88 protein-coding genes, 1 tRNA gene and 1 CRISPR repeat array (1 of these 90 running past the window's edge) are annotated in these 115,343 nt (G+C 42.7%); of the genes, 23 read left to right on the top strand and 66 right to left on the bottom strand.

Features of this window, described 5'->3' with window-relative positions; genetic code table 11:
• The 3 genes from N473_RS21375 to N473_RS21365 form a co-directional block, all read left to right on the top strand.
• Positions 1 to 458, top strand: partial view of a hypothetical protein gene (locus N473_RS21375; protein WP_063369690.1) — the 3' portion only. The gene continues 409 nt to the left of window position 1, outside the view; the window shows 458 of its 867 coding nt (coding positions 410-867); the start codon falls outside the window, past its left edge; it ends in the stop codon at positions 456 to 458.
• A gap of 173 nt (positions 459 to 631) precedes the next feature.
• The gene (locus N473_RS21370) at positions 632 to 1,138 is read left to right on the top strand and encodes a hypothetical protein (protein ID WP_039610639.1); all 507 of its coding nucleotides are present in this window, start codon (positions 632 to 634) and stop codon (positions 1,136 to 1,138) included.
• A gap of 558 nt (positions 1,139 to 1,696) precedes the next feature.
• Entirely contained in the window at positions 1,697 to 1,951 is a 255-nt protein-coding gene (locus N473_RS21365; protein ID WP_155735689.1) for a hypothetical protein, read from the top strand.
• A gap of 236 nt (positions 1,952 to 2,187) precedes the next feature.
• Here the strand turns inward: N473_RS21365 and N473_RS21360 are convergent, their stop codons facing one another.
• The 24 genes from N473_RS21360 to tssJ all read right to left on the bottom strand — a co-directional run bounded on the left by N473_RS21360 (position 2,188) and on the right by tssJ (position 35,922).
• Positions 2,188 to 3,384, bottom strand: a complete 1,197-nt coding sequence (locus N473_RS21360) for an MFS transporter (protein WP_063369688.1) — start codon at positions 3,382 to 3,384, stop codon at positions 2,188 to 2,190.
• Between the two features lie 1,747 nt (positions 3,385 to 5,131).
• The gene (locus N473_RS21355) at positions 5,132 to 6,067 is read right to left on the bottom strand and encodes a hypothetical protein (protein ID WP_063369687.1); all 936 of its coding nucleotides are present in this window, start codon (positions 6,065 to 6,067) and stop codon (positions 5,132 to 5,134) included.
• 22 nt (positions 6,068 to 6,089) lie between these two features.
• Positions 6,090 to 6,467: a hypothetical protein gene (locus tag N473_RS21350; RefSeq protein ID WP_063369686.1), complete on the bottom strand. Its 378-nt coding sequence runs from the start codon at positions 6,465 to 6,467 to the stop codon at positions 6,090 to 6,092.
• Positions 6,468 to 6,734: 267 nt separating this feature from the next.
• Entirely contained in the window at positions 6,735 to 7,685 is a 951-nt protein-coding gene (locus tag N473_RS21345) for a hypothetical protein (protein WP_063369685.1), read from the bottom strand.
• 93 nt (positions 7,686 to 7,778) lie between these two features.
• Positions 7,779 to 11,606 (bottom strand): toxin VasX, encoded by a 3,828-nt coding sequence (locus N473_RS21340; RefSeq protein ID WP_063369684.1) that lies wholly within the window; start codon positions 11,604 to 11,606, stop codon positions 7,779 to 7,781.
• Positions 11,603 to 12,625, bottom strand: coding sequence for a DUF4150 domain-containing protein (locus N473_RS21335; protein ID WP_063369683.1), 1,023 nt, complete (start codon positions 12,623 to 12,625; stop codon positions 11,603 to 11,605). The genes N473_RS21340 and N473_RS21335 overlap by 4 nt, the downstream gene beginning before the upstream one ends.
• Positions 12,612 to 13,556 carry a hypothetical protein gene (locus N473_RS21330; protein ID WP_063369682.1) on the bottom strand — a complete coding sequence of 315 codons (945 nt, stop codon included), beginning with the start codon at positions 13,554 to 13,556 and terminating at the stop codon, positions 12,612 to 12,614. The genes N473_RS21335 and N473_RS21330 overlap by 14 nt, the downstream gene beginning before the upstream one ends.
• Positions 13,553 to 14,599, bottom strand: a complete 1,047-nt coding sequence (locus N473_RS21325) for a DUF2169 domain-containing protein (protein ID WP_063369681.1) — start codon at positions 14,597 to 14,599, stop codon at positions 13,553 to 13,555. The genes N473_RS21330 and N473_RS21325 overlap by 4 nt, the downstream gene beginning before the upstream one ends.
• Positions 14,586 to 15,737: a hypothetical protein gene (locus tag N473_RS21320; protein ID WP_063369680.1), complete on the bottom strand. Its 1,152-nt coding sequence runs from the start codon at positions 15,735 to 15,737 to the stop codon at positions 14,586 to 14,588. Before N473_RS21320 ends, N473_RS21325 begins: the two co-directional genes overlap by 14 nt.
• Positions 15,738 to 15,747: 10 nt before the next feature.
• On the bottom strand, positions 15,748 to 16,170 hold the full coding sequence (locus N473_RS21315) for a hypothetical protein (RefSeq protein WP_063364373.1): 423 nt from the start codon (positions 16,168 to 16,170) through the stop codon (positions 15,748 to 15,750).
• 13 nt (positions 16,171 to 16,183) lie between these two features.
• Positions 16,184 to 18,214, bottom strand: a complete 2,031-nt coding sequence (locus N473_RS21310; protein ID WP_063369679.1) for a type VI secretion system Vgr family protein — start codon at positions 18,212 to 18,214, stop codon at positions 16,184 to 16,186.
• Positions 18,215 to 18,230: 16 nt separating this feature from the next.
• Positions 18,231 to 20,948 (bottom strand): type VI secretion system ATPase TssH, encoded by a 2,718-nt coding sequence (gene tssH / locus N473_RS21305; protein ID WP_063369678.1) that lies wholly within the window; start codon positions 20,946 to 20,948, stop codon positions 18,231 to 18,233.
• A gap of 69 nt (positions 20,949 to 21,017) precedes the next feature.
• On the bottom strand, positions 21,018 to 21,986 hold the full coding sequence (gene tssG, locus N473_RS21300; RefSeq protein WP_063369677.1) for a type VI secretion system baseplate subunit TssG: 969 nt from the start codon (positions 21,984 to 21,986) through the stop codon (positions 21,018 to 21,020).
• A gap of 2 nt (positions 21,987 to 21,988) precedes the next feature.
• Positions 21,989 to 23,713, bottom strand: coding sequence for a type VI secretion system baseplate subunit TssF (gene tssF, locus N473_RS21295; RefSeq protein ID WP_081221335.1), 1,725 nt, complete (start codon positions 23,711 to 23,713; stop codon positions 21,989 to 21,991).
• A gap of 2 nt (positions 23,714 to 23,715) precedes the next feature.
• Complete coding sequence (tssE, locus tag N473_RS21290) at positions 23,716 to 24,120, bottom strand: type VI secretion system baseplate subunit TssE (protein WP_039610626.1); 405 nt, start codon at positions 24,118 to 24,120, stop codon at positions 23,716 to 23,718.
• A gap of 63 nt (positions 24,121 to 24,183) precedes the next feature.
• Positions 24,184 to 24,669: an Hcp family type VI secretion system effector gene (locus N473_RS21285; RefSeq protein ID WP_039610625.1), complete on the bottom strand. Its 486-nt coding sequence runs from the start codon at positions 24,667 to 24,669 to the stop codon at positions 24,184 to 24,186.
• Positions 24,670 to 24,974: 305 nt separating this feature from the next.
• On the bottom strand, positions 24,975 to 26,501 hold the full coding sequence (gene tssC / locus N473_RS21280; protein ID WP_063369676.1) for a type VI secretion system contractile sheath large subunit: 1,527 nt from the start codon (positions 26,499 to 26,501) through the stop codon (positions 24,975 to 24,977).
• 9 nt (positions 26,502 to 26,510) lie between these two features.
• Positions 26,511 to 27,038 carry a type VI secretion system contractile sheath small subunit gene (gene tssB, locus N473_RS21275; RefSeq protein ID WP_039610623.1) on the bottom strand — a complete coding sequence of 176 codons (528 nt, stop codon included), beginning with the start codon at positions 27,036 to 27,038 and terminating at the stop codon, positions 26,511 to 26,513.
• 58 nt (positions 27,039 to 27,096) lie between these two features.
• On the bottom strand, positions 27,097 to 28,659 hold the full coding sequence (locus tag N473_RS21270; protein ID WP_063369675.1) for a TssA family type VI secretion system protein: 1,563 nt from the start codon (positions 28,657 to 28,659) through the stop codon (positions 27,097 to 27,099).
• Positions 28,659 to 29,651: a type VI secretion system-associated protein TagF gene (tagF, locus tag N473_RS21265; protein ID WP_063369674.1), complete on the bottom strand. Its 993-nt coding sequence runs from the start codon at positions 29,649 to 29,651 to the stop codon at positions 28,659 to 28,661. The genes N473_RS21270 and tagF overlap by 1 nt, the downstream gene beginning before the upstream one ends.
• Positions 29,652 to 29,660: 9 nt before the next feature.
• Positions 29,661 to 33,386: a type VI secretion system membrane subunit TssM gene (gene tssM, locus N473_RS21260; RefSeq protein ID WP_063369673.1), complete on the bottom strand. Its 3,726-nt coding sequence runs from the start codon at positions 33,384 to 33,386 to the stop codon at positions 29,661 to 29,663.
• Between the two features lie 4 nt (positions 33,387 to 33,390).
• Positions 33,391 to 34,113 (bottom strand): type IVB secretion system protein IcmH/DotU, encoded by a 723-nt coding sequence (icmH, locus tag N473_RS21255; RefSeq protein WP_063369797.1) that lies wholly within the window; start codon positions 34,111 to 34,113, stop codon positions 33,391 to 33,393.
• Positions 34,114 to 34,128: 15 nt separating this feature from the next.
• The gene (gene tssK / locus N473_RS21250; RefSeq protein WP_231099618.1) at positions 34,129 to 35,466 is read right to left on the bottom strand and encodes a type VI secretion system baseplate subunit TssK; all 1,338 of its coding nucleotides are present in this window, start codon (positions 35,464 to 35,466) and stop codon (positions 34,129 to 34,131) included.
• Positions 35,467 to 35,469: 3 nt separating this feature from the next.
• The gene (gene tssJ / locus N473_RS21245) at positions 35,470 to 35,922 is read right to left on the bottom strand and encodes a type VI secretion system lipoprotein TssJ (RefSeq protein WP_155735688.1); all 453 of its coding nucleotides are present in this window, start codon (positions 35,920 to 35,922) and stop codon (positions 35,470 to 35,472) included.
• Positions 35,923 to 36,414: 492 nt separating this feature from the next.
• Here tssJ and N473_RS21240 point away from each other — a divergent pair, with 492 nt between their 5' ends.
• Positions 36,415 to 38,490 carry a contractile injection system protein, VgrG/Pvc8 family gene (locus tag N473_RS21240; protein WP_063369671.1) on the top strand — a complete coding sequence of 692 codons (2,076 nt, stop codon included), beginning with the start codon at positions 36,415 to 36,417 and terminating at the stop codon, positions 38,488 to 38,490.
• A gap of 24 nt (positions 38,491 to 38,514) precedes the next feature.
• Here N473_RS21240 and N473_RS21235 read toward each other — a convergent pair whose 3' ends face one another.
• Positions 38,515 to 38,931 carry a BLUF domain-containing protein gene (locus N473_RS21235; RefSeq protein ID WP_063369795.1) on the bottom strand — a complete coding sequence of 139 codons (417 nt, stop codon included), beginning with the start codon at positions 38,929 to 38,931 and terminating at the stop codon, positions 38,515 to 38,517.
• Positions 38,932 to 39,026: 95 nt separating this feature from the next.
• Here N473_RS21235 and N473_RS21230 point away from each other — a divergent pair, with 95 nt between their 5' ends.
• On the top strand, positions 39,027 to 40,826 hold the full coding sequence (locus tag N473_RS21230; protein ID WP_063369670.1) for a sensor histidine kinase: 1,800 nt from the start codon (positions 39,027 to 39,029) through the stop codon (positions 40,824 to 40,826).
• A 72-nt stretch (positions 40,827 to 40,898) separates the two neighbouring features.
• On the opposite strand, the gene N473_RS21225 is transcribed toward N473_RS21230, so the two are convergent.
• The 8 genes from N473_RS21225 to N473_RS21190 all read right to left on the bottom strand — a co-directional run bounded on the left by N473_RS21225 (position 40,899) and on the right by N473_RS21190 (position 49,965).
• Positions 40,899 to 42,203, bottom strand: coding sequence for a sensor histidine kinase (locus N473_RS21225; RefSeq protein WP_063369669.1), 1,305 nt, complete (start codon positions 42,201 to 42,203; stop codon positions 40,899 to 40,901).
• Positions 42,196 to 43,461, bottom strand: coding sequence for a sigma-54-dependent transcriptional regulator (locus N473_RS21220; protein ID WP_063369794.1), 1,266 nt, complete (start codon positions 43,459 to 43,461; stop codon positions 42,196 to 42,198). Before N473_RS21220 ends, N473_RS21225 begins: the two co-directional genes overlap by 8 nt.
• A gap of 60 nt (positions 43,462 to 43,521) precedes the next feature.
• Positions 43,522 to 44,745, bottom strand: a complete 1,224-nt coding sequence (locus tag N473_RS21215; protein WP_063369668.1) for an FtsX-like permease family protein — start codon at positions 44,743 to 44,745, stop codon at positions 43,522 to 43,524.
• A gap of 11 nt (positions 44,746 to 44,756) precedes the next feature.
• The gene (locus tag N473_RS21210; RefSeq protein ID WP_196766449.1) at positions 44,757 to 46,046 is read right to left on the bottom strand and encodes an ABC transporter permease; all 1,290 of its coding nucleotides are present in this window, start codon (positions 46,044 to 46,046) and stop codon (positions 44,757 to 44,759) included.
• Positions 46,047 to 46,055: 9 nt separating this feature from the next.
• Positions 46,056 to 46,778 (bottom strand): ABC transporter ATP-binding protein, encoded by a 723-nt coding sequence (locus N473_RS21205; RefSeq protein WP_063369666.1) that lies wholly within the window; start codon positions 46,776 to 46,778, stop codon positions 46,056 to 46,058.
• Positions 46,779 to 46,802: 24 nt separating this feature from the next.
• Complete coding sequence (locus N473_RS21200) at positions 46,803 to 48,071, bottom strand: efflux RND transporter periplasmic adaptor subunit (RefSeq protein ID WP_063369665.1); 1,269 nt, start codon at positions 48,069 to 48,071, stop codon at positions 46,803 to 46,805.
• Positions 48,072 to 49,083: 1,012 nt separating this feature from the next.
• A complete protein-coding gene (locus N473_RS26800) occupies positions 49,084 to 49,305 on the bottom strand; it encodes a hypothetical protein (RefSeq protein WP_231099617.1) in 222 nt (73 codons plus the stop codon).
• A gap of 21 nt (positions 49,306 to 49,326) precedes the next feature.
• The gene (locus N473_RS21190; RefSeq protein WP_063369664.1) at positions 49,327 to 49,965 is read right to left on the bottom strand and encodes an NAD(P)H-dependent oxidoreductase; all 639 of its coding nucleotides are present in this window, start codon (positions 49,963 to 49,965) and stop codon (positions 49,327 to 49,329) included.
• 477 nt (positions 49,966 to 50,442) lie between these two features.
• Between N473_RS21190 and N473_RS21185 the strand changes: the two genes are divergently transcribed.
• Positions 50,443 to 52,620, top strand: a complete 2,178-nt coding sequence (locus N473_RS21185; protein WP_063369793.1) for a fasciclin domain-containing protein — start codon at positions 50,443 to 50,445, stop codon at positions 52,618 to 52,620.
• Positions 52,621 to 52,686: 66 nt separating this feature from the next.
• On the opposite strand, the gene N473_RS21180 is transcribed toward N473_RS21185, so the two are convergent.
• The 4 genes from N473_RS21180 to N473_RS21165 all read right to left on the bottom strand — a co-directional run bounded on the left by N473_RS21180 (position 52,687) and on the right by N473_RS21165 (position 59,138).
• Positions 52,687 to 53,562, bottom strand: coding sequence for an ROK family protein (locus tag N473_RS21180; RefSeq protein WP_081221332.1), 876 nt, complete (start codon positions 53,560 to 53,562; stop codon positions 52,687 to 52,689).
• 2 nt (positions 53,563 to 53,564) lie between these two features.
• Complete coding sequence (locus tag N473_RS21175) at positions 53,565 to 54,818, bottom strand: MFS transporter (RefSeq protein WP_063369663.1); 1,254 nt, start codon at positions 54,816 to 54,818, stop codon at positions 53,565 to 53,567.
• A 526-nt stretch (positions 54,819 to 55,344) separates the two neighbouring features.
• Positions 55,345 to 55,818 carry a YbaK/EbsC family protein gene (locus N473_RS21170; RefSeq protein ID WP_063369662.1) on the bottom strand — a complete coding sequence of 158 codons (474 nt, stop codon included), beginning with the start codon at positions 55,816 to 55,818 and terminating at the stop codon, positions 55,345 to 55,347.
• A 344-nt stretch (positions 55,819 to 56,162) separates the two neighbouring features.
• A complete protein-coding gene (locus tag N473_RS21165) occupies positions 56,163 to 59,138 on the bottom strand; it encodes a TonB-dependent receptor (protein ID WP_231099615.1) in 2,976 nt (991 codons plus the stop codon).
• Between the two features lie 502 nt (positions 59,139 to 59,640).
• Between N473_RS21165 and N473_RS21160 the strand changes: the two genes are divergently transcribed.
• Together N473_RS21160 and N473_RS21155 are read left to right on the top strand one after the other, a co-directional pair.
• On the top strand, positions 59,641 to 60,507 hold the full coding sequence (locus N473_RS21160) for an AraC family transcriptional regulator (RefSeq protein ID WP_039610608.1): 867 nt from the start codon (positions 59,641 to 59,643) through the stop codon (positions 60,505 to 60,507).
• A gap of 120 nt (positions 60,508 to 60,627) precedes the next feature.
• Positions 60,628 to 61,416, top strand: coding sequence for a penicillin-binding transpeptidase domain-containing protein (locus N473_RS21155; RefSeq protein ID WP_063369661.1), 789 nt, complete (start codon positions 60,628 to 60,630; stop codon positions 61,414 to 61,416).
• 51 nt (positions 61,417 to 61,467) lie between these two features.
• On the opposite strand, the gene N473_RS21150 is transcribed toward N473_RS21155, so the two are convergent.
• Both N473_RS21150 and N473_RS21145 read right to left on the bottom strand, forming a co-directional pair.
• Positions 61,468 to 63,972, bottom strand: coding sequence for an ABC transporter permease (locus tag N473_RS21150; protein ID WP_063369660.1), 2,505 nt, complete (start codon positions 63,970 to 63,972; stop codon positions 61,468 to 61,470).
• On the bottom strand, positions 63,962 to 64,681 hold the full coding sequence (locus N473_RS21145; protein WP_039610605.1) for an ABC transporter ATP-binding protein: 720 nt from the start codon (positions 64,679 to 64,681) through the stop codon (positions 63,962 to 63,964). Before N473_RS21145 ends, N473_RS21150 begins: the two co-directional genes overlap by 11 nt.
• Between N473_RS21145 and N473_RS21140 the strand changes: the two genes are divergently transcribed.
• Together N473_RS21140 and N473_RS21135 are read left to right on the top strand one after the other, a co-directional pair.
• Entirely contained in the window at positions 64,680 to 65,306 is a 627-nt protein-coding gene (locus N473_RS21140) for an arylesterase (RefSeq protein WP_063369659.1), read from the top strand. The two genes, N473_RS21145 and N473_RS21140, sit on opposite strands and share 2 nt — an antisense overlap.
• Positions 65,307 to 65,453: 147 nt before the next feature.
• A complete protein-coding gene (locus N473_RS21135) occupies positions 65,454 to 66,065 on the top strand; it encodes a hypothetical protein (RefSeq protein ID WP_063369658.1) in 612 nt (203 codons plus the stop codon).
• A 65-nt stretch (positions 66,066 to 66,130) separates the two neighbouring features.
• Here N473_RS21135 and N473_RS21130 read toward each other — a convergent pair whose 3' ends face one another.
• The 4 genes from N473_RS21130 to N473_RS21115 all read right to left on the bottom strand — a co-directional run bounded on the left by N473_RS21130 (position 66,131) and on the right by N473_RS21115 (position 70,253).
• The gene (locus N473_RS21130; protein ID WP_063369657.1) at positions 66,131 to 67,384 is read right to left on the bottom strand and encodes a sensor histidine kinase; all 1,254 of its coding nucleotides are present in this window, start codon (positions 67,382 to 67,384) and stop codon (positions 66,131 to 66,133) included.
• Between the two features lie 3 nt (positions 67,385 to 67,387).
• Positions 67,388 to 68,098, bottom strand: coding sequence for a response regulator transcription factor (locus N473_RS21125; RefSeq protein WP_063369656.1), 711 nt, complete (start codon positions 68,096 to 68,098; stop codon positions 67,388 to 67,390).
• Between the two features lie 266 nt (positions 68,099 to 68,364).
• A complete protein-coding gene (locus tag N473_RS21120; protein ID WP_039610601.1) occupies positions 68,365 to 68,781 on the bottom strand; it encodes a winged helix-turn-helix domain-containing protein in 417 nt (138 codons plus the stop codon).
• Between the two features lie 365 nt (positions 68,782 to 69,146).
• Positions 69,147 to 70,253, bottom strand: a complete 1,107-nt coding sequence (locus N473_RS21115; protein WP_063369655.1) for a type 1 glutamine amidotransferase domain-containing protein — start codon at positions 70,251 to 70,253, stop codon at positions 69,147 to 69,149.
• A 236-nt stretch (positions 70,254 to 70,489) separates the two neighbouring features.
• On the opposite strand from N473_RS21115, the gene N473_RS21110 reads away from it, so the two are divergent.
• Together N473_RS21110 and N473_RS21105 are read left to right on the top strand one after the other, a co-directional pair.
• The gene (locus N473_RS21110; protein ID WP_063369654.1) at positions 70,490 to 70,957 is read left to right on the top strand and encodes a DUF3293 domain-containing protein; all 468 of its coding nucleotides are present in this window, start codon (positions 70,490 to 70,492) and stop codon (positions 70,955 to 70,957) included.
• 279 nt (positions 70,958 to 71,236) lie between these two features.
• Positions 71,237 to 73,624, top strand: a complete 2,388-nt coding sequence (locus N473_RS21105; RefSeq protein ID WP_063369653.1) for a hybrid sensor histidine kinase/response regulator — start codon at positions 71,237 to 71,239, stop codon at positions 73,622 to 73,624.
• Here N473_RS21105 and N473_RS21100 read toward each other — a convergent pair.
• The 3 genes from N473_RS21100 to N473_RS21090 all read right to left on the bottom strand — a co-directional run bounded on the left by N473_RS21100 (position 73,604) and on the right by N473_RS21090 (position 74,747).
• Positions 73,604 to 73,930 carry a cupin domain-containing protein gene (locus N473_RS21100; RefSeq protein WP_063369652.1) on the bottom strand — a complete coding sequence of 109 codons (327 nt, stop codon included), beginning with the start codon at positions 73,928 to 73,930 and terminating at the stop codon, positions 73,604 to 73,606. The genes N473_RS21105 and N473_RS21100 overlap by 21 nt on opposite strands.
• 64 nt (positions 73,931 to 73,994) lie before the next feature.
• A tRNA-Ala gene (locus tag N473_RS21095) sits at positions 73,995 to 74,070 on the bottom strand.
• Between the two features lie 149 nt (positions 74,071 to 74,219).
• Positions 74,220 to 74,747, bottom strand: a complete 528-nt coding sequence (locus N473_RS21090) for an NADPH-dependent FMN reductase (protein WP_063369651.1) — start codon at positions 74,745 to 74,747, stop codon at positions 74,220 to 74,222.
• Positions 74,748 to 74,867: 120 nt separating this feature from the next.
• Between N473_RS21090 and N473_RS21085 the strand changes: the two genes are divergently transcribed.
• Positions 74,868 to 75,764, top strand: coding sequence for a LysR family transcriptional regulator (locus tag N473_RS21085; RefSeq protein ID WP_063369650.1), 897 nt, complete (start codon positions 74,868 to 74,870; stop codon positions 75,762 to 75,764).
• A 9-nt stretch (positions 75,765 to 75,773) separates the two neighbouring features.
• On the opposite strand, the gene N473_RS21080 is transcribed toward N473_RS21085, so the two are convergent.
• Positions 75,774 to 76,508 (bottom strand): substrate-binding periplasmic protein, encoded by a 735-nt coding sequence (locus N473_RS21080; RefSeq protein ID WP_063369649.1) that lies wholly within the window; start codon positions 76,506 to 76,508, stop codon positions 75,774 to 75,776.
• Positions 76,509 to 76,902: 394 nt separating this feature from the next.
• Here N473_RS21080 and N473_RS21070 point away from each other — a divergent pair, with 394 nt between their 5' ends.
• The 6 genes from N473_RS21070 to N473_RS21045 all read left to right on the top strand — a co-directional run bounded on the left by N473_RS21070 (position 76,903) and on the right by N473_RS21045 (position 85,251).
• Positions 76,903 to 77,286, top strand: coding sequence for a hypothetical protein (locus tag N473_RS21070; protein WP_063369647.1), 384 nt, complete (start codon positions 76,903 to 76,905; stop codon positions 77,284 to 77,286).
• 355 nt (positions 77,287 to 77,641) lie between these two features.
• A complete protein-coding gene (locus N473_RS21065) occupies positions 77,642 to 78,283 on the top strand; it encodes a response regulator (protein ID WP_063369646.1) in 642 nt (213 codons plus the stop codon).
• A 542-nt stretch (positions 78,284 to 78,825) separates the two neighbouring features.
• Positions 78,826 to 80,907, top strand: a complete 2,082-nt coding sequence (locus N473_RS21060; RefSeq protein WP_063369645.1) for a dockerin type I domain-containing protein — start codon at positions 78,826 to 78,828, stop codon at positions 80,905 to 80,907.
• 63 nt (positions 80,908 to 80,970) lie between these two features.
• The gene (locus tag N473_RS21055) at positions 80,971 to 81,600 is read left to right on the top strand and encodes a cohesin domain-containing protein (protein ID WP_063369644.1); all 630 of its coding nucleotides are present in this window, start codon (positions 80,971 to 80,973) and stop codon (positions 81,598 to 81,600) included.
• Positions 81,601 to 82,468: 868 nt separating this feature from the next.
• On the top strand, positions 82,469 to 84,541 hold the full coding sequence (locus tag N473_RS21050) for a hypothetical protein (RefSeq protein ID WP_063369643.1): 2,073 nt from the start codon (positions 82,469 to 82,471) through the stop codon (positions 84,539 to 84,541).
• 65 nt (positions 84,542 to 84,606) lie between these two features.
• Positions 84,607 to 85,251, top strand: a complete 645-nt coding sequence (locus tag N473_RS21045) for a cohesin domain-containing protein (protein WP_063369642.1) — start codon at positions 84,607 to 84,609, stop codon at positions 85,249 to 85,251.
• A gap of 47 nt (positions 85,252 to 85,298) precedes the next feature.
• Here the strand turns inward: N473_RS21045 and N473_RS21040 are convergent, their stop codons facing one another.
• From N473_RS21040 to N473_RS21030, 3 genes are all read right to left on the bottom strand, one after another.
• Positions 85,299 to 86,453: a PQQ-binding-like beta-propeller repeat protein gene (locus N473_RS21040; protein WP_081221329.1), complete on the bottom strand. Its 1,155-nt coding sequence runs from the start codon at positions 86,451 to 86,453 to the stop codon at positions 85,299 to 85,301.
• 88 nt (positions 86,454 to 86,541) lie between these two features.
• On the bottom strand, positions 86,542 to 87,924 hold the full coding sequence (locus N473_RS21035) for a winged helix-turn-helix domain-containing protein (protein ID WP_063369641.1): 1,383 nt from the start codon (positions 87,922 to 87,924) through the stop codon (positions 86,542 to 86,544).
• 180 nt (positions 87,925 to 88,104) lie between these two features.
• Positions 88,105 to 88,851 carry a hypothetical protein gene (locus N473_RS21030; protein WP_063369640.1) on the bottom strand — a complete coding sequence of 249 codons (747 nt, stop codon included), beginning with the start codon at positions 88,849 to 88,851 and terminating at the stop codon, positions 88,105 to 88,107.
• Positions 88,852 to 89,680: 829 nt separating this feature from the next.
• Here N473_RS21030 and N473_RS21025 point away from each other — a divergent pair.
• Both N473_RS21025 and N473_RS21020 read left to right on the top strand, forming a co-directional pair.
• Positions 89,681 to 91,126 (top strand): tyrosinase family protein, encoded by a 1,446-nt coding sequence (locus N473_RS21025; protein ID WP_063369639.1) that lies wholly within the window; start codon positions 89,681 to 89,683, stop codon positions 91,124 to 91,126.
• 9 nt (positions 91,127 to 91,135) lie between these two features.
• Complete coding sequence (locus N473_RS21020; protein ID WP_063369638.1) at positions 91,136 to 91,894, top strand: DUF2182 domain-containing protein; 759 nt, start codon at positions 91,136 to 91,138, stop codon at positions 91,892 to 91,894.
• A 71-nt stretch (positions 91,895 to 91,965) separates the two neighbouring features.
• On the opposite strand, the gene N473_RS21015 is transcribed toward N473_RS21020, so the two are convergent.
• The 3 genes from N473_RS21015 to N473_RS21005 all read right to left on the bottom strand — a co-directional run bounded on the left by N473_RS21015 (position 91,966) and on the right by N473_RS21005 (position 94,184).
• Positions 91,966 to 92,571: a glutathione S-transferase family protein gene (locus tag N473_RS21015; RefSeq protein ID WP_155735687.1), complete on the bottom strand. Its 606-nt coding sequence runs from the start codon at positions 92,569 to 92,571 to the stop codon at positions 91,966 to 91,968.
• Between the two features lie 124 nt (positions 92,572 to 92,695).
• The gene (locus N473_RS21010; protein WP_063369637.1) at positions 92,696 to 93,109 is read right to left on the bottom strand and encodes a VOC family protein; all 414 of its coding nucleotides are present in this window, start codon (positions 93,107 to 93,109) and stop codon (positions 92,696 to 92,698) included.
• A gap of 169 nt (positions 93,110 to 93,278) precedes the next feature.
• Positions 93,279 to 94,184 carry a LysR family transcriptional regulator gene (locus tag N473_RS21005; protein WP_063369636.1) on the bottom strand — a complete coding sequence of 302 codons (906 nt, stop codon included), beginning with the start codon at positions 94,182 to 94,184 and terminating at the stop codon, positions 93,279 to 93,281.
• A 124-nt stretch (positions 94,185 to 94,308) separates the two neighbouring features.
• Between N473_RS21005 and N473_RS21000 the strand changes: the two genes are divergently transcribed.
• Together N473_RS21000 and N473_RS20995 are read left to right on the top strand one after the other, a co-directional pair.
• Positions 94,309 to 94,995: a pirin family protein gene (locus N473_RS21000; protein WP_063369635.1), complete on the top strand. Its 687-nt coding sequence runs from the start codon at positions 94,309 to 94,311 to the stop codon at positions 94,993 to 94,995.
• Positions 94,996 to 95,024: 29 nt separating this feature from the next.
• Positions 95,025 to 95,237 (top strand): hypothetical protein, encoded by a 213-nt coding sequence (locus N473_RS20995; RefSeq protein WP_063369634.1) that lies wholly within the window; start codon positions 95,025 to 95,027, stop codon positions 95,235 to 95,237.
• Positions 95,238 to 95,280: 43 nt separating this feature from the next.
• Here N473_RS20995 and N473_RS20990 read toward each other — a convergent pair whose 3' ends face one another.
• The 13 genes from N473_RS20990 to N473_RS20930 form a co-directional block, all read right to left on the bottom strand.
• Positions 95,281 to 95,481: a hypothetical protein gene (locus tag N473_RS20990; protein ID WP_063369633.1), complete on the bottom strand. Its 201-nt coding sequence runs from the start codon at positions 95,479 to 95,481 to the stop codon at positions 95,281 to 95,283.
• Positions 95,482 to 96,020: 539 nt separating this feature from the next.
• On the bottom strand, positions 96,021 to 97,427 hold the full coding sequence (locus N473_RS20985) for a hypothetical protein (protein WP_063369632.1): 1,407 nt from the start codon (positions 97,425 to 97,427) through the stop codon (positions 96,021 to 96,023).
• Between the two features lie 881 nt (positions 97,428 to 98,308).
• The gene (locus N473_RS20980; RefSeq protein ID WP_063369631.1) at positions 98,309 to 99,118 is read right to left on the bottom strand and encodes a hypothetical protein; all 810 of its coding nucleotides are present in this window, start codon (positions 99,116 to 99,118) and stop codon (positions 98,309 to 98,311) included.
• A gap of 234 nt (positions 99,119 to 99,352) precedes the next feature.
• The gene (locus N473_RS20975; protein WP_063369630.1) at positions 99,353 to 100,357 is read right to left on the bottom strand and encodes a serine hydrolase domain-containing protein; all 1,005 of its coding nucleotides are present in this window, start codon (positions 100,355 to 100,357) and stop codon (positions 99,353 to 99,355) included.
• Positions 100,358 to 100,477: 120 nt separating this feature from the next.
• Positions 100,478 to 101,476: an AraC family transcriptional regulator gene (locus tag N473_RS20970; RefSeq protein ID WP_063369629.1), complete on the bottom strand. Its 999-nt coding sequence runs from the start codon at positions 101,474 to 101,476 to the stop codon at positions 100,478 to 100,480.
• 6 nt (positions 101,477 to 101,482) lie between these two features.
• Positions 101,483 to 102,256: an SDR family NAD(P)-dependent oxidoreductase gene (locus N473_RS20965; protein ID WP_063369628.1), complete on the bottom strand. Its 774-nt coding sequence runs from the start codon at positions 102,254 to 102,256 to the stop codon at positions 101,483 to 101,485.
• Positions 102,257 to 103,145: 889 nt separating this feature from the next.
• A CRISPR array of direct repeats spans positions 103,146 to 105,214; the repeat unit is 28 nt; unit sequence TTTCTAAGCTGCCTGCGTGGCAGTGAAG.
• 149 nt (positions 105,215 to 105,363) lie between these two features.
• Positions 105,364 to 106,002: a type I-F CRISPR-associated endoribonuclease Cas6/Csy4 gene (cas6f, locus tag N473_RS20960; RefSeq protein ID WP_063369627.1), complete on the bottom strand. Its 639-nt coding sequence runs from the start codon at positions 106,000 to 106,002 to the stop codon at positions 105,364 to 105,366.
• Positions 106,003 to 106,010: 8 nt separating this feature from the next.
• On the bottom strand, positions 106,011 to 107,042 hold the full coding sequence (csy3, locus tag N473_RS20955; RefSeq protein WP_063369626.1) for a type I-F CRISPR-associated protein Csy3: 1,032 nt from the start codon (positions 107,040 to 107,042) through the stop codon (positions 106,011 to 106,013).
• An 18-nt stretch (positions 107,043 to 107,060) separates the two neighbouring features.
• Positions 107,061 to 107,942, bottom strand: coding sequence for a type I-F CRISPR-associated protein Csy2 (gene csy2, locus N473_RS20950; protein WP_063369625.1), 882 nt, complete (start codon positions 107,940 to 107,942; stop codon positions 107,061 to 107,063).
• Positions 107,939 to 109,216, bottom strand: coding sequence for a type I-F CRISPR-associated protein Csy1 (csy1, locus tag N473_RS20945; RefSeq protein WP_063369624.1), 1,278 nt, complete (start codon positions 109,214 to 109,216; stop codon positions 107,939 to 107,941). Before csy1 ends, csy2 begins: the two co-directional genes overlap by 4 nt.
• The gene (gene cas3f, locus N473_RS20940) at positions 109,216 to 112,587 is read right to left on the bottom strand and encodes a type I-F CRISPR-associated helicase Cas3f (RefSeq protein WP_063369623.1); all 3,372 of its coding nucleotides are present in this window, start codon (positions 112,585 to 112,587) and stop codon (positions 109,216 to 109,218) included. Before cas3f ends, csy1 begins: the two co-directional genes overlap by 1 nt.
• The gene (gene cas1f, locus N473_RS20935) at positions 112,584 to 113,597 is read right to left on the bottom strand and encodes a type I-F CRISPR-associated endonuclease Cas1f (protein WP_063369622.1); all 1,014 of its coding nucleotides are present in this window, start codon (positions 113,595 to 113,597) and stop codon (positions 112,584 to 112,586) included. Before cas1f ends, cas3f begins: the two co-directional genes overlap by 4 nt.
• Positions 113,598 to 113,693: 96 nt before the next feature.
• On the bottom strand, positions 113,694 to 114,524 hold the full coding sequence (locus N473_RS20930; RefSeq protein WP_063369621.1) for a helix-turn-helix transcriptional regulator: 831 nt from the start codon (positions 114,522 to 114,524) through the stop codon (positions 113,694 to 113,696).
• Between the last annotated feature and the right edge of the window lie 819 nt (positions 114,525 to 115,343).

The raw sequence follows: 115,343 nt of genomic DNA, 5'->3' as shown, positions 1-115,343 counted from the left end.
TTAGAGTGTCCATTGTAAAAAACAATCAAATTGTTGAAGAACAATATTTTGACATGACCTATTACTCTGAGCCACAGGTTGCAATCACCTTAGACAATAACAGTAAAGGTAAAGTGGCCGGTAGCCATGGCCACTATCAAGTAAACTTAGGCGAGCTACAAAGTAATATGCGCTTTTACTGGGGCGTAAAAATACTCAGTAATAGCTCGTACGATATTGTATTAGACTCCGAGTTCAATGGCTTGCGTCATGAAACCAACACTGGTGCGCTTATCAACTACTCTGTGAGCTTTGATAACGTCAAAATGTCGTCATCTGAGCAGATTTATCGTAGCTACAACTTTTATCCCGGCGTCAAAAATAAGTGGTATGGCTTTGAATTCATTTTAGGCAATGTGGAGCTCATGCCTGCTGGCTACTATCGAGATAATTTATCACTGACCGTATACCCAAGATAAACGTATGATATAAAAAGATTAAATTATTTTTTATCTCAAGCAACTCAAAAAAATTGGAATAATATTTAATTCTTGGCACACCCTTTGCTTTTAATTTATCAACTAGGTGGGAACACCTAAAAAATTAAAATTGGAAATAAAAACTACTTCGTGTTTTATTAAAGGGGAAAGCCATGAACGCATTACTAAAAACATTATTCGTTGCAACTGCATTTACATCAATCTCAGCATCAGCTGTCGTTACAGACATCACAGGAACTGAAGCAAAATTCTCTTTTGAAGGCACTATTGAGCCAATGTGTAAAACCAGCAGCGGCAACAGCAACAGCGTAACTGGTCTTAAACTTGATTCTTCACAACAAACTCAAGATATCGGTACTCTAGATGTTTGGTGTAACACTGGCGAGAACGCGACGACTGAATACACATCAGCTAATGGTGGTTTCTTAGTTGCTAACAATGCTAAAGGCAGCAAAATTGCGTATACACTTAACATTGGTGACACAACTGGGATCGACTTACAAACAGGTACTTACAAGCATTCAAAAGCAACTGCTGCTGGTACTGGTGTTTCTGGTGAGACACAAGCAACTGCGCTAAAAATTACACCACAGTCAAATGGTCTAAATGACGCAGGTACTTACTCAGATACAATTACAGTCACTGTAAGCCCTAACTAATAACATATTGGGCGGCAAAGTTTTTATGGCTTATTCTTTACCGCCTGATCTAATATGATGAGTTAATTGTTTGGCAATTAGCTCATCAACTTGTAAAAATACCAACTTACTTATAATATATTTTTCTATATTTCTTAAATGGATTTGACTTCAACATAGTCCCAAAACTTCCCTGATAGCCATAAGTATAACTCACGTAAATTTTAAAATATTGACAAAAAATTAAGCCTGAAAGTTAATTGAGTTAAATTTATTTTTATAAATATCAAAGTGAGAACTTTAAGCCTATAAGGATATATAAGCTATACTCTCATTTAAAAAAATAATAACAATATGTTTATTATTCACTACTTCATATGCAAAGACGCATCGTAATGACCTTTTAAAGCAGCAACTCTCTTTATTAGACACTACTTTATCTGAATTTGATCACACACCTAACCGTGGCTGGCGAGCCTTGTCACAGCAAAAATGTTTTTCTGAATCAGCCCAACTAATATGGAACATAACAATCAAAAAGCTAGTGGACTAATGTGGCACTTGTTGCAAATGAGATCAATGGCTGGGCAACATCAGCAAGCTATAAAAATAGGCAAAAGCATTGCGGCTGCTGCTGCCAATAGTAAGCCTTCATTTTTATGGAAAGAGTATGTGCTGGCAAGTGTCGCTTTTTTAGAAGGTGGCAATAAAATATTATTAAAAAATAGAAAATTAATAGCACACCATCAAGGTAACAAACCTAACACTATGAATTCAGCTATTATAGATAAACCAATTAACAACATTAATAAGAGTTATATTTATGCGAATTAAAAGTGAGAAAGAGGTGGACTAAAAATGCACTTTACCATTTTAATTTAAAAAATTTTGACATTTATTAAATAAAAGACACTCTTAAATAATTTTACATGAGACATTAAAAAGTTAAAAACTTCTTAAAATATAATTTCACAGCAGTTTTTAAAATATAAAATAAAGACATGCCACTTTGCATCTAGTGCGCTTATATCAAACTTGGAGCGCAGTTTGGTTAATCAAACACTGACAAACTATTTAGGTGAGCGCCAAATAGCTGCAATTATTAACATCGCTGCGATCAACGCAAAAGGTAATCCATAATCTAATCCATAAATGGCAGTGCCAACAATGGGGCCCGTAACAATGCCTAGACCCTGTGCGGCGGATACAGTGCCAGCAGCAGCTCCTTGCTCATGGGCTTCAACCGAATTAGCAGCCAGTGCAGAGAGCGATGGATATATCCAGCCCATACCAAAACCAGCTAAGCCATAGCCTACCCACAATATGAGGGATGATAGCGAAAAATACGCCACAATGAAGCCCAGTGCAGCAATTAATCCGCCAAACAAAATTAACCTCTGCGGTTGCCACGCAAGCTTTTGCACTGCCACCTGTGCGGCAATCAAAGCTACTCCCACAACGGCCAGCGCAATACCCGCAGAACGCGCAGCTGCCGATGTATCAAGTTGCAGACGATCGAGAATAAAAAAACCCACTGTAATTTGCGCTATGGCAACGCTAAACGCAGCAACAAAAGCCACAGCAACAGGCCTGCGCAAACGCACATCACTTAGCCTTACTGAATGCACATCAGGCTTTGAATGCTGCTCTACTTTAGGCAACACCCGCCAAAGTAACAACAATGCAATGGCAGGTAAAATAGCCGTAATATATAAAGGAATACTCAAGCTGTAAGTTCCAATCAGTCCTACAAAGCCAGGACCAATCACCATACCAGCTGCACTAGCTGCTCCTATCCCTGCCATAGCTGCGGTGCGCTGTTTAGGCGGCACATGATCTGCCACCAGCGCAGCACTGGTTGCAGGCACTGCCGCATAAAAGATCCCTGCAACGCCCCGCCCTACAACAAGGCCAATAAATGCTAAAGTCGGAACCATAGCTGTTTTCATTGAAAAATCAATAAATAGTGCAAGGCTTGTATAGCTGATCACAAACCCACATAGACCAAATAGTATAATTGGACGACGCCCTCGTTTGTCGCTCAAGCGCCCCCAAAAGCGCGCCATCAAAACCCATGCTAGACCCGCAACTGTCATTGCAGCACCTATTTGCCATGCTTCTAACCCAATCACTCGAGCAATCGGCCCCGCTAAAGCTGCAAATGCCATTACCGCCATAGTGCAAGCAAAGGTTTCAAACATCAGCGCTTTTGTACTAAATGGTCGCACTTCATCAGATGAAATTTCATTCTTAGTTATATTTGTCACTTATACTCCTTGTTTCAGTAGCTGCTATCCTTTTCAACCGCTCTTTAACTTTAAAACCAATATTTTAAGTCAATTATCTTCAAATTATTTAGCTAAAGCTCGAAACTAAAAACAACGGACCGCCACTGAAAAGCTATGATCCATGATAGATAAGTCGATAGACCCTATGACTTGAAATGAAAAAGTAAATATTAATGCAAAACTGGCATGACAATATCATTAATGATAATAATTCTCAATAAATAAGCTTTGATGCTCTGATTAGAGTTATACAAAAGCCACGAACATAACCACACAACGCAGCCCTAACCCCGTCATTGTGGGCTTGCCCCGCAATCTAGTTTCCCCAAAAAGATGCCTTAGTGATAAAAAGGCGATTTATTTCAGATATATAATAGGCTCTGAAGCAAGTTCAGAGTGACGAAGGTGGAGTTTTATCGAAGTGTCGCAGCCGCAGTAAAGAGTCCAAAACTAGGGGCACTGAAAACCTATAACTGAAAACCTATAACTTAAATCACTACTCAACCCTCAAACCCCGTCATTGCGGGCTTGCCCCGCAATCTATGTTTTGCCAAAGGAAGCTATGTAATTAAAATGGATAAATATTTCAGATACGTTATGGGAGCTAAAATGTGGCAAAGGGAAAATACTAGTTCAGTTTAAAAGATAAAAAACTCACACTCAGCCTAATCCCGTCATTGCGGGCTTGCCCCGCAATCCATGTTTTGCCAAAGGACGCTATATTACTAAAACGGGTTAAAAAGTCTCACCTAGTTATGGGCTCTGAAGCAAGTTCAGAGTGACGAAGGTGGAGTTTTGGTGAAGTGTCGCAGCCGCAGTAATGGGTGAAAAACTAGTGATACTTCAAACTTATAAACTTAATCACAGCACAACCCTAAAACCCCGTCATTGCGGGCTTGTCCCGCAATCCATGTTTTGCCAAAGGACGCTATATTACTAAAACGGGTTAAAAAGTCTCACCTAATTATGGGCTCTGAAGCAAGTTCAGAGTGACGAAGGTGGAGTTTTGGTGAAGTGTCGCAGCCGCAGTGAAGAGTCCAAAACTAGGGGCACTGAAAACCTATAACTTAAATCACTACTCAACCCTAAAACCCCGTCATTGCGGGCTTGCCCCGCAATCCATGTTTTGCCAAAAGAAGTAATGTTACTAAAACGGGTTTTATGGGCTCTGAAGCAAGTTCAGAGTGACGAAGGTGGAGTTTTGGTGAAGTGTCGCAGCCGCAGTGAAGAGTCCAAAACTAGGGGCACTAAAAACCTATAACTTAAATCACTACTCAACCCTAAAACCCCGTCATTGTGGGCTGGCCCCGCAATCTATGTTTTTTTACCAAAGGACGCTATATTACTAAAACGGGTTAAAAAGTCTCACCTAGTTATGGGCTCTGAAGCAAGTTCAGAGTGACGAAGGTGGAGTTCTGATGAAATGTCGCAACCGCAGTAATGGGTGAAAAACTAGTGATACTTCAAACTTATAAACTTAATCACAGCACAACCCTAAAACCCCGTCATTGCGGGCTTGTCCCGCAATCCATGTTTTGCCAAAGGACGCTATATTACTAAAACGGGTTAAAAAGTCTCACCTAGTTATGGGCTCTGAAGCAAGTTCAGAGTGATGAAGGTGGAGTTTTGGTAAAAAGTCCAAAACTAGGAGCACTGAAAACCTATAACTTAAATCACTACTCAACCCTAAAACCCCGTCATTGCGGGCTTGCCCCGCAATCTATACCTACCAAACCTCAAATCGGTTTATCTGCTTATCCTCTGCATCCAAGTACTTTTTCATTGATTCAGGAAACGGGCCTGTGCCCATGGCATTTTTATCTTTCTTGAAGTGATCTTCTATGGTTGTGTGAACATCCATATGTATTGGTTGACTAATATCCATAAACTTTATAATGGCTGTCCAGTGATCTTTTTCCATGCCACCTAAAATAACAAGAGAAGGGCGCCACCAAAACTTCGCAGGGTATTTTGTAAGTACGAGACTGCCTGTGGGTATCTCACCACTACCACGGGCATTTTTTACAACCGGGCCTTGGCACAGCTCAATATCCTCTATGGGGATATAAAAAGGGCGCCTTAATAAAGTATGGGATGTGCGAACCAGTCCTGTATGGCGGTTAAACTCTATTTTGTCTAACCAATCTAGGTTTTTCCATAATACTTGATCCGCAAACCAAGGCCCTGCAATGGCTAAGGGCGTAAAAATAATCAACCAAATAGGGCCTGATGTAACACCAAAGAGCAATGCGGCGCCACCGCATATGAACAAGATACACCCAATTAATAAACATACTAACCAAATACCAGGGGCTCTTCTTATACCAACTACTTGCCCATCGCACCAGCCAATATGATGATCTATATCTGTGTGCTCTCGAGAAACAAATGCTTCATTTTTCAAGTTTGACTTTTTAAAATCACAACCGTTAAGTTCGGCAGCTTTAGCTAAACGTTCCTCGTAACTTTGATGATGTAAATACTGCTTTGATAATTCTTCGTAATACACACCTGTGGTTTGATATTTTGTTATGTTATCACCCCAGATCTCTAAACTATCATTATACTTGTCACTATCATCCGTCACTGTTTGTTTATGCTTCTCAGACTCACCTACACAACTTTTTTCTACCGGTTCACCATCATCAAGATTAGGTACCATAACTTTCCTTAATTTTATTTGCTTAATACCTGACTGGCGGACGTAAAAATACCTCTTGTAGATAAAGGCCGCCTTGGGTCTGCTCATACTTGCCCTCGCCAAAAAAATACTCCCAAAATGATTCAGCTTGGCGTTTTACATACGACGGTAGCATAAACTCTGTTTCAGTCCCCTCAACCAATTTGGCGCCTTCCCCTTGCGGATATACTTTGTACTCCCCCTTGAGCTCAATACTACTGTTATAAGGCAGTCCTAAAACCTGCCTTAAATGGTAATAACTCACATCAAAATGCCAACCTTTCCGAGCAGGAAATAGTGTAATTTTTGACATTAACTTACTCAATTGATGATAAGTGAGTACTTTAAACTCCTTATCAGGCCCAGTCGTTCGTCGCCACATCAGTTTTACCCTTGCACCGTTAATTGGGTGCACCATTGGCGCGTAAAAGGCTTTTAGAAGCAGCGCAAAAGTCTAAATATTGTGATTGCAAGGTACGTTGATTAGCACGAGATATTCTTGCCGACTTATCTGTAACCACTTGAGTGCATACAGTACTACGAACCATTTTTATAAATTTACCGTACTAGGAAGTTAAACCGTTTTTGTGGGACCATGGCTTTCCTTTCGCTATTAAAATTCAACCCTTTTGGCTTGACAGCAAAACCACTACCAAACATCCTCTCTGTTTACCTGCCTGTCTTCTGCATCCAAGTATTTTTTCATCGATTCAGGAAACGGACCTGTACCCATGGCGTTTTTATCTTTCTCAAAGTGCTCTTCGATAGTCTTATAAATATCCTCGTGAATAGGCTGAGAAATATCCATAAACCTTACAATACTGGCCCAATGCTCTTGCTCCATCCCACCAAATACCGTAATGGTTGGTCTAAACCAGTAGCGCTTTGGGTATTTGGTTAACACTAGGCTGCCCGTGGCCATTTCTCCGCCGCCTCTTGCTGCTTGTACCACAGGACCTTCACATAATTCTATGTCTTCAATTGGCACATAAAAACGTCGTCTCAGAAATGAAAAAGGCATACGCACCAATCCGGTGTGGCGATTAAATTCTATTTTGTCTATCCATGCCCCCCACTCCCAGATTTTGTGAACGGCCACGGGACCTAATATACTAACAGGGATTAAATATGCGTACGAAAAGTTCCAAAAAAAGACAACATTAACAACACTAAAAAAAAGCATATAGACACATAAGATAAACCATAAAAAACAAAACCCGCCCCAAAATGGCGCCCTACGGATCCCAACAACTTGTCCATCGCACCAACCAATGTGATTATCCGTACCATGGTGCTCCCGAGATGAGAACGGCTTTTTAAATGGCTTAGCTTCTTTAAATTCACAGCCATTTAGTTGTGCAGCTTTTGCAAGGCGTTGCTCATATGTCTGATGATGGAGATGGTCTTTTGACAACTCTTCGTAAAAAACATTAGATCGTCTGTATTTCAGACGATTTTCTGCCCACAGCTCTATTTCCTCAAATCTCTCTTTTTCATCGCCGACAGCATTTTTACGCCTTTCTTCATAATCTTTCCGTATTTCTTCGGCTGTTTTAGTACGTTTTGTATTTTCGTTTGGCGACACTTCTTGGGAGCTCATTATATTCCTTTTTAATTAAAGTGATGATTAGTCAATTAAACGTTAATTTTCTCAAACAAAAGGCCTTAAATAAGGAACGTCAATTCTAATACTTTAGTTTATATAATTTAACGCTTCTGGAAACTTGGTAAATAACACTACTTTTTTCAGATACATACCACCTTGCATCTCAACAAATGGCAATGAATCCCCTTTTATTTGCTGCCATAAACTTTCATATGGCTTTCTAATACGAATTGGCAACGCATATTCTTGTTCTGTATGCTCTAGTATCTTAGCGCCTTTACCATAAGGAAAAGTCACAAACTCTGCTTTAAACTCAATTTCTTGATTGTGTGCCAGACCGAGTACCTGTTCTAACTTGGTGTATGTGGTGCTAAATTGCCACCCTGTTCTACCTGGAAAAATTTCTATCTCCGAGGTTAATAAGCTAATTTGATAATCAGTTATGCGTTTAAATGTTTGCTCCCCTTTACTGATATTTCTCCAATACATTCGAATATCAGCACCATCTTTTTTGTTTACCATGGGCGCAAAAAGCTGGTATTTGACTGTCCCGACGCTTGACGTGACTTTAAACTGCGGAGCATACAGGGCATTGTACAAATCATGGATAGCCAACTCGGGGTTATCCTTCCATAGTGATGCACGCATTGTAGACTGATTACCATCGTCATCTTTAAATCGGGTTTTATAGGTCCCCCAATGGCAAGCTTCTAACCAGCCTTCAATTGGTGCTTCTGAAAACGCCCACACCACACCAGCGCCAATTAGCAATAATAATAAACCTACAATTGCCAGCGCAGGTGCTAACACAGCTACGGCAGCCCCTTGCAAACTGGTGGTGAAGACAGCCCCAATAGCAATAGCCGATGACAAAGTCATGCCCGCAAACCCTGTCATCATTAACCCATGGCCTATGGCCTGAGCGGTATCTCCTCTTCCAAGCGTCCCCCGCATGTTGTAAAACGATACATAGGCGCTCACAGCACTGGCTAAAAATGTTGCGGCATTGCCAAGCAAACCAAAGTACACTCCAAATTTTAGCTTTGAGACCAACCAAACACGCTTCTTGAAAGCGCTCGCTGGCACAGGTTTATTCCTAAGTACCGCATAACTTTGTTTCACTGATGGTAGCCCCATACGCCTTTCAACCATATTCAGGCCAATATTCCCTCCAATATCTATCGCATCTAGCCATGCAGATAAACGATCTAGAGGAGTTGATGAATCATCACTGAGTACATCGAATAAGTTCGCAGCCTCTAAGATACCTACAGCAGGGAGTATTCCCTTTAATAAGCCATCAAACTTTTCAGGATGAATATTCATTGAGGCCATCTTGTTTAATGCACTATTGTCACTCCTCAGACCTTTGAGCTCCCAATCTTTTTCCAATTCACTAATTTTCTTATCTTTTATATCAAGTTCAATATTTTTCTTAGCCTCTTCAAGCCCCTCAATGGCACTCACATCCAAAACTAATAACTTCTTTTTCAGGCTTGCTTGACCACTTTTAATTTCAGCTTGCTGCCTCTCTATCGCATCAAGTATCTCATCTAATGCCCCATCCAGCGCTATCATTTGGTCAATTCTAGATTGCACGCTGTGCAACTTATTCATTTTTAAAGTAACCGTTGGCTTTCGAGTTTTTTGTTCCTTATATGCATCATCAAATCGTTCAGCCAAACGTCCAAGTTTTTCAATGCGCTCTTCTGCACGCTTTGCTCGATCTGTAAAGTTTAAAGGAAGCTTTCCATCTGGCAGTTTATTTGAGTAATAATCACCTACATCAATCTCAATTTCTTGAAGCAAGTCTCCAGTAGCGACTTTAGCTAAATGTCTGAATCGCACATATGGGCGCAAATGTACTTTGACATTCCTAAAATCAACTTTTTCATGCGGCATGCTGGCAATACGCATATTTTTTACACTTTGCTGCGCACGAATAATTTGAGCCTGTGCTTTCGTATGACCATCGTGTAGCGCATCAAGTTCTTGTATCCTGTCTTGTAAATAAAGCTCTAACTCCTGAGGGAATGCTTTGCGGCCTTTAATTCCCATAGCCTCTTCCAATGCCTCACGAACTTCATTGTGGGCACGTTTTATCTCTTTAATTTCGTCATTCTTAGATTTAATGTCTTTTTCGAGTCCTTTTATTTCATTATCCAAATCTCTGATTTGGTCTTTTAATTTAGCCTCCTGTTCATTTCGATCTGCTGTACGAGATTTTAAATTCGTTCCAGCACCACCTACGGCAAAAAAACTTGCTGGCGCAGCGAAACTAATCGCCAGCACCCCCCAAATCATTTGCGAAGCACGGCGCCAAAATTCGCGCTGCTCGCCAGACAGTAAGCCTTCGTCTATGTCTTGCTGAATTTGTTGCTGTAATTCAACTGAAAAAACCGTATCGAATGGGTCACTGCTTTCTCTGCGCGCGCACTCATAATCGCTCAATGCGGTGCCGGTCTTTTTCGGGTACATCAGTGCCGTCAGTTTTAAGCTGTTGGCTGCGTTTTCAGTATCTAGGGGATGCGTGCCCAGTACTTTTAACATCAACTCTTGGCCCATGTCCTCTTCGTCGATTTGCTTGGCAGCCCTAAAATCTGAGTCATGTATTAAAAAGCTTTCAATTAAGGTTTTGGTGAGATCGGTGTAAGGCGCGGTGACATCGCTTATCAGCTCATACACAAAGTTACGTCTTACATCTTCGTAATAGCCGTAGTCCTTCACCGCTTGGTAAAAACTCATTGGCGCGTCTTCGCGGGTGATATGGTCAAAGCCAAATGACTTTTGCACATTGATGGCGCGGGCAGAGGTCAGTGCCTGTTCGGTTTTTAAGTAGCGTCTAAACTCATACTTTGAAAAACCAGCGCGCACCCAGCTTTTGTAGTTTTGTGCCATGTCTTGCTCATGCTCAGAGACCGACATGCCAAGGTCTACTTTTTGCTGGGTGGTATTGGGAAACGCAAAAAACTGCGACTGAATGGTGGTCGCCAGCACATGTTTAGAAATGTTTTTTTGCTCTGGTGCAAAGTCTTCAAAATCATCGGGGGTGAGGGGCGCGCCTTTGATAGACTCCATCGATAATTGCTGGATGTTTTTACGCTCTGAGACGATTTCAGCGGCAAGGTAACGGGCCACGCCGATTGGGTCTTTTAATACCGGGCGGTGCAGGCCATTTTTTGGCATACGCGGCAGCGGGATGTGCTGTGGCGCCTCATCATTGCTGTAACCTTGTGCATAGTTACCCAATTTATCAAGCACTTGCATACGTTGGCTGCGGCGCTCGCTGGCGGCGCCATCATTGGTGCCCGGCTGAACTCTTGGGCCATAGTTTAAGCGCGGATCGTTTTCACTCATGCCGCCAAAAGCTTCAATTTGTCGCCAGCACCACTGGGTTTCACTGAATGCAATTTCTACTCGGCATGGCTGACCATACAATTTGTTGGGCACCAAAACTTGCTTAAGCTGCTCACCCGTTGCCACGCGCTCACCAACTTGGCCGTGCTCATCAATGCGCCACGCTTGCGGGCCTTTTTGGTACGCGAGGTTCACATCTTTAAAATAAGAAATGTCTTCTTCTTCGTGCTCTGTGACTTCAAGCTCGCGCCATAAGTGGCCATCTACATAAATGTATAAATATCCGGGTCTTAAGTTCGTTAGTTTGCGCTCAGCGGCGCCATCAGGGGTGCACTCACACAAGGGGTAAATGTACACCAACTCAACATCGGCGTTATTATTGTTTTGTGTGGTGTTGGCAAAGCCCAGCGGAATTTTGTAAAAACCGGTTTTAGCCTGATCTTCGCTGTAATCTTTGATCATCAATGAGACTTGCTCTGAGTCACTGGCATAGCCTTCAAACACCAATTCGCGATAAGCGCCTTGCTCATTGACGCTAGTGGGAGCTGTACTTGTCATCCGATCCTGATCCTTTCCTGTGCATTACTGATCCCCGATACCACCAAGGTGATGTTTTTATCACCCTCTTGCGGTGCTGGGGTAGGGCGGTTTTCAACGCTGAGCCGCTGCACTGGCATACTGCCTGACTGCATTAATGGCGAAGGCGGGGTATTTTTGTTATTCGATATCATGATGTCCCCTTGGCGTACCGCTGGCTGGTTTTCAATAAACACATTGAATGAGCCCAACATAAACTCCGCTTTGCCTTCGGTCACGCCGCTCATAATGCCTTTTTTGTCACCGGGTTGATCGCCTGTGCTCTCGGTAAATTCGCTATCTCGAGTCCCTGCTGGATTGCCGTTAATTTTCACTGAACTGGCGGTGTTGGTGATGTCATCGGTTTTTGCCACATTGCAATAGGGAATGGGCACCACAGGAATGCCTATGGTGGTTAAGCAAATATCCAAACTCATCAGTTTGCCTTTGCTTTCAACATGGACTGCGGAGCGGCCATTGATCAGTACATTTTTCCCACTGGCCATGCGCACTTGTTGCTCGTTTGCCTCTGTGTCTTTAGTTATCTCACTTTGCTCACCGGCCTCCCAGCCAAGTTCTTCGCTGGCAAGGCGTAATAAGGCATCGGCATCGTTCACTGGCTTGTTAACGTCCATGCCCGTTACAGGCTCGATGTGTGGCAAGATGGGCTGATTGGCTTCTTCATCCCATTCTGGGGGCGGAATAATGTAATCAGGAATAAACTCTGTGATCAGGTCCCCCAAAGTATGGTCACTATATTTGGGCCTATCTATTTCGTCACGAAATGCGCTTTCGCCACTGCTTTTATCAGCAAATATCGCCACGCCACTGGCTTGGCCTAGTGCGCTATTGCGCTTTGCCGCTGCGGTTAAGCCCAGTAAAACAGGGTTATTATGACGCCAAGTTTGGCTGCCGCCACTGCGCAGCTCTGCACTGGTGGCATCAATGTCATATTGTACCGTTCCGGCTTGCTTTCCTTGGCCGGCATTAATGTAACTCATCATCACTCCTTGTCAGTTGCCAAAGTTGTGGCTGAGTGTGCTCAACTATCAACCACACTTTGGGGGACGTGTACTGAATGGGTAAATCTAAATAGGCAAAACCAAGTACCAAAGCCATTAAGGTTTGCGCGACCCCAGCATGGCCACATAACCTGCCCGGCTCTTTTAATTTAATCAAAGAGGCGGATCCGTTGCTGTACGACTGCGTTGCCACTTGATACAGATGACAGCTGGCATCAAACCACATGTTGTGCCACGCCTTGGTGCTCGCCATATTGGAAATATAAATGTCTTTTAAGTCTGCTTTTACTTGTTTTAACTGGCTTTTTAACGAATTATTGCTGCTTTTTAAGCGCATGGCTTGCTTGTTTTTACCGAGCAGTAACGCACAGGCACCTTCGCTCATGATCATGCCTTCAGTACCATCTTGGCGCTGTAGCTTGTCTTGCCAATCACTGTCATACAAAATTTCATGCCCTGTACAGGCATCTGCCGCCACCACCACAGTGCCATCGGGTAGGGTTAAATCAATATCGTCACTTTGACTTATCAACACATCTTGTAACTCGCATTGCTGGCAAAGTGCGCTGAGGGCTTCATCATTTATTAACGGATCTGTGCCTTGCTGAGGAAGCACAAAATGAATGCGGTTAGACCATGCGATGGCACCCGTTTTTTCTCCTCGCAGCAACGCGGGAATGGCCAACCTTGTCATCAAGTCGCCCAGCATCAATTCAATACGGGCAGCGCGCGGTAAATTGGCCAAAGGCCCAAGCTTGGCGACAATGGCTTTCGCCATGCCTTCTTCTTCCTCTAGATTACTGGTGGCGGTAAAAGTCATGCCATTTTCAATGGCACTATAAAATGCGCTCAAGGTGGTGCCCGACGTATTAATATGGCCTAAATAGCTGATGTAGCGTTCGCTGCTCATACGCTTGACTCTGTATCCGGTAGTGGTGTTTGCTCTGGCATGACTATCAAGGTATCCATTGGATGGATCCCGTCTTGTTTCACCGTGGTGCGCCATAGCAAAGAAAACTGCTGAGTACAGGTGTCGAGAATTAAGCTATCACACACCATATTTAACGGCGTTTGCATTGCGCCACGCATCATCACCAACTCAGGTTTGATATAAGGCAGTTCAAAAGTAACTTTTTGTCCATAAGGCAGACCCTTAGTGAGGCCGCTCAATGCGATTGTGGTATGTGGCTTTAAGGTGCAAGGCAAACACTGATCCGCTGGCGCATAGTTATGATAATTGGCGCATAGCGCTTCAACATATGGGTAATCACCAGCAATCACGGCCTGAACATCTAACTCAGGTTGCAGTTCCAAACGCGGTGACCAAAAATGTGGAATGGGTGCAAAACTGGCAACCGGTGTGGTATCTCGCGGCTTTCTTAACACCTGATCAGCATACTCCACTTGCGGTAATAGCTGCCCGATACCATCTCGGTTTCTGAGCTTAAAGCCACGACCTAAGGGGTTTGCTCTATCCATGATTTGTGGCTTATTGGGAGCTTGCCCACCAAACGCCACAGCATAATTAAGCTGAATAGGTGTGAGCGGCTGCAAATCTTTTGCTATAGCGCCGAATAAAGACCAACGCCAGCGACGCTCTCCAGTCACTCGCAAAGTTTTATTCATTAATACGCCATATTCATTAATTAGCTCAACACTCACTTCCATCACATGCGCTGCGCGATCTGTTGGCGGAAAGCAAGTTAAATGACCGTACCATTCAAACCCTTGCTTAAATGGCACCATATCATTGGCGGCAATCAACTCACAGAGGGCTCCCTCCCCTTGGTAACCATCACCCATTGTGATGTCAGGACCCGAAAGCTCAACACTCACCTCGCCTTGATTGCTGTATTCAAAGTTTTGTTTTACCACCACCACATAACATGGCTGAGAATCTTTGTCCCAGCTCGGAGCGATTTCAGCAAACCATGCTGAGTCATTCACTAACATCCGTTGTTCTCCTATCAATAAACTGCCAGTGCCTTGGTGTACATGGTAAGAAGTACAACATGGCGGCGATTTTTTGTTCGTACTTAGCAGCCACCAGCTTTTGTACTAATGCTCCATTAAATTGCTGCGTCAATTGACGCTCATAAGTCACAAAGCTTTTTCCTTGCAACAGAAACTCGCCTTGCCCCTGTAATAACGCTTGTCGATGAGTCTCAGCCTGTTTTACACACGGGATCTGTAAGCTTGTCTCAAGTTGTCCCTCCCCTTTTGCCAAACTGATGGCCGCCACCAACTTAAGCTCTTTTTCTGTGAGTATTTGCCATGCTTGATAAGCTGGCTGACTCATAGGCTGCTTGTCGAGCCAATTGACTAACAGTTTGAGCGTTTTTTTATGAGTAAAGTGGCTAAGTACATGGGCACTGTGCAAGGGGTAATGCTCACAAAATGCCACACAGGCATCTTGCCAATCTGGCAGCTGTGCAATACCTGCAAGGCAAAGTAGTTGCGCCTTATGCTCCGCCTCATCGGTAGCACTGAAGGTTTTTAATAACTGCGCCGAAAATTCGTCATGTGCAAACAGCCACATGTTGACTAACGCCGCATGAACAAACTCAAAATGCGTGCTTTGCAGGGCTTGCTGAAGCTGTAAAGCATTTAACGGCTGACCTGCAAACGCCAATCTCACTAACCAAGGCTCTGGCATTTCAATACTGGTCAGCATGGTCTGGCGCTCAGCGTCACTAAAATCGCTCAGCCACGCTTGTGCACTCATTGCAAACAGCGCACTTGCGCCGCTTTGACGCCAAATGGGCAGATCTGTACTGGGCACCTTGGCCTCTGCCAGCCACATTGCTAAAAAAGTATCTAGCCAAGGGGCTTGTTGCGCGTTTTGTTCATGCCAAGGCAATAGCGCCTGCCAATCGGCTTTAATCATGACATTGAGTGCTTGCTCATCTAACCATTCAAACTCGCTGGGCTGTGCTTGTGCCAACGTGTAAACATGGTTAACCAGAAAGTAGTGCAAATCATCAAACCTGTGTTGACGTACAATCCCTGACTTTTCAAGCTCGCAAAGCTGTCGCCACAACTTTTTTATCTGTTGCTTGTGAAGTGGTACCTTGGTGACTGCTGAAAACATACCTATCCTGCTAGTTCAATCTAATTGGCCAGCCCTGCAGGCTCAGATCTTTTTTGGTTTCAGCGGATAAGCTATCGCCTTCCAGTAAAATCGAACCATCGCCATAAATCTCAATCGAGCCTTTAGGCGTTTTAATGCAAATGCTTTGGTCGGCTTTAATGCTCACTTTGCCTCGATTATCATCAAACTTGGCACATGGAAAACTGCCGCTGGTTGCCAGTTTGCCAATCACCACTGGCTCTTTAATGCTAAGTAGCACCACTTGATCGCCTTTTTGAGCACGCGACACACTTTCCAGCTGACCGACCACATCGACCTCTCGGCCACTGTTGGCCAGCATCACACTGACTATTTTGCCCACCTCATCCACCAGTAATACGCTGGCCACCAACTGACTGGCCGCAGGTAAATACGCCAAATTATGACTGTGCACTTCCCATCTCCTCTTAATTGTTCGCTAATGCATTGCCAGAAATAGAAATGTTGCGCGCGCTTAAGGTCAGGTTGGTGCCATTAATGGTAATGTTGCCAGCCCCATCAATTTCGATGCTGCCACGCCCTTGTACCAATTGAATAGACCCCTGACCTTGCGTTGATAACGTCAGGTTATTACCACTACTTAAGGTAATTTCACCGGCGTTTGCGCTCATTTCGATGTTGCCTTCCAGGCTGTGAACATTGATCTCTTGGGCTGCTTCCATACTCAATGCTTGTGTTGCTTCGAGGTCAATATCGCCATCCGTTGCTTGAATTTTAAAGTTTAAGTCCGCGGTTAAGCGGATCCCCCGCGCACCGTGCAGTTCAAGTTCTGCATCTGTACTTTGAATCGCAATGCGATCTGCGGCTTTGACTGTTAGCTCGTCAGAGGCGGTGACATTGAGGTTGCCACCCGCTTGCATGGTCAGATCTTCTTGCGCCTGCAAGCGCATTTCTCCCCGACTAGATTGCAACATCACCTTTTCTTGTCCATCGGTTGCATCTAACAGCAAGCTATTGTCATCACTGGCCGTGGCCACTTTAATTTTGCGCTCTCCCTCTTTGTCACTCATCACCAGCATATTGCCAGCACGGGTAACAATTTTGTTTTCATAGGGATTATTGCTGCTCACAGGGCTTGGGGCTTGGGCGTTATAAAGCGCGCCTAAGATCACCGGACGATCCAAGTCGCCATTTTCTCCACACACTAAGACCTCTGTGCCTTGGGTGAGCGGAAAGTGCATCCCATGGCCTTGACCACCATAGGTTTGTGTTAATCGGGTTGGTCTGCTTTGCTGGCCTTCGCCATCTTGGTTAAAAGGCAGTTTGACTTGATATTGACCTGTCTCATCAACCTCTTGCTCAATGGTGGCGTTAAAGGTAGCAAAAACCCGCCTTTTTGGTCTGGGCTGGGCACAATAATCTTGCGCAATTGGCAGTAACACGGCCTGATTTTTATAAGTCAGCCCAGTAACTTTGCTGCCATATGCCACGCTGCCAGCCTGACACCCTTGATGGGACACATGAGTCACTAAGTATTCACCGGAATAACTGGGATGATCTGTGACTGTTAAGCACACGCCCGGGCGTAATGCACGGCAGTCCGTATCTGCGATCAGGGTTTCTCGCTGGCAATCTAGGCTGCGTTGATGCACTTCAGCTAAGTCATTGCCATCGCCATCACTGGCCAAGTTGTCACCAAAATGCGCGCTTTCGCCAAAACCGCTGATGTCTGTGTTATTGCGGCTACTGCCCTGTATCTGGGCGCCACGCTCGTAATGGCTGTCGTAATAGCGCACTTGCTCGCTGAGCATGGTGGCTTTTTTAGAAAACGCGAACACGCTTTCGCATGTGCGCACCTGCCCGCTTGGTGAAACAAAAGGCAAGGTGATCTCTTTAAGCGGTCTGGCAAATTTATCGCTCGACTCACAAATAGCCAGCTTGGCAATGCCATAGTCCGTTTCTCGCCAGCCATATACATAGCCGTATCGGCGCATCAAACGTGTGATAAAGTCGTAATCACTTTCATCATATTGCACCACCATATCAAGCGTTGGGCCGCTGACTTGTAAGTCGAGCTGAGCCGATGGGAAATCACACTTTTGCAGCACGCTTTGGATGATCTGTCCGGGGTTCATATCGGTAAATATCCGGTTTGAACGGTGCTGCTTAAGCTTTGCCAGGCCTGATTGCAAAGTTAAGGTATACACATACCCCTGATGAGACTGACCATGGCAAATATAGTTGGTTAAAAATCCGGTCACGGTGAGATCTTCAGTGCTCCACGCAATGATCAAGCTGATGTCTTTGCCGATCAATACATCCGGCTCCACCAGCTCTTCGCTCAGTACCTGTATGTCAAATATGCAATCATCACACAAGGCATCAAGATCCGCTTGAAAGGATTGCACCTGAAACAGCGCATCACTCAGTCCCGCAATTGTCACCCCAAAGTGGCTTTCATCGGCGCCGGTCAGTTTTCCCGCATCTAGTCCAAACATGGTGCTGCTCCTTCAGTTAGGCCAGATCGGCAAATACAGCTTCAATTTGCCCGTCATCATTTAAGGTTAAAGTCAGCAGATCTGGCATATCTTCTTCACTCAAAAAGCCTAAAATTGAGCGGGCAACCCCCGGCAATATTTGCTGTTCTATGGTGGCATTAACCAAGCGAGCGCCGCTGTCAGACAGCGCACATTGCTTTGATAAATGGCTCAATACACTCTGATCAACCCGCAGTGTAATTTGATGATTCTCACTTAAGCGCGCAGCCACTTTCTCCAGCTTTAAGGCGACAATATTCTCTAGTGCATCGCTGTCTAGCGGCTTAAATGGGATAACCTGCATACGCGCCAATAATGCAGGCGCAAAATGATTCAGTAGCTCAGGCTTAATCAAGTTATTTAGTTCAGATAGGCTTGGCATGGTCCAAGGCATTTGCAACTCTTCGTCGCAGCCTTCGTCAGCGGTTGGCGTCTCATCTGCTTGCTGGTTTAACAAACCTTGCGCTTCATTGATGGCTTTGGCTAACACGTCTTCGTCGTCTTTATTTGGCGCACGGCACGCCTTGGCGATTTGCTCAGCGGCGATATTAGAGGTCATGATGATCACGGTATTTTTAAAATCGATTTCGCGGCCTTCGCCGTCGCGCATCATGCCCAGTTCAAACACCTGATAAAACATGTTTAATACATCTGGGTGGGCTTTTTCAACTTCATCAAGCAGCACCACAGAATAAGGACGCTGGCGCACCGCTTCGGTCAACACACCGCCCTCACCATAGCCCACATAACCCGGTGGTGAGCCCTTAAGCTGCGACACCGTATGTGACTCTTGGTATTCACTCATATTGATGGTGGTTAAAAACTTATCACCGCCAAATAGCACATTGGCTAAATGTCGAGCGGTTTCTGTTTTTCCAACCCCAGATGGGCCACTGAATAAAAATACCCCAAGCGGGCCTGAGGATGCCGACACCCCAGCTTTGGCCACACGCAGTGACTGCGCCAGCGCACTGAGCCCTTGCTCTTGACCAACTACCTGCGCACCTAAGCTTTGCTCAAGCGCAAGGAGATTTTGCAGCTCATCTTTGACCATATTGCCCACTGGGATCCCCGTCCAGTTAGCAATAACTTGTGCCACGGTATCTTGATCAACTTCGCAAAAGACCGCATTGCCCTCTTCGTTTAACGATTTCAATTGGCGGCGATATTCTGGTAATTGGCTTTGCTGTGCACTGGCAATCGAGGCATGGGTTTCTAATTGCTCAGCGCGGCGCGCTTGCATTGCAGCGAGCTCTGATTGCGCTTGGTCAAGTTCAGCGGCTAACTCTGTACTGACCACATCGCTCTCAATGCCCAGCTCTGCCTCTTGCTCTAATCGCGTCAAACGCTCGGTTAAATAGGTGACACGCTCTTGGGCGTTGTCGATGATCACAGGAGAGGTCGCGGCGCCCATTCTCACTGCTGCCGCCGCAGTGTCGAGTACATCAATGGCCTTGTCTGGCAACTGTCTGCCTGTGATATATCGCGCCGATAAACTCACTGCCGCTTCAATGGCGCTGTCGGTAATATGAATTTGATGGTGTTGCTCGTACTTTTCTTTAATGCCACTCAACATCAGTTTGGCGTTGTGCTCGCTGGGCTCGTCTACTTTAATCAACTGAAAGCGTCTTTCAAGGGCGGCATCGCGCTCAAAATACTGTTTGTACTCGCTCCAAGTGGTGGCCGCCAGTGTACGCAGCTCGCCTCGTGCCAGTGCGGGTTTCAGTAAGTTCGCCGCATCGCCCATGCCGGCGTCGCCACCAGCGCCGATCAAGGTATGCGCTTCATCAATAAAGAGAATAATGGGCGTGCTGGATGACTTCACATCGTCAATCACTTGCTTTAAACGGCGTTCAAACTCGCCTTTTACCCCAGCACCCGCTTGCAGCAACCCCATATCTAACACCATGATCCGGACACCCACCAATTCATCTGGCACCGTTTTGGCAACGATGCGCTGTGCAAGGCCTTCCACCACCGCCGTTTTGCCGACCCCTGGGTCGCCGACAAAAATCGGGTTATTCTTGCGCCTTCTACACAACACATCGATTGCCAAACGGATCTCTTCGCTGCGCCCTAGTACCGGATCAATGCCGCCACTGGCCGCTTTTGCAGTTAGGTCTTCACAAAATGAGTCCAATGCCGTTCGCTCTGCATCTTGACCATTTTGCTGCAAAGTGGTCGCTCTGCCCGTATCCACAGGTTGAAACGCCATGCGCTCAGTCGAGCCTTTGCAAATTTTATCGAGATTGTCTTTTAAAAAGTGAATATCAAGCTTATCAAGCTCTCGTGCTAATCCAAATGCAGGGCTAAACGGGACGAGATCTTTAAACGCATCAAGCAAGGCAGCCCCAGTGATCCACTCACTGCGATGCTTCACATTGGCTGTGAGCCAAGCACGCTCTAATAATTCATATAAACGGCGGGAAAATACAGGTTTGCCCTGATTAGCTGCGTCTTGTTGATTAATAAAGCCGAGCGCTTCGTGCCACAGAGTATCTTGGTCAATTTCAAAAAAAGGCAGAATTTTAGCCACATCACCTTCGTGGTGATCTTCCATCAGCTTAAGCAGTAAATGTTCAGGCAAGACTTCATAGTGCTGGCGGCTAGCGGCAAAGCCTGCCGCTGCTTCAAGCGCGCTTGCGGTATGTGCGTTTAATTTATCAATAAGTTGCTTAATGCCTGTCGCGTCCATTTTATTTCCTTGCGATTTAAAATTATTCTGACTCTTTCCTACTTCAGAGCGCGCTCTGAAGACGCCTATTTATGACTGATAATCACTGTCTAAAAAGTTTCTTTGCGCAATGTGCGCTTCTACAATGCCCATACAACTGCTGATGCCAAGCTCACATTCCCCCAAGGGCACTGGATGTTGCTCTTTCACCTCAATTAAAATTTTGACCTGCCATGCCATTTTGCTGCCGGTATGCCACGCCAGTAACTTATGCATTTTTTTCCCTTCCTTGCCATTTGGAAACAACGCGCGAGCCTGTGCTTCACTCAACGGGCCAATGTCAATTTGCACACGATTACCTGTGATCAATACCTGCCCGCCCAGCAAGCTGTCTTGGCCTAATGTGACGCTATTCTCAGCGCTGATTGGTGGTTTTTCTGTGACTTCTTGCCACTCCACCATGTTGTCAGCAATTTGCAAATTCGGTTGTTTTAGCCCTTGGCGCAGCACTTGTTGCAAGCCAGCAGCACTGGTTTGGTTGGCGCTGGCTAGGTTGAGCTTGCTGCTTTCACCTTGGCTATTTTCATAAATCGCCGCCACCATTTGGTCAAACTGACGCGCGCCGACGCCCGCTAAATTGATCTGTGATTTTTTCCATGATTGGTACAGTTGGCAGTACAAAATATGATTAAAAATATCTAAAAATGCCCGCGTACGTGCGCCCATTTCTTCATCGTTAGCGGCCTGCTCAAGCAAATAATGGGGCATGGGCGCATCCACGCCATACAAGCCTAAAAATGCGGTTTCAAGCTTCAGCCTACCGCGCTGGCTGAGCAGCAATTCGCAAGCGCGAATATCCGATGCTGGAAAGCCTAATTCTTTGTAGGTGCTCACCAGTACACGTTGGCTTGCGCCTTGCTCTAACTCCCCCTCCATCGCCCAATGCTTTTCGATTAACGACATGGCCTTAAACAAACTAAATTGCCATGGCGCGTCCAGCAATGCGGCTATCGGGGCGGGCAGTTTGGCCCAAATTGGGTGTTTTTTTTGCTCTGTCATGGCTATATCTGATAACTCTCGCCGGAACTTATCTGCCAACACCAAGTGTGGTAGCTAGGTACGCATGTCACCTTGGTTTGCAAACACTCGTTAATGGGTGCATAAAGCTTAAAAAACTGATGCAATACATCACAAAAATGATAAGCATCTGACAAGCATACAAACTGCTTCTCATTGATGGTCAAATGAATTTCCAGCCCTTTCACAAACACCCCTTTTTGCAGCATTGAAATTGGCTTTGAGTGAGCATCAACAATACTGGCAATCCGACTTTGGTTTTCTGAGCGCCCTGACCAATCAAACAGCGCTAAGAGTTTTTTTAATTGGATCGGATCGGCAAGTTGAGAAAAGCGCATATTCAATAAGCCAATCAACAGCCAGTGTTTTTGCTGATTAGGGCAGTGCAGCATCTTGCTTGGACGGATCACATTTTTCATCGTCAGCGCAAAAGGGGCATTGGCTTTGGGAACATGAATGTCGCCCTCTTTTAACAGTTGCCTTGGCCACACGGCATTGTGTGCAAGGGTGCTCGCTGACAGCGTTTGCACAGCATCAATATCATCCATGGAGATCTGCACATACACCTTGGGAGCAGCGCCGCCTGTGTCTTTGGATACCAAGCTGTAAAGGTGCTTTTCATCTTCAAATACACTGGTATAACGAGACTGAAAATCAACGCTCTCTCCTGAGCTTCGGTTTTTCCCCTTGAGCTCAGTGACCTCAAAGCAAAATGCCTCTGCGGACTTTTCTTGTATTGGCGTAATAGGGTATTCGGTTTGATTGTCTAAACAGCGCATTGGCTCTGCGTCACACGCAAACAAATTGACCGCGGGCACACAGTTGAGCATGATATTCTCATGGCTGACTTTATGACCAGGTGGCAGCTTCACTTGGCTGGTTATCTCTATATCGAGGGTATTGAGGTTGGCGTCAAACTTCAAAAGGTGAAAGTTGTTTAGCTCTACAAAATAAAAGCGCTCACGGCTATTAAAGTAATCAAGCAGTAGCGCGTAGCCCGGATGGCACTGATCGCTGTTGGGTAAGATGCCAAATTCGCCATGACCAAAGGCACTGCTCACCGATGACTTAGGAAGCAACTGGGTGAGTTTGTCAAAGTGACTGCCATAACTGACTTCAATATGTTCACTGGCGTTGGTCATTAAATGATATAAGCTGGCACACAGTGGCGTGTCCCCACACAAGTAAAAACGCAAGGATTTTAACTCATAGTCACTGACCACACCTTGGCCCAAGCGCTTGAGCTTTAAACTTAACTTGGCGCCACTGTGAAACTCCTGATAATCCACCGCATACACTTCAAACGGGGCAATTGGTGTATCGGTCGATGTGGTAAAATGGCATACCACTGGGGTAGTTTTATCCCCATGGGAGCTAATTTGCGTACCCGATTCGACGGTTGTGGCCCCTTGCATCGTCATCTTAGGGGTAAATTGCATAATGGTCGTGGACGGATAATTACTCAGCATCAGCGGACACACTTGTCGCAATACTTGCTCAGAGACTTCTGGCAATGACTCATCAAGGCGCTTTTGCGTATATGCCGTCATATAGGCAACACCTTCTAATAAACGCTCAACATGCGGATCGCGGTCTTTGAGCGCATCAATATTAAGCTGCCCCGCATGCTCTGGATATTGCTGAGCAAACTCCTTACCAGCTTGTGTTAAGAGACGCATTTGCGCATCAAAATACTGTTGCATATCCATGTTTATTCGTCCTTGATCTGAGTATCTACATCGGCTTTGCCGCCTGAGGCAAAGCGGGTATTCAGTCGAATGATCTCACCGCTTTTTAGCTCTGCGCGAATATCAAAACGGATCACGCAGTTATGTTCTTTAATCTCCACAGGGCGTACAACAATATTGGCAATACGTGGCTCGTATTTTTCTATGGTTTTTTTTACTTCGTTTGCCAACGTATGTTGTGAATAAGGCAGTCCTTCGTAAATATCTTCTACATCGGGTAAACCATAATCTTCCAAATGCCCCAGCACACCGCGCCGAGCATTGAGCAACTGCGTTAGATGCTCACACACACTCAATGAGCGCGTCGCTGTTTTATTGGGGTTATATGCTTGTTGTTGAGACTGCGCCAACAGATCAAATAAAGCCATATTGCGTCACCATGGAGTTGCTTAAAAAGAGGCAAAGCACTGCTTTGCCTCTGATGAGCGGTCTTAACGACCCTCAGTCCAAGAATCAGAAAACTCAATGTTTCCGTCTAGGTAAGTCCAGGTGATACGCTTATAACGCATGTTCACTTTCTCAAGATGCGGATAACGCTCTTTGTCCAGATCTTTTACGTTGTGCATGGTTGGCGTAATAGATGTGATCTTTACATCTTCAAGCGTGTGGCGGAAATACTCGCGCTCAGTACCCGTGTCATCAATACGGTACCACTTAAGCTCTAATTGCTTTAGTGTTTGACCATTTGAACACGCTTTGTACAAATACGGTGTAGATGCATCCACAGCTTTTGTGATGATGAAAGGTTCGTGCTTACGAGTCCCTGTTAGCTCTCCTGTGTCATTGTCCGTTGGGATACGGAGCTCATGGTCAAAGTGTAAAATTTCAATTGACCCTTCACGCTCAGCCACAGTGACTGAACCTTTTACTTCATTCCCTTGGTCATCCTTTAACCACAAATACGCTGGAATTGCCATTTCTATATTCTCCTTTTAATATAAGTTGTTTCCTGATAATCAATGGCATCGCTCTAACACCGCATTGGCTGTGTTAGATCCCAAAAAAAGCGCCACGCTTCATGCCAATTTGGGAACATGTCCTGGGTTGGTTGCCGCCAACCCAGGGCAATTTCTACAACTAGAGATACCTACTTCCCTGCAAATACGTATGTCTAGATGCACACTTTTCGAACAAACCAAATAACAACGATACAACCTGCAAAGCTTGATAGAAAGCGGCTATGCCGCTTTCAAATACGCTTCACTGAACTCATGTCTGGTTTTCATTTCTCACCAGGCATTTGCCCCACCAGAGCGAGGCGTACATCAATGCCTTCAACTTGGAAGTGAGGCACCACATAGGTGCTGACTCGGTAATAACCCGGATTGCCGGGGATCTCTGCAACATTGACCTCAGCATCTTTCAATGGATGTGTCGCTATCAACGACTCATCAGGGTTGTTCATCTTAGTGACTAAAGCGCCCAACCAATCATTGAGCTGCTGCTCAAGCTCATGTCTTGGCTTGCTCGAACCGATGTTTTCGCGCTGCAATACTTTCATGTAATGGGCAATGCGCGATACCAAATAGATGTATGGCAAACGTGAGTTAATGCGGGCGTTTGAAGAGGCCTCTGGCGTTTCATAAATTTGTGGTTTTTGCGCACTGTTCGCCGAAAAGAAACACGCAAAGTCAGAGTTTTTATAGTAACTCAGTGGGATGAAGCCCTGATTCGCAAATTCCAGCTCCTTGGTTTCGGAAATCAGGACTTCTGTTGGGATCTTAGTTTCTTGACCACGGCCCGCTTCAAATGAATGCAGCGGTAAATTCTCTACGCGTCCACCTGATTGCGGCCCGCGAATGTTCACTGACCAGCCATTTTCGTGGAAGCTGCGGATCACATTGGCTGCAAAGGCAAAGGTGGCATTCCCCCACAAATAACGCTCATGATCTTCACTGGTCACTTCTTCTTGGTAATTAAAGTTACGAATTGGGTTTAAATCCCCATACGGTAAGCGCAGTAAAAATCTCGGGAACGCAAGACCGATGTAACGTGAGTCTTCAGACTCTCTAAAGTTTTTCCAGCGCTGGAACTCAGCACGCTCCATGTAAGAGCGTAAATCTTGGATCTTAGACACTTCTTCCAATGAATCCTTCAAGAAAAACTTCGAGCCAACACTGGCTAAAAATGGGCAATGTGCGGCCGCAGACACGCGCGAGATCTCTTGTAAAAGCGAGACATCCGGTGCTGAGCAATCAAATTCAAAATTAGACACCATGGTTGAAATTGGCTCGCCCCCCGGCGTGTCATATTCAGCCGTGTAGACCTGTTTGTATAACACAGACTGTGTGGTGTCTGGCGACTCTTCAAAGTCATCACGCAAGGTTTCTTTGTCTACATCTAACAGTTCAACTTTAACGTTGGCATTGTTAGGACAGCGATTAATTAAATAGCGTAAAGAGCGCCACGCCGATTCCACTTTTTGAAAGTTCTCATGGTGTAAAATCTCATCTAATTGCTCTGAGATAATACGGTCAACTTTGGCAATGTAATCATCCAGTAGCAGCTTATCGATGCGGGATACTTGCTGACCATCTGAGCTTGCCATGTCTAAAAAGACGTTGATGGCCGCAGTTAAACGCTCATTGGTATTGGTTTCAGCCAAGTTATTCGCATCTCTGAATGTATCTATGCTGATCTCACTGCCGACCGGATCAATATCCACCAAGTCACAAATTGCTTCGTATGTTGAAACCGCTTCGATTTCTTCTGCGCGTGCAGCCACATTTAGGTTTTCTTGCATATTCATAGGGTGTCCTTACTCCTGCGGTTGCTTAGGCTGCTTGTCTTGTTCAGAGGCAAGCGGTGCCAGCTCATCCAATTTCGCCTTGAGTTCATCGAGCTCAGGTTTGCTCTGTAAGATGCGCTCTAACTCTTTTCTCAGTGATGAGTTATCCAATAGGTTTGATTTCAAATCCCGTAACAAGTTACGCATCGACATCATTTTGTTGAGCTCAGGTACCTGTGCGGCAACCTGCTCTGGGTCAAAAGATTTAAACTCGTCAAACTTTAAGTTCACGCTGATATCGCCATCGCCTGCAATACGGTTGCGCACCTGAAATTGCGCCTTAGGCGAGATATCTTTGAGTACTTGTTCGAGGTTATTTTTGTCGATCGAAATACGTTCACGTTCAGCTAAGTCAGCGTCGTTTTGACCATTTGAATAGTCACCAACGACCAGCACTTTCATTGGCAGCTCACTTTTTTGTGTGGCGCCATCCGTGTCCAGCTCTAGCGCGATATTGATCCGCGCTCTGGGTATTTCTTTTTGAAATGTATCTGTCATGCTCTTCCCTATTGTTACTCTTTACGCTTTCCATAAAGAAAGGTCATCGTGTATCGATTTACACCCAGTCGATCGCTGAGCTCACTTTGGTTACCAATAGCTGCGATTCAATGGCAGCCACCTGTAAATCAAATTCATCTCCTTGCGTTTGAGACATCTCCTCAAAGCATTGCTTGGCGTAGCGCCAAACGTCCATTGCAAAATCCTCTTGCCACAAATCAAGGCGATAGGTTTGAATATCTGATAACAATTGCTGAAAAATCGGCACTGCCAAGCTGGCTCGTTCGGCTCTCAGTAGCAGTCGCCCTTGATGAAGGCGTGCACAAGCTTTATCAAAGGCCGTGTTCATCGGCTGTGCATCTATCAGCTGCAATGCTTTTTTTAGTTCGTTATTATCTACCAGCTTTTGTGCTTCACTCATCGCCGCCTGCCACTGCTGCTGGCCAGCGTCTTGGCTTTGTCCGCCTTGAAACAGCGCGTGCTCTTGAATGCGCTCACGATTTGCCGCGTTGCAAAAGTCACTGCCATCTTCATATTTCAGCTGCAACAATTTAGGAAATTGCTGCGCAATTGCCGCTAATTGCAGCTCCAACCAGCCTTTTAAAGTGGACTTTGATAGCCCTGCCAACGCATCCAAGGTGAACTTTTGTAAGTCCAAATTAAAATGCATGGCCCCTTCCATAAACAGCGCCTCTGCTTTTGCCAGCGCTTCGGTATATTCTTCGTTTGCCAGCGCGTTTTTTATTGGTGCAAATGCGGTTTCTCGAGGTGCGGGTAAGCGTGTTTTTAAATTATCGTCATGAGGCGGTAAGGCCAATGCGCCCCAGCGCACTGCACGTGCTAAGTGCATGGCTCTTGGCCAGTTTTGCTGAGCTCTGTCATGCTTTAACAAGGTGCGAACCTGCGCCATATAATCGCTGTCTGAGTCTATTGCTTGCGTTGTCACCTTAGGCGGTACCACAATAGGCTCTGCGGCCTTGGCAGCTACCGCCGCTGGCTCGGGGTCAGCGACAGGCGCTGGCTGCTCTTGCGTAACTGGTTTTGGTTCCGGTTTAGGTTCTGGCTTTGGCATCGGCTGACTGATCCTGCCTTTTTCACACCACGCCCCTAAATCTGCCAAAGGACCAGCTTGGTCATCTAAAAATGGCACAACCTCTTTGGCATAAGTTTGCAATATTTCATCGAGTGTTTGCCAATGCTCAGGGGTCGTGCCGCCAATATTATCCGCCACACTGAGCAAACGCTGCTGTTGCTGTAAGAACCACGTATGTACTGATGCCCGCGCTCGCGGCTTTTCAGGGTACAGGGCATTATCAAACTGCTTTACCAAGTCATTGAACAGCCTTAAGCTGGGCAATAAACCATTGATCCCGAACTCTTGTGTGGCTGCTAAACACAAATAAGATGCCACCCGTAAATCTTTGGTTTTTTCAGCCAGTAACTTACTAGAGATGATAAATATCTCTTTAAAATCAACTTCTGATGCGCCTGATGACGAGGCTTTCACACATTTAAAGTCATCGTCATAGCGCACATCTTCACCGCACTTATCTGGCTCAAATTCGCTCAGAAGTACGCTGTTCCATGCTTGCCAAGACGGATAACCATGTGGTTGTGTCATTACACTTTGCTCCAGCTACGCAAGGTATCAAACACACTCATATTGGTGGCTTTTGCCAGCTCTAAGGCCTTGCTTGATACCGGCTGATTGTCATTGAGCTTGGTAAAATCCATCACCGTTGAGCCTGTTGCTAAATCAAGCCAAACCGATGCAAAAAAAGAGGCAGGCACTGGTCGGCAATACACCACCAAAGACGCTGAGCAGCTGAGCTGTCCAAAATTATAAAAGCACCAAGGCTGCCAATGATTATCTGCCACTGTATTGGTGATCAAATGCAGCCAAAATGCGGCGACCAGCTTGCTGTCATCACCCAATTGTGGCATCGGTAACTTGATCCCAAATTGGCTGCGTTTGCAGCCCTGCGCCGATAAGCCTTTAAGCGCATGCATTAACTGCTCAATGAGTGCACCGCGCTGCTCAACAGTCGACAAGCCCAGTGCAAACCAGATGCGCTCAATGGGTTGCTTTCTAAGCGCTTCCATCGAGGTATTAAAGTCCAATTCCTGATCGCACATCTCACCCAAAGGCTGTAACTCATGTGCTGTTTTTTGCATCATCTCTAAAGTGCTCGCACTTTTGATCAGCTCATGATTTAAAATTAAAGAGCGAATAATGTTAAAGCGTTCATACAATAAAAACGCCGGATGCGTTTTAAAGTCCGCATTACTGCACAAAATAAATGAGCTAAATGGATACTGCCTGCCGCTTTTGTCTTGGCTTGGCTGCAATACTCCCATCATGCTGTTGTCAGCCTCACCACCGGCAATAAAAAACAGCGTTGTCAATTGGTCGTCAAAATGGCTGTCGCCTTGCAACGCACTACGGCACACATGGGCGTAGCCCTCTTGCAGCCAATGATCCATATTAATGACTTCACGCGAGTCTACGTGATACTTCACAAAATCGGCTTGTATCGGGCTTTTGCCCATAAAGCCAAAAGGCAAGCTCACGGGTACCTTGTTGGGTTTTTTATTGGAAAAAAAGCTGAACATACTCATCCTTTACTGCACCTGCTTTGCTGCTTGACTGGCCAGTTGCACACGGCCTGTGAACAAGGCTTCTGGCAAGGAAAAAGACGACATAAAATACTTGCTGAAGATACCGCTATTACGACTAGATTTAAGCGCCACCTGTACCTGAATATGTTCAGGTGCTTCGCTGCTTTCTTCTTCAGGCAATAGTAACTCCCACGTCGCCATATACTCTGTGCCTTTAACCCATTTAACACGCGCTTCGTTGAGTATTTTCAATAACGCCCATGGGCCATCTTTTTGGATCTCGATACGATTGCCTGTGCGATCCATGCCATAGATGGTGGCTTTTTCCGCTCCTGTTCTTGCGGGCCAAGTAAACCTGCGCCACTCTTCAGGTTCGTTGCGATAGCGATAGCTTTGGTCGCTATAACCTATGTAGGTTTCACGCACACCACGCTGCGCAACAGGCATCATTTGGAAACTGATCCCCACTTCAGAGCCCTCTCTTGGGAACAATGAGCGCGTTACTTTGCGCGCCTTAGTCAATTTATCCAGCACGGGCTTGTCAAAACCAAGGCCGATCCCATTCCAAGTTTTTTCTACCCACACACCGCGTTTAAGCTTTAAAAACGGTGCCAAGTTTGCATCCATAAATTCCCAAAAAATTCCGGAGTCGCGATTAAGTAGCTCAGAGATGTCCTCAACTGCGGCATCAGGCCCAGTTAAGTTAAACGGGTATTTACCTTTGAGGTTGTCCTTGTAGCTGATATACACATTGTTGTACCAACGGTCGTTCAGCTGACTTCTTGCTTCGTTCATCACGGTTTGTACACTGGCTAATAGCGGCGCTTTTAATAGTCGCTCCAGTACTTGCTTGCTATCTGGGTCAAGCGCTCTCACTTGGCTTTCTACCACCACCCACGCACTTTGCAATGCGTTCTCTTTGTCTTCACCCGTTAATAGCGAGCGTGAAAACGCCATCGCCATGAAGTCATCATCATTACTGGCTGCGATGTCTTTGATATCCGAATGGAATGCACTTAATGCACCCAAATATTGCTGCAGATAGTCTGAGATCTGTGCCTCTTCAGAGACTGAGGTATAGCGTCTTAAATCCGCGAAACGCTGTGCCAATTCAGGTACTTTTTTACTGCTTAAGCTCTCAAGCCCTTTGCTGTTGCCAAGCAAGGTATCTGACTTCACTTTATCAATGATTTTCTCACTCACACCACTGAGCTTTTCAGGCTCTTGTAACGGTGCATTACTCAAGTTTATGTTGGCGTCTATGGCCTTCATTAAATCCACCAAAGGCCCTTGCGTAGAAGACAGTTGGCCTAAGGTTAGGCTGGCTGCGTTGCTGGTATTAAATGGTCTTACTTCAACTGCATTGATGAAATCAAACCACGCCGTGGCGTACTCTTTAAAATATAACGCCCGAATAGCGCTGGCCAGTTCATTGGCTTTGGCTTCATCAATGGCGCCTTCAGCACCTGCTTGCTCAGTCCCCATCACCCAATCACCAGAAAAAGCAATGTTTGCGCGACGCTTTATCTCGCTGTATACCTCTGATTGCCATGCCTTTTGAGTAAAGACATACGGCACAGTCAACTCACTTTTCAAAAAGGTTTTATTATTTTGAGTCATCATTTGATCGAGCATCAGCTCAGGGTTGGAAACAGAGACTTTGTCCTTGATCTGCCCATAGATCACATCAGGCTGCGGATCTGTGGTTAAGTTGGCTCTGGCCTGTGCAATGAGGTGCTCCTGTGAAGCCCATACATCCAGCCCTGGCGCTTCAGTGTCTTGGCGTAATTGTGCGATGTAAAAATTAACCAAAGCACGCATTTTCTCTGTGGTTTGCGCCGTTTCATCCGCCTCGATATCCAACTCTAAGCGCTGTGCTACCATGCTCAAAATGGCATTGCTTACAAACGCATGATCTAAACGCGCAAACTCATCACTCATCATCAGCTGAAACTTCATCAAGTTGTAATAGCTGTCTCGCAGTTGCGGTTCGACACGTTTGATCACTTGTTCTTCAGCCATTTGCAAGTCTTGCCACTGAGTGTGTGAACTGGCCAAAGCCGTTGCAATTTGCTGCGCTGCAGGTCCGCCAATTAATGATTGCACGCGCTGCTGCAAAATATGTTTTATCGGTGCCTTGGTGGTGTCAGCTGAATACACACCCAATAAAAAGTACCAAGGTAACTTCTGCTCATACGCCTCGAGTGTTTGGTAGTGCTCAAACAACGCCAACACCGCATTAAACTGCTCAACCTCAGATTGATGTTCTACACTGGTGGCAATTACGTGCTTACTCAATAGCTCACCGGTATTAAGCAATTGCGTGTTATGGGTGTACGAGTTAAACAACAACCCCGACATCAAGCCAATCGCTGTGATGCTGGTGCAGATTGCCAAGCCTTTGACCCATTTTTGTATCTTGCGCTTTTTACGGTTGCCTTTAGTGAGGTCTTGCAATTTAAACATCACTTCATTGAAGACTTTATTGACAAAAAATGCGCTGGTTAAACTTTGCTGACGATACTCAAATAACACTGAGCGGAAGGTCGCCAGTTTGGTTTTAGAGCTGCGCTCAATGGGCACCCCTTCTTGCGTGCCTGAGGTAAAATAGACGCCCGCAAACCAAGGGATCTCTTGGAATGGATTTTCTTTGAATAAGATCTCAACAAACTCGCTGACCTTATCAGAAGCCGCTTTGAACTGATTTGGAAAGTCGTAAATAAGCTGTTTACGCTGGGTATCTCGCTCGCGCGTCATCTTGACTAATCTCTGCTGACACAGACGCTGATACATACTCTCCATTTCAGCATTAAAGGTGTCACAAGCTTCATCGCTGGTTGGCGTTTGATTTTTATCCAGTAAATAAGCGCCCCACGGCTGCAAGCGCTCTTGCTCTGATAGCTCGTTAAAAAACGGCTCAAATCCGCTAATCAAATCGGTTTTGGTAAACACAATATAAATCGGGAAAATAATCCCAAGTTGGTTGATAAGTTCGTCAATACGAGTGCGAATTTGCTTAACATGGTCTCGTACTTGTTCAGTATCTGAAGTTAAAATATCCGCGATACTGATGGCGACCATCACACCATTAATGGGTAGCTTAGGGCGGTTTTTCTTAAGTAATTTTAAAAATGATAGCCACTGCTCTTTGTCGCACTCTTCAGTGGTATAGCGGCCTGCCGTATCAATTAAAATCGCTTGATCTGAAAACCACCAATCACAATTACGCGTACCGCCAAAGCCCTGAATATGCATTTGATTCGATTTAGAATAGGGGAAATGCAGTCCAGAATTAGCAAACAAGGTGCTTTTACCGGTCGCAGACGGACCGATGATCATATACCAAGGCAGCGCATATAACGCCGTATTACCACGATATCCAGCGCCGAGATGAGACGCCTTTAATGCAGCCAAAGCGTCTTGCATTTTTTCTTTAATTTCGGCCACTTCCGCTTCAGAGCTGGCGTTGTGATTAGCCAGTTCTGACGCCAACTTATCACCAGAGCGCTTTGCCCACAGCCAACGCATAAACAGTACCAGCATGAAGACGACAAAAATGCCGCCCATCAGCCAAAGTCGCTGATCAACACCCCCTAAGCCAATAAAGCGGCCGCCAAACCAAGCCAAGCTCAATAAGGCAAAAAGTCCTATCCATTTGGCCGTTGCCCGTGAAGAAAAGAAATTAAGTAAGAGGTGAATTAAACCACTTTTATTAACTGAACCCGCCATAGCACTACCTAATATTCCCTGTTTTTTCTAACTGCGTTAATACAGCAACCTGTCGCTCTAGCTCAATAAACTGCTCGTCTGCTTTGCCTTGCAAATATTGGTGAAAGCCCAAATACATCAACAGCAACACCGCCACGGTGATACTGAAGATCACCCAGTAAGGAAGCCTTCTGCCCAATTGCGTCACAACATGCTCAGCAGGCATGCAGGTGTCTGATAAATTCAGCGGTACTTTGCCTGATAACTCTTCCAACTGAGCGCGCACATCTAACATCAGGGCTTTAAGCTGTTCTACACCCTTAATTTTATAAACCCCTTCAAAGCCCAGCTGCATACAGACGAAATACACTTCGATAACCGCACGCTTGCTGGCACCGGCTTGACGAATGTGAGTCAGCTTTTCAAAAAATGCTTCCCCAGCTCTTGAATTACCAAACAGCTCAAGTTGCAGAGGACGAGCCATCCAAGCCATTCTTGACTCCATTTCAGAGGCCATAATTTGCTCATCAAGATAGGCGGTAAGTGCAAATTTGGCTTCTTGCATGTCACTTGCGGTGATCCCATTGGCGTAACAATCGCGCTCAAATTCATCAAAGGCATTCAGCGCTTGCTCACGCAATGCCTCGATGTCTATTGACTGGCAACCTCCTTGCCGGACCGAATGCACAATGTCTAGCACAGGCGAAATACAGGCCAATAATTCAGTGTCTGTTGATGTCCTTGTCATAACCGTCATTGACTCCTATTTGGTCACGCTTACCAATTCAATTTGTATGCTTTGCAAACCGTATGGCACAAAAATTCGCATTGTCAGTTCTTGTTTTATTTGCGTCCATGCCGCACTGGAGGCATTGATCTTGAAGTATTCATAACCTCCTTTGAGTGACACCTTGCTGGGAGGTCTTTGGCAGTGGGTCAGCTCAGCACCGCCCAGAGCGGATGCGATCAGCATTTCAATTTGTGACGATGCCGCCACTTTTACTTGGTCGGCAAACAGCTCTATCCACTGTGTTGATTCATGTTCAAAGAATGCCGCTAAATAGAACTCATTATTTCTAAACTGTTCGGCTTCAAAGCCAGTGACTTCAAACATCGAGTCAGAAAGCTTTTCAAGTGGTAAATTAGCGGAGCGCTTGGTACTAATACTGCCGATAAGCTGTTGTATTTGAGATTCAAAATAACCAAAGATTTGTCCCAAATTGTCATGCTGATAAGGCGGTATATCTATCTGTTGATCTGCCTCAAAATGCGCCAATTGAGTCAGTAATGTACTCATGGCAATATACATATCTTCTGGGTGGGTATACTGGGATAACAGTAAGTGGTTCAAATAAGGCATGTTTGCAGACATGGCTTGTAGCAGCATAAATTGCTTTAAATCACTGGGGCCAAAATCTTCAACAACCCCCATCTGTGCACGACTTGATTGCAACGCTTGATACTTGGCGTTCAAAATATTGCCTGCGCTATTTAGTCGAGAAAATGTTGGTGCATGGACACGCACGTTAAGTAGTGAGGGCACAAAATGTGTATCAAATGCAAACTCTCCCTGCTCATTGGTTATCACCTTTGCACACTGCAACTGTTCAATAAAACTTTGGCTAGATGAGCTTTCAATCAACATCAGTTTGGGCTTGGCCACCATGACCTCTTTACCTCGTGCAGGGTCATGCTCATCTTGTAGTTCTACAAATTCACATTGGTAGGCACTGAGTTGGCCATTTTGCGGATACCCTTTTATGTCACTCACTGCATGATTGGTTGCCAGTGCTAAACTCAGCGTAACAGATTGCTGACCGTCATCGAGCTCATAAGTAAGCGCATCTGAGTCTGTAAACGACATCTCGATTAAGCGGCCACTTTTGAAGATAACGCTAACAGCTAATAGTTTAACCACGCCTTTTGCAATGGCGCTTTCATCAAATTGCAGGCGATAGAATCCATACGGCACTTTTTGCGATAAACGACTGCGCGCGGCCATTTCACTTTGTAAATGTTTATCCAAATGCTGAAAGTGCTGCTGACTTAACATCACACCTTCGGCCCAAACAGGCTTAAATGACAGGTTATCGAACATCATGTGCTAGTCTTCCGCGCCTGGAACATGTAATGCATTACTTTGGATTTCAATATCGAGAGACGTTGATAATGGCACGGGCCAATCGTTGAGGTCGTAGTACGTGCGCCAGCGGCCATCTGTGCGCTCGCGAAAAAGCGCGACAAAACCGACAAATTTTGCGGAATCAGCTCGCTCGAAATTGATTTTTAGGCGTTCAGAAGGGTTAATGGTGCGCTCTTCCACCGTGATCAGAGAGCTGGCTAAAATAGACCTGTCTTCTTTCCACAATTGTTCAAACGTCGCGTTTCTAAAGGCTTGTACATCAGTGAGCTGATACACCTTTAACACCACAGGCAATGGCTCATCAAACTTATTTAAGTTTATGTTATCGGTCGCCTGAACATCTAATTTAACCTGAGTCGTCATACATGCAGACAAACTTAGCAGCGCCGCAAAACAGACCATCAACCTCGCCATGATTTTATTCCTTGTAGTGATTAACTCAATTTTTATTGTTATTTGGCGCAGGCGACAGTCACAGTGTTTGATGCCAACCCAAGGTGCCATTTACTAAGCTAACCTTAAATAAATAACCACCCATTCGTCTTATTTAAAACCACTTCAATTAGCTATCTTAAACTTCAACACCAATGCTTGATCAGAATCAAAAAGCAACCATAAAGAACCAATTAATGTTAATTAATTGGTTAAAAAATTACCCATATTTGCACCCTTGCCAAAAATCGACACAGACAATACATAAAATAAATCTCCAGATCAAACCATTTAATCAAAAATAAAATATTTGATTAACAAAAACACGTACTTTATGATCAAAAACAAACTCAAAGCATGAGGTTAACTCATATTAAAGCGCTAAAAAAACAGCTTTAAACCGAATATTAATTACATAAAAATTACATTTAAGTGAAGCAAAAATGAAAAACCTCAACGATTAAGGATAGAAAAATGGCACAAACAAGGATGCAGATATATGGACTGAGTCATCAAGCTTTTGTTACACACTTCGAATTAACTTCATGTATTAGTGAGTCTTTTTTATTAAACGCCAAAATAGAGTCTAAACTCAAAATTGATAATGATTTTGTACTAGGAAACACTGTTACTTTTGAAACAATACAGAAGGATGGTAAGAGTACATTTTTCACTGCAACCTTGAGTGATTTTTCAGCTGAATATATACGACCTGAGCTGTATCAGTATCAACTTACGCTCAAACCTAAGCTCTCTAGGTTGGCAGACTCCCATCATAGTCGTATTTTTGTAAACTCCGATGTACGTTCTGTCATCCAGCAGCTACTGACACAAGCGGGCTATCAAGCTGATCAGATTGATTGGCGCCTATCACACCCACTTCCTTTTGAAAAAATCAGAGTTCAACCCCTGGAACAAGACCATAGCTTTTTACTCCGAACCCTGCAGCAGTATGGGTTATTTTACTGGTTTGAGTGCACAGGGTTGAACGAAAAAGTGGTGATCAGTGATAGTAACCTCAGCTCACCTTATGTCAGTCGAGGCCAGTTAAAGCTGCGCAGTAGTGATGGTATTGAACACAATAACACAGCACAATATGTTGGCTTTTTTGAATTTAACCGAGCAGTGTCTTGGCATTTAGCGGGCAGTCAAGTTCACCAATTCACCAGTCCCCCTAGCACAGGAGCGAGTGTCACAAAAAATTACTTTGAGCCCAATTTAAATGCACAAAGCACTGTCCAGTTAAGCACAGATTTTGAGCTCTCCGAACGAACTAAAAATGATGTACTGCGCCTCACAGGTAATGTGCCAGATGCATTACCTGGTTATTCATTCTCTCTCGTATGCAATGCCATTGGCCAAATTAGTGGAGATTATTTGTGCATTGAAGCAAAGCACATATTCAGTGCAGGTAGCAGCGAAGAGCCAGATAGCGCCCGCCATCATTGCAAGATTACCTGCATTCCTCGAAGTAACCCGTTTAAGCTACCCATCCAACCAAATTTACCAAAACCTATGATTTTTCGCGCGCACGTCGTCACCGAGCAAGCAGGCGATGACCCGACGCAAGTGGCCCTAGATAGCAACGGGCACTATCACTATAAACCCCAATATGCAGAAAATATCTCGGTTGTGCCTCACGCAATTAAGGCACTCACACGCTATGCCTGCAGTGGCCAAGCTCAAGCCACCGGCTGGCATTTTCCACTCTTGCCAAGCAGCCAAGTACTCATAGGTTGCATCAATAACGACCCGGACAATACCTTTATCATGGGGTTTGCCCCCGACCAGCAGCAAACAAGTTTGGTCACCAGTCAAAATGCTGAACACAATATCATGCAAACGCGCACCGATAACCAACTGCTTTTTGATGACAATGAGCGCACACCTAAGGTACTGCTCAAAACCCTCAACGGCGAGCAACATATCGAGTTAAACAACGATCGTAGCGCCCCTTTTATTCAAGTAGCCGCTCAACAAGGCGCAATGACGCTGATCAGTGCTGATGACTTCACTATTCAAAGTGGTAACCGCATCCAAATGCAAGCACGCGCAAGGGCGCAGCTCAAATCAAAAAAAGCCGTCGCTATGCGCACAGATAGAAGTACCATTGAAACACACAGTAATAGCACTCAAAACCTTACCGGTAGTAAAATAGAAGCCAGCGCCAATTCTCATAGCAGCATCAAATCAGGGAAACATATAAACTGCGTCATAGGGCAAGACTGTAATCTGGAAAGTGTCGGTGGGATAGTACTGTCAGCGCCCAATGGTAGCCAAGTGATCCATGGTAACGATGGCATCACCATACGCGGGCTGGGTATGGGTAAGCTTGGTCTTTATAGCCAAGGGGCTTCCATTACCCTAGACACCAGCGGCAATATCGATATTATCGCTTCACAACTACTGACGTTAAAAGGAAAGGCCGCAACCATACTAGATGGACCAATAAACTATGATTTTGAATCGCCACAAAGTCCATCGGAATCTGAAGAGCCCAGTATTTCTGATGTCGAAGATAACAATCGTGTCAGTATTCGAGATATTTAGATAGACGCGGCACTGCGTGCCGTCCTATATTTCGGTTTGAAAAGCCGCCATATCCACTAAAAATGAAATGGCTTGAGATTGTGTCATTTGCTCCGGGTCGAACTCTGTTTGGCCGTTTTTTCGCAGTAACTCATAAAAAGACTCAGACCCCCCCGCATAGCCCATTTGCCACTTTGCAAATGTGTGTTCAGACACTTCGTCATAGCTAATAATAGTGGCTTCTTCATGTCTCGGGTCGTCTGCAATATCTAAGTAGAGCTCATTGACTGTTTCTCTGTCTCCCTCCAGTGCTTGTAAAAAAAACTGGTTTTCAAAGCACAACATGCCACACACCTCTAATTCGTCGTTATTCGAGCGCGCGGTTTCTAAAATATTGCGTAAATCCGACAAACTCATACTACGCGATGCCTGACTGTAATAGACCAATCTCACTAGCTTCATATCCATACACTCCTAGTCTTCTTCATTGCACATGCCATTACACAGAAAGTGTAATCATTGGCTATAGTTATCAAAATTACAAGGCAAGAACCGCAATGATTATGGAAAGACAACAGCAGACTGTGTTACACGTTGGGCCGAATTCTGACGCCCTTGACGCCCTTGATGCGCTTTTAACGCAACTTAATTATCAACTCGAAGTCACCGATAATCTCAGAGCATGTAAAAAACTCATCCGGAAAAAAAAGCCCGGATTAATTATTTTTCATGTTGAAGACACTGATTCTGAGGCGCTGACCGAGCAAGTATTGGAATACGTGCGCATTGGCTGCCAAGACAAAGATCTGATCTTCATCGTTTCACACCCACCAGCACGCATGCCTGATGCGCTGAGCTGGATTGAAAAGTATGATATTTCAAGCTTTATTAGCTTATCACCCGATAAAAATGAATTTAACTTAAGCGTGATTGAGCGCAACCTCAAAGCTTGGCAACGTTTAGAACAGATCAATGCCCAGCACAAAGCTGAGAGCGAGCTGTTGATGAGTGTGGCGCACTTACATCGTAATAATAACGATATCAACGAGGTTATGTTGACCTTTATGCGATCTTTGGCCAATATAGCCTGCGCCACAACCCATTGCAGAATAAAAATAAGCAACCAGAACGAAGGCAGTTTAAGCCACGTGTGGCCACAAAAAGAGTCTCTTGAAAACACTCTAACTCGGGTCTTCGGCCTACCCTCGCTGCCTGCATATTTAGCCCGTTCGTTGACTGAGAAAAAACCGCAGATAGATTTACTGCCAAACGACGACGCCTTTCAACCACTCAATCAATTACTCGGTGCAAAGCTCAGCAGCTACTTAATATTCCCCATCGTTGTTTACGATAAAGTGCTTGAGATGATGGTCTTTTTTATTGATGAACACGCCATGGAGTCCGTCTCAATGCGGCAGATAGATGTCGTCAGTAAAGCGGCGGAACAACTCACTATTTTGCTTGAACGAAAAGAGTCAGAAAGACGTCTTAAAAAACAGTGTAACCGCTTAAAAGAAGCACTACTTGAGCTAAAAGAAACCCAAAACCAACTTGCACACAGCGAGAAAATGGCCACCGTCGGTCAGTTTGCCGCAGGGATAGCCCATGAGATAAATAACCCCTTGTCGTCGGTATTAAGTAATTTTGGTTCAATGGACAATTACCTTGATAGCATCCTCAATCTACAAAATTTACATGATCAGTTTTTAAGTGCTGTGGAAGGCGGAAATCAGCATGTCGGCGCAAAGCTAAAAAGCCAAATCACAAATTATCGGGGCCAATCAGACATCGACTTTATTTATGATGATATTCGCGAGATCGTTGCGCAATCTCAAATGGGCTTAAGTCGAGTCAGTGACATCATTAAAGATTTGCAGTCATTCACCGTGGTACAAAATCAGCATCACTGTCAGCTCGACATCCCAGCTATTTTGAATCAAAGCTTGTCATTGCTAGAGAGTCATAACAAGCGCGATATTGTAGTCGAGACCAACTTAACACACACCTGCCAACCCGTTTCTAACGCTGGATTTGTCCAGCAAATCTTAACTAACTTATTGAAAAATGCGTTTCAGGCAATAGAGCTGAACCAGCCTGACTCTCCCTATGTGAAAGTCACCACTCAAGAAGTCGATGGCATGCTACTTATTAAGGTAAAAGACAACGGGCCTGGCGTGCCACCCGATATTCAAGATAAAGTGTTCGACCCGTTCTTTACCACCAAAGCGGTTGGGCAAGGCAGTGGGCTTGGTTTATCTGTCAGTTATAATCTCAGTAAGCGTTTGGGTGGTCAATTAACCTTGACCTCTGATGGACACCCACCTACTCAGTTTACTCTGGCGCTACCAATAAACTAAACAGCGCCATTTTGGCGCTTGCCTGTTGTTAAATTGGGTATGGTTATCCTATATGGCAACAATTTATTGCGCTTATGTCGACACGGTATAAGGTAAAGATACGCTGACGACAACGCCACTGGTGGCACAATTACGAAACGCTAATTTGCCTTGGTGCGCATCAATTATTTCTCTACATAATGCCAACCCTAGCCCCGTCCCTGCATGTTTTGTGGAGTAAAAAGGCAGTAACGCATTCTCAAGCACCTCAGGTGCCATGCCGGCACCGAAATCTCGCACTTCGATAGTTAAGTTTTGCAGCTCATGATCTGCAAAGCTGACCTGCACCGCTGGTGCATCAAGCTGCTCACTTTGCGCTTCATGGGCATTTTTCAAAATATTGATAAGCACCTGCTCTAACTGATGCTCATCTGCATAAATCGAGGTTTTAGGTAACGCTGTAGTCAGCTCAAATGGATATAGCGCATTTAGCTGTTCCACTAAAACAGGCCAGTTAATACATTTTTTATTTGGCATTTTTAACTTTGATAACTCGCCATACCCTTTTATGAACTCATTAAGGTGCGCGATGCGACGGGAAATAGAACTAAACACTCTATCTAATCTTGGCTCAGATAAGTTTTGTGCCAATAATTGCCCTGAATGGCACATGGAACTGATCGGTGCAATAGAGTTGTTCAATTCGTGGCTGAGTACTCGGATCACTTTTTTCCATGTTTGCACTTCTTGACGCCCAAGCTCATGGGTGATGCTTTTTAGCAGGTAAAGCGTATGGCTTGCTTGATGAATACGCACACTGGATTTGGCCAAGTGCCAAGCTTGTTCATCGCCGCTTTGATCTTTGAGCGTAAAAATGCTCTCTCCGCTATTTTGCAAGGCGTGCGCAAAGTCATCATCTAGCGTTTCACTGATATCATGCCAACTGTAACCTAACAAGGAATCCCCTTCTTTAAACATGAGTTCCGCAGCGCGATTGGCAAAAATAATTTTATGATCTGGACTGACCAAAAAAGTCACGACAGGTGAGGTGTTAAGTACTTTATCGAGTAACATCTCCCTTTGATAGAGGTGCTGACGCTCCTTTCTTAATTTTTCAGTACATTGATTGAATAAATTAAACACATGGTCATAAGTTGGATCATTTTTGGGCGCGATACTCACGGAAAAGTCACCATCGATCAGACTCAAAAACCCCTGTTCAATGCTGCGTTGAATATTAGCTTGGGTTTGATTATAGCGGTAATACAAGTATCCAATGACACCAAATAATAAGATACCAACACCCAAAAATATCCAAGGGTGTGCCCCCCCATAATTTGCTACCGCCAAAGCAAATATAATTTGAGCCAAGAAAAGTAAAATTAGCGTTTTACTCATCGCGTTTTTCCAATTTGAACTTTTCAATACGACGATACAGTGTTTGACGACTGAGGCCTAACTCTTGTGCCGCGTGCGCAATCGTCCAGTTATGCTTCTCGAGTACCTGCTGCATGTGCTCTTTTTCGCTCAATGCAGTTGTCTGCTCATGTCCTTGAAACGCACTGACATCTACTTGATTTCCATCCGCAAAAATCAACGCACGTCGACAGCTATTTTCCAGCTCTCGAACGTTACCTGGCCATGTTTGCTGCATTAAAAAGTGCTCAGCTTCTTTGGTAAGCGTATGCGCCACACCAATAAAGTGTTGAGCCAATGGTATAATGTCTGCTTTGCGTTTATTGAGCGGTAAAATTTGCAATTCCATCCCATTGAGGCGATAGAATAAATCTTCTCTAAACGCACCGCTTTTAATGTCGAGCAATAAGTTGGCGTTAGTCGCACTAATGACGCGCACATCTACCTTTTGCGTCACATTAGAGCCCAATCGCTCAAATTCGCCGGTCTGCAGCACGCGCAATAGTTTCATTTGACCGGCAAGTGGTAAGTTGCCAATTTCATCTAGAAATAATGTGCCGCCATCCGCTGCTTCAAAACGCCCAGCCCTTGCTTGGTTTGCGCCAGTAAACGCGCCCTTTTCTGCGCCAAATAACTCAGCTTCCATAAGCTCTTGCGGGATCGCGCCCATATTCACTTTAATAAATGGCGCATTCGCACGCTGCGATTTATGGTGGACAAAGTCAGCCAATTTTTCTTTACCTGAACCATTAGGGCCGGTGATCAACACGTTGATGTCCGCCGCGGCCACTTTAGTCGAGGTAAAGATAAGCTCACTCATTTCTCTACTTTGATAAATCAATTTACACTCAGGGGTAGACGCAGTTTGCACTGATATATTTTCTTCGATTGCTTCTAGTAGCTTCTTATCATCCCAAGGCTTGGGGAGATAATCTGCTGCACCTGATTTGACTAACGTAATGGCCGTTTCTAATTGGCTCCAAGCGGTGATGATAATGATGGGTAAAGTGGGGTTTAGCTCTTTTAATGTGCCAAATAACTGCTTTCCTTCATCCCCTGATGTGGTCCCTTCACTGAAGTTCATATCTTGAATGACCAAATCCACTTTTTGTCGAGAGACGGTCAAAATGGCATCTTTAACGTTAGTGACCGTCAATACAGTATAATTGTGAATGCTCAACAATAAATCTAACGCATCTAAAATATCAGGGTTGTCATCGACAACAAGAATTGTGTTCATAACCATTTAAATACCATGTAGTGACCGTTTTACTGGCCACTACATGTCTTTCCTTAATTTTTATAACGTGCGGGTTGCAACCACTGGCGCTATTTTTGTTGTTTTCCATGCAGGCAACCAGGTTGCCGCAGTACCAGATATAAACACGATGATAACACAAGACAAATAACTGATAACATCCGGTTTTGGCATCACAATCACCTCTGCCAATAACATATTCACTGCAATCACACTCGCGACCCCAAGTAGTGCGGCAATACCACTGACCAGCCAATTTTCGCTCAACACATAGACTAATACATCCTTTTTCCGTGCGCCCAGTGCGCGTCTAATACCAATTAAACGCTTTTGCTTAGACACGTGAAAGTGTGCGTGGGCAAAGCAACTTATCATGGTCACCAACAACATCATTCCGGTCAGCAAACTAAATAAGGTTGCCAAACTGCTAGACTCTTTAAAATAGTCACTGTGATGTGCTTCCATGGTCAGGATCTCTCGGATCTCTCGTTCAGGATGTACTTGCTTAATTGTCTCAGTGATCGCCGTTTTGGTCTTTTGCACATCACCTGAGGTGACTTTCACCATATATATTAAGCGTGATTGAGCACGCGCCATATTTCTAAACGTAAAGATGCCATAATGTGGACGTAGACTCGATGGCCTAATTGCAATATCTGACACCACGCCAATCACTCGCCCTTCGGAGGTATGCTTACCAACCGCGCTTTCTCCCGGGTAAAGCGCCTCAGCTAAACTACGAGTTAAAATGATATTGGCTTCAAACTCATAATTGTCTAAATAGCCTCGCGTTGCGTCATCATCAAAAGTGAAGTCTCGCCCAAGATGCATTGATGCGCCGAGCAACTCAAAAAACTGCTCACCAACATAATACATTGGCACACCACTAAACTGCCTTTCTACTGGTACATCTTCTGGATGATCCGCATCTTCAATAGAGTGAAAGTTACCCCCTTTCATCAGCGGTAATTGGTTAGTAAAACTCACTGTTTCAACCACATCAAGTTTATTCAATGCCGCCATATCTTCATCTACAACAGATAGAAAGAAGTTGGCATCTAAAAAGGCTTCGGAAGTTGGACGGACCTGAAATACCAGTACATTTTCCATGTCAAAACCCACATCACGGGCTAACTTCTCGTTGGCCTCAATGCTCAACAACAAACTGTTGCAGGCGAGCCCAATGGTTAAAACTAATTGAAAAATCAGCAAGCCAGTAGCAAATTTGCGCAATAACATGGATTTAAATAATGCTTTTATGTTCATAGTGCTACTCCTTACTTTAGAATGCTGGCCAGTGGCGTACGAGCGCCCTGTACTAACGGATAAATGGTACTTAGAAGACTTGAAGTCAGTGCAACACCTACCCCGATCACTATCATGTGTAACGGTAATTCGGCCACAGGCGCTAAATCCTCAAATAGCTGACGGTATAATGCGAGTAAGCTAATAGCGAGTACCAAAGATATCAAGGCACAGGTGATCCCTAAAATCACACTCTCTATCACGCCTTGATAAAATATTTGCTTGCGACTGGCGCCAACTGCTCGACGCAAGTTCGCTTCAAATTGCCCAGCTTGATAACGAGACAACATCAAGCTATTGGCATTGAAAATACACACCAACAGAAAAATACCCGTGGCAAAAGTAAACGCTAAAAGGTCTTTATTGACGACTTCGTTCTCATCCAACCAAGCATTAACATCATAAAGTCGGTTATCCACTTCATGGCGGTGATTACCTTTGTCCTTTTGCTGCTGTGCATAGCTATCAATAAAGGTTTGAAAAGCAAGTCGCTGCTGCTCGTCTATCAGCTCAACAAAGGTCTGAATGTAATACGCATTGATCTGTCTCGTTTCACTCAGTACTGAGTAGCTATCTGTCGATAACGCTCGCGCATAGATGGCCCAGTTATTGTCTATAGCCACTTCAATAGGCACAAACAAATCATCAGTTTCATCAAATGCTTTACCTTCAGAGGCATGATAAAAGAGCGGTCTCATATGCCAAGGTTTCAACACCCCAACAATGCTATAAATTTTACCTTGCAGCTCAATTTGCTTGCCGACACTATTCTCGCCACCAAATAAGGTCATGTTGAGCTTATGGCCAATCACAACCTCTGTACCATGCTCATTTTCCCACGGGTTGCCATGGGCAAACTCAGCACCCATCATGTCAAAAAATGAAGCGGTGGTCGCTCGCGTATTGCTTGAGTAGCGAGTCAAATCATCTGAGTCCGCGCGGCGACTATAGACATGTGTTGCGTAGTGCATCGTCGCATTTTCTGCGACATCGGCATCCAGTATCGCTTTTGCATCACTGTATCTGAGCGTGTGCATGCTACCAAAGTTATTCGTTGACCCTGCGTAAGTATTCATATTGACATTAAATATTTGATCACTTTTCCCAGGAATAGGGTCTTGCGACATCAAAGACAACATGGATAAATTTGCCAGCAAAGTACCGATCCCGATCGACAGGGTTAATATAATCAAGGAAAAAAACAGCGGTGTGCGTTTAAAGTTACGCACGCATAGCTGCACATAATAGTAAAACATATCCATGTTCATCTCCTAAGCTACTGGCTGGTTCTGATTTACAATGTGTGCCTGCTCTACTGGCGCATATATGCTGTAATCCGTGATTTGACCATCAATGATTTGTATATTGCGGTTCACTTCTCTGGCTTGATCTGGGTCGTGCGTTACCATAATAATGGTGCTACCTTCTTTGTTAATGGTTTTCAGCAAGTCCATAATTTGCCTAGCCATTAATGAATCAAGGTTACCCGTCGGTTCATCGGCCAATAAAATCTTAGGTTCACCTGCCAGTGCCCTTGCAATGGCTACACGCTGCTGTTGCCCCCCAGACAGCTGACTCGGTAAATAACTATGACGACTTGCCAACCCAACCAGCTCAAGCGCGTGCTCAATACGACTGCGTCTTTGCTTGGCACTTAAACCACGATAGCGCAGTGGCATATCCACGTTATCGTAAATACTGTAGTCTGGGATCAGGTTATAATTTTGAAAAATAAACCCGATTTTCTCGCTCCTCAGACGAGATAAATCATCATCTGACAGCCCTTTGACAGCAGTGCCATCCAAGACATATTCACCCTCGTTAAACTCATCCAGTAGTCCCGCCACATTCAAAAATGTCGACTTACCTGAGCCTGATGGGCCTGTCACTGCCACAAACTCTCCGGCATCCACTTGTAAGTTAAAGTCACGTAACGCATGCGTTTGAATCGTTTCACTGCGATACACTCTGCTGATATTGTTCATTGAAAGCATAATTAGGTCCTTAATTCTTGTTGTTTATTTTGAAATTTTAAAAATTTGGCTTTGATTAAATGCGTCGTAATCAGAAATGATGATCTCTTCACCTTCTTGAACACCGCTGATCAATTCGACATAGTCGACACTAGACACACCAATTTTGATGTCGCGTAACTGAGCCATTTGGTCTTGAATGATAAAAGCTTGCTTACCGCCGAAACTGGATAAAAATGGGCCGCGTTTGACTTGCAGCACTTGAGCTTTTTTCTCAAATTCGATTCGTCCATTCACGCGCTGATTTTGGCGTAACTTTAAATCACTATTGGCGTCAATCTTTACACGCACTGCAACTTGGTTTTGTTGGATCTCTGGAGATACAGAACTCACAGCTCCCTGATAAGATTGCCCGCCAAGGGAAATCTCCACATTAAGCCCTATGCCTAAATCATCCGCATAGAATTCTGGCACCTGTAACTCTGCTTCATATTCAGATAAATCCACGATGGTCATCAGTGCTTGAGCATCTGCAACTTGCTCTTTTTGCTGAACTAACCAACTTCCCACTACACCGGCAACAGGTGCACGGACTTCCAGAGCTCGTTGCCTGCGCTTCAATTCGTCGAGAATTTGTGTTTGACGTTGAACCGACAACGCTCGCGTTTGTGCCTCAAAATCTAAGCGCTTTTTAGCCATAGTGACGCGCTTTTGCGCATGCTTGTGCATCAATTGCGCCTCAAGGAGCGTGTCTTTACTGCGTGCAAAGTCCAATTCACTGATCACTTGCTTGTCATAAGACTCTTTAGAGCGACGCTGCTCACGCTGAGCTGCATTTAAACGCACAGTTGCCTCATCTAAACTGCGCTCTAGCTCAAGTTGTGCTTCATCGTCTGCTAATAACCCTCTATTGGACTCCAACTGTAACTGAGCCAGCAGGGAACTTTGCTGGTCAATCTGGGCATCCAGTTCTGGGCTCTGGATCGTTGCAAGCAACGCATCTTGCTCCACCTTGTCCCCAGGTTTAACTAACAGCGTCGCCTGGCCGGGTTCCGGGCTGTATACTTGCGGTGCATTGGCAGCCACTAAACGCCCAGAGACAGACACATCTCTCACTAGGTCTTTTTTAATCACTTTGGCAGTCACCAGCTGCGCATAAGATACCGTTTTAATACCTGAGTACCATTGGCTAATTGCAGGGATAGACACGACCGTGATCAGCGTCATAAATACCGCCGAAACAACAAATTTCAGTTTGCTTGAACGCGTGCTTGGCGCGATGACTTCATCCTGGGACTGAGTTCCTTTAATCATTTTATAATACCTATTGATTTCGATACTCAGATATAAGCGAGGACAATGCCAATAATGATAAAAAATTAAACACATGAATTATAAAGAATTTTTTGTAATTTAATTTTATTGAGTGTCCGAACGGACACATAAGCTGTCCAAAGGTGTCACTGTTACACGCGTCTGGACACACACTGTCCACACCTCAATATCAGGTGAAAACGATTTAAAACATGCACTGTACTCTTATTGATATTACTCACATGCCAAACCTGCTCAGAGATCCAGAATCGATCTGTATATTCAGGCTCATTTTGTTAACTCAACGTCATCAAATGAATTGGTTTAAACGACTCTGAATAAAACAAGGCGCCACCACTGGTAGGTCAGTCGGTATTATTTTAAAATCAAGCTTGAGGATAAAATGATGGCTAGAGTATGGCAGGTAAGTGCATGGTGCATCATCCAATTATATAGGGTTGATACTTGAGAGAACCTCATTGGTTGAGAGCTTGAGCAATTTGGGTCATACACCCAGCGATACTGTGTATGTAAGTGACGACATGGACTAGGTACTTACTAAAACCAAATTCATTGACAAAGCAGTGAAGTGAGCCCAACTGTTTAAACCACAGAATCGATGTCATGGTCGTCTTTGCAAAGGGAGACAGCTAGGATCATCACTAAACACGACCAGAACAAGATCCGATGGACGCCACCTCGACTGTATTGTTAAATGGTTTTACAGTACAGCGTATCCACTTCATTAAGGATAAAAGAAATTAATCGGTCAACCATGATGTCGTCGTATATGTTTTATCAATCCCTTATCATTGAATTCTAGCGACACTATATTTGTCTTGTTATATTCGATTTCGCTATCCAAATGGGCAGGCTTCACCTTACCTGACTCCCGCATTTTGATAAAAACAACGTTGTGGCCGACCATAATATCCAAGATATCGATTTTACTATGGACGACTTTATCTCTTAACTTAGCAAGCATGTCTTGGCGAAGTTTAGTTTTATCTGACTAGGTAAAGCTATATTTCACATGCTCATCGACAAAATCATCAGCAAGTAGCGCAATAAACTTGTCTATGTCTTTATCAGTTGACTTAGGCTGTTGGCGCGCATTTTTGGCGGTAACAAATGCATGTGCCTTGGCTATCATATCATCATGCGTCAACTCAGCTTGAGAAAAGGCGATATTAGGTAGGGCAATGGCGACTATAATGCATACATATTTGTGCATAATAATTCCTTATTACATCACTTAATCATCAACGAGCTTCCGCTTATCTAACACCGTTTTTAAATAGGCGCTATAATCTCGCAATATCAATTGACGCGCTTGATAACCTTGTTGCTGAACACCATGTGCGATAAATGGTGGTATTATTTCCCACCCCATAAAGCCAAATATATCTTGGTAAAGACCGTCAATCTTAGTTTGATAGTAATCGATTTCATCTTGATCAGATGCACCACCTGTTGTGATTGAATACATGACTTTTTTTGGTTCAAGCTTAGCACTTTGACCATAAGCAAACCCTGAAGTTAATACACGATCAATCCAACCTTTTAAAATGGCTGGAAACGACCACCACCAAAGTGGAAACTGCAAAATTAACAAATTACATTCGGAGAGCTTTCGTTGCTCTGTGGTAATTTGCTCAGTAAATGCATCATTGGCAATTGCATATCGCTGCGCTTTAGCCAAACTGAACGATTCTTGCGTGCCTTCATAGCCCGCTACATCCGCAGGCCCCGCTATGGCTTCAAATTGATCCACATATAAATTTGATTCACTATAAGTAATGTCTAATTCAGTGAGCGTGTGTTTTGCAACTTCGTGCAGCGCACAGTTAAACGATAACACCTCAGGGTGTGCGACCACTAAATGAACCCGCATTACACCTCCTTGTTTCAAATACAATTAGTTTGTTTATGACTCGGCTTTTCGTTGATAGTTCAATTTGGGGACATTGGGTAACATACCAACCATAAATAGTTTAAAGATGTAATTAATATCCAAAAACAATACTTCGCGCTATATCGGTCAATTTAGTGAGCCGTGTTACCAAACCCCAAAAGACCTGATTTATCAGGTTGCTCCCAAATTATTTATGAAAAAGTGGCAATTTTCTTCACCTAGATTAATTCTGTTTTAAAAAAACATATTTTTTTTCCTGTTATTAATTTTTTACAAACTGCTTAAGAAGTAAAAAAATATAATCATTAAAAGCATTAAGTTAGCAGGGGTACACATTCATTATTTAGCTCGATATTTAGGCCATATAGAGCGTAAATGGCTGTTCAATACAAAATTTTTCTTGATCTGCTTGCTCGTGAAGCGCGTATTGCTGGAAAATTAGCCACTCCAATGGAGATGATCGTGAAAGTACTTGCAAAACTGGCACTTGTTGCCGTCGTAGGTCTTTTATCTGCTTGCTCAGATGATGATGACCCAGTAATTACCCCAGAACAAACTCAACCTGAAACCTCTGTTTATGACGCAGCTAAAGCAGCGGGCTCATTCAATACACTTGTTGCAGCGCTTGATGCCACAGGGTTAAACGCAACACTAGATGACACGAACAACAAATTTACAGTGTTTGCCCCAACCGACGCCGCTTTCGAGCTATTAGGCACAGACACCATCAACAGCTTACTTGCCGACACAGACACACTGTCGAAAATTCTGACATACCACGTACTTAGCTCTGAAGTGAACGCTGAAACAGCGGTATCATTGGCCGGACAGACGACAGCGACCGTCAATGGTGCAAAAATAGCGCTGTCATTATCTGGTGATAATTTACTTGTGAATACAGCCACTGTTACTCAAACAGACATAAAAACCGACAATGGCATTATTCATGTGATCGACGCTGTATTAACCCCGCCAACAGATGCAACTTCAACTCAAAATATTGCTGAAGTAGCTACCGCAGCGGGTATTTTCACTACATTGCTTAAAGCAGTTGAAACCGCAGGGCTTACCAGTGCACTGACGGGATCTGATGCACTTACAGTGTTTGCGCCAACAGACGCAGCTTTTGCAGCGCTTGGCACAAAAACGATTAATACGTTGTTGGCAAACCCGGACGTGCTTGGCGATATCCTCAAACAACACATTGTGTCTGGCAGCGTTGATGCCATTACCGCAATGTCTTTGAATGGAAAAACTGCAACCACCTTGCTTAACAATCAACAAAGCGTTGCAATTGATACCGCTTCAAACATGCTGAAATTTGCCGGCGTCACCGTGACACAAACCGACATCGCAGCGTCCAATGGCATCATACATGTGCTCGATGCAGTTGTTGTTGGGGATGTTACAGTTCCTGAGTCCCTTGGTTTAATACCAGAAGTGGCGACTTCAGCTGGGTCATTCAACACGCTGATCAGCTTGCTAGGCGCAACAGAGTTAGACCAAGTGTTATCAGATCCCACCGTAAAATTCACGGTTTTTGCACCAACTGATGCTGCATTCGCAGCACTAGGGCAAGAAACGCTCGATGCACTTGGAGCAAACACAGAACAACTAAAAGACATCTTACTGTATCATGTAGTATCAGGACAAAGTGTCATGTCTGATGCTGCATCCGCTATCGCCTCATCAGAATCAAACATGGTTACCATGGCCAACAGCGATATGGCAGCATTGAGCACGGTTAATAGTAAACTCTTTATCGACGATGCGGTCATCAGAACTGCCAACGTTCAAGCAGACAACGGTGTTATCCATGTATTGGACAAAGTCATTATGCCACCGGCGGACAAAGTCGTGTCAGAAAAAACCATTGCTGAAGTCGCCGCTGAAACGGATGATCTATCAACGCTAGTTACCGCCCTCACAACAGCCAATTTAGTAGAGACGCTGTCAAACAAAGAAGCAACGTTTACCGTGTTTGCACCAACCAATAGAGCCTTCCAAAAAATACCTGCAGATACGCTTAATGCCTTACTTGCTGACAATACAGGGCTAACACAAGTGCTTACTCAACATGTACTGGGGCTCGAAGCGTCCGCTATGACTGCATTAAAATTAAATGGCAAGAAAGTAGACACCCTTGCATCAAACATGCTTGATATCAGCGTCGTCGATTTTGCAGGTACCAATAATGGTGAAAATGACGCAGTCGCATACAACTCAAGCAAGCAAATACTAGTAGCAGGCAATGGCAGTGAAAAAGCTGGATTCACGCTTTATACATTTGATAATGACTTAACTTTCGCGCAAAGCCAGTGCAACGACGCTTGCGCAACCGCATGGCCACCAGTGATCGCCACAGAAGCACAAATCGCCAACATACCAGGCCTGTCGTTAATCGTAAGACAAGACAACTCAATGCAAGTGGCTTATTTAGGCCGCCCGCTATACCTTTATGCTGCTGACACAGCAGCTGGCGATATGATGGGCAGTAGCATAGATAACTGGTCTCACGTCATACTACCCACTTCTGGATTGCAAATTGAAGGCAGCAATGTGATTCAAAAAGACATTTACACCGCCAACGGGGTTGTACACTTAATTGACACTGTTATCACGTCGGTTGACTAAATTACCCTTCCTTTGAGTTTGGTATGGCACCCTCTTAAGGCTGCCATACCTTTTTCTACTACATAGCTAAATACAATCAAATTCAAGGGACGCAACCTTATATTTTTGTTCAAATAAAGCAAATGCGCCCAATAGTGCCGCATGAGGAAGCTGGCTAACTCGAATATTCAGCTGTTTACATTGCTCGTACTGTGTAAAAGATGCAAACATACGCTCACCAAATAAATCAAATGCTTGTGTAACAGAACCGCCCATTACGATGACATCTGGATCATATGCCAACTGCATATGAGCAAAAGCAACTCCTAAATGCGTTCCCAATTGTTCAAACAGCTTCAGTGACTGAACGTTGCCAGCTTTTGCCGATAGATACTCTAATTCTCCATCAGTTCCCCGTTGTTTGAAAAATTGACCGCTACAGTAGTCTTCAATCGTCTTACCCAAATAAGGCGCACTACCAAATTCACCAGCCAGCCCATATCGGCCTGTATACAGTTGCCTATCAATAACAATACCGGCACCGAGCCCAGTACCTAGACACACCCCTAATATATTTTTACATGGTGCCAACTTCCCACCGTGCTCACCATAACGATACTCACCATATGTAAAACAATTCACATCATTATGCACCAATACAGGCACATTGAAGCGCTCACATAACACTTGCGATAATTGCACATCACGCCACGCTGGAATGTTGGTCACTTCAAATACTTCACCAGTGTCACTATTCACCACACCAGGGATCCCAATTGCAACGCCTACACACTCTTCTGTAATGGTTTTTCTAACCAGTTCAATGATATAGTCTGTTACTACTTGTTTGCTCCCAGACGCGGGAACAGGATAACGTTTTACACTCGCAATATGCCCTTGCTTTGCGATTCCACATAGGGCTTTAGTGCCCCCTAAATCGATACAGACAACCATCCCTGACATATTTATGCTTCCTGCTCTGCTGATTTTTTCTCAAAAAAACGGATTGTATGATTATTCACGATAGGATTAGATGAATAAGCCACGTGCAACATATAACCCAAGGGCAAAAAGAGCACTAACAATGCAAGTTGCAGTGAACCTGAGACTTGTACTAACAATCCAATGAGTGGAGAGATAATAGCGCCTCCCACAATGCCTGTGCATAAAATCCCTGCAATCGCACTATGGCCATTAGAAAACGAGTTCAATGCTAAAGAAAATAGTGCTGACCACATAATTGATAAAAAGAAGCCCGCTACGGGGAATGCCCAAAGTGCCATGGTTGATGAGCCGAATATCGCCCCCCCTAAACTAACCCCCGCCCCAATACAGAACCACGCCAAAACTTTGCGCACATCGAATAGCTTCATCATTACTAAGCCGACGGCGCATCCTACGGTCAGCATTAACCAAAACTTGCTCACCACACTGGCGCCAACTTGTTGAGCATCCATTCCATGAACTTGCAACATAAAAATCGAAATAGAATTAGCAATACCTTGTTCCAATGCCACATACGCTGCGATGGCAAAGAAATACTTGATCACCACATTATTTTTAAACAGTGCTATGCTTTCAGCCAATGAATATGTCTTTGCGTCATCTTCAGGATGGCGGCGTGATTCAAACCGAGTCATCCCTCCCCAGATAAACATCACTAAGCACAGTGCGGCAAACAGCCAATACATACTCAACCAACTCATGTGTTGCGGTACCAAACTATTTAAAATGCTGCTTGGCTGCTGCGACCACTCAACCAAATTAACATAAACAATCGGAGATAGGGTGGCTCCCGCACCAAATAGCAATTGCGCCACCACAGATAAAACAGCAAAGTGCTCACTGCCACCGGCTCGTCGTAACATGGGGTTAATGGCTACCTGCAAAAATGCCATTGCACTGCCCACCAAAAATAATGCAATCATGGCAAGTTCAAATGTTGGCCAAAAAGCAAATAACAGTGCACCGACCATGGCAATGCAAAAGGCCAAAAGCATGACAAATTTCTCACCCATTCGCTGGGCTAACAGGCCTGCGGGGATAGACATCACGCCATAAGCTGCAAAAAAAGCGAATGGAAAAAAGCCAGCCAACGTCATACCGATAGCAAAACTGTTTATCAATTCAGGAAAAATGGGACCAAGAATATTGGTGATAAAAGAGATCATAAAGAACGTCGCTAGAATCACAAAGACCGCAGGCAAATTCTTATTCATTACTAGTACCTTATTTAATAAAAAGGTGATGGCAAAAATAGGATCCTTTTGTTGGCAGACAAATGATCCAAGGGGAATCCACCATCACCTTAACTCGTCAAATAAGGTTAGTTTGCCGTCAAATAAACGAATATTGAGGCACTTTTCAAACCTTTATCAATACAATTCAAGCTCACAGAAAACCACAAGATAAATTATTCAAAAAATTCCCCATTAAGGGGGCCTATTTATATAGCAAAGAGCCAAAACATAACTGATTTAAATGTAAAAATAAGTTGTTTATTATTTAAATTATAGCGGGTCAAAATATAACTTGGGTGCATCTCTTTCAGTGCAGCATGATGTGAAATTTGAGCTTGATGGAATTTAGATTGGTATCTTAGTCGATTGAGTTATCTGTTATTTTAGTTTCTGAAAAAATGCCATCTGTATTAGAAAATTTAAAGCCCCATATAGGGGCATATTAAGTAAGAGAGAAGCCTGATTGCACAAAGGACGGTTTAAGTGGGCATCACCTTTATACATACTATTTAATTGTAATTACTTGCCCGCTCGTTAATTCAGGTAGCTTGTACGATGGCAGAGAAAACACGGCATGAGGCGTGCCTGCAGCTGCCCAAACAGTCTCATACTCTAGCAAGTCTTCATCTATGAAAGTAATAAGAGGCTCTAAATGACCTATTGGCGGTATGCCTCCGATAGCAAACCCGGTTACAGTTTTTGTAAAGTCAGCGTCTGCCTTACTTAACTTTTCACCCAAACACTGAGCGACTCGTTTTTCTTTTACTCTGTTTTTTCCACTCACCAGCACCAAAACAGGCTTACCACTTTCTTTGCCTTTAAATATAAGTGATTTAACGATTTGGCCCAACTCACAACCAATAGTGATTGCCGATTCATCGGCCGTTCTTGTGCTACCAGGCAACTCAACAACTGAAAATTTGCACCCTGCCGCAATAATTGCATCTTGAACACGCTGTGCACTTTTACTTAAATTCATATCTTTCCTTAATTAATCATTTAATTTAATGCCATTACTCAACTACTCGCTTTCAAAAATGCAATTAATCAAGCATGATCAAGAAAGCTAAGTAGTAAACAATTTTCATTTCCACACACCATGTGGTGAATAAAATTCAATCAATACTGACACATCGCCATTAAAATAGATACTTTTATCATCAATGACTTACTTCACAATCAAATATTAATTTACAGAGTGTAAGTGATTGAATATAAAGCGCTAAAAAAGCCATTAAAAATAAGGAGGAATGTTGTGAGCAGTTTAGTAAAAAGAAAGGCCGGTAGGCCTTTCAGGTTTTAATGATTAAAGGAAATACGTCATTACCAGCGTCCACGAACACCCAATGTAAAGCGACGTTCATAAATGTTCTGGGCGATACGGTTATCTTTCCACTGTGCATACTGTGATTCATATTCTTCCGTTAAGTTACTGCCAGACATGTAAACTGTCAGAGAATCACTAATATCATAACTTGCCGACATATCAATATATGTTGTCGGCTCGGTCCAGATCCCTACGTTACCCATGCCACCCGGCGTCGATACCGTATGTAAGCGTTTAGAACGATAGTTTGCCGCTAACCTAAATTGCAAACCATCTTGCTCATACCATAAAACAGCATTACCGGACTCTTTAGAGTTATCCTCTAATGGCAGCGATTCTCCACCAAACCCTGTCTTACCACTTTCACTTTCTGAATAGGTGTAGTTGAACGCTGCACCAAAGCCACTCCAAAACCCAGGTAAGAAATCAAAAGCTTGTTGATAACTAAACTCAGCACCTTCCATCGTGCCACCAGTGCCATTAACCTGTCCATTTACATTGACATCACGACGAGTCACACCGTCACCATCTTCAGCTGGTATTTGCCATTGCGCTGATTCAATAAACGACTCTAAATCAATCTTGAATAAGGCAACACTCATTAAACCGCTTGAAGAAAAATACCATTCTAATGTCACATCAGTATTGTCTGCACGCCAAGGGTCAAGGTCTGGATTACCCTGCATCTGTGCATCTGTAGCAATCAATAAGTCTGGACTAACGCCCTCTTCAGCTGCAATGTCATCCCCTGCTCGCGCACGGCTAATACTCAATCCCCCTGCAATTGCCTCAAGATCCAAACGTGTCATAGTCTTACCCCATGATGTACGCAAAATCAGATCGTCTCTGAGGTTGAATGCGACATTCACAGCAGGTAAAAAGTCATTGAACGAGCGATCTGTAACAATATCACCACCATCCGTAGCTACCGACCCTGGACAGTTTGAGCAAATAGATTCACCCACCACATTTTGGAGTATATCCAGCTCAGTTTTTATGTATTGAAAACCCACGTTAGCACGATAAAAATCATTGGAAAGATCAGCACTCCAATAAATTGATTGAGTCATTTCCTCAACAGTATATGAACTACCCGGCACACCGCCTTTGATATTGCCCGCGTATAAGGCATTTTGAAACCCAAAATGATCATCGAGCTGGCGAGGATCAATAAAGTAATACTCATCCATAGACGCAGGACCAAAATCACCGCTCTTTGATACCCAACCACTTGGTAAAGCGCTAAAGTTTAGAGGGTTATCTGCGCTTATCGTGATATCCCCTTTTTCCGTATTGAGCTCACCATTGCCATCAGTGTCAAAAGCTGCCAACCCTTGGTCTTTCCACATAACATTGACGGTCCCTTCACCGACTGGATTAGAGAATGGTGCCAATAGTACATATTGCTCGCGAGTCACATCACGCTGACTTGTACGAACACCAAAGGACATTTTTTCTAAATGGCCAAAATCAAACAAATATTCACCATCAAAACGTAAAATGTCTAAATTCGCATCTTCATCATAGTTATTTTCAGAATATGTTGACACAATCGCATAACGGTCGATATTTGATCCAAATACCTCCCCTTGCAATTGCTCCGGACCACGTAGTGTCGGATGTTTTCCGGTATAATTTAGACGCATTGGAACAGGTTCTGGGCCATATCCACCGGGGTTTACCGCTATTGCACCAGTACCATCATTTCGCCTCAAACCATGAGCAAGGCCATTGGTTAAATAACCTTGTGCAACATTTTCTGTGTGGCTACGCGATGCCTCTGCGGTAATAAACCGTACTTTACCCGAAAAGTCGCCATCTCCTTTGTACTCTAGTTCAAAATTAAAGTTGGTCGATTCGCGTTTATTTGTGTGACTTTCAGAGTGCGATACAACACGGGGAGCATGGAGCGTAATATCTTGCGCAGTATACAAATTATGGCCATTATCTAATTGGCCTCGATTGATTGGATCGTGTTGTTCTTGCCAACCCCAATGACCACTCCATGCGTTATCTGCGGTGATCCCTTTTTGACGATCCGCATCGTCCATATCGGTGTAAAACACATCACTGCTCAATGTCCAATTATCACTTAATTGCGCTTGGAAGCTGACCGTTGCACCTAAACGCTCCCGTTCAGTAAAACGGTTCATAATCCCGTAGTTTACATACGTAAATTCGGCATCATCCGAGTCCCCATCGCCATTCATATCGGTCTTCGGGCAGTACCAACAATTTGCTTTTTCATGATTCTCAAATGGCGCGTAACCCCATTTGTCATTTAATGTGCCAAAACGATAGTTGGCAAGGTTTGCCTCATCATATGAAACGGTCGCTAGCACAGCAAACTGGTCGCCATTGTAACCGCCCGACACCATAAATTTAGGATCCGTTTCTTCAGAATAAGAACCTGTGGATGCTTCAAGCAATGCCGCACCACTGAAACCATCCTCCAGATCAAATGGCTTGCGAGTGATCAAATCAACCGTACCGGATATACCGCCCGCTAACGTATCTGCAGTTGGCGACTTCATAACATTCATCGCACCAACCAAACTTGAAGGAATATCAGTAAAATCAGGTTGAACTTCAGTAATTGACCCAGCACTTAAAAATTGCTCGCCATTGAGTAATGTTGTGACTTGAGGCATACCTCGTACATTAATAGTTGATCCCTCACCTGCACTACGTCGGATCTGTATACCAGGTACACGCTGCAGTGAATCAGCAATGGTCACATCTGGCAGCTTACCTATGTCTTCAGCGGTAATTGAATCAACCACGCCATCAGCAAAGCGTTTTGTATTTAAGCTTTTTTCAGTTGAAGCGCGAATACCGCGCACTTCAATGACTTCAACCTGCTCTGCTTGCACACCAGTATCCGCTGCAATAGCACCGAGAGGCAAAATACTGGCTAAAACGGCAAAAGACACCTGCGACAATCTAAATGGAGATAAATTTTGTTTCATCATGATTCTCTCTGATCTATTTTTAATCTGTTTTTGCAAAAGAAAATTAGAGAAAACTCAATACTTAACACCAAGCAAGTACATTGAACTCGTCACTCGATAATGCTGAGCTACTGAAAAAATCACTTAGCTATAATGCTACTTAAAATTAACAACTCTAATTTCATTCACTACCTATTTGAGCAGCACAGGCGTCAAGATGTTTGCATTTTCTATCCCATACAGGTACAAAACTATCAATAAACAGCGCTGTCATCGCAAAATGAGCACTTTTTAGCGTTATACCCGCTGAATTTGAGTGCTTTTTTAGTCAAAATTAAAGTGGTTAGATAAGTATCATGATTGATTTGAAATGTATCACCATATAGTCGATAGGTGATAAATTATTTAATTATATGTAAAAGAAGAATAAGGATAACCAACTTTATCGTTGGAACATTCTCTGAAAACATGTGCTCAAGAAATATTTTAATAACAATCAAAGATAAACATTAAGGATAATATTATGAGAGCGATGTGCGAAAAAATCATTCCCTCAACCAATTGCTCTTGGCGATACTGTTTATATCAATTAAATGAAATTCCATTTAATTGGCATTATCACCCAGAGTATGAGATTTGTCTTACCCTAAACAGCAAAGGGGTTTGCCATATTGGTGATTATATTGCCCCTTTCTCAGACTATGACTTAGTATTGCTTGGACCTGAGCTTCCACATACATGGCAATCAAAGCCAAACATGGATGGCAGTATGCAAAAAGTGTATGTGGCGCAAATACCAGCCCTCTGGTTAGAGCAGCAACTCAGATTAAACAAAGAATTTGAAAGCCTACACACCTTACTTCACAAAGCCAAATGCGGATTAAAATTCAGTAAAAACTTGGCCAAAACATCCGAGCAGCTATTTATCAAAATGGCTGAAGCAAACCCACTGGAACGCTATGTATTATTGTTTAACATGCTTAATCAAATGGCCACAAGTGACTATGACACTCTATCGAGTATGGAGTTTAACTATGCTAATCAACAAGATCCTGCTAAAGATAAATTCGACCGAGTAATTAACTTTATTTATGAAAACTACACAGAGCAATTAAATGCAGACCTACTCGCAGAACAAGCACATATGAGCACCAATCATTTCCATCGCTTTTTCAAAAAACGTACAGAAAAAACAGTGACCGAATTTATTAATCAACTACGCATTGCTAAAGCCTGCAAATTGCTTATCAATTCCAAAGCACCAATTACCGTGATCAGCGACCAATGCGGCTTCAATAATTTATCAAATTTTAATCGCCGCTTTCTTGCAATTAAAGCATGTACACCGAGTCAGTTTCGTTCTCGTATTCAACATAAAGCGCTACTGTAACGCGATGTTAGACCAATCTTACGTTGGTCTAACATCTTCTATGTACTGTCATGATTCAGTTAAAAGTCAGTATCCCCCTTGTAAATTGCGCACCAAACAATCATAAAACCAAGGCAAATTATGCGATTTAAATGGACTTCACGACTTTTTTTTGGATTGGCGCTCTCAACTTCTCATTTAGCATACTCTGAAGAGGGGTGTCGCAAAGGTGACTCTTGTACGATGGTGGTGTACAGCGAGCAATCTGATAAATGGCAAGTTATTAATAAATCTCGCGCCGAGCGGCCATTTAGTCCATTTTCAACCTATAAAATTCCCAATACGCTCATTTTACTTGAGAAAAATAAAATCAATACCAAAGCAACTTACCAAGTAGATACCAGCCAGTATCCTCCGAAAAAGTGGTGGCCAGCCAAATGGCAAGAAGAGGACATCAAATTACGCGATGCATTTAGTTATTCGGTTTTACCCCTGTATCAAACTTGGACCAAGACACTCAGCAAACCAGAAATCAAGACGTTTTTGTCTCAGTTTAATTACGGCAATCAAGATATTACAGGGCCACTGGATAGCTTTTGGCTGAATTCGAGTATGCAAATTTCGGCATTTGAACAAGTCGATTTCCTACACCGTCTAGATAACAAAACTTTGGGGTTAAGTGCACATACTTACCAAACATTTGATGCCATCTTTTTGCAAGAAACCTCCCCAGAACATACCCTATTTGCCAAGACGGGTACTGGCCCCATTGCCAAAAAAACGTATGTAGGATGGTATGTAGGCAAAGTTAAAAACGCACAAGGAACACATTATTTTGCTTTTAATATGTATGCGCCGACATTTAACGACATGGTTAAAGTACGCGTCAAAAAGGCAAAAGCAACGCTCAGAGAACTAGGGGTTTTATAAGCTATATTTGAAACAAAAAGAGGTAACATCGTTACCTCTTTTTGTATAGGCCTAAGCTAACTTCCTAAGTAAACCCTGGGTATTTTGTCGCATGGTACTGGCTACCATGAAGTAACCTATCAACGCCACAAAGAGCGCGCCGCTCGTAGGGCCTAACAGCCAAATGTAGGGATGTAACTTACCTTCCACTTCAAACAGCTCTCTTTGTATGATGAGCAAAGTCACATCACTGACTAACGCAGCAACAAACCCAGCCAATGCTCCGAGCAGTAAAAACTCATATAAAGTAGCTAACTTGATAAGCCGACCTCTAGCACCTAAAGTACGCAAAATCACAATTTCCTGCATACGCTCAGCTAAACTTGCTTGCACCTGAGAAATCAAAACCAACGCACCGCTGGTTAACACAATGGTTAACACAAAGCTGATCGCCAATGAAACTTGCGCAATCATTGACTGGGCTTGCTCCAATCGACTTTTAATATCGATCATACTCATCGTCGGATGTTCCCTTAACAGCTTACTCACTGTTCTTTCATCGCCATCAGCAAACTGCGCGGCGGTGAAATAAGTGACAGGGAATTGTCCGGCAACAACAGGGTTAAAGATCATAACGAAGTTCGGTTTCAGTGAGCCCCAATCCACACTGCGTAAACTGGTTACCTTGGCGTCAAAACTGCGCTCATTCACTAAGAAGCTCAGTGTGTCACCAACTTCAATCCCCATGCCCTCAGCCATCCCTCTTGAGATCGACACCTCAAGATCAGCACTGTTTTGCTCAAACCATGTACCTTCAACGACTTCGTTACCTTCTGGCAATGTCGTCATCCAAGTAAGATTGAGCTCCCGGCCAGCACCGCGTGCTGCCTCTTCATCTTGTTCTTCTCCTTCTTGTTTTGACGCACTGCGAGCAAATTTTTCACCATTTAAGGCATTTGCTCGACCACGGAAAACAGGGAAGAAATCAGCGTGAGAAATATTATTTTGTGCAAAAAACGTTTCAATTCTCTCCACTTCTGACTCGCCGATATTGATCAAAAATGCATTGGGCGCGTCCTCTGGAACCTGCATTTGCCAGTCAGAGATCAAATCATTTTTCAACACAAACAAAAACAACATCAACTTGATAGCCAGTGCGAAGCTTATTAACTGAACCGCATTCGCATTGGCACGTTTTTGCAATGTTGCAATGGCCAAAGACCAGCTGCTACCTGGACTTAGCCCTAACTTTCTCCCAGCACTGAACAAGAGCCTAGACACACCAAATAGCACTAACATGAGGATAGCTGTACCACCAAATAGCAATAATGTCGTTTTTAATTCACCGCTGAAAAACCACATAAGCGCAAAAATAGTGCTCACAGACAACGCCATATGAATGCGGCTCACGGCCAATTTATCACCTAGATTGCGGCGTAATACCCGTAAAGGAGGAATATCAAATAGATCAAGCAACGGTTTTAAAGAAAACATCAGCGCACAGACAACACCAATGGTGATGGCTAAAAACCATGGTTTAACTCCCGCCAGTGGTAGCTGTGTATCCATAAAGTTGGCTAAATAATCCGTTGCGACCGCTTGCAATATGTAGCCAATCACCAACCCAATTGCGACTGAGAATAAAGTGACCATCGACAGGTGTAACAAAAAGATATTGCGAATAGTCGCGCGACTGCCGCCCAAGGTTTTCATCATCGCGACAGGGTCATACTGACGCTCACAATAACGCTTCGCAGACACTGCCATGGCTACCGCTGCCAACATGATCCCAAATAGACCCGCAAGTAATAAAAAGCGCTCCGAACGCTCTAAGTTTTCACCAAGCGGTGATTGGCGATCTTTGATCCCTTGCCATCTCTGGTTATCCCGCATTTGTGGTTTTAGCCAAGCGTAGTAGTTGGTTAAAGTCGCTTCATCTCCAGCGAATAACATGCGATAAAATACTCGGCTACCAGGCTGAACTGCTTGCGTTGCCTCTATATCATTGTAGTTAAGCAGCACTCGCTTGTTACCTGCTAAAGAAAAAAACGGGGCATCAGGCTCATTGACTAAGATCTTGCTGGCCTTAAAAATACCTGCACCAATTTCAACTTCGTCACCAACTGCCAACCCTAAACTATAAAACATCCCCTCGCTGAGCCAAACTTCCCCTTGCTCAGGCACACCTCGAATGTCGTAGTCAGCTTGCTCAAAATTATCCTTGAGTGTCACAAATCCTCTGAGTGGATAACCTTGCGATACGGCTTTGATTGAACCAAGCACCAACTCATCGTTGGCGAATAACATCGAATCAAAAAACATCTGCCTTGCTGTTTCTAATCCCTGACTTTGTGCCTCTGTAATAAACGCTTCATTCAACGGGTGATTACTCGCTAAGCGTCTATCTGCCGCGATAAAGTCTGCCGACTTTTGCTCAATATTGAGACGAATACGCTCAGTCACCGATGACAAACTGAATACCGTCAGTACCGCAAGCGCGATTGCCGCAAAGATTATGGTTAACTCACCCCGACGTAATTCACGCCAAAATAAAGTAAGTGCTAACTTAAACCACATGTACTGTTGCTCCTTCACCATCACGAATTTTTTCTAACTGCCCGCCTTCAATGTGAATAATACGATCGCATTGTTGCGCCAATGCTTCGTCATGGGTAACCAATATCAAGGTGGTGCCATTTTGCTTATTCAGATCAAATAACAACTTTTCTATTAAATGACCGTTTTTACTGTCCAAGTTCGCCGAAGGCTCATCCGCAAAGAGTATTTTAGGTGAACCAATGAATGCACGTGCGATTGCCACACGTTGTTGCTCCCCCCCAGACAATTGCGATGGATAGTGACTGACGCGATGAGATAGACCAACTTTATCGAGTAACTCACTGGCTTGCTGCTTAGCGCCGCTGTCACCGGCCAATTCAGCTGGTAGCATTACGTTTTCAAGCGCAGTCAGGCTTTGTACCAACATAAATGATTGGAATACAAAACCCACTTTTTCAGCTCTCAAGCGTGCTCGTTCTTCTTCATCTAGCTTGTTGAGCGCCGCGCCATCGAGAAAGACTTCGCCAGCAGACCCCGTATCTAAACCTGCAAGTAAGCTCAATAGCGTTGATTTACCAGAACCGGATGTGCCGACGATCGCAACAGACTCTCCCGACTTGACAGTGAAATTGATATCGCTAAGGATATCTAAGTCACCTTCAAAGGTACTGACTGTTTTGTTAAGCCCTTTGACCTGAATAACATTTAACTGAGAAAGTACTGACATGATTCGAATTTTCCTAAAACTTATGCTGTTCCTCGCCTGCCTTTATCAGCCTTTTAGCGCTGTCGCAAACGAAACTAAAATTATGATCATAGGTGATAGCTTAAGTGCGGGTTACGGACTTAAACAAGACCAAGATTGGGTTAATTTGTTACAAAATAAGTACGTTGAACAGAAAAAATCGATCTTATTGATCAATATGAGCGTATCAGGGCAAACCACAGACAACGCATTGCTGAACATTGACGCACAATTAAAAGCCCACCAGCCTAGCCACGTACTGATTGAGCTTGGGGGTAATGATGGTATTCGAGGGTTTCCAATCAAACTTATTCGTAAACACTTAACTCAACTGGTAACAAAAAGCCAGCACAGTGGCGCAAAGGTCGCACTCATGGAGATTCAAATTCCACCTAATTTAGGCCCAAGATACACAAAAATGTTTACGGACAACTACCAGAAAGTCGCCAAAGAGACCGAAGCATACCTAATGGATTACTTTATGGTACCAGTCGCCGTAGACAAAACTTTAATGCAAAATGATAACCTACACCCCAATGAAAAAGCTCAGCCGCTCATTAGAGACTTTATGGAAGCGCAAATTGATTCTTGGTTAGAAAAATCATAACAACCCAAAAAATGACTTAAGTCACAATAACCTATGTACCTAAAACAACATTTTGGGTACAATTTCATTACAAATTAAGTATTCACAGATCCGTTTAACAATAAAAACAATTCCCTTCTAAGGAAGTTATATCTTAAGGAAATGAAAATGAAAAAGGTTTTTGTAACTGGCATGGCGATGGCGACTTTGTCTGGCTGCGCATCGATTGACATGCAAAGCTATGTAGATCCGCAATTTAGATCCACTCAGTATTCAAGCTTAATGGTTGAAGTAGCCGTCACTGATTTAAAAGCGAAAACACTTATCGAAGAGCGCGTGTGTAAACAAATCAATCTTAAGCTAAGTTCAGTTCAGTGTATAAAAGCAATCGACACTTTTGCTCCGACACGAGAGTATGATCAGCAAACTTGGCAACAAACATTTGCAAAAACAGGGGCACAAGCTCGGTTGCAAATAGAGCTACTTTCACAGCAGCGCAAAGTATCACATCACACCACCACACATACTGAACCTTCATATTTATCTGAACAGTCTTCGTATTCAACGCCAACTACAAGTTATACATCACATAGCACAGCTGTACGTCTAGTCGATACGTTTAAAATTACCCTATTTGATAAGGGTGACCAAAGTAAAGTGATGGTTGCTACAGGTGCAATCAGTGCACAACACGGCATGCTTAATCACAACAAAACCATGGCTTCATTAATATCTAAGCGCATTACCAAAGAACTCCTCAACAAGGGGCTTGTCAAATAAGTCTCATCAGATCCAAAGTAGACGCATTAACAAGACAACAAGCTTGAGGCAAACACCTTAAGCTTTTAACAAGACACGCAGGTGAGGTGGAATGCCGTTCCGTGCTCACTGCTATCAAGCGATAAGTCAATATCCAACCTTTGGCATAACCTATGAACAATAGATAAACCCATACCAAGCCCTGAGCTGCTGTCACTTTTTACACCAGACTCAAAAATACGTGCTTGAATATCTTCAGGGATCCCTTCCCCTGTATCAATGATACTCAACGTATTGTGTGAAAAGCGCACTGTGACCAAGCCCTGGTTTACATGTGAAAATGCATTACCAATTAAGTTACTCAATATCAAGCTGAGTGGGCTCTCACCAAGTGATATCGTTGCTTCTTTTGGTATATCAATGTCAACCGTAATATCTTTATCGGCGATTTTATGTACTTGCTGTAAAACGCAGCTTTCAACAATAGGCAATAACGTGACATCTGTCTGTTGAATGGTCTCTTCTCTTGCCAGTGCCAACAATATTTCAACGCTTTGCGCCATTTGCTCTTGCGCTGCCGCAGCACGCTCTACCAATGCACGTTGCTTATCATTAAGCGCTTCTTGTTTTAGTAGTGTCAGCGCACCTTGAGTCACCGCGATTGGCGTACGTAGCTCATGTGATGCGTCTCGCGTAAAAGCCTGTTCCCTGTCTATAAATTGACGAATACGATCCAATGCCTGCTCTAGGGTGCGCGCAAAACCGCCAATCTCATCATTAACGAATTGATCAGAAAAGTTTTGCGGTAATTTTTCTACAGGTGCTTGCGCCACAATATCAACTAGCTTATCCAAAGGGGTCAGTAGTTTTTTAGCCATCGCTAATGACAGATAGGCCAATAAAATAGCCACGACCAACACAATACACAGGGCTACCAGCATAAAATTAAACATACCGAGCTTAATTTTTCGAACAACCAATTGCTCGCTCACCTCAGCCAACAACAGGCCTTGATCCAACCACATTAGGTGATAGTGCTTATCTCCCTCAGATGAAAACTCCCTAGCTCCAGGGGCTTCAACAAGTGTATTTTTAATAAACTCAGGTAATCGCTCCTTGCTTTCTAGGTATTGGATAAATTCTAACCTCGGTTGAGGTATGTTTCCCACACTCAGTTGCTTTGAAACATAAGCGGCTTCGTCTTTGAGGATGACATTGAACAAATTGTCTTCTATTGTATATGCGAATAAGAAACACACGAACCCAAATAATATGCTGATAAATAAAGAGATACCAACAAAATAAGCGATGATCCTAGTGCGTAATTGACGTGCTTTCATAAGTTAAATTGTATCCAATGCCAGACCAACACTGTGAATTGTTTTAATCACAGCGGTATCAAATGGTTTATCTATGGCTTTCCTAAGCTGATAAATATGAGAACGAAGCGCATCAGAGTCAGTTGGATCATCTCCCCAAATTTTGTCACACAGCTCACTGCGACTTAAAGGTCTAGGATGGTGTTCCATGAGTAGTTGCAAGATTTTTAGTGGAATAGGCTGCAAAGCAATCACTTGTCCAGCGCGCTTCACTTCTTGTGTTTGCGCATTCAGGCTCACATCACCAATCTGTAACGTTTTTTCGCAGTTAAGTAAGTGACGCTTAGCTAACGCCAAACACCTTACATACAGCTCTTCTAAAGCAAAGGGTTTAGTCAGATAGTCATCTGCTCCCATATTAAACCCAGCCAGCTTGTCATTCAGCGCATCACGTGCAGTCAGCATAATAATGGGAATATGTCTGTTTGCTTTGGTACGCAGAAATTCGCACACTGCCAACCCATCCATTTTCGGCAACATAATGTCTAAAATGATACAGTCATAGTAGTTGTCCATAGCAAGCTGTGCTCCTTGCTGACCATCATAAGCAAAATCTAAAATCAGCCCTAACGGCTCAAAATACTCAGCAATATTGCAACTGATCTCATGATTGTCTTCTACCACTAAAACTTTAAATTGCTCCTGAGTACTGCGCGATGAGGCGTGTCTTTCCATGCTGATACCACTCAATTATCAAAGTGTGAACAGCTTATCATGGAGACATGTGAAGTGGGTGTGAAATAACAAAGCGCTTGGTAAAAATTAGATGTGTGAACACACTATTTTACCAAGCATTATTTTGAAGGTGGCTTATTCTCAAAACAGCCCTTATTTAAGTAAGCAACACTTACTCATAACCTAAGCACGAAATATGAAAATTTTTATACCTATTTTTATAGTTAAGCAAAATTTGCTTATGCTAAATGTACCTTTGTGCTTGTTTACGTTAACTTTCCTTTTCTCATTGGGGACTGACTAAACAGTCGTGACAGCCACTGAAATAAGCTGGGACGCGGGTCAAGTTTCACGTTTAAATTAAAACTGTACCCTTTTTTGTAATGAGTTCTGATTACTTCACCTTCAAGGTTGTGCTTTGAAATACTGCGACGAAGCTCTGACACAGCCCGGTTTATCGCGTTGTTATCAACATATTCTTGTTGCCAAATTTCTCGACACAACTCATCGCGGCTAATAACGCGATCCCTGTGCTGAATAAAGTAAACTAACAAGTCGTAGATCAAGGGTTCAATTTTCACCCGTTCACCGCAGAATGTTAACGAACGTTTCCTTTTATTCAGTGCATAATGACCAAATACCGCAAAGGTAAAGTCAGTATTTTCTTTATCACTTAAATTCATGATCAACAATATACTTCCTTTATATATGACTTTAAAAGCACCTTTATTTTATCGCTCAAATAGGTATATTGGAATGAATTAAGTCATATTTTCACATGACTTTTGTTAATAGAAACATATTACCCAATTGTCCATAAAAGAAACAAAAAAGCTTCTCGATCAACCTGAATTAAACAAGTTTTATACAAAAAAAACACATACAAGAACAAAAAACACACGCTTTATTTTATAAAATTGCAGTTTATTCCAGTATTGATGACAGTCGATTATTTAGACTTTTTTTACCCATATTAAGAAAATTCATGATGTAGTATTTTTTTCGTAATTTTAGAGAAAAAGGCCAAAAATTAGGCCCTCAATTTTACTCACAGAGATGCAATAAAAGATTTTATTTTTTGATTATCAGGGAACTGTTTTGCGCTCACTTTTAACACCTCAAGTGCTTTTTCAGGCTGGTTTAATCGAACAAAAGCTTTTGCCAAAGACATGGCTATCGCAGGGTGCGAAAACTTAGGTAAAATGTACTCTAATAATCTTGCACTGGCGCTCACCTGAAACTCACTGGTCGCATTATTAATTTGAACTACAGCCACCATCGCAAGCATTTTTACGTCATAATCTTGTGGCGCTTGTTCTAACTTATCAATGGCTGCTTTGTCGTCTCGTAAAAATAACTCATACAATTTAACGGTTGCATCATCTTGATAAGATTGTGCTTCAAGTAATTCAACTCCCATAGCGTCAACCATAGCACGTGCAGTATCCACGGTCGAAAACGGGTTTTGTCCGGTGATCACGCTGCCATCTATGGTTATATGGTTCAGCATCACAGCATCTTGTTCGAATTTAGCCCCGCGTTCAGTTAACTTATCTTGCAGTAAAAATGGGAAGTCTTTCAGCCACTTTGACCCAAACGCATGCTCCTCTGCATTGGTAAAACCATTAATCCGTTTACCTTCGACCAAGTATCTACCATCGCTTAATTTAACATCGACTAATGCCGCAGGCCCATGACAGACAGCCCCGATAACCCCCTGATTTTCATATAACTTTGCTATTATCTTTTTCAGTGGCTCACTTTGATATAGGTCGAACATTGGGCCTTTACCACCCACCACAAAAACACCATCGTATTTATCAATATCTATTTCATCGAGCTTATAGGTCTGCGACAACGCAGAGACAGCAGTCTCATCATTTAAAAACCTTTTGTTATACATCGCAGCTTTATCATATTCGTCTGCAACAGGCTTACCACCATGAGGAGACGCCAAGGTGACTTCAATACCGTGGCGCTTAAATACATAATACGCCTTAGCTAATTCTCCAAACTCATAGCCCGGCTTAACCAATTTTTGCTGCGGGTTAAGTTCACCGTAACTACTAAGTACAATCAAAACATTGCTTTGCGCTTTTGCAAATGCCAACGTACTGCAAACTGATAAACCTGCACATAATGCAATTTTTTTCATAACGACTCTCCTTTTGGTTGAGAGTGTTACAATAGAGTGTGTGATGTGAAAGGACCGTGAAGTGTTAAGAATAGCGTTAGGTAAAATAAAATAATCTCGTCATTGAGCAAACGTTCTATTCCCATACTTTTGGAGTAATACATTAAAAATCGACGTACTTAATTTTGGTGTAAAAATTCTACCTTTAAAGACTGAACAGTAATTATAAATTTTTTTAAAATATCGAAATTTTAGCAATGAATGACATAGATAAAAATGTAAAAAGTGATTTCATTCCAACGTCGTTATGGCATTCATATAAAGATGTCTATTTTTACCCTTTTTCTCCTATCGCTCATTATATAAACGGAGCAATTATTAGCCTATGGAACCCACATGCTGATATTTTATCTAGAAAAGAAAATAAGCTGACTGAGCAAAAAAATATTACTTCTTTGTCCCGTCTAAATGTGCCAATACACTATTTATTTGGCGGTAATCATGACATGTCTTATCGTGAGCTCAGTATTTCAGTAGATATTTCTCTTCAGCTTGCACAAAAAATATCCATTCGATTTAATCAGCGAGCCTTTTACTTTTTAGATAACAATAGGATTACCTTATACAATAGTGACAACCTTGAGCAAAACTGTGTGCTGGATACATTATTTACTTCACGAATTAACCGCATGACTTTACCTATTAAAAATACAGCACAAATATGACCATTTTATTTTCATACGAAAAATATGACTAAATAGAAAGGAATGGTTGTTCTTAATTTTTATGACTTCCTTTCGCTTTTCAATACTACAGTAGCATCTCAACACGCAAGTTTTATTGATTTAGAATAATAAATCTTAAAGCAACAACAAAGACAAGAAAAAAATAACGCATTGATAATTTGGCCTTTTATTTAATTTCCCACAGACATACTGAGTTTTACTCCGCGCAACTCAATTCTTGACTAAAATTAAAGTTAAATAAATCGTAAAGCAGTACCTATGCAGCTCAAAACCAGACTTCCTCTCGTGTTAGCCATCACAGCACTGATGCCTATGCTGATCATGTTTTTGATAGCCATGATCCATAGTGCACAGCAAGCCAGAGAAATGAGCATCAGAGCTGCACAGTCTGAAGTTTTAAACGCAGCCGCCATTTTCAATGCGTATTTCTCCCAGCGAAAATCTGAAATAGCCACGTTAGCCCGTCAACCGACTTTGCGTTCAATGAACTTTGAGCGGATAAAACCAATACTCCAAACAGAAAAAAAGTCACACCATAATATTTATGAAAAGTTCATTTTAGGGCGAGCTGATGGCAGTTTTCACAACACAGAAGGGGGTAACCCCCATCAAGGTATGCGTCGCACTTTTGATGATTCAGATCCGCATTCAAAGCATAAAACCATCATTAAACGTGATTACTGGCAACACACTGTGAGTAACAACATCGACGACCAGCCTCGCGTTTATGTTTCTGAGCCAATGATTTCATACACCACAGGCGTAAAGCAGATTGTTGTTGCGGCTTCTATTTTAAATACCGACAATCAAGTAGCGGGGCTAATCGGTGGCAGTATTGCGTGGCGAGAAATTGATCGACTGATCACCAATGTCCATGATCATGTACTGCAGCAATTTGGTAAACAAACTAAATTTATGCTGGTCTCGAGTACTGGTGTGTACATGTATCACTGGGACAAAGAGAAAACCGTTCAACACCAATATATTGATGGTAAATATGTGCTCAATGATATTGGAGAAAAAGCCAGTATCATTACTCGTGTAACGAAAGAAAGAGATCCGACTTTACAAGCGATTGGATTAAAAATGATCGCTGGATTTGAAGGGCACGGACAATTCATGCTCGATATGTCGACCCAAGCTTTTGTCTTTTACGCTCCAATCCCTTCCGCAAATTACAGCCTAGCGGTCGTATTACCCGAGCAAGTCGTGTTTGCTTCTGTTGAAATTCTCAAAGAAAAACTGCTCATCACGCTAACTTTGGCCACATTGCTCAGTATGCTGGTTGCTTGGTGGATAGCGTATCGGCTATATAGCCCCATCTCTAAGCTGACTCGTGCAGCCAATTCATTGGCGAAGGGGCAATATGATGTCCACCTAAAAATAAAAGGAGACGATGAAATAGCTGAATTAAGTCGAACGTTCGAGTCTATGCGAGACACCATTTTTGCAAGAGAAAGTGACCTAGAAAAGCGAGTAGAAAAACGCACCCAAGCGTTGGAAAAAGCCATGCATGACGCAGAGCTTGCGGTCTCTGCCAAAAGCCGTTTTTTAGCGAACATGAGCCATGAAATTCGAACGCCAATGAACGGTATTTTAGGCACTATCCAGCTACTAGAGCAAGAAGCAAGCTTTAGTGAAGAACAAAAGCAACTATTAAAACTGGCCAATGTATCAGGCAGTAATCTATTAACGCTGATTAACGACATCTTAGATATTTCAAAATTAGAGCAAGGACAGATCAGTTTATATGCAGAACCTTTTGAACTAAAAAGTACAATCGAGCACCTAATTCAATTAACGCAAAACAGATCGCACTCCAAGCCAATTTACATGACTTATACCATCGCGCCCAATACGCCGCTTGAGATCGCCAGCGATCAACATAGGCTACAACAAGTACTGCTGAACCTGTTGAATAATGCCTACAAGTTTACAGCACAAGGTGAGATCTCTGTTTTCATTCAGCTTAACCCAAAAGATGGCCAGCAGTTACTGTTCACAATCAAAGATAGCGGCATAGGCATTAGGCCAGATCAGCAAGATAAAATCTTTGATCCTTTTTGCCAAGAAGATGACAGTACCACTAAACGATTCGGAGGAACGGGCCTTGGCCTCAGTATTTGCCAACAACTTGTCAGCCTCGCAGGTGGCATCATCTTATGCGAATCGACGCCCAATGAGGGCTCCACTTTTACGTTTACTTGGCCCTATGCGCCGTGTTGTTTAATAGATCAAACTCGATCCGCTGAGGATCAATGTGCACAATTAAGCGGGCATATCTTACTTGCAGAAGACAACGCCATAAATCGAGTGGTGATCAGTGCGATGTTAGAAAAACTGGGTCTACGTGTCGACGTCGCCAAAGATGGTGCACACGCTATAGAAAAAGTGAATCAAGATTATTTCGATCTCATTCTGATGGATGTACATATGCCAAAGATGGATGGTATTGAGGCAACTAAACAACTTCGAGCACACCCACAACACAGTCAGATGATCATTATCGCCATCACAGCGAATGTCTTTTTAGAAGATATTGCCACCTATTACAGCGCCGGCATGGATGATTTTATTGCGAAACCGGTCGAAATGACCAAGTTAGAATCCATTTTAAGTAAATGGTTAGGAATAAAAAACAGCTAGCCAAATTGTTTCTGTGTCGGGCTGTGTCCAACTGACTTTATGTTTGCAATGGGCAGGAATATTTATATGCTCTCCAGCCCCCAGCCTGATAACTCGACCATCTTCAAACGTCAGTTCACCTTCGCCTTGCATTACCATTACCCATTCATGCTGCGCTTGGTCATACCATCCAGTTTTTGGCGATGAATGCCCTTTTGAAATAATGCGTTCGATTTTCACATCACCATTACCCGCGATCACTTCAAAAAATTCGTCAGTCAGATCGCTTGGCAGTGCATTGAACACATTTTGTTTTCCATTACTCATGGGTGGCCTTTAACTCGTTAACACAATATTAAAAGTGCAGATAAAATGCTAGATAGGTAAGACTTGGTGGAGCTAGGCGGGATCGAACCGCCGACCTCTTGCATGCCATGCAAGCGCTCTCCCAGCTGAGCTATAGCCCCAAGTTAGAGACTAAGATTCTATTATATCTTATTAATTTGTAAAGCTGTTTTTGGATTTTATTTGATAACTAATGTTTTACCTTATAAAAAGAAAAGCAGCCGATTTACTCAGCTGCTTTTTCAATTTAATTGGGAACAAACACATCGTGCTAGTTTGTTAACTGTGTTAATGCGCTATTCAAAGCTTCGCTTAACTGTGCATTAGTAAGTTGTTGTGTCTCTAAATCAAAATTGTCGAAAAAGCTGGGTACTGACAAATGCGCTTTCACATCAGCTGCAAAATAAGGGGCAGAGTTTACTGCTGCATTCAGTACACTTTGTGCACCACCTGGTCCTGGAGAAGTTGCCAATAACAGCATTGGTGTATCTTGATACACTTTCATATTGATACGAGATGTCCAATCAAAGATGTTTTTATACGCTGCAGTGTAAGAGCCATTATGTTCAGCAAATGAAATGACAATTGCATCTGCTTCGCCAATTTTGTCATAAAACTTTTGCGCAAGTTCAGGGATACCGCTCTCTTTTTCACGGTCGATGCTATAAATCGGCATTTCAAAATCGTTCAAATCCAAAACTTCTACCTCAGCCTGCTCAATCTTAGATGTTGCATACTCTACAAGTGTTTTATTGATTGATTGACGGCTGCTACTTGCTGCAAATGCTAATACTTTCATAACGTTCTCCAATTTAACTGTTTTATTTTAGTCGAGGATACTTGCTCAACCTGATGACAAACAGTGTAGATTAAGTTTTAATAAACATTAATAGGGCAAATGTAAAGTTACTATTTCCATATGAATCACAATCTATTTGAAGGTATCCAAGTGTTCGTCAAAGTTGTGCAGTGCAATAGCTTCGCAGAAGCTGCGCAGCAACTTGGGCACTCCCCGTCTCATGTCAGTAAAGTCGTGAACCGCCTAGAGGCACGCCTCGGCATGCGGCTATTGAACAGAACAACTCGCACCTTGGCGTTAACACCTGACGGTGAGATTTACTTTCAGCACTGTGTACAGCTGATCTCAGATGCTGAGCAAACTCTGCAATTACTCACTCATCAAGATAACAAACCCAAAGGGGTACTTAAAATCAGTTGCCCGGTCGCATTTAGCCTCGACTATTTGAGACCTGCAGTGACAGAGTATTTGCAAAAGTACCCTAACGTCACCATCGAGTGGGATCTCAACGACCGCGCAGTTGATGTTGTAGGCGATGGATATGACTTGGCAATTCGAGCGACCACTAAGCTCGAAGAATCAACCCTTATCTGCAAGCGCATTTATCAATGTCGTACCCTCGTTGTTGCAAGCCCTGATTATATCGCACAGTATGGAAAGCCATATCACCCAAGAGAGCTCACTAAGCACCACTGTGTTTGCTATAGTAATTTAAAAACCCCAGATCGATGGGAGTTTACCGATCAAGTTGGTAAATCTTTTACTGTTGATGTTCGGAAACGTGTCAATTGCAATCATGGAAAGATGCAAGCGGCCATGGCCATTGATGGTGTTGGCATCACTCGGTTACCAGAGTTTTATCTTGTAGATGCCATCAAAAACGGACAGCTAGAGGTGCTTTTTGAGTCATACTTACAAAAACCCGTCGACGTGTATGTTGTTTACCCAAGCAGAAAGCATTTGTCACCTAAAGTCAGATACTTTATCGACTTACTCTCTGAGCAACTTGCGATGTAACAGCCTTGGTCATTTTGAGCTGGTGCCATAGCGATGATAAATGGCCTCAATCTCTTGATTGTCTATCATTGTTTTCAATGCGTTATTTAATTCACGCTGTAATTGCATTAAGTGTGGTTGTAATCGCATATGTACTGGTAAACGGCTGATCTCGTATACCACCTTAAAATTGGCATAATCAGGATAACGATGTTGATAATAAGCGGCTGTAACGTCTCCCAACATAATAAAATCAACACGCTGATGAGCAAGTTGAGCAAGCAACTCCTTTTCAGAGACATTGTCATAGACCATGATTTTCATGAGCCCAAAGTGAGATTCAAACTCCCCGTAACGATACCCTCGTACTCTGCCAAAAACAGAGCCATAAAAGGTTTTAGGGTTGTCTGTGACATTTTCATCTTCTCGCCCTAAAACCACTTCGCGCGAATAGGCATAGGGCAGAGAATAAATACCTGGGTTGCTGCTTTGCGTCCGCCAACTGGGGTTAACGCCGGGTTCAATATCAATTTTACCCATATCAAATAACTTTTGCCCTCTGGCAACCGACCAAGGCACTAGCTCAAATGTATGGCCCGTCAATGTGCCCAACCGATTAAACAAGTGACTAAATATACCCGCTTGTTCATTGCCAGATATATAGTTGTAAGGTGGATTTGCACCATGGTAAACCAACACGGTGTAATGCTCACAAGCCACCTCAGATGAATATAGAAAAATGATAAAGCCAAGCCAAACGCGCATAATGGCCTCTTATTAACACACCCTTTATCAACTTAGCATAATTTTCACAGACATTATGAGTAAGTGCACTATTTAAGCAAAAAACAGACTATTTATTACCCATTTAAAAACAAGGCTAATGTAAACACTAAACAAAAAGAAACAATAGTTCCTTTACATAAACAGTTTGGCTATTTAATGCTCAAAAGTTTCAGTAATTAAATTTTTTCTTCATTTTTTTGACTTTAATCATAAATATTATATTCATTAATTCGTTTAATAATAGTGTGCGAACGCAAGGCAATTGCTTTGCAGTTTTATGTTGTGAAGGAAACAGCACGACAAAAACATCCTCGTACATAAAACTTTTTACCAGCCAATATGGCTTTTTATTCTCAAGAAAAGGAAACAAATTATGAAAACTGGCGTATTATTCTCACTAATTGCCATTGCTGCCGCTGCAAATGTTTCAGCTGAAGAGCTACCTACTGAAGCGGGTTATGCGAATGTTCAAGAAGTGCTGGAATATGGTCGTAAGTATCAAACCATCAGAACACAGCTTAAAGAAGCAGGCTATCGCTTCCACGACTGTCATACTCAAGTTATCAATTACTTCGTGACACCGATGCAGGCAGAATACCTTTATGCTAAAACTGAGTGCACTTACTCGACGCCAAGTGGTGGCAACTACTCGCTTCAAACAGACTATGCAAAGGTCACGATTGATGTGAATTTCAATCAAGAACATGGCCTGTATAGAGAAGGAGACGTAACGGTCAACTATATGACTGTTTACTAGTTATACCGCTTACAGAGCAACTAATTATACCGGTTAAAATTAGTGACTCAGTAGACAATGGATGGGGCACCTTTTTAGAGGTGTTCCCATTAGAAAGTATCACCTCAGCCTACATTATGACCTATTTACTCCCAAAACCAACCCTGCTATAAATATTTAAATAATTTATGGGTAATGTTGAGTATTCCCTTATAAGCCATCTTTTTTACCTATATTATTTACACCTATTTAATAAAGATTTTGATTGATTATCAATAGACTACAACTTAATGTTTTTACCTATAATGGTTCCAAGGTTGTCTGCCGTATGACATACCTAACAAGTCACATAAATCAGAATATTAACGGGGTTAAAATGGGTAACGATGACTCAAGTCATTTAACGATCTTAATTGCGGATGATCACCACCTAGTGAGTCAAGGATTACGTTCCTTAATCATGCAGTCACACACACAATACCAAGTTGATGATGTCTCCACTGGAGAACAGGCTTGGCAATACATTGCTCAACACGAACCCGACCTCGCAATTTTAGATATTGCTATGGGTAGCCTATGTGGGTTAACAGTATGCGAGAGGGTCAAACAAAAAAAGCTAAAAACACGCATCATTTTTCTTAGCATGCATGATGATGTAAAAATCATACGCCGTGCTCTTGAAATAGGTGCAGACGGATATTTATCTAAAAACGAGGCATTCGCCACTCTAAATCAAGCAATCAAAGTCGTGAGCAGTGGTAAGTCTTTTATCAGCCCAGATATTAAAGCTGAACTAGCACAACACCAATCAAGCGATACACACAAAACTTTAACAAACAGAGAAAAACAAATCGTCAGCTATATCAGTCAAGGTAAATCAAATCGGCAAACTGCTGATATTTTGTGTATTTCTGTCAAAACAGTTGATAACCACCGCACAAAGGTAATGAAAAAGCTTGGCGTTAAAAAGGCGGCTGAGCTTGTAAAATATGCACTTGAAGAGAGACTAATTGTATAAATAAATTGAGCACTCACCTTAGAACATTATTTTATTTGACTTAATTATCGTCATTTAACCGTCAGCTATATTTACGTTTTAAACAACTCGTTTTTAGCCCATTAAGTGGAGTTATAATAACACGAGGTAGTTATGGTCATTTGACTAAAAATGAATTCACTGTGGGAGGTTGCAAGCACATTAAACAACATGCGATGACTTGCGCCTTCTACACTCTATTTCGCCCCCAACAATTTAATTTTTCATTCATATTTATTACGTTCTTTGATAAAACTCACACGCCAAAGCCCCCATAAAATAAACTCTAATAAACTTGTTAAAAAACAAATTTATGGCTCTGGAATTCAGAATTTGAAAGACCTTTACTAAAAGTGCTTTATGGAAGAGGTTGCTTATGCATAGCTCACCATCCCCCTAACTTTTTGAACCCATATAGGGTAAATACCCTATTTCATTTTAAGCGTTCATAACGTAATTTACCCATTTTATTGCAGTAGATAACGGCTTATCTCAATAACCAATACTTCTCAAAGGGAAATTTTATGTTTGAACAAAAAACAAATGTCTCATCAAAGCTCAAAGCGACAGGCAAGTTTACACGAAATTTATTATTAGTTAGCATGCTGGGTTTACCACTCTTTACTCAAGCACAAGCTCCAACTCATACCAGTGAAATATCAGCCGTCAATTCAAACCCAGGCGCGCAACGCCTCAATGACGTACATGTATTGGCTAACGGTAATTATGTTGTAACTTGGCTTGGGTCTAGTCCAATGGTCAATAAAAAAGCGCAAACATTCGATTCAAACGGAAATAAGCTCGGTCCTGAAATTAGCCTAAACACTGGTGGGCAAATAATTCCTCTAGAAGACGACAGTTTTTTAACCATTGCCTTTGAAAATCGCTATTCTTTTAATCAATCTAACGTAAGTATCCAAAAATACTCCAGCGGTGGAATGGCTGATAGTAGCAGTTATAAGCTGCCTTTAAGCACAACGGTAGCTTCAGCCGATGACACTTTCAAAGAGTTTAAAGTGACAAAACTGTCCAATAATAAGCTGGCCATCGCTTTTGGTACTGAAAATATCTATACAAAAATCATTAATATCGGTAGCACTATCACTGCCCAAGACGCAGTTAAAACCAGTGCTGTAGCGTCTGGTTACAAACCTGATATCAATGTAACGCCGCTGGAAAATGGCGACTTTATCGTAACTTGGGTAGGTAGATTATCAGCACAAAATGATAAACCTATATACTTCCAACGGTATAACAACCAGGGCCAAGCCATTGGTGAAAATAAGGTACTAAACTCGTTACATAAAGATATTTATGTCCCAGATATTGGCATTGATGCTACTAAAAATGGCGGTTTTATAATGACCTGGCCGTCTACAGTAGACAATAGTAACTACAACTTACTAGGACAAACGTTTTCAGCAGACGGTCAATCTCAGAGTGTACCATTTCAAATAAATACAGATCCAATGCGCGTTAGAGATGCTCAATCAGATGTCTCTGTAACAGCCAACGGTGATTTTTTAGTGACTTGGAGCCAAACTAGCTCACAAAACTATGATACAAATATTTATTTGCAAGCAATAAATGCGGATGGAACAAAAAGTGGCGACAAAGTATTGGTAGACACAAATACCACTCTTAATGAACCTCTTCCAATGATTGGTGACCTGCAAGCAGGTAACTTCGTTCTGGTTTGGGTAGCCAATATATACAGCGCTGCCGACATACCTGAAGTGCTTTCACAACACTTCACTCTAAGTTCACCACAACTTCCAAACGAACTAACCGCCACTGTACCCAGCGGCCCTATTTATGTAGGTGATACTATTGAATTGCCTTTATCCGCAACAGGTACAAACATTTATGGCATTGATTCTGTGTTAACTGTCAATAATAGTAATATTGCACAGATCACAGGGGGAAGTTATGGAGAATTTTTACCTACTGGTCAACGCCTTACGATTCCAGTCAATCATACAGATTCTAGCTGGGAGAGTGCGCTTTCTCTTAAAGCACCTTATGAAGCCAAAACAGGGCAAGGGCAATACGCAACTGTGACTTTAGTCGCTAACAACCCTGGCTCAACCAGCGTAAGCTTGTCATCTCAGTTTACAAATGAGAATGGGCAGTACATTTACCAGGGACAATACAATTATACTCTCACCGTTTTAGAGTCTGTATTCCTAACTGGCGATGTTTCTTCACTTCAATCTAACGGCGACTATAGCCAAATCACAATTACAATTAACGGCGAACCGGTGCAAATTAATGCGGATGGCACTTTTAAGATCCGCGCCGACATAGGTAATGCAACGGTTGTCATATCAGCCCCTGGGTTTATTAGCGGTGAAAAACAACTGACTTTGTCTCCGAACCAAGCTGATTTAGACTTTGGTCCGATTCAACTAACTGCTGGTGACAGCAATGGGAATGAAAAAATAGACATAGGTGATTTAACTCAACTATTGGCGTCATACCGTTCAACCAGCGCAGAACCAAACTATACACCAACTGCTGACTTTAATCGTGACAATAAAATAGACTTACAAGATCTAACTTTGTTAGGCAAAAACTTTGGCAAACAAGGACCACAACCTTTTTAACCAGCTATTAGCGAACAGGCCATAAACCTTTTGGCCTGTTTCGCCAAGAATTAAGAGAAGAATATGCAATTTCTATTTATCACTTTACTACTCATATGCTGCACAGTTGCAAATGCAAGCGATGGTAGCGTATCTTTGAGTAGTCCAAGTCAAAAAATTAAATCGGGTAGCCAATTTTATGTAGATGTTCTAGTTGAAAATGCGCCAAAAATTTATGGAGCACATCTTGTTTTAAATTACGATGCCACACAGCTAACGCTGATTGACCAAGATCAACAAACACCTGCAATACAAATTGAACATGGCGACTTTTTTGACACTAGCAAATTATTTGTCTTGACCAATTCGGCCAATACTAAATTGGGTAAGTTAGACTACATAATCAGCCAAATGGCTCCAGCAGACAGTGTGTCTGGCTCAGGCCGAATTGCTCGCGTATTTTTTGAAGCCAAAGAGAATGCGACCAAAACCAATATTACTATCGAGAAATCCGACTTTGGTACAAAAGATGGACAAAGCCTGACATTTAGTACCGACTCTGCCCTTAAGATCGAGTTCGATACAACCTATCAAGTTGCTCCAGCACCTCCAACATTCGCATACAGCACGGTACTCTTAGCGGCTATTGTCAGCACACTAATGTTAGTTTTTATCGTTGTCGTTCTGAAACGTAAACGCGTCGTTAAAGCCTAGGGCACCCAGTGTTGCCCTTTTCTCTAAACGCTATATTGATCAATGAGATGAGCATTTTATCACCTTCCAAAGGCTACACCTTGCGCGAATTGAGCATAGCAATCAGCCAAACAATATCATCTAGTTTATATGCTTCTCTTAGATGCACTGGCGGCTTTCCCGAACAAGCCTGTATGACTAGATTTAAATAACTAACAAAAAAGTAAATAAAACCGCGGACCAAAGACCAACAGTATCCTAACGAAAAGCTTATTTATCATTAAAAACGATTCTGTTTACACCCTCACCAAGTTAGAGCACGCACTTTTGACCATTTGCGTCAACGCGCCCATATTTAATACGCAACCCCCCCGATGTCATTCTTATAAACAAGGTCATCTAGCTTACCCACATTATCATCATTTGCGTGTCTTTAAACCGAAATATAATACCGTTTTACGACCGACTAAAAACATTCACTTTGTTGCAGTTAAATGTATTGCTGCCAAGGTAAAGCTATCAACTTAAAAAACGTAACTTTACTGACAAAGCAGATTGGTAAATTCGGTGAGCAAGTCATTGAACCATCACCAGCCATAACGAGATAGGTTGATATTGAGTCGAGATACCGCCTTGAGAAATAGGCTGTATCTCGACTTATGCTTCGCATTAATTGTGCAAAAAATAAGGAGAAAAAATAAAAATTCAAGGAAAATAAAATGCAAAACACATACTGTATTTACAATTGTATTTCCCCACTCAAACATATACCCATTTCAGGTAATTACCTATTTTAATTAAACACGCCTTCCCTTAGTTTATCGGGGCTTTTATAAAACAGGCATCTGAGTGAATTCATTTGCCTCATTTCGCCCAGAAGGAAATTCTCATGCCCATTCAAAAAATACACAACGTATCGAAGCTAAAAACCATACGTAAGTTTAGTCGAAACCTACTCCTCACCAGTATGTTTAGTTTGCCGATGGTTGGTCAAACAGCCACCCCAGTAAGCCTTGGTGGTGTACTTACTGTTAATACAGAAATTTACGGTGAACAACAATCCACTAAAATAGAATCATTATCCAACGGAAATAACTTAATATATTGGTATTCCTCATATGATTCTGAAGCGAAAAAACCAGGACTTTTTGCTCAACTTTTCTCACCAGATGGATTAAAGATTGGAACAGAAATCTCATTGAATGCAGAAGATGGACAGGTTGTCGCGCTAGAAGATGGTGGCTTTTTACTCGTTCGTCTTACCAGAATCGAAAACCATTACCATGGAGCGGCAACCACTTTTGCAATTCAACGATTTAACGACGCAGGGGGGCTCATTGGAACTGAATCCAAGTTCAATTTTTCTGAAGGAAATTCCATACCAATAAACCATATAAACTCTTTCGATTTAGAGCGACTATCAAACAATAAAGTACTCATCAGCATTGACGCCGATCAAGTTTATCAAAAAGCCATAAATATCGGGGATGTACTAACAGCCGAAGAACCAATTCTGGTGGGTGGAGATCAGCACCATTATACCGATTATAAATCCAAGGTTATCACTTTACCAAATGGTGATTACGTTATTGCATGGGTTAAGCAAGATAATCATAGTAACGGATATAGTACATTTGCGCAGATTTACGATGTAAACAGCACGCCAAAAGGCGATATATTGACGATTGGCTCTCCCGCATCCGCCGGTCCGTATAACCTAAGTATCGCAGCATTGAAAGGTGGTGGCTTTGTTTTGACAAAACCAAATGATGAAGGCAACACAGTTGCCCACCTGTATACAAATGAAGGGGCAAGCAGAGGATCAGAAATTATAATACCTGACGCGAGTCCTGTTCATTCTATATTTAATTCAAAAGTAGCAGCTTTCCAAGATGGTAGGTTCATCGTACTTTGGACATTCGGTATTAATCACGAACCAGAAAAACTTTACGGACAGGTATACAACCCTAATGGCACCAAAAGTGGAGAAACATTTTTAATTAGTCACGAACAATGGTTCCCTGAAATAAGCCAGATAAATCATAATCATTTTATCGTCGCTGCTGATAGTATGAACTCTAATGGTTTCATGCATGACAACGATGTGGTTGCACAGTTATACAAACTAGATGCTCAGCCAGCCAATAAACTGATTGCAACCACACCTACACGCTCAATCTTTGTTGGAAATACCTTTGAGATCCCACTTTCAATCGAAGGGAGCAACATCTACGGTGTTGATACCGTGCTTAGCATGAATGGCACTCAAGTTGCGCAATTTAGTGACGGGCTTTATGGAGAGTTTTTACCTTCCTATGAGCGCCTGACAATTCCAGTTAATGTGACTGGCGAGCGATGGGAAAGTGCACTGTCATTAAAATCTCCCTACAAAGAAAAAACAGGTAAAGGGCATTATGGTACTGCCTCATTAATTGCCACTAATCCGGGAACTGTGACGGTCACGGTGCAATCACAATTCACTGATGAAAATGGTCAATATATTTATCAAAGCCAAGATAATTATACTGTGACCGTATTAGAATCCGTCCTAATTAGTGGCAGTGTGGCGTCGTTGGCACCAGACGGTGATTTCTCCAACTTTACCATTACAATCAATGGTGAGATTGTTAAAATCAATCCAGATGGCAGCTTCAGCATTCAAGCGGGCATTGGTGAGGCAACACTGACGTTCTCTGCGCCAGGTTATCTCAGTAAAGAGCAAAACATCACATTGTCCCCTAATCAAGCTAACGTTGATTTAGGCGAAATTGACCTAGTTGCTGGAGATAGCAACGGTAACGATAAGATTGATATCGGTGATTTAACAAAGCTGCTCGGCGCTTACCGTACCACCAGCACAGATCCTAACTACTCAATCGGGGTCGATTTTAACCGAGACAATAAAGTTGATTTACAAGACTTGACATTGCTCGGCAAAAACTTTGGCAAACAGGCTCAGTAGCCTTTAGGCCAATATTAGTTTAAGGCCATACTCTGTATGGCCTATATGCAAGGACTAGGAACTACATGCAATACCTAATTACCGCCATATTTTGTTTTTTAAGTACCGCCGCTCTAGCCGGTGAAGGCCGGGTGACTTTAGAAACCCCGAGTCAGCAAGTAAAAACAGGCAGCCAATTTTATATCGATATTAACGTGCACGATGTGCCAGAAATTTATGGTGTCCACCTTGTCTTGAAGTATGACCCCGCCCAACTTAAAGTACTGGACCAAGATAAAAAAATGCCAGAAATTCAACTCGAGCATGGCAACTTTTTGGATGAAGACAGATTATTTGTATTAAAAAATGCTGTCAGTGTGCAAGGTAATACAATCGACTATATCGTTAGCCAGATGGCCCCCGCGAACAGTGTTTCAGGCTCCGGCCGCGTTGCAAGGGTGTTTTTTGAAGCGCATAGCAATGCCACCAAAAGCGATGTCACAATCGAGAAAGCCGACTTTGGCACAAGAGATGGTCAAAGCCTGACATTCACGACGGACTCAACGCTCAGCTTTGCATTTGACTCAGCGTATGACATCGTCAAACCGCCCCCCGCCAACCATAACAACGTAATGTTATTGGCAGGTATTCTCATCATAATGCTCTTGATTTCCCTCACGGCTCTATTGAGACGCAAACGCGACGAACTTACGTCAGCAGAAAAAGCGTAAGGGCATCAAAAGATGCCCTCTTATCTCTGCAAAACCCAATGAGTCGTTTACTGGCGGTACACGTGAATATAGCCATCAAGATCGGGGATCAAGACTTTACCTGCACTGACAGCAGGAGAGGCGTAAACCCCACCATGCACAAAACCTGATATCATACTCGGCTGGTAATCCCAGGCGGTTTCTCCGCTCTCTTTATCAACGGCCATAAATCCGCGCTGAGTCATGAACCACCCCGGCTCATCGTGACCTGTTGACCCAATGTACACACGGTTTTCATCAACCACAGGTTGGCCCCAGCTCCAACCAGGCGTGGCCACTTGCCAAACAATGTCCCCTGTTTGAGTTTTCATTTTAAACAGCAACTTAGCATCTGAACTGCCGATATAAAAATATCCATCATCGCTATCCGCGACAGCACTGGACTCTACCCAAGAACCACCGGGTAGCGCTTTTTGCCAAATAATTTGCCCGTTATACGGCGCTAACCCATATAGATATGTATCACGAGAGCCCACGACCAAAATATCATCGACTATCACAGGACTAGATGGGATCGCGCCTTGTGTTTGATACTGCCATATCAGCTTTCCTGAGTGCTTATCGAGGGCATACACGTGACCATCCCAACTCGCCACAAACACCTTACCTTGATATAGAGTTGCGGTTGCTCGGATCATACCTTGGGTCTTAAAACGCCAGCGCATCTCGCCGCTACGTTTTGAAAATGCATAAAAATAACCGTCCGCGCTGCCGACATAAACAAATCGACTGTCTGCGATTGGGCTAGATTTAGTGTAATCAAACTCCCATGGCGCATGATTGGCTGGCAAAATACGCTGATGTCCACCATCGTTTAAGCTGGCTTTCCATAGCAATTTCCCGCTCCAACGATTTAATGCATATAGAAACCCGTCATCACTAGTAATAAAGATCCGATGGTTATCAATAAAGGGTTTTGAACGCACTTTTGCGCCCGTAAGATAAGTCCAGCGGACTTTGACTTGGTCGACATCAAACGCATACAAATTGCCATTATCACTGCCAAAATAAGCAATGTGATTTTTAGCAGAAATGCTACCCCAATTTTCGCTTCCAGTTTGAAAGCTATATAAATATTGCCCGCTTTTTGCGAACACAGGTGTTGAACTTAATGTCATGAACAGCGCCCAAACAAGCGCTGCAATTTTTCGTTGTAAAGCCATAGTGTGCTCCTTTATTTAGCTCGGGAGCAACACTATTGGTTACGCTCTAAATAGTCCTGAATTTAAACTAAAACATTCTTAATTTATATTAAATATTTGATATTTCTACTTTTAAAATGTGATTTTGCACCAGCTGAATAAACCCTTTTTCTTGCTTGAGCGATAAAAAATGTGGGTCAGCAGCTATCCACATAAAAGCGTATTGGCCCGCCAACCGTGATTGCTCTAAATAATGCAGCGCTAATTGTGTATCGCCAATGGCTGCGGCATAACGCGCCTGTGACATAGGCGCGCTGTAATGGCCGACATCCGCTTTGCGCGTATCGTGATAGAGTAGCCAACGATATACTCCTTTCATGCCATTTGCAGCAAAGTGCTTTTCAATCATGTTGATGTCTGAATCTGAATACCCCTCATACTTCATAACCCAGATCAACTCTTCTAAAGCCAAATCAAAATGACCTAGCTGCTCATAAATCGCTCTTAAACACACATGGTAAAACTTATTGCTTTGTGAATAAGGCCTTAGTCTATCAAGCGCCTCAAAAGCCTTATCAAATTGCTGACTCATCATATATACCCAAGCGACACTTTCACTCGAGTAACCATCTGGCTCCATCGATTGATAGGTCTGTATATGATACATCGCTTCATCTGTTCGGCCGACAGCCAATAAATACTGACCATACATATGATGCGCTTCGCTTTGTGGTAAGGCATTTAAAAAATACGCTTCAGCCTCGTGTATGTTCATTTCTCCCATAAAGATGAGCTTGGCATACAACAAGTTTGCGCCTTTATGCTCTGGGTGACTGGATAACACGCGTTCTAAAATGGTTTTTATATGCTGTTTATCATGCTGATAACTCGTGCTCATAGGTTGCAACTGAGAAAAGTGCGCTTTAGCAAGCCAGTAAATAGGGTCTGCCAGATCTGGCTGCTCAACCGAAATCGACTTGAGTAAGCTGATGGCTTTGTCTAATTGCTCTGGATGATTGTTAACAATAAAGCGCGCATGATTGAAAGGCTCCGTTAAATGGTCAGGGATAACCTGCTTCACAGGCGATCTGGGCATCTGCCAAAAGACCACAAAAGAAACAGCAACCAGACACAGCGCGGCTTTTAATAGGAAACTATCTAACGATGAGGGCAGTGCATCGCACATTGGCGGGCCAACCCAACGATATCCAACGCCAGAAATCGTCTTTATATACTTAGGAGACTTTGCATCATCACCTAATAATCTTCGCAATCCATTGATTGCCACATATATTGCATCTTCACTAACAACCCGTTGCCCCCATACTTCGGATAAAATTTGAGATTTGCTGACATCTTGATGCTTAAACTTTAATAATAAAACTAACAGCGCATATTGTTTAGGATCCAACTCCACTACTTTCGTGCCATTTTGTAAGCTCAACTGCCGATGATTTATAACCCATTGTCCTTTATTGGCGGTCTTCAGCATAATTCCTACCTGAGAATAAAAATCTATCGTTATTTAATTTGAATAAATACTTGGGTGAAATATCGCCACTAGCATAATGGACTTGAAGGGTGTTGTTAAGGTTTTGTTTACAAAAATTACAAACGTAATAAAATTGCAATATAAAGGGCTGAGAATTTCTCGCCCTTTACATAAATAAGATTAATAAAAGCTAGTACTCAATTCACCCTGTTGAGTATCTTGAGTGATCCGCCACTCATCAAAAAGCATCGTAGTACCGCCAGAGTTTGTGCATCGAATAGCGTAAGTCAATGATGAGCTATACGCATCATAAAGCGCTTTACCTGAATGCGTAAACACATCACTGTGTATATTGCTCACACTCGTTTGACCATGAAATAGGCCGGGTACGTCACCATTACCAAATTTGACCACACGGCATTCACCATCAGGCGCAAATGTATTCACACTCAACTGCGTATCCATAGTGACTGATTGATAATAACCAGGGTATCGCCCCCCTTCTTTCCAATTATCAAACAGCAACGTTCTATCTAAATTAATGGACGGCGCTGCAGGTACCTTGTGGTGTACAAGATAACTACGATTGTCATCGTGGCACGTCAGCTTAATCACTTTAGCGGATGTCTCATTGCCTTGATCAACTGCACCATAAATCACCTTATTATCAGCGACCGTTAACTGAGTTAAAAATGCACCACTTATTTCGTCAAACAATGCAGCCTCGCTGCATGTTGCTTGGTTTGATGTATCAAAAAATGCCGTGAAATAGTGTGACGAGGTGCTTTGCATCAAAATACTGTGTACCGGACCATACTGATATTGAGTTAATTTCCCTGCATTGCTATCGGCATCATAAATTGTCTCAAGTGCATGCGCATTAAAAGTTGCTAAAACACCTACTGCTAGGGCATGGATTATTTTCATTTTAGTCTCCTTTGAAAACAGTCGCCTAATAAGTCTATTATTTTTACTAATTATTTTAGGTACACACATGCTCATAGTTACCCATAAAAACGACTTATGAGCCGTCATGTTTGTTCTGATCATCCTGATTCTTTCAGCCCAACATGAATACCAATATGGGAACATGGCTTTTTGTGTGTCACTTTATAATGACGACAAAAAACAATAAGTCAAATGTTTTTACTTAATGAATGATTGACAAAACCTACCAAACCTTATTCGACGAAAAACCATAAACCACTGAAAATAAAACTTATATTTTAACCGAGGTCTTTCTCAAACATATAAGTCTATCGGCTAATTAATATAAATCGCTTCGCTGCATGCACACACCCTGCGCATATATCCTCAACTGGCAATCAAAAATCAACGTTACCCGCACAATCAATAGTATGGTTAAAAACCCCATTAGATTCGCTCAGGCACTCTGCACCATATTGAGTTCTATCCGGAAAAATACATCTATTTTATTTCTCCGATGTATACACTTACACATCCATATACAGCGCTGGTTTGATGATCTCACCAGAGACTTGCCATTAGCACAGTAAAACTCTCGAAGATATAAACGTTAAAGATCAATTTATCATAAACTTACCGTGGAGAACTAAAACAGTCATCATGTACCGTTCATCACCTTGAAGAGACAACTACGCGCCCTGTAATTTTCTAAAATAGTCCTGTAATAAATCGTAATGTTTTTCCTCAGTTTCCGTGCTTACTATTTCAAGGTCGCAGTGCACGCGACGACCTATAAACAATGATAATTAGCGATACGGAGTAACATCAAATGCGTATACGGAAGAATGTAAACGAAATAAAAGACGGAACACTTTTGTGGTATTCAAAAGCCGTTGAGGAAATGAAAAAACGCGACATTTCTGATCCAACAAGCTGGTGGTACCAAGGTGCAATTCACGGTTTTGGCCTTTCAAAAGCCGCTGTACTTGCGGTTGGTAAGCCTTGGAGTGAATACAGTGTTTGGGCGCAAGCAGTAGGATTCCCGCCCAGTGAAAAGCTCGTTGATAGTGATTTTTGGCAGCAATGCCAGCATGGATCATGGTTTTTCCTTCCTTGGCACAGAATGTACCTTCAATATTTTGAAGCCATTGTTCGTAAAACAATCATAGAACTAGGTGGTCCAGATGACTGGTCTTTACCTTATTGGAATTACTGCGATGGCAACAACCTAGCACTTAACACCGCAGAACAAAATCAAGCGCTTCACCTTCCACCGGAATTTGGAACGACAGAGCCCAATCCTGATTTCCCAGGGCTATGGATAGAAGAGCGCGCATTTTTTTCAGTCACCCATAATAATGCAGCGTGTGAGTCTAGTATGCGCGTACCTTACTTTGCTTCGACGCAAGGAGAACCCGTCGGTTTTGGTGGCCAAATGAATACATTCAGCCATAATCCAGGGACTTTCGGTGCACTTGAAGATCACCCCCATAATAAAATCCACGTTGCTATTTCAGGTGCAATGGGTGACCCCAATACAGCAGCCTTAGACCCAATTTTTTGGCTGCACCATGCCAATATCGATAGGTTATGGCAAAATTGGATTCAACAAGGTAACTCTGACCCTGATAGTTCTACTTGGCTCAATCAAACCTTTGACTTTCATGATGAAAATGCATTACCTGTCACAATTGCAGTGAAAGCAGTGCTCAATACTGAAGAGCTCGGCTATACCTACAGTAAAAATTACCCATTGAATACATCCACAGAGACTCTCAAGATAGCGGCGTTAACTTCTTCGCTTGGAGCAAACATGTTCGACACAATTGCAGCAACGACAGAGCCATTAAAACTCACATCAACGCCAGCTTCTGCACCTATCGATTTTCTCCCACAACAGAAAAGCGACACGAATCTCAAAGCACTATCCACCCCAGAAATATCAGAACCCACTTCCGTGATCATCATGTTAGAAAATATCACGGGTGAGGGTGTTATAGCACCAATCGATGTATTTATTCGTGTCGCTCACAGTGGCGAACGCATTCAAGTCGGCAGCATCGGCTTATTTGGTTTAAGCCAAGCCTCTACGCCAAGTAAACAACATGCTGGGACTGGCATTAATGCACAACTTGATGCCACTGATGTGTTCCATACTCTCAGGGCTCATTCACAGTGGCAACTTGAAGACATACATATTGAAGTGGAGCCAAGCAAAGCATTGGGCGAAGCAAATGCGACCATCGGTCGGATCAGTATCAAAGCTGAAGTTTAGTCACTCGCGATGACAGCTTTAGTCTATAAAAAAGTGAGCGCCTTTAGGGCTGCTCACCCTCACTGGTTTGTACTGTGCCTTGCCGCATTAATATGGATTTATTACTTATCCACTTTACTTGGCACAAGCGCTGCGCACCATCACCACCATGCACATCATGATATGCATGCTCAGGCAGGGTTGATTAACATGACTTGGGCGTGGATGTTGATGGTGTTTGCGATGATGCTACCTATGACCAGCGGCACCATCAGACACCTAATAAACAGTGTACCGATATACCGCCAACAGCTTAGCCTCGCGTTGTTTATTGTTGGCTATTCATTTGTATGGCTAATCTTTGGAGTCGCTTTACTCTTGGTTACACACCTCATCCAATCCCTTTCGTGGACGACAAAGTTACCAGCATTACCCATTGCTGCCTTGGGCTATTTCGCCGCAGCTATACTCAGTGATGCAGCTTTCAGAATGCGCTTACTCACTGCTTGTGGCAGTATTTGGTCACCCAGGCTAAGAGGCTTTAAAGCCGACTTAGATGTATTAAAAATTGGTAAGAATGAAGGGGTAAAATGTGCCAAAACCTGCGCTCACGTGATGATTGCAATGCATATTGCCGGTCACGATATTGTGCAAATGGGCATTTTAACAATGGCCTTATTTTATGAAGCAACGCTCTATCGAAATAAAAAACATGTCCTACGAAACACATGCTATGTACTTGCAGTGTATCAATTAATTGTTTTTTACTTGCCCAACTTTGCTCATTAGGTGTGCTTTTGTTGCCGTATTTGAAGTTAAAGTACGGCAACAAATATTCACAACGTACTGAATAATTTCGCTTACTTTTCTGGCGCATCAACAAAGTTCAGGCCACTTTCAATGCGCGCAAACCAATTAGCAATATGCCTAAAGTCACTCAGATTCACCCCCGCTTTAACTGCTAATTTGGGATAAGTGTACAAAGCAATATCAGCAATGCTTGGCGTTGCACCCAATAAGTAATCACGGTCACTCAGATGGTTGTCCAAATACGTGAAAAAGTTAATGGTTTTATCATACGTTTGTTCAAGGTCGCCAGGTTTATCAATCACCTTAATACCGCGGTATAAATTTGGACCATTAAGGACTTCCCCCGCAGACATCGACAAGAACTTTTGTATCTCTGCACGCAGTAAAGCATCCTCTGGATACCATGTGTTATCCGCATCATATTTCTGTGCAAGGTAAACTAAAATTGCGCTCGAATCACAAATAACAGCATCCCCATCGACCAGTACAGGCACTTGCCCAAGTGGATTCAAGGCTACAAATTCATCTTTTTTGTGCTCTTGTTCATGTGGGTCTAGTAACTTTAATTCGTACTTAAGCCCAAGGATAGATAAAAAATGTCTGATTTTATGACCGTTACCGGACAAAGAAAAACTGTAAAGCGTTATACCTGACATAAGGATCCTTTTACCTGAAGTGTGAGTTGTGCGCTGCATGTGGTAGATACATCCAGCAACCAACATTAGTTTTTCATAGACTTACTCATGAGTAAATTAAGTATTTTTGAAGATTTAAAAACGCTTAATCACTGTTGCGCTGCGCAGGAATATCACTGAAATATTGTACAAACTCCACTTCAAAGCCATCGGGGTCAATAAAATAGACGTTTTTCCGATATCGGTGGTCGGGGCCAAGTTTATCTGCTTGAAATCCTGCCTCGTTAAGCCGTTTAACCACACTGTCAATACAGTTGACCACATAGGCAAAGTGACCAAGGCCAACTTGGTGTGCCTCTAATAGTCTGTTTTCACCTTCACCATGATCACTAAAGGCAAGATAATGATGGTCATCACCAAAATGAAGCCATTGTCTGGGTTTACCAAACCACTCTCCCTCTCCTTTGCTTCTGACCTTCCAATGTGGAAACGCAGCGCGGTAAAATTGCAGCGCAGAGTCAATATTTTTGACCACCAGATTTACATGTTCTAAATACATAATAAGTGCCTCCTATTTGTTTTCCATGGTGTGTTGAAACGTGGCATGTTTATCTGCCCCCAATAGGTTTACATACGTTTTAATCAGCTTTTTCATTGTCTTCCCTCCGTAAGTTGAGTGGCACTTTAAAAGCTCAACTTAACTTGAGGTAAAGGTTTTTTTAATATTTTTATCCCTTTGATAAACGCTCAGAAAACACCGTTTGGATAAACGCCACAAATGCGGCAACTTTTGGTAAGTGAATTCGATTTTTAGGATAGAGTGCATATACCTCTACAGCGGGCAGTTGCCACTGCGCCAAAACGGGTTCAAGCAAGTCTTTCTCTGGATATTGCGAGCACATATAGTCAGGCAGTATCGCAAGTCCAACCCCATCCATCACCATTTGCTTAAGTACAATATAATCATCAACACGCATCCTTGGCGAAATAACCACATCACATTGCTTAGACTCGTTGACCAGGCTAATCACTTCTGATTTTTGGATACTGCTCATCAGTAACACATCAAAGTTGGCTAGCGCCTCTGGTGTCTTTATTACACCGTGCTGGGCAATAAATTTGCGACTTGCGTAAAACCTTCGCGATACGCGGCCCAAACGCTTTGCTACCAATCTTGAGTCTGCCAGCTCCCCTATTCGGATCACCAAATCAAAACCTTCTTCAATCACATCCACTCGACGATTTAAGAGGCTCAACTGCAAATTCACCTGCTTATTTTCTTGCATGAATTGACTTAAAACTGGCTTTAGAATTTCATGGCCCATACCGACAGACATACCAACTTTCAACTCGCCTGATATTTCATTAAGCGCTTGTGCAACACTGGCATTGGCAAGCTCTATCTGTGCCTTTATCTGCTTACAATGCTCTAAGTAAACGCTGCCAGCCTCGGTCAAATGCTGCGTTCGAGTTGTACGCTCAAGTAATGTGATCCCCAAGCTCGCCTCGAGTTGTGATACTTTTCGACTCAAATTAGCCTTAGGCATGTTCAAGCGTTCAGCGGCCAAAGTGAAACTACCGGCATCAACCACGGCTAAAAATAGCAGCATCGAGTTTATATCTGTTTTTTCCATTGCTTAACTTTATTGTTGTTGTATATGGAAAAGTAATTCTATTTTATAGGTATATATAAAACAACCCAGCTTTCATACACTTTAGTCATCACTTCGAAACAGATTAAATAAAGCAGGAAAAACCATGAAAATACTTTCAAGAGATTCACTACAATTAGGCGGGTTTGCAGGCATTACAGAGCACAGATTAGTGACAGATAGCCGTGTATTTGCAGGGCGCAAAAAACCAGAAACATTTGAAGGGCTTGGCAGTATGGTATATCTGGCGGATGCACGTTATTTGCCCAAAGGTCAATCAGGTATGCATCCTCATAGTGAAATTGATGTCATCTCTGTTGTGTTAGAAGGACGCGTAAGTCATGAAGGGTCATTAGAGCATGGCAAAGACTTAGTCGCAGGTGATGTGCAAGTACAAAGAGCAGGAGGTGAAGGCTTTAGTCACAATGAAATTAACCCCGATGATGCCCCTAACCGTATGCTGCAAATTTGGGCACTGCCTGAAGTTGCGGGTCAACCTGCACAATATAAGTCTTACTCCCCCAAAACCAGAGGTACAACACGCATTTATGGTGGCAGTGCAAATCAACAAAACACCTTTGCCAGTGCAACCATCATGGATATTGTCCATTTAGATAACGAAGACAGCATCAATATTAACCAAGAGGCCCTGATCTATGTCATTACAGGTCAAGCCCAACTGCACCATAACGGTCAACAGACGCTGGTAAAAGAAGGCGACTTAATCAGCAATAATGCACAAAAAATTACCGCTACAGCACAGCTGCAATTACTCGTCGTTACACAAAACTAACTGAGCAATAATCAATAGGAGCAAACAAAATGAAAAACCCGGCACCCAATGAACATGTATTGGCCTTAGTCAATTATTTTGCATTACTCCCTCTGGTTTACTTTATTCCAGATTTAATCGCTCCGATTACTGGCGCCAATAAATTACTGCATGTGGCCACTGTTTTGGCATTAATTGTGCCGGTGATTTCATATTGTGTGATGCCCATTGCCGTGAAGCTGCTGTCAAAAAAGACGGTGTGACTCACACAACCACCCACACCCTGAGTGGTTGTGCGTATTTCAATTAGTGAAATGACAGGCCATACATTAATACACGGCCAGCATCCACATAATCAACTGTGCCCGTTGCTGAGATCCTAATTTTAGAAGTCGTCACTGGCTGAGGCAATCTGTATAGTTCTCTCGCAAATGCTTTATTTTGTATAACTGAGGTGAATTCAAACTCACCTTTTTTGACCCACGTGCCATTTTCCCACGCTTCCACAGTAAATGTTGTAAGACGATTGCCTTGCCCATTATTGTAGGTACCTAGCTTAAACGACTGTAGAGTGAAGTTGCTTTTAAGCTCTAATGAACAGACGCCGCAAAAAATATGACTGTTCTCGATATCAATGGGTACTTCGTAAAAATATTAAACATGATTGCACTTAACCCTCCCTATATTGAATAAATGACCCCGACATGAGATTCAAATACTAGGATCAATATCAAGCTTCATATTCACTATTGCTCAACTTTTTTGTGTTCTATAACCCTGTATTTCCCTTGGTAAAAATCCCCTATAACTGAACTTCATGTTAATTGATTAGAAAACAGTAGGATAATCACCCAATACACAGCTCGTTCAGAGTTATTTTATACAGCTCAGTAACTTAGTAGCCATATGCAACCACTAACCTAGGTTAGGTTTGCAGCTTTGTAGCTAAAAAACAATAGAAAGCGAACATAAGTGTCACTCTAAGTATAAACAGGGCCTTAAATACAAAGGCCCTAAATAAAAGACAAACTTTTTTAGAAGCTAAATTATTGAGCTCGATTTATCTCGTTAACAATATTATTTTTATGATAACTAAAATCAGTGTGACTTAAATTGCTGCCACTTACGGCATAAACTTTATCAAAAGGTGTTGTACTTCCATTTAAACTAAACGGACCATTTAAATTGCTTACATTTAAATCCAGCGCACTTGCAGTTGTAATGAACGTTGGATTGATATTTCTAGTATAAAGATTATTAGTAACATTTCTAATTCTGCTATTTGAAGCTAAGAAGCTATTTAAAAAACCACCAACCAATGCATAAGAACCTGGCGCATTATCAAAAACATGACTAGTATAATAAAATGGCGCTTTGTAATTACTTCTTATATTTTCAGAGTCTATTGTATAATACGTATCACCATATAAACTGTAATTTACTTCAAATCTTGCCATAACATAATTCTCAGGGAGGCCCGCTGTTCTGCCTGTGTAACTACCATTAGAGAAAGCCACATTATAAGTTGAAGGATAACCCTCATTTAAAAGTGACCTAAAATAGCTATTACTTTTGCTCCCTGTAATCAAAAGTTTTGCCGCGATCCCCTCTGTTAAATTCCTCTCTAGTTCACGCATTTTTTTACGATTACGGTCGCAACTACTTACTCTAGAGCAGCCCCTCGCATCTTCCAGTCTCCCCCTTATTCTCTTGACAGTATTAATCAATGAATAAGGTAATGAGGCGCCTCTATGCGGAGCATCTAGGGAGATATAATTGTAGATCTCGTGCTGGTATCGTTCAGATTCAAGTTTATTCAGTACTTGCTTCGCTAATAAACCACCATAACTGTACCCAACCATTGTACTTTGATGGTGCCCCACTTTTTCTTTAGTTTCTATAAAGTGCACTAATTGTGCTATTTGACCAACTAAATAGCTTTCATCTTGAAACCGATCTTCATTAGGTATTCGGATAAAATCAATAAATACAATATCCCTTCCGCTATTTAACAAGGTGGTGAAAATATCATTAAAACTTGGGGATGCCCAGTAACTGGCCAATTCATCTTGTTCACTAACAAACCCATTTTCAGAAATAGACAACCCCTTAATAAAGTAAACAGGCTTATCAAAAACTCCATCTCTCGACTTGATAATACTAGATTTAACATTTAGTGACTGAGGGCATTGAAAAGGTCCATAAAAATCGCAATATGAAAAGTTACCATAAGTGAATTCAAATTTATATATATCTTCCAACCCAAACAGCTGCCCATTTGTTGACTTAATAAACTCGGTAATATGAAAGGGGTTGTTGTCACCATAAAAATAGGCCACTTCAGTATTCAATTCGACTGTACTTAATGGGTACCCACCTATTGACGTTGCTGAAATCACTGAATTTGATAATAAAGCAGCTGATAATGCTGAGATTGAAAGTAATTTTTTCAAAACCTTTTTCCTTGTTTAATTGTTAGAATTTGAACCAATAAAAACCAAGCTCGAATTAACGACGATTAAAAAAGCAAAAAAAACAACATTTAAAATAAAAAAAACCAATAAAATTTACAAAAAATTTTAAAGTACATGTTAATCCAACTCTACAGCGAACACTCAACAACAAATTAAAAAATAATTTATTCAGAAAAACACCAAATAAAAAATCACCGTGACATTTATCGTAAAAGTAAAACAACAAAAACCGGCTGTCAGTTAATAAAAATGAGATGTTGAGAGTGCTGGCTTTTAGGTTGTTTATATAAAAAACCATTACGGGCCAAGAATTCGTTGTATATTTATAAAAAAAGTTAAACCACTAGCAGTTCACCGCATACAAGAGATGCACAGAGTCATATTTAAGTTTTTTATATGATTAAAAGCTATCAGAGCATGATTTTTTGAAAAGATCGAAAGAGCGATAATGCTAAGAGCAATAGTGAGGAAGGTAATAAAGAAAGTGAGCGCCCTAAGTTAAGATAGTGCCTGTAACTTGGTTAGGGCACCAACTCGGCGATTTAAGCGGCTCAATTACAAATTCACCTGCTTATTTTCTTGCATGAATTGATTTAACAATCAATAGGAGCAAACAAGATGAAGACTCGGCACCCAATGAGCATGTATTGGCCTTAGTCTATTATTTTGCCTTACTCCCTCTGGTTTACTTTATTCCAAATTTAATCGCGCCAATAAATTACTGCATGTGGCCACTGTTTTGGCATTAATTGTGCCGGTGATTTCATATTGTGTGATGCCCATTGCCGTGAAGCTGCTGTCAAAAAAGACGGTGTGACTCACACAACCACCCACACCCTGAGTGGTTGTGCGTATTTCAATTAGTGAAATGACAGGCCATACATTAATACACGGCCAGCATTTACATAATCAACTGTGCCCGTTGCTGAGATCCTAATTTTAGAAGTCGTCACTGGCTGAGGCAATCTGTACAGTTCTCTCGCAAATGCTTTATTTTGTATAACTGAGGTGAACTCAAACTCACCTTTTTTGACCCACGTGCCATTTTCCCACGCTTCCACAGTAAATGTTGTAAGGCGATTGCCTTGCCCATTATTGTAGGTACCTAGCTTAAACGACTGTAGAGTGAAGTTACTTTTAAACTCTAAAGAAAATGACATTGGGAAAGGTACTCCACCTGTCGATGACATCATATATATGCCTTTTGTGGCGTCATCGGTATCCGTCAGGCAGGTTTCATCCAATGCTCTGGTGTAATCGAACTCCCCGCCTGAGAATGCCGCATCTGAGTTAAAGTTAATCACATCATCACAAACGGGTGGTGTGGTGAGCGCATTACTAAACTCAAATCCAAAATCTCCTCGACTGCCGTCTGATCCATACCAAGTGCCAGTCCATATATTTGCTGCATTTCGAGTACCGGTAAACCACTTAACGTTACCATTTTCATTTAATTTAAAGTGAACACGCGGCTCAAGCCCACTGCCATAAAATGGGTTATTCGTTTCTTCCACTTCCCCTGACAGCGTCACAAAGTTACCATCATTACCAATCAACATATTACCCTGCTGAACGACGTTAACAGCAATGGTGTTTGTCGGGTTATTTACACCATCGAGCACGTCATCAAAATTGATAACCACATTCTGTGCAAACGCTTGTGGAGCCAAAAAAGTGAAGCAAGTACAATCCTTTTATTCATTTTATAATACCCTTAACGTTAGTTTGTTTTTTAATCACGTAAAACATCTTATGTCTATGACAAATATTGCAGTGAGATAATTACAAAATTTTATTGGTAAATGATGGTAAAGTAAGTAAAAAAACCTTTACACCTGACATAAATTATCACTGACCGATCCACGCCACAGGACTTATCATCAGAGACCAAACTCATCTCCCGTTTAATTTTGCATCAGCTCAAATGCGAGCTCAGTGACCTTTTGCCCCTTTAATTTATGCATACCAGAGATATTCGACAATATGATGTACCCCAACCGATTATCTATATCCAGAATCATTGCTGAGCTATATCCCCCAGTGCCACCATCATGAAAATAGACCTTATCCGTTTTATCTGCACTGTCGATTACATACCAGCCCAAGCCCATTTTTGTGTGGCCTTGTTCAAATGTGATTTGCTGCTGCAATTTGACCCAATCATGTATACGATCAAAGTGGGCAAGCGCAAACTGCCCCAAGTCCTGTACTGACGAGAGAATAGCACCCGCGCCTTGTAATACACCTAAGTCCCAATTTGATGTTGCTTCACCCCGTGTATTTAAACCCATAACTAACTCGCCATGCACATCGCGCCAATTACAAAAGCTATGCGGCATCTTAAGTGGTTCAAATATGCGTTTTTGCAGCAGCTGGGAAAAGCTCATCTGTTCTATTTTGGCCAGTACATATCCGAGCAGACCAATACCTAGGTTCGAGTATGCGTGTTGAGTTTGGCTTTTAATTTTGATGTCACTGGCAAGGTGAGCTAACAAGTCTGCTTCTAAATAGGCTGCATATGGGTTGTCTTTGCGCTTGAACAGCGCCTGCCAAAGCAGCCCAGGTGGTAATTTAGGCAAGCCTGAAGTGTGAGTGGCTAAAGACTCGAAAGTGATTTGAACATTATCTCGGGTGGTAAAATCAATATGAGACGAGATAGGTTCGCCCAATGCTAGCTTTCCTTCACAGGCCAATTGCGCTAGCACAGCATTGGTAAACAGCTTAGTTAACGAGCCAATTTCAAACACCGATGCGTGATTATCAATTTGCTCAACCCTTTTACTCCCCTGCCTAGCACCATAATATGCGCAGCGCCCCGCATCAAACTTTGCCACGGCCAGCTCGGTATTGGGTGCAAATGCGCCAATGACTTTATGAATTGACTGTATTTCGAGATCCGAAAACTGCATAACTGTCCTTTTACTTTTGTGCTCTAATTTATTGGAGCACAAACACAGCTACACGACAAAATGAATAACGTAAGTAAATATTTATAATGAAATAGTTTAGACTGTTGTGCGCCTTAGCCATTAAGACGCCAATTGTTCCCGATAACTGCCCGGCGACACGCCAAACCAAGTAGTAAATGCGCGGATGAATGAGTTTGACTCTTGATACCCTAATAAAAATGCCACTTCACTGAGCGATATATGAGATTTTTGCAAATAGTGCTTAGCCAACTCTGAGCGTACATTTTGTAAAACACTATGAAAATTCGTGTCTTCATCGGTCAGTTTTCGCTGCAAAGTCCGCTTACTCAGTGTGAGCTTTTGCGCCACCATCTCAATCGAACTTTGACCAACAGGCAATGACTCTATGAGAACTGCTCGAACACGTTCAACTGTCGTCGCGGTTGCGGTTAAATCCGCGAGCTTTTGGTTCAAACCGTCTTCAAAGTATGACCACATACTGGAATTTGCAGTTAAAAATGGACGCGCGGCATCCTCGGCTCGAAAGGCAATTGAAAGCTGTTCACCTTGTTTAAGTGTACAACCAAAAAACGCTTCATATGCTTCAATATTGCCAGGCAGTTCTGGCAAGGTAACCGATACCGGTATCGCATTGTAACGCGTTGCCATTCGCAGTAATTTGGTAAAAAACACCATCTCAGTAAGTACAAGTACGGCAGGAACAGCCCCCTCATAACCGTAACAAGATAACCCCATTGTTGTGGTTTTGTCGTTCATTTCAAGGTCCATTTTCATGGGTCCAATCAACGGCTTGTAGTGTTTTATGCGCGACAGAGCTGTATTTAAATCAGGACTACAAAGCGCCGCAAACAAAGGGGCATCAAACACTTCCACCGATAAATGTTCAGCAACCAATAATGGGACGTCTCGCCCGTTCGCGGCCTTTTCAATTGCCAACCACCAAGCAAAATACTCCTTTGGTGATAGCATAACAGGCTCACGATTCAAAATATCCGCTGGCAGCTTTGAATATGCCACCACAGTCTCAACATCAATGTTCATGTCCTGTAATAATATTTTACAGTTTGCGTGTACTGTAAACTTACTCGCGATTTTCATAATTCGTTACTTTTCCATCGATTGTCGTGACAACTTTAATACCATTTTACGCGGTAGTAATGGGGTGATCCAATTAAGCAAAAACTGTAATTTGCGCTCATTAAATGCAATCAGCTGACCTTGTTGCATCGCTTTGTAACCGCACTGTGCCACCGACTTTGCCGATTTAGCGTTTTTCCACACATCAACCCCTTCCAAGTCGCCTGCAGCCACAAAACCAGTATTGACCGCCCCAGGACACAGCGCGGTTGCGGTAACGCCAGTGCCAGACAACTCTTCAGCAATTGCCTGAGTATACGAAGTGACATACGCCTTAGTCGCATAATATACCGCTTGAAGTGGACCCGGTAAAAATGACACCGTGGATGACACATTGAGAATACGACCACGCTGGCGCGCAACCATCTCTTTTGAATATAGGTGAGTCAGATCCGTCAACGCGGTTATATTAACTTGTACCATCTGCTGATCAGCCACCATATCCCGTTGGTAAAAGACACCGTGACCACCAAACCCGGCATTATTGATTAAGACATCCACCTCTATATTCAAAGCAGACGTTTTAGCAAAAATACGCTGCGCAGCATGTGGTTGCGACAAATCTTCACAGATCACCGTCGTTTTAATACTGTGTTTGACTTCCAATTCCTTCGCCAAAGCGTCCAACTTATCTTGTGAACGCGCAACGAGCACTAAGTCACCACCTTGTTGTGCATGTAAGTGCGCGAATTCCAAACCAATGCCGCCGGATGCGCCTGTGATCAATGCCGTATTTGCCATGTGCTTTACCGCTGTTTAAACCCCGTTGATTCATTGTGCTCAGTATAGACATTCAAAACGCGCCACACACTGACAGATCGTGACACTCAACATGCAAAAGGTGACAACTTTAGTTTAAACGTGACAACCTTCATTTAAAGGTGCCAAAGTGTAAACCCCTTTTACAGTTTTGGTGAGTTTACAAATATCGATTTCAGCGAGCTAACTGTATTATGGTTCCCGAGGCAAGCTCGGGATGACGGTAAAAGGACTACTTAGGCCAAATCGACGCTCCTAGATAACCCTCGTCATCCTGATGAATATCAGGAACCATTTTTAATGCAACTGAAAATAGTTCTTCAGCAGACACAAAATTAAGTGGGACAATTATGTCAAATCAACACGCCTACTTCCCCACGTCATCCTGATGAACATCAGGATCCAGTTTTGGGATTTGTGCATGTGATTCGTTTGTTAGCAAAAGCAGAAAACACAGCTATTACGACGATTAATACGCGCCACTTAAGATAAATCAACACACCTACCTCACCCTAGTCATCCTGATGAATATCAGGATCCATTTTCTATGCACCTAAAAATAGTTCTTCAGTAGACACAACATTAAGTGGGTCAATTTCAAATCAACACACCGACCTCACCCCGTCATCCTAATGAACATCAGGATTCATTTTCTATGCACCAAAAAATAGCTCTTCAATAAACACAAAATTAAATGGGCCAATTTCAAATCAACACACCTACCTCACCCCGTCATCCTGATGAATATCAGGATCCATTTTTACTGCGTTACACAAGCAGCTCCTCGTTAGACTCAACAACCCATCACGAATACATACACCTACGGTGCGACAGTGAAGATTTTCCCTAATCAAGCACGAGCCATTTTGAATTTCTAAGTTGCCTGCTCGGCAGTGAAGCTTTTGCAGAATAGTATTTCCTTCACCTCTGCTTTCTAAGCTGCCTGTTCGGCAGTGAAGCAAAACTAACCCAAGGGGAAAACATTACCCTTTTTCTAAGCTGCCTGTTCGGCAGTGAAGCAACAACAGATAGCTGGAAAGACAAACATACTTTTCTATGCTGCCTGTTCGGCAGTGAACATGATTGCTTTGAACTGCTGCCGTTCCTTGATTTTCTAAGCTGCCTGCGTGGCAGTGAAGCGGGGTGAATCAAGTAGCCCCTTTATCTTCATTTTCTAAGCTGCCTGCGTGGCAGTGAAGAATCAACGTGATGTGTTGGATTATCTTAGAGATTTCTAAGCTGCCTGCGTGGCAGTGAAGATTTCGTTGTGTCGCCTTTGTGAATTGTCGTGGTTTCTAAGCTGCCTGCGTGGCAGTGAAGAGTCACAGGCTCGGACACTTATGCTTATATCATTTCTAAGCTGCCTGCGTGGCAGTGAAGAGTAGCATTTAGTTTTAACGTGTGATTTGGCATTTCTAAGCTGCCTGCGTGGCAGTGAAGAAAGGCTTTTAATTAGCTCATTGGCTTCAATTTTTCTAAGCTGCCTGCGTGGCAGTGAAGGCCTTTCTCAACATAATGTAGATTCGAAATTATTTCTAAGCTGCCTGCGTGGCAGTGAAGACGTGGGGCAATACTTCCTGTTCACTTAGTAATTTCTAAGCTGCCTGCGTGGCAGTGAAGTGCCGCTGCAAATAGATTAAACCCTGAATTTGTTTCTAAGCTGCCTGCGTGGCAGTGAAGATGAAAATGACAATTACAGTTTGACGCCTGATTTTCTAAGCTGCCTGCGTGGCAGTGAAGAAACGAAGAGCCTCTCTTGAGTTTTTTGGCGTTTTCTAAGCTGCCTGCGTGGCAGTGAAGAATTTCAATAAACTGGCTTTGAAACTCTTTGATTTCTAAGCTGCCTGCGTGGCAGTGAAGTAGAACTTTGGATTTGGGCGCTAGATGTGATTTTTCTAAGCTGCCTGCGTGGCAGTGAAGCGTTTATGTCGGCTACCTTTACCAAAATAAGCTTTCTAAGCTGCCTGCGTGGCAGTGAAGTATCAGCGACAAGTATTGCAAGTACCCACGCATTTCTAAGCTGCCTGCGTGGCAGTGAAGAGGTTATGTAACAGTTAGTGAGCCGGCTTCTGTTTCTAAGCTGCCTGCGTGGCAGTGAAGAAGTTATCAGCACTTATCGAGAAGACAATACTTTTCTAAGCTGCCTGCGTGGCAGTGAAGAGAAGAGTTTCATTGCATATATCCATGTGATTTTTCTAAGCTGCCTGCGTGGCAGTGAAGTTGTTTTTCCAGCGGATTTGCGCTTAAACTTTTTTCTAAGCTGCCTGCGTGGCAGTGAAGAATAGCGAGTGTATTAGTGATCGCTTTAGCTTTTTCTAAGCTGCCTGCGTGGCAGTGAAGGCTCTGTTGTTGTAGACAGCGGCGTTGTAACTTTTCTAAGCTGCCTGCGTGGCAGTGAAGTGAGTACTTAAATCCTTGTATCAGGATGTTGATTTCTAAGCTGCCTGCGTGGCAGTGAAGATCATGGGTGGATTAATTGAATGGTTTGTTGATTTCTAAGCTGCCTGCGTGGCAGTGAAGCTGTTAGTGCACTTGCAGAAGCCCGCGAGGTTTTTCTAAGCTGCCTGCGTGGCAGTGAAGGCAAAACGGGTTTAACGTTTACTCTTGGAGGTTTTCTAAGCTGCCTGCGTGGCAGTGAAGACAGCCTTGGCATAGCTGAGGCTTTCACTTGGTTTCTAAGCTGCCTGCGTGGCAGTGAAGAAAAACCCAGACGTTGAAAAGGCCACTTTGGATTTCTAAGCTGCCTGCGTGGCAGTGAAGTGTTTCCTCGTCTTTTGCTTTGGGATTTGGTATTTCTAAGCTGCCTGCGTGGCAGTGAAGGTGGTAAATTTATTGCTGACGAGATCATGACATTTCTAAGCTGCCTGCGTGGCAGTGAAGGGTAAAATTCCATTTCTATTGATGCGAGTGACTTTCTAAGCTGCCTGCGTGGCAGTGAAGTATAGAATAAATGAAAAAAGATAAGTTGCAACAGCTACTAAGGCAAAAAAACCTATTTTTACCTTGTTAAAAACAGCCTATCACAACTCATTGTATTTTATACAAATTTTAAAAGAGCAAAAATAAAAGGTAAAAATACCCTTTATTTGTTAGAACTGAGGGACACACCCAAACGAATTTTTATCATTTGCCTTTGCACTCAATCCATAGCAGTCAAATGTGCCATGTGTATCACTTTCGCGTTCTTGCATAGCAATAAATAACGGGTACTTATTGTTTTTATCCGGAGAGCGCACTTTGGTCTGTTGGCTATGCAAAAAGATAAAGGCGTGTTTGGTATTTAGATCAGGTTTAGTTTGTTCAAGTTCAGCTAAACATTCCTCTAAAGACTTGCCACTTTTTTGAGACCATCGCTGCGCTTTTTCTGTCATTTCACGCTCAATGCGTTCAGGGCTTTTGACGTTTTTTCTCGTAAAGCTCACATAACTGACCTCATCTGGCACAGGCTTTATGCCTTTGATATGCGTATAGTCTTCAAACCGACTTAGCCACTTAGCGATATTAAGCTGTTCAAGCTGTGCTTGTTCTTTAGCGAATAACCTCAATTTTGAACCCAATGGAAACTTGGCTTTGCCATATTGCGGAAAGCCAATGGCAACCGCTGATTTATTTTTATCAACCTTGTGTTCAACAAGCGCAATATGCACTTGTTGAAACACCTTTTGCCAAATAAAACCGAGTGATACGTCCTCTTCAGGCAATAAGGTGATTTCTTGGTAGTAGTTCATCCAATCACCTATTTATCACTTTCGCCAAATACGCCACCTCGAACAAGTACAGCAACAACATAGTGCTCATCTTCTTCACGCTGCAGTTCTTCACCTCGTGCCCATTTGTCAAAGAAACTATAAAAATCTTGGTTATCTTTTGGTGTACGAAATGCCTTACCCAAATTAGTTACAGCGCCATAAGGTTCAATGGCAATAGCCCCTGCGCTTTGATTTTCTGACTCATACTCTGGATACCATGTATCAATTGAACGTAATGCATTACCAATTTTTTGAGAGTGCATTGCCGCATGATCACGGACAGCATATAAAACCTTACTTTTTTTGGTTTTACTATTACCTTTATCCAGTACCAGCTCTTCACTGGGATACACCTCTTGTGCTTTACCCACTTTGGCATAGCAATCTATTTGCAGCATTAAGTGTTCTGCATCACTGGCAAGTGCTTGTGCAATTCTATCGGCTAGACTGTTAACCAGTTCATTTTGGTGATTAAAGTGACGAATGCTAAATTCTGATGCATCGAATGACCAAGTCTGCTCAGCGCCTTTATTAAGCGCTTTCACTTGTACTTCAATTTCTTCTGCGCCCACACGGTTGCGCCATAAAAACCGTGCATTCGCTAAATTAGTGGCATAACGTTTTGCCAATTCAAAACAGCCATGTTTTGCAATATATTGCTTTACTGCAGCACTGTAACTTTGTTTAAAGCTGGCATTATTACATGCTGATGGTTGTGCCAAACCACCTAATATTTTTAATGTGAAGTGTAGTTTGAGTGTATCTTGTTCCTGACCAAGCGCGCAGGCATCCACACGCTGTAAATTTGCTTTTTCTACTTCTGCATTCAATTTCGCTGGGTCTTTTTGTACAGCTGCTTTTAAACGGTTAGAGATTGTTCCACGCACTGACTTTTCTTGCAGTTTAAGTGGCGTGACTTGTGTTCTGTCTTCCCAGTTAGTGCCAAATAGGTAGCCATCCGATGGTACTAATTTCTTTTCAAATGCGAGTACCGATGCAATATCTTTATTTTTAGCCATTTGTATTCTTCCTTATTTCTATTCGTTAGTTGCGTTTACTTGCTGACACAGGTAAAGATCATTTTCTAATTCTGGGTTGTACTCCCAAAGTATGTCATCGAGGTTTTTTACTTTATGCGCCATGACAAACTCCCCCAGAGTCACAACACTTTCTGCAAAACGATGGGGAGTAGTTGGGTCACGTTGGTTTTTTGCCTCACCTAGCGGTGAGATACCTTGGAAACCGGTTGCAATAGGTACAAGCCAGCCATCTTCTTTACGACTAGTTTGCCAAACAACACTGTCGTCGTCTTTTTTCTCACAGCTGTGATTTATAGTGAGGTAACTTAGCAATGCATCAAGCGCATCATCGCCCTGTTGCATGGCCTCAATCATAAGGTCACGTCTTTCAATAAGCGCATAACCTGGCATGAGTTGGCGAACTAATCGCTTGGAGTCTAGTTCCTCTATCACAGATTCAAGCTTAGGCTTTTGTATGGTCAATATATCGCCGCCAGCCACTTTCATACTTGCGATAAAGTCTTGTAGTTGCTCAGTGAAATTGGTTTGCGCAATTTTTTCTTCATCACCGCTGTACTCAATTACCAAAGATACATCTAGATGACAGCGTGCTTCTTCAATGAATGCTGAGCGCTTACCATCTTTCTCAAGTGGATTACCAGTGCCAATTATAGAATGTACAAAGTCGCCCTCACATTTGTGTGTTTGCACATTGCAGTCATGGCTTATTACCGCCACGCTTTGAAGCATCAACTCTGTATAGCCTTGCTGAATGAGCTTCCGTTCTAGTGCGTGAGTAAACCCAAGCCAAGCCGTCATAGCTGGGAAACCAATGGTAAATGGACTCGATAGCGCATTGGCATTGTGTACTTTAATGTGTGGTAAAACGATAACTTTCATCGTAATAACTCCTTGTTATCTTCAACAATCCGCTCAATGGCGAAAAGTTCTTGATCGGCAAGTTGTACAGGGGTACTGATAAACTTATTATTGCTATAGTGATTGATTAGCCCTCTAGCAATATGGCGGGTTATACTGTCTAACCAATCACTTTGCAGTTCACGCTGCACTTGATATTGCGGATAAAGCCACATTTTTTGTTCTTGTGGTAAATCACTTGTTGGTTCACTTGGGTTTTCGGTCAAAAATACTCTTACCTGCCACATTTTTTCAATCACTAAATCAACGTATTGTTGAATCCGGTAATCGCGCCCTTCTCTAATATTGACGTTATTGTACTCAGTAACAAATAGTCGATGTAACGCCTCTAACACATCTCTTGCATGCCACGCGGTAAAGCTTTCTTTAAAAAAATCAGAGGTTGGTAAGCGGATTTCCCGTTGCTTTAACGAAGGAGGGAATGAAGGCAATAAATGTGCTTTACCTGCATTTTGATTATTCAACACACTGATATTCTGTGGTTTTGTACCACCATAGCCAATAGTAGTTAATCCATAAATTTCACAATAACCTGTGGAATGGTACAAATTAGCCTTTCGGCTTTCTCGAGCTAGCTTTAAATCATCACCAAATCTATATCTATCAAGGCGTTTACGTAATTCAAAAAGTTGTCCGGAATTGGTTAAAATTGAAAGCAAATGGTACTCACCATCTTCAATTGGGTAATACACTTGTTTAACTTTAGAGCTAGTTATAGCAACCTGATCGGTTTCAATCATCTTTAAGAAATCATCTCGTAAAACTGCGTAATCACAATTTGGCTGCTCTAATAATTTTTGAGCCAGCTCACTCTCTTGCACAATGTGGTTTAGTAAAGTTTGGCCGTCACCTAGAACTAAACTCAAAAATTTATATACATCAAGCGCAGCAGCATTACCTAATGCATCTGCCTCAACATGAACATTACCACTTCGAAGGAACCCATCTACTTTGTGAGTATTTTGGGCAATAATAGATGACACATACCCGTTCTTGTTTTTTCTTGCGCTAGGGTGGCTAAAAGTACAAGGGTGAGTAGATATTGAGATCTGGCCTGCTCGCTTTGCTGCCGAAGGTAACCAATTTGCTAATAAAAACACTTGGTCACATTCGCGTTCCATTTCTATTTTTTCAGATTCTGTCATTGAAGCTTTTATATTTTTTTTGAGCCATGCTTCTTTACGCTCATCAAAAAAGTTCGCTATTGCCGGATCTAACATGCTTTTACATTCCATTATTTCACCTTAACCAGCCCTAACTGGTCGTTGTAACTATATTTTTGAATTCCATCCGTTTCGATAACACTCACTTCACCATATTTGATTGAAGTCAGATATTCACTTTTTGATTCTGTACTAAATTGGCTAAGTAACGTCTCATAGTCTCTTTGCAACCATAATTTTTGCTGTTGTTCAGAGGGCAACGCTTGATGTTCAATATCCAATTTGGCTTCAACAGAACTAAAATTCCCCCCATCCTCTCGTATACAAAATGCCAAACCATGCCGTTGCTTTACCAAATACAATTGCACGCTAGGCATACTTTTACGAAAACGTTTAAAGTATTGTGGCAACGCGGTAAGCCACCAATAACCGTGAATATGTCCGTGTAAATGCTCACTCCAATTGCTTGCAGGGTTTATTACTCGGCGATTTCGACTAAACCTATTTTTTCTGCTTGTGCTCGCAATAGGCTGGTTAATTTGGGTGGTACCTAAAGTTTTTGCCGTGGCGTAGTGCTCTAAATCTGCGAGATTTTGATGTGGTAATAACTCTGGTCGCTTTTGAATGCGAGCGATAGCATTAACACTGTGTAGTAAGGCCTTTTCATCAACTAATTTCTTTAAATCATGGGTCTGTAAAGTAGTCGATGAATCCGTTTCATAACCAGGGTAATTGAATACCCGCTCCTCGGTACCTTTAAAGCCTTTGAGGTTGTACTGCATTAAACCTATATTGGGAGAAGCAACTTCGCCTTGTCGATGACGCCTCACTCTCCCCGCCATCTGAATCATTGAACGGAAAGATGAAGGCTCTAACACCGCCCAATCAAAATCATGATCACGGCCCACTTCCTCAACTGGTGTTGCCACTAAAATAAAAATAAGATTTTTAGCCTTGCAGCTGGCGAAGTGACCTCGAATAACCTCATTATCAAACGCCAAAGGGGACTCACCGTCTTTTTCTTTACGCTTTAAAACCTCATCAAGGTGTTTTTCTTGCACATGTCTAAGCAATAAAACTTGTTGACTGTGGTATGCCATGCAGCGTATTTCGGTATCTTGCGGCCATTCACTGCTTAGTAAATACTGAGTTAATTCAACACAAGGTTTAATGTTGGCGACCCGCACCACACCAAAAGAAACATGAATTTGATGTTCATTTTCAAGAGTAAAATGCTGTGTATGTTTTTCTAAAACCGCTTGCTTTACAGTTTCAAAATACTCGCTTTTAATATCTAAACTTGATTCTTTGTTGCAAGGAATGATCTCAGCTTTGCGTCTTGCGTCTTGTTGCTTAAGCTTTCCGACTCGTTTGCTAACAAACGCTTCATGGATGCGAGTATAATTTGGTACGTCGTCATCATGACTGCCAACAAAGTGACATTCTGTATTAAATTCATCAATCAAGACACAATTAACATTAGTTGACCTATCGCGGCTTGCTGCAAAAATTGCCCATCCTTGTCGGTAGGCATTGTATAAACCCACTGCTAAATCAGGCGTAATAGTGGCCGAAGAAATCATCACCTTTCGCCCTAACATGCCTGCAAGGTGGACAAGACGACCAATCGCAATCAAATCATCACCTATGAAGTCGTCAATTTCATCAATCACTAAATCTGATGACATCAAACGTAAACAAGGCAAAATATAACGCCCGCCACGTTTAGTCTCGGTAGCAGCCATAATATGATCTATCGTACAAGTCAGCACAGGTGCGTAAAGTAATTTTCGGTCCTTTTCTTTAGTGAGAACAGTGGTGAGCTCTTCTTCAGGCAATACCCCCTGCCAGTGCACTTCATCGCCTTCGTCTTGCAAGCTTTCAAGTGATTCTGAGCCTAATTCAGCTGACTCTGATTCAACCTCGTCTTTATCTATTTTTTTTCCCGATTGATGTAACTCATAAATCGCTTTTGAGCCAATTAAAACAGCCAAGTCTCTATCTTTTAGTTTTAAACGCTCTTTATATTCATCACCCGTTTGCAATGTTAGCGTGCGCAGACCAAGAGCAAGAATAAACCTTAAACTTTCACCGTCCTCTGAAATCGCCTGCATCACTTTGGCATTAGCGATGGTTTTACCGCATCCGGTACTAGCCATATTCACCACAAAATAACCTTGGCTCTTGTCTTCTGTTTCCTCTCGCCACTGTGTAACGCAGCGGACAGCTTTATCTTGCCAACGAAATATCTTAGGTGTATTCGCCTTTGGAGCAAGCTCAGTAAGTTCAGTTGCTTTTAACGGTTCTGATTCAAAAAAAGGCAAGAGTTTAACTGTGTTTACTGTTACCTGTGCAACATTAACTAGGTGCTCATCAAGCTTTTGCTTAAGCTCTTTACTGCTAGGGTCAGTATTTGCGTACAGCTCGCTATCAGTTTTCCACTGCACATCGTTGGCTTGAGAAGAGTAATAATGATCTCCTAACATTAAGCTCAACCGAGCATGGTGTAACACCAAGCGCCAACCCCCATCGTTCATGGCCTGCTCTAGCATTGGTAAATGATGAGATAAGTCCTTTGCACAGCGTTTAAGCTCACTTATCCAACAACGGGAATCTGAAAGTAATCCTTTAGGAAATTTAAAACATCTCGTTAGTAAAGTTTGATAGTCTTCAAAACGATTTTCGTAACCCCACTCAGCGGTTATCTTACTAAGTAAACTGTTTAAATCAGCATTTGTCTGTTCACGCTGTTGTTTACATAGACTCGCTTCTTTCGGTAAGGGCAATCTATGGTGAGAGACGATAAGCCACGAAATTAACGCAGCGGCTGTTGGCAAATTGGACAAGGGCTTATCTTGTTTTAAATTATTGGTATTGAAGTGTTGTTCGTCGATACCATGCTCAATAATTGATTTAAGCCATGTCGTATCTTGCTTGGAGTTTATTTGAGTTGTGACAAAATGATTAAACAGCAAACACGAAATCCACTCGTGTCTTAATGGATCGCCTTTATGTTTATTTTTTATCTCAGGGTTTAATTTTTCTTGAAATAAAAGAGAGGCCTTTCCCCAATCATGTAATAGTGCAGCCATCGCCGCTAGGGACTTGATAAGCGGGAGATATTTCCAATCACTTTCAAACTCACTATTAAGTAAGCCTTTTTCAGTTCTATTCACCGGCACCACGCCTTCCAAATTAAACTTACTCTTATTCCCAACAACCCACAAAAACTGGCTTCGGGCACGGCTTCTGATCCAATGGCAACTCACCGCAGTGCTACGACTGGCAGTTTTACGCAGCATCTTTTTAACGGTATCAAGCCCATCTTGGGTGATCACGGTTTGCCATGTGTTGTCGCCAATGCGGTTGGCGAAGGCATCCAGTACACGTCTGGTTTTCTTGAGGGCGTTTTTCTCACATTGAGATACAAATGTGACCATCATAAAACATCACCTTTTTGATCATTTTCAATGGCGGCTATTTGCTCTTCACTTAATTCTTGTAATGCCACTTGCTTTACTTGTTCAAACATATAATCCAGTGCTTTGTGATCGGTAAACGCTTGTAGGATTTGTTGGCGAAATTCCTGCTCGGTGGCATTTTCTTTGGCGCAGATAAATGCCCAAGGCAACACCAATGCATCTTTGATTAAATCGGCAATGTCGAACACCAAGGCTCCGCGACGGGTTTTTCCATGCATCACCGCAAAACCATGAGGAATACCGAGCACCCACAAAGCGCAGGCAGCCAAACCATAAGCGAGATAATTGCCGTGGTTTAAAAAATCATTAGCTTTGCCAATATCAACCTTTTTGGAAGATTTATGTTGGCGCTTAAAATCTTCACTGTCGGTTGCGTTTGCGGCATATTTATAAAGCACTTTGGTGAGCTGCGCTTCTGTGAGTAATAAAGCCTGTGAGTTTGTCGCGGTCTCCGTTCGAGTAAAAAAGGTATCCAGTGCGGTTTGAATAGCTTTATCATCAAAGTTAAAGCCTTCATTTTTTAAGTCTCGGTCTTTTTGCCAAACTTGCTTTAAAAACGCGATCCGTGCCTGCTGAAAGTGCTTTGCTGCATTTAAGCGCTTGTCATCGTCAAACCAGAATCCCATCCAGCCTTGCAGGTACTCTGTTGGTCGATACTCATTTTGCGGTGTAATCCACTCGATTTCACAACCCATATATAAAGGCGTTGCGCCGCCACCACAAAAACCGACTAATACACCAGCTTGAGCAAGCATGCGCATCGCCGCTTGTGTAATCGAGGTACCATTACCCAGCAAAATAACTGTGGTATTAGCAATGGGAATATTAAAATAGAGGTTCTCTTTGGTGGCTTCGGTCAAATATAAAACGCGGCCATCTTTTTGCATGACGCGGCAATATTCGAGATAAAATAAGTTGGCACGTTTTGAGTGCAATATGGCTTTTAAATCGCTAGGGCTAAAGTCTTCCATCGTCTTCCACTTCCTTTGGCTTTAGACATAACCTACGGTTATCTATGTACGGCTTCAATGCTGCACTTTTGATCAGTAATATTTTTTACAGGTGTTTTAGTTCCAAAGTAGCTTTTGCTTTCTCAAAGTGCGGTAGCAATCTGGGTCCATAACAATTTGCTGAGCTTCTGGACTTGGGTGTTGCACATCTAAACGTAAAATGCTGATCAAATAATTAAGCAACGCTGCATTGGTTTTGAGTTGTTTTTTGTTGTCGCTCATATCAAAGTCATGGGCGATCACTTGCTGAGCATAGTCACTTAAACGCGGGTCTGGCATGATGGTTAGCGTTACTTCCTGTTGCCATGCTTCATCATCTTGCTTGTATTTTTGTGCCTTAGATTTAAATTCAGGGCACGCAGATAAAATACGAGATAGTGAAAAGTCTCTAAAGCCTCTTGCGTCTTCGCAATATGCTCTTAAATGATAACGCAGGCCAGAGTTCACTAGCGTATGTGGGCGAATAATACGCTCTGTTTCTCCACCTTCTTTTATCGACTGGTAACGAATATCGAGCACACTTTGTCGACGGCAAGCGTTTAAAATAGGTCGTAAAATAGTGGGGTTGAGTTTTCTATGAGGTAAAGGAAGCGTTGCAATGGTTGAAGTACTTAAATTGTGTACATACTGCTCACCAATTAAATTGGCATACTCAGTAAAGTCTTGGGAAATATAATTTGGTGTAAAGGGGGTTGCCAATACATAGGCTTTTTCAGACTCGTTATAATGCGCGTCAATTTGATAGCGTGCGATAAAGTCTGTTAGGTAGCGCCTTGCGCTGGGTCTTGATAGTTTGAACTTATCTTGAAAAGTGCCTGTTTGGATCTCTCCTTGCCAAAATAACACCGCCTCAATATATCTAAAATATTGCTCTTCCTTAGCCTGCATAAATCACTTTTAGTAAAATTAACGTGAATAAAATGTATCAAAACAAAGTGTTGAAGTCATTGATCCGCGACAAAAATAAGGCGCAACACGCTATTTTTTAACTAGCTCTAAATCTGATTTCGTCTATTCATTGAACAGCTGTTATCTGCTAAATTAAATCGGATAGACTGAAAAAATAAATGAAGTTACCAATGGATAGACTACCAACGGATAAAATTGATCACTTAATTGATATGATACTCATTCGTGGTTCTTTCTTCCTCTCATTAAATCGGTGGTACCTATTAAATACAATGGGGTGCATGTTTTATTTGTGGTTAACCAAAGACTGGCTTACTGCGATAGTTGGCGCACCAATCATAGGCGCTTTAATAACATTACTGTTAAACATAGCTCTGTTTTTTTTGAGTTTGTTATGTGCCAGTTTTCTTGTGTTGTTACTCGCTGTATTCACCTTAATAAATACCATTTTTCACAAACCCATAAATGAGAACAAATCTCGATTTCCATGATGTTCAGTTAACAGGGAAATTGTGTTTACAGGTATTATTCATAGCCTCTCATCGAAAAGGTCAATGGTTTCCGAGGCAAGCTCGGAATGACGGGGGTGAGAATATGCAGACTTGTGGGTAGGTACCACCAAAGCTGCCTTAGCAATGCCTCTCTATTTGCCGTCATTCTGATGAAAATCAGGATCCAATTTTGCTTTCGTTGGACCCAACAATTCATCACGAATATATTAGATGCCTGTACGGCAGTGAATCGAAATATTTCCAACACGGAGCTGAAATCCATCCATGGAGCTTGGTTACATCGGTC

This window comes from Pseudoalteromonas luteoviolacea CPMOR-1 (genome assembly GCF_001625685.1).
Classification (GTDB): domain Bacteria; phylum Pseudomonadota; class Gammaproteobacteria; order Enterobacterales; family Alteromonadaceae; genus Pseudoalteromonas; species Pseudoalteromonas luteoviolacea_K.
Note: the sequence above shows the minus strand (reverse complement) of the source record. Positions and strands in the feature narration are given on the sequence as shown.

Bases quoted from the DNA above. Each gene is read 5' to 3' on its own strand.
- N473_RS21370 (WP_039610639.1), top strand. From the start codon at position 632: ATGAACGCATTACTAAAAACATTATTCGTTGCAACTGCATTTACATCA.
- N473_RS21365 (WP_155735689.1), top strand. From the start codon at position 1,697: ATGGCTGGGCAACATCAGCAAGCTATAAAAATAGGCAAAAGCATTGCG.
- N473_RS21355 (WP_063369687.1), bottom strand. From the start codon at position 6,067: ATGGTACCTAATCTTGATGATGGTGAACCGGTAGAAAAAAGTTGTGTA.
- N473_RS21350 (WP_063369686.1), bottom strand. From the start codon at position 6,467: ATGTGGCGACGAACGACTGGGCCTGATAAGGAGTTTAAAGTACTCACT.
- N473_RS21345 (WP_063369685.1), bottom strand. From the start codon at position 7,685: ATGAGCTCCCAAGAAGTGTCGCCAAACGAAAATACAAAACGTACTAAA.
- N473_RS21340 (WP_063369684.1), bottom strand. From the start codon at position 11,606: ATGACAAGTACAGCTCCCACTAGCGTCAATGAGCAAGGCGCTTATCGC.
- N473_RS21335 (WP_063369683.1), bottom strand. From the start codon at position 12,625: ATGAGTTACATTAATGCCGGCCAAGGAAAGCAAGCCGGAACGGTACAA.
- N473_RS21330 (WP_063369682.1), bottom strand. From the start codon at position 13,556: ATGAGCAGCGAACGCTACATCAGCTATTTAGGCCATATTAATACGTCG.
- N473_RS21325 (WP_063369681.1), bottom strand. From the start codon at position 14,599: ATGTTAGTGAATGACTCAGCATGGTTTGCTGAAATCGCTCCGAGCTGG.
- N473_RS21320 (WP_063369680.1), bottom strand. From the start codon at position 15,737: ATGTTTTCAGCAGTCACCAAGGTACCACTTCACAAGCAACAGATAAAA.
- N473_RS21310 (WP_063369679.1), bottom strand. From the start codon at position 18,214: ATGTTTGGACTAGATGCGGGAAAACTGACCGGCGCCGATGAAAGCCAC.
- tssH (WP_063369678.1), bottom strand. From the start codon at position 20,948: ATGGACGCGACAGGCATTAAGCAACTTATTGATAAATTAAACGCACAT.
- tssG (WP_063369677.1), bottom strand. From the start codon at position 21,986: ATGACAGAGCAAAAAAAACACCCAATTTGGGCCAAACTGCCCGCCCCG.
- tssF (WP_081221335.1), bottom strand. From the start codon at position 23,713: ATGGATATGCAACAGTATTTTGATGCGCAAATGCGTCTCTTAACACAA.
- tssE (WP_039610626.1), bottom strand. From the start codon at position 24,120: ATGGCTTTATTTGATCTGTTGGCGCAGTCTCAACAACAAGCATATAAC.
- N473_RS21285 (WP_039610625.1), bottom strand. From the start codon at position 24,669: ATGGCAATTCCAGCGTATTTGTGGTTAAAGGATGACCAAGGGAATGAA.
- tssC (WP_063369676.1), bottom strand. From the start codon at position 26,501: ATGAATATGCAAGAAAACCTAAATGTGGCTGCACGCGCAGAAGAAATC.
- tssB (WP_039610623.1), bottom strand. From the start codon at position 27,038: ATGACAGATACATTTCAAAAAGAAATACCCAGAGCGCGGATCAATATC.
- N473_RS21270 (WP_063369675.1), bottom strand. From the start codon at position 28,659: ATGACACAACCACATGGTTATCCGTCTTGGCAAGCATGGAACAGCGTA.
- tagF (WP_063369674.1), bottom strand. From the start codon at position 29,651: ATGTTCAGCTTTTTTTCCAATAAAAAACCCAACAAGGTACCCGTGAGC.
- tssM (WP_063369673.1), bottom strand. From the start codon at position 33,386: ATGGCGGGTTCAGTTAATAAAAGTGGTTTAATTCACCTCTTACTTAAT.
- icmH (WP_063369797.1), bottom strand. From the start codon at position 34,113: ATGACAAGGACATCAACAGACACTGAATTATTGGCCTGTATTTCGCCT.
- tssK (WP_231099618.1), bottom strand. From the start codon at position 35,466: ATGATGTTCGATAACCTGTCATTTAAGCCTGTTTGGGCCGAAGGTGTG.
- tssJ (WP_155735688.1), bottom strand. From the start codon at position 35,922: ATGGCGAGGTTGATGGTCTGTTTTGCGGCGCTGCTAAGTTTGTCTGCA.
- N473_RS21240 (WP_063369671.1), top strand. From the start codon at position 36,415: ATGGCACAAACAAGGATGCAGATATATGGACTGAGTCATCAAGCTTTT.
- N473_RS21235 (WP_063369795.1), bottom strand. From the start codon at position 38,931: ATGAAGCTAGTGAGATTGGTCTATTACAGTCAGGCATCGCGTAGTATG.
- N473_RS21230 (WP_063369670.1), top strand. From the start codon at position 39,027: ATGATTATGGAAAGACAACAGCAGACTGTGTTACACGTTGGGCCGAAT.
- N473_RS21225 (WP_063369669.1), bottom strand. From the start codon at position 42,203: ATGAGTAAAACGCTAATTTTACTTTTCTTGGCTCAAATTATATTTGCT.
- N473_RS21220 (WP_063369794.1), bottom strand. From the start codon at position 43,461: ATGAACACAATTCTTGTTGTCGATGACAACCCTGATATTTTAGATGCG.
- N473_RS21215 (WP_063369668.1), bottom strand. From the start codon at position 44,745: ATGAACATAAAAGCATTATTTAAATCCATGTTATTGCGCAAATTTGCT.
- N473_RS21210 (WP_196766449.1), bottom strand. From the start codon at position 46,046: ATGGATATGTTTTACTATTATGTGCAGCTATGCGTGCGTAACTTTAAA.
- N473_RS21205 (WP_063369666.1), bottom strand. From the start codon at position 46,778: ATGCTTTCAATGAACAATATCAGCAGAGTGTATCGCAGTGAAACGATT.
- N473_RS21200 (WP_063369665.1), bottom strand. From the start codon at position 48,071: ATGATTAAAGGAACTCAGTCCCAGGATGAAGTCATCGCGCCAAGCACG.
- N473_RS26800 (WP_231099617.1), bottom strand. From the start codon at position 49,305: ATGCACAAATATGTATGCATTATAGTCGCCATTGCCCTACCTAATATC.
- N473_RS21190 (WP_063369664.1), bottom strand. From the start codon at position 49,965: ATGCGGGTTCATTTAGTGGTCGCACACCCTGAGGTGTTATCGTTTAAC.
- N473_RS21185 (WP_063369793.1), top strand. From the start codon at position 50,443: ATGATCGTGAAAGTACTTGCAAAACTGGCACTTGTTGCCGTCGTAGGT.
- N473_RS21180 (WP_081221332.1), bottom strand. From the start codon at position 53,562: ATGTCAGGGATGGTTGTCTGTATCGATTTAGGGGGCACTAAAGCCCTA.
- N473_RS21175 (WP_063369663.1), bottom strand. From the start codon at position 54,818: ATGAATAAGAATTTGCCTGCGGTCTTTGTGATTCTAGCGACGTTCTTT.
- N473_RS21170 (WP_063369662.1), bottom strand. From the start codon at position 55,818: ATGAATTTAAGTAAAAGTGCACAGCGTGTTCAAGATGCAATTATTGCG.
- N473_RS21165 (WP_231099615.1), bottom strand. From the start codon at position 59,138: ATGATGAAACAAAATTTATCTCCATTTAGATTGTCGCAGGTGTCTTTT.
- N473_RS21160 (WP_039610608.1), top strand. From the start codon at position 59,641: ATGAGAGCGATGTGCGAAAAAATCATTCCCTCAACCAATTGCTCTTGG.
- N473_RS21155 (WP_063369661.1), top strand. From the start codon at position 60,628: ATGCGATTTAAATGGACTTCACGACTTTTTTTTGGATTGGCGCTCTCA.
- N473_RS21150 (WP_063369660.1), bottom strand. From the start codon at position 63,972: ATGTGGTTTAAGTTAGCACTTACTTTATTTTGGCGTGAATTACGTCGG.
- N473_RS21140 (WP_063369659.1), top strand. From the start codon at position 64,680: ATGATTCGAATTTTCCTAAAACTTATGCTGTTCCTCGCCTGCCTTTAT.
- N473_RS21145 (WP_039610605.1), bottom strand. From the start codon at position 64,681: ATGTCAGTACTTTCTCAGTTAAATGTTATTCAGGTCAAAGGGCTTAAC.
- N473_RS21135 (WP_063369658.1), top strand. From the start codon at position 65,454: ATGAAAAAGGTTTTTGTAACTGGCATGGCGATGGCGACTTTGTCTGGC.
- N473_RS21130 (WP_063369657.1), bottom strand. From the start codon at position 67,384: ATGAAAGCACGTCAATTACGCACTAGGATCATCGCTTATTTTGTTGGT.
- N473_RS21125 (WP_063369656.1), bottom strand. From the start codon at position 68,098: ATGGAAAGACACGCCTCATCGCGCAGTACTCAGGAGCAATTTAAAGTT.
- N473_RS21120 (WP_039610601.1), bottom strand. From the start codon at position 68,781: ATGAATTTAAGTGATAAAGAAAATACTGACTTTACCTTTGCGGTATTT.
- N473_RS21115 (WP_063369655.1), bottom strand. From the start codon at position 70,253: ATGAAAAAAATTGCATTATGTGCAGGTTTATCAGTTTGCAGTACGTTG.
- N473_RS21110 (WP_063369654.1), top strand. From the start codon at position 70,490: ATGAATGACATAGATAAAAATGTAAAAAGTGATTTCATTCCAACGTCG.
- N473_RS21105 (WP_063369653.1), top strand. From the start codon at position 71,237: ATGCAGCTCAAAACCAGACTTCCTCTCGTGTTAGCCATCACAGCACTG.
- N473_RS21100 (WP_063369652.1), bottom strand. From the start codon at position 73,930: ATGAGTAATGGAAAACAAAATGTGTTCAATGCACTGCCAAGCGATCTG.
- N473_RS21090 (WP_063369651.1), bottom strand. From the start codon at position 74,747: ATGAAAGTATTAGCATTTGCAGCAAGTAGCAGCCGTCAATCAATCAAT.
- N473_RS21085 (WP_063369650.1), top strand. From the start codon at position 74,868: ATGAATCACAATCTATTTGAAGGTATCCAAGTGTTCGTCAAAGTTGTG.
- N473_RS21080 (WP_063369649.1), bottom strand. From the start codon at position 76,508: ATGCGCGTTTGGCTTGGCTTTATCATTTTTCTATATTCATCTGAGGTG.
- N473_RS21070 (WP_063369647.1), top strand. From the start codon at position 76,903: ATGAAAACTGGCGTATTATTCTCACTAATTGCCATTGCTGCCGCTGCA.
- N473_RS21065 (WP_063369646.1), top strand. From the start codon at position 77,642: ATGGGTAACGATGACTCAAGTCATTTAACGATCTTAATTGCGGATGAT.
- N473_RS21060 (WP_063369645.1), top strand. From the start codon at position 78,826: ATGTTTGAACAAAAAACAAATGTCTCATCAAAGCTCAAAGCGACAGGC.
- N473_RS21055 (WP_063369644.1), top strand. From the start codon at position 80,971: ATGCAATTTCTATTTATCACTTTACTACTCATATGCTGCACAGTTGCA.
- N473_RS21050 (WP_063369643.1), top strand. From the start codon at position 82,469: ATGCCCATTCAAAAAATACACAACGTATCGAAGCTAAAAACCATACGT.
- N473_RS21045 (WP_063369642.1), top strand. From the start codon at position 84,607: ATGCAATACCTAATTACCGCCATATTTTGTTTTTTAAGTACCGCCGCT.
- N473_RS21040 (WP_081221329.1), bottom strand. From the start codon at position 86,453: ATGGCTTTACAACGAAAAATTGCAGCGCTTGTTTGGGCGCTGTTCATG.
- N473_RS21035 (WP_063369641.1), bottom strand. From the start codon at position 87,924: ATGCTGAAGACCGCCAATAAAGGACAATGGGTTATAAATCATCGGCAG.
- N473_RS21030 (WP_063369640.1), bottom strand. From the start codon at position 88,851: ATGAAAATAATCCATGCCCTAGCAGTAGGTGTTTTAGCAACTTTTAAT.
- N473_RS21025 (WP_063369639.1), top strand. From the start codon at position 89,681: ATGCGTATACGGAAGAATGTAAACGAAATAAAAGACGGAACACTTTTG.
- N473_RS21020 (WP_063369638.1), top strand. From the start codon at position 91,136: ATGACAGCTTTAGTCTATAAAAAAGTGAGCGCCTTTAGGGCTGCTCAC.
- N473_RS21015 (WP_155735687.1), bottom strand. From the start codon at position 92,571: ATGTCAGGTATAACGCTTTACAGTTTTTCTTTGTCCGGTAACGGTCAT.
- N473_RS21010 (WP_063369637.1), bottom strand. From the start codon at position 93,109: ATGTATTTAGAACATGTAAATCTGGTGGTCAAAAATATTGACTCTGCG.
- N473_RS21005 (WP_063369636.1), bottom strand. From the start codon at position 94,184: ATGGAAAAAACAGATATAAACTCGATGCTGCTATTTTTAGCCGTGGTT.
- N473_RS21000 (WP_063369635.1), top strand. From the start codon at position 94,309: ATGAAAATACTTTCAAGAGATTCACTACAATTAGGCGGGTTTGCAGGC.
- N473_RS20995 (WP_063369634.1), top strand. From the start codon at position 95,025: ATGAAAAACCCGGCACCCAATGAACATGTATTGGCCTTAGTCAATTAT.
- N473_RS20975 (WP_063369630.1), bottom strand. From the start codon at position 100,357: ATGCAGTTTTCGGATCTCGAAATACAGTCAATTCATAAAGTCATTGGC.
- N473_RS20970 (WP_063369629.1), bottom strand. From the start codon at position 101,476: ATGAAAATCGCGAGTAAGTTTACAGTACACGCAAACTGTAAAATATTA.
- N473_RS20965 (WP_063369628.1), bottom strand. From the start codon at position 102,256: ATGGCAAATACGGCATTGATCACAGGCGCATCCGGCGGCATTGGTTTG.
- cas6f (WP_063369627.1), bottom strand. From the start codon at position 106,002: ATGAACTACTACCAAGAAATCACCTTATTGCCTGAAGAGGACGTATCA.
- csy3 (WP_063369626.1), bottom strand. From the start codon at position 107,042: ATGGCTAAAAATAAAGATATTGCATCGGTACTCGCATTTGAAAAGAAA.
- csy2 (WP_063369625.1), bottom strand. From the start codon at position 107,942: ATGAAAGTTATCGTTTTACCACACATTAAAGTACACAATGCCAATGCG.
- csy1 (WP_063369624.1), bottom strand. From the start codon at position 109,216: ATGGAATGTAAAAGCATGTTAGATCCGGCAATAGCGAACTTTTTTGAT.
- cas3f (WP_063369623.1), bottom strand. From the start codon at position 112,587: ATGATGGTCACATTTGTATCTCAATGTGAGAAAAACGCCCTCAAGAAA.
- cas1f (WP_063369622.1), bottom strand. From the start codon at position 113,597: ATGGAAGACTTTAGCCCTAGCGATTTAAAAGCCATATTGCACTCAAAA.
- N473_RS20930 (WP_063369621.1), bottom strand. From the start codon at position 114,524: ATGCAGGCTAAGGAAGAGCAATATTTTAGATATATTGAGGCGGTGTTA.